The 112,306-nt window shown below is 70.8% G+C and carries 111 protein-coding genes, 2 tRNA genes and 2 riboswitches (2 of these 115 cut by a window edge); of the genes, 76 read left to right on the top strand and 37 right to left on the bottom strand.

Annotation, left to right across the window (positions count from 1 at the left end; genetic code table 11):
* A protein-coding gene (locus KIS93_RS31145; RefSeq protein WP_230465714.1) for a peptidase domain-containing ABC transporter crosses the window boundary here: on the bottom strand, nt 1-269 show its 5' portion. It extends 1,852 nt beyond the left edge of the window; only the first 269 of its 2,121 coding nucleotides appear in the window; it begins with the start codon at nt 267-269; its stop codon lies beyond the left edge, outside the window.
* Between the two features lie 55 nt (nt 270-324).
* Entirely contained in the window at nt 325-498 is a 174-nt protein-coding gene (locus KIS93_RS31140; protein WP_155128868.1) for a hypothetical protein, read from the bottom strand.
* Nucleotides 499-562: 64 nt separating this feature from the next.
* On the opposite strand from KIS93_RS31140, the gene KIS93_RS31135 reads away from it, so the two are divergent.
* The gene (locus tag KIS93_RS31135; RefSeq protein WP_080044290.1) at nt 563-1,378 is read left to right on the top strand and encodes a patatin-like phospholipase family protein; all 816 of its coding nucleotides are present in this window, start codon (nt 563-565) and stop codon (nt 1,376-1,378) included.
* On the opposite strand, the gene KIS93_RS31130 is transcribed toward KIS93_RS31135, so the two are convergent.
* A complete protein-coding gene (locus KIS93_RS31130) occupies nt 1,379-2,164 on the bottom strand; it encodes an alpha/beta fold hydrolase (protein WP_080044291.1) in 786 nt (261 codons plus the stop codon).
* Between the two features lie 81 nt (nt 2,165-2,245).
* The gene (locus KIS93_RS31125; RefSeq protein ID WP_080044292.1) at nt 2,246-3,412 is read right to left on the bottom strand and encodes an acyl-CoA dehydrogenase family protein; all 1,167 of its coding nucleotides are present in this window, start codon (nt 3,410-3,412) and stop codon (nt 2,246-2,248) included.
* A gap of 153 nt (nt 3,413-3,565) precedes the next feature.
* Here KIS93_RS31125 and KIS93_RS31120 point away from each other — a divergent pair, with 153 nt between their 5' ends.
* Complete coding sequence (locus tag KIS93_RS31120) at nt 3,566-4,924, top strand: PP2C family protein-serine/threonine phosphatase (RefSeq protein ID WP_222107669.1); 1,359 nt, start codon at nt 3,566-3,568, stop codon at nt 4,922-4,924.
* Here the strand turns inward: KIS93_RS31120 and KIS93_RS31115 are convergent, their stop codons facing one another.
* On the bottom strand, nt 4,925-7,693 hold the full coding sequence (locus KIS93_RS31115; protein WP_080044294.1) for a helix-turn-helix transcriptional regulator: 2,769 nt from the start codon (nt 7,691-7,693) through the stop codon (nt 4,925-4,927). It abuts the gene before it with no gap.
* Between the two features lie 96 nt (nt 7,694-7,789).
* Between KIS93_RS31115 and KIS93_RS31110 the strand changes: the two genes are divergently transcribed.
* Genes KIS93_RS31110 through KIS93_RS31100 form a run of 3 tightly spaced genes read left to right on the top strand, consistent with a single transcriptional unit; the run spans nt 7,790 to nt 10,692 of the window.
* Nucleotides 7,790-9,106: a M24 family metallopeptidase gene (locus KIS93_RS31110; protein ID WP_080044295.1), complete on the top strand. Its 1,317-nt coding sequence runs from the start codon at nt 7,790-7,792 to the stop codon at nt 9,104-9,106.
* Nucleotides 9,103-9,693, top strand: coding sequence for an HXXEE domain-containing protein (locus tag KIS93_RS31105; protein WP_155128870.1), 591 nt, complete (start codon nt 9,103-9,105; stop codon nt 9,691-9,693). The genes KIS93_RS31110 and KIS93_RS31105 overlap by 4 nt, the downstream gene beginning before the upstream one ends.
* 30 nt (nt 9,694-9,723) lie before the next feature.
* Entirely contained in the window at nt 9,724-10,692 is a 969-nt protein-coding gene (locus tag KIS93_RS31100) for an MBL fold metallo-hydrolase (protein ID WP_080044297.1), read from the top strand.
* A 62-nt stretch (nt 10,693-10,754) separates the two neighbouring features.
* On the opposite strand, the gene KIS93_RS31095 is transcribed toward KIS93_RS31100, so the two are convergent.
* Nucleotides 10,755-10,840: transfer RNA gene (locus KIS93_RS31095), tRNA-Leu, on the bottom strand.
* A 340-nt stretch (nt 10,841-11,180) separates the two neighbouring features.
* On the opposite strand from KIS93_RS31095, the gene KIS93_RS31090 reads away from it, so the two are divergent.
* Nucleotides 11,181-11,852, top strand: a complete 672-nt coding sequence (locus KIS93_RS31090; protein WP_230465715.1) for a hypothetical protein — start codon at nt 11,181-11,183, stop codon at nt 11,850-11,852.
* 312 nt (nt 11,853-12,164) lie between these two features.
* Nucleotides 12,165-14,252, top strand: a complete 2,088-nt coding sequence (locus KIS93_RS31085; RefSeq protein ID WP_080044298.1) for a chaplin family protein — start codon at nt 12,165-12,167, stop codon at nt 14,250-14,252.
* Nucleotides 14,253-14,369: 117 nt separating this feature from the next.
* Here the strand turns inward: KIS93_RS31085 and KIS93_RS31080 are convergent, their stop codons facing one another.
* Nucleotides 14,370-14,555, bottom strand: coding sequence for a DUF5703 family protein (locus tag KIS93_RS31080; RefSeq protein ID WP_080044299.1), 186 nt, complete (start codon nt 14,553-14,555; stop codon nt 14,370-14,372).
* A gap of 189 nt (nt 14,556-14,744) precedes the next feature.
* Between KIS93_RS31080 and topA the strand changes: the two genes are divergently transcribed.
* From topA to KIS93_RS31035, 9 genes are all read left to right on the top strand, one after another.
* On the top strand, nt 14,745-17,462 hold the full coding sequence (topA, locus tag KIS93_RS31075) for a type I DNA topoisomerase (protein WP_080044300.1): 2,718 nt from the start codon (nt 14,745-14,747) through the stop codon (nt 17,460-17,462).
* Between the two features lie 43 nt (nt 17,463-17,505).
* Nucleotides 17,506-18,726, top strand: a complete 1,221-nt coding sequence (locus tag KIS93_RS31070; protein ID WP_080044301.1) for a metallophosphoesterase — start codon at nt 17,506-17,508, stop codon at nt 18,724-18,726.
* 75 nt (nt 18,727-18,801) lie between these two features.
* Nucleotides 18,802-19,359 (top strand): helix-turn-helix transcriptional regulator, encoded by a 558-nt coding sequence (locus KIS93_RS31065; RefSeq protein ID WP_222107667.1) that lies wholly within the window; start codon nt 18,802-18,804, stop codon nt 19,357-19,359.
* A gap of 141 nt (nt 19,360-19,500) precedes the next feature.
* A complete protein-coding gene (gene tmk, locus KIS93_RS31060) occupies nt 19,501-21,543 on the top strand; it encodes a dTMP kinase (protein ID WP_080044302.1) in 2,043 nt (680 codons plus the stop codon).
* Between the two features lie 152 nt (nt 21,544-21,695).
* Complete coding sequence (locus KIS93_RS31055; protein WP_080044303.1) at nt 21,696-22,871, top strand: DNA polymerase III subunit delta'; 1,176 nt, start codon at nt 21,696-21,698, stop codon at nt 22,869-22,871.
* Nucleotides 22,872-23,089: 218 nt separating this feature from the next.
* Nucleotides 23,090-23,662 (top strand): sigma-70 family RNA polymerase sigma factor, encoded by a 573-nt coding sequence (locus KIS93_RS31050; RefSeq protein WP_230465717.1) that lies wholly within the window; start codon nt 23,090-23,092, stop codon nt 23,660-23,662.
* Nucleotides 23,659-24,699: a permease-like cell division protein FtsX gene (locus tag KIS93_RS31045; RefSeq protein WP_155128872.1), complete on the top strand. Its 1,041-nt coding sequence runs from the start codon at nt 23,659-23,661 to the stop codon at nt 24,697-24,699. The genes KIS93_RS31050 and KIS93_RS31045 overlap by 4 nt, the downstream gene beginning before the upstream one ends.
* Nucleotides 24,700-24,814: 115 nt before the next feature.
* The gene (locus KIS93_RS31040; protein ID WP_080044305.1) at nt 24,815-25,651 is read left to right on the top strand and encodes a PSP1 domain-containing protein; all 837 of its coding nucleotides are present in this window, start codon (nt 24,815-24,817) and stop codon (nt 25,649-25,651) included.
* A 1,075-nt stretch (nt 25,652-26,726) separates the two neighbouring features.
* Nucleotides 26,727-26,803: transfer RNA gene (locus tag KIS93_RS31035), tRNA-Thr, on the top strand.
* Between the two features lie 114 nt (nt 26,804-26,917).
* On the opposite strand, the gene KIS93_RS31030 is transcribed toward KIS93_RS31035, so the two are convergent.
* Nucleotides 26,918-27,499, bottom strand: coding sequence for a dihydrofolate reductase family protein (locus KIS93_RS31030; protein WP_080044306.1), 582 nt, complete (start codon nt 27,497-27,499; stop codon nt 26,918-26,920).
* Between the two features lie 363 nt (nt 27,500-27,862).
* Here KIS93_RS31030 and KIS93_RS31025 point away from each other — a divergent pair, with 363 nt between their 5' ends.
* On the top strand, nt 27,863-28,489 hold the full coding sequence (locus tag KIS93_RS31025; RefSeq protein WP_080044307.1) for a class I SAM-dependent methyltransferase: 627 nt from the start codon (nt 27,863-27,865) through the stop codon (nt 28,487-28,489).
* Here KIS93_RS31025 and KIS93_RS31020 read toward each other — a convergent pair.
* Nucleotides 28,486-28,974, bottom strand: a complete 489-nt coding sequence (locus tag KIS93_RS31020; RefSeq protein WP_080044308.1) for a YcxB family protein — start codon at nt 28,972-28,974, stop codon at nt 28,486-28,488. The two genes, KIS93_RS31025 and KIS93_RS31020, sit on opposite strands and share 4 nt — an antisense overlap.
* Before the next feature lie 172 nt (nt 28,975-29,146).
* Entirely contained in the window at nt 29,147-30,412 is a 1,266-nt protein-coding gene (locus KIS93_RS31015; protein WP_230465718.1) for an LLM class flavin-dependent oxidoreductase, read from the bottom strand.
* An 86-nt stretch (nt 30,413-30,498) separates the two neighbouring features.
* Between KIS93_RS31015 and KIS93_RS65835 the strand changes: the two genes are divergently transcribed.
* The 10 genes from KIS93_RS65835 to KIS93_RS30970 all read left to right on the top strand — a co-directional run bounded on the left by KIS93_RS65835 (nt 30,499) and on the right by KIS93_RS30970 (nt 41,575).
* Complete coding sequence (locus KIS93_RS65835) at nt 30,499-30,639, top strand: hypothetical protein (protein WP_230465719.1); 141 nt, start codon at nt 30,499-30,501, stop codon at nt 30,637-30,639.
* The gene (locus tag KIS93_RS31010) at nt 30,636-31,613 is read left to right on the top strand and encodes a phosphotransferase family protein (protein WP_230465720.1); all 978 of its coding nucleotides are present in this window, start codon (nt 30,636-30,638) and stop codon (nt 31,611-31,613) included. The genes KIS93_RS65835 and KIS93_RS31010 overlap by 4 nt, the downstream gene beginning before the upstream one ends.
* Nucleotides 31,614-31,664: 51 nt before the next feature.
* The gene (locus KIS93_RS31005) at nt 31,665-32,192 is read left to right on the top strand and encodes a DUF305 domain-containing protein (protein ID WP_080044310.1); all 528 of its coding nucleotides are present in this window, start codon (nt 31,665-31,667) and stop codon (nt 32,190-32,192) included.
* A 156-nt stretch (nt 32,193-32,348) separates the two neighbouring features.
* A complete protein-coding gene (locus tag KIS93_RS31000) occupies nt 32,349-33,047 on the top strand; it encodes a FadR/GntR family transcriptional regulator (protein ID WP_080044311.1) in 699 nt (232 codons plus the stop codon).
* A gap of 18 nt (nt 33,048-33,065) precedes the next feature.
* Nucleotides 33,066-34,316 carry an ABC transporter substrate-binding protein gene (locus KIS93_RS30995; RefSeq protein WP_080044312.1) on the top strand — a complete coding sequence of 417 codons (1,251 nt, stop codon included), beginning with the start codon at nt 33,066-33,068 and terminating at the stop codon, nt 34,314-34,316.
* Nucleotides 34,313-35,161 (top strand): carbohydrate ABC transporter permease, encoded by an 849-nt coding sequence (locus KIS93_RS30990; protein WP_230465721.1) that lies wholly within the window; start codon nt 34,313-34,315, stop codon nt 35,159-35,161. Before KIS93_RS30995 ends, KIS93_RS30990 begins: the two co-directional genes overlap by 4 nt.
* The gene (locus KIS93_RS30985) at nt 35,158-35,970 is read left to right on the top strand and encodes a carbohydrate ABC transporter permease (RefSeq protein WP_080044313.1); all 813 of its coding nucleotides are present in this window, start codon (nt 35,158-35,160) and stop codon (nt 35,968-35,970) included. Before KIS93_RS30990 ends, KIS93_RS30985 begins: the two co-directional genes overlap by 4 nt.
* Entirely contained in the window at nt 35,967-38,900 is a 2,934-nt protein-coding gene (locus KIS93_RS30980; RefSeq protein ID WP_080044314.1) for a glycoside hydrolase family 38 N-terminal domain-containing protein, read from the top strand. Before KIS93_RS30985 ends, KIS93_RS30980 begins: the two co-directional genes overlap by 4 nt.
* On the top strand, nt 38,897-40,129 hold the full coding sequence (locus KIS93_RS30975) for an enolase C-terminal domain-like protein (RefSeq protein ID WP_080044315.1): 1,233 nt from the start codon (nt 38,897-38,899) through the stop codon (nt 40,127-40,129). Before KIS93_RS30980 ends, KIS93_RS30975 begins: the two co-directional genes overlap by 4 nt.
* A gap of 9 nt (nt 40,130-40,138) precedes the next feature.
* Entirely contained in the window at nt 40,139-41,575 is a 1,437-nt protein-coding gene (locus KIS93_RS30970; RefSeq protein WP_080047408.1) for a S10 family peptidase, read from the top strand.
* A 6-nt stretch (nt 41,576-41,581) separates the two neighbouring features.
* On the opposite strand, the gene KIS93_RS30965 is transcribed toward KIS93_RS30970, so the two are convergent.
* The 5 genes from KIS93_RS30965 to KIS93_RS30945 all read right to left on the bottom strand — a co-directional run bounded on the left by KIS93_RS30965 (nt 41,582) and on the right by KIS93_RS30945 (nt 46,090).
* Nucleotides 41,582-42,412, bottom strand: coding sequence for a hypothetical protein (locus KIS93_RS30965; protein WP_080044316.1), 831 nt, complete (start codon nt 42,410-42,412; stop codon nt 41,582-41,584).
* 80 nt (nt 42,413-42,492) lie between these two features.
* A complete protein-coding gene (locus tag KIS93_RS30960) occupies nt 42,493-42,912 on the bottom strand; it encodes a peptidase inhibitor family I36 protein (RefSeq protein ID WP_168021636.1) in 420 nt (139 codons plus the stop codon).
* A gap of 249 nt (nt 42,913-43,161) precedes the next feature.
* On the bottom strand, nt 43,162-43,932 hold the full coding sequence (locus KIS93_RS30955) for an SDR family NAD(P)-dependent oxidoreductase (RefSeq protein ID WP_080044318.1): 771 nt from the start codon (nt 43,930-43,932) through the stop codon (nt 43,162-43,164).
* Nucleotides 43,929-44,936: a DUF4432 family protein gene (locus KIS93_RS30950; protein ID WP_080044319.1), complete on the bottom strand. Its 1,008-nt coding sequence runs from the start codon at nt 44,934-44,936 to the stop codon at nt 43,929-43,931. The genes KIS93_RS30955 and KIS93_RS30950 overlap by 4 nt, the downstream gene beginning before the upstream one ends.
* The gene (locus KIS93_RS30945; protein ID WP_080044320.1) at nt 44,933-46,090 is read right to left on the bottom strand and encodes a DUF4185 domain-containing protein; all 1,158 of its coding nucleotides are present in this window, start codon (nt 46,088-46,090) and stop codon (nt 44,933-44,935) included. Before KIS93_RS30945 ends, KIS93_RS30950 begins: the two co-directional genes overlap by 4 nt.
* A gap of 123 nt (nt 46,091-46,213) precedes the next feature.
* On the opposite strand from KIS93_RS30945, the gene KIS93_RS30940 reads away from it, so the two are divergent.
* The 4 genes from KIS93_RS30940 (at nt 46,214) to KIS93_RS30925 (ending at nt 51,450) form a co-directional block, all read left to right on the top strand.
* Nucleotides 46,214-47,824: an ABC-F family ATP-binding cassette domain-containing protein gene (locus KIS93_RS30940; protein ID WP_080044321.1), complete on the top strand. Its 1,611-nt coding sequence runs from the start codon at nt 46,214-46,216 to the stop codon at nt 47,822-47,824.
* Between the two features lie 64 nt (nt 47,825-47,888).
* A complete protein-coding gene (locus KIS93_RS30935; RefSeq protein WP_080044322.1) occupies nt 47,889-48,701 on the top strand; it encodes a RidA family protein in 813 nt (270 codons plus the stop codon).
* A gap of 135 nt (nt 48,702-48,836) precedes the next feature.
* The gene (locus tag KIS93_RS30930) at nt 48,837-50,327 is read left to right on the top strand and encodes an RNA polymerase sigma factor (protein WP_186404524.1); all 1,491 of its coding nucleotides are present in this window, start codon (nt 48,837-48,839) and stop codon (nt 50,325-50,327) included.
* Between the two features lie 22 nt (nt 50,328-50,349).
* Nucleotides 50,350-51,450, top strand: coding sequence for a C40 family peptidase (locus tag KIS93_RS30925; protein ID WP_155128876.1), 1,101 nt, complete (start codon nt 50,350-50,352; stop codon nt 51,448-51,450).
* A 7-nt stretch (nt 51,451-51,457) separates the two neighbouring features.
* On the opposite strand, the gene KIS93_RS30920 is transcribed toward KIS93_RS30925, so the two are convergent.
* Nucleotides 51,458-51,949 carry an inorganic diphosphatase gene (locus tag KIS93_RS30920; protein WP_043615308.1) on the bottom strand — a complete coding sequence of 164 codons (492 nt, stop codon included), beginning with the start codon at nt 51,947-51,949 and terminating at the stop codon, nt 51,458-51,460.
* 108 nt (nt 51,950-52,057) lie between these two features.
* On the opposite strand from KIS93_RS30920, the gene dacB reads away from it, so the two are divergent.
* The 11 genes from dacB to KIS93_RS30865 all read left to right on the top strand — a co-directional run bounded on the left by dacB (nt 52,058) and on the right by KIS93_RS30865 (nt 62,685).
* Nucleotides 52,058-53,458: a D-alanyl-D-alanine carboxypeptidase/D-alanyl-D-alanine endopeptidase gene (gene dacB, locus KIS93_RS30915; RefSeq protein ID WP_246005385.1), complete on the top strand. Its 1,401-nt coding sequence runs from the start codon at nt 52,058-52,060 to the stop codon at nt 53,456-53,458.
* 104 nt (nt 53,459-53,562) lie between these two features.
* The gene (locus KIS93_RS30910) at nt 53,563-54,639 is read left to right on the top strand and encodes a zinc-dependent metalloprotease (protein ID WP_186404522.1); all 1,077 of its coding nucleotides are present in this window, start codon (nt 53,563-53,565) and stop codon (nt 54,637-54,639) included.
* A gap of 1,002 nt (nt 54,640-55,641) precedes the next feature.
* Nucleotides 55,642-56,643, top strand: a complete 1,002-nt coding sequence (tilS, locus tag KIS93_RS30905) for a tRNA lysidine(34) synthetase TilS (protein ID WP_080044326.1) — start codon at nt 55,642-55,644, stop codon at nt 56,641-56,643.
* Between the two features lie 10 nt (nt 56,644-56,653).
* Nucleotides 56,654-57,205, top strand: coding sequence for a hypoxanthine phosphoribosyltransferase (gene hpt, locus KIS93_RS30900; RefSeq protein ID WP_080044327.1), 552 nt, complete (start codon nt 56,654-56,656; stop codon nt 57,203-57,205).
* A 237-nt stretch (nt 57,206-57,442) separates the two neighbouring features.
* Nucleotides 57,443-59,437 (top strand): ATP-dependent zinc metalloprotease FtsH, encoded by a 1,995-nt coding sequence (ftsH, locus tag KIS93_RS30895; RefSeq protein ID WP_080044328.1) that lies wholly within the window; start codon nt 57,443-57,445, stop codon nt 59,435-59,437.
* Nucleotides 59,434-60,012, top strand: coding sequence for a GTP cyclohydrolase I FolE (gene folE, locus KIS93_RS30890; protein ID WP_080044329.1), 579 nt, complete (start codon nt 59,434-59,436; stop codon nt 60,010-60,012). Before ftsH ends, folE begins: the two co-directional genes overlap by 4 nt.
* 68 nt (nt 60,013-60,080) lie before the next feature.
* Nucleotides 60,081-60,938 (top strand): dihydropteroate synthase, encoded by an 858-nt coding sequence (gene folP, locus KIS93_RS30885; RefSeq protein ID WP_080044330.1) that lies wholly within the window; start codon nt 60,081-60,083, stop codon nt 60,936-60,938.
* Nucleotides 60,935-61,381, top strand: a complete 447-nt coding sequence (locus KIS93_RS30880; RefSeq protein WP_080044331.1) for a nuclear transport factor 2 family protein — start codon at nt 60,935-60,937, stop codon at nt 61,379-61,381. The genes folP and KIS93_RS30880 overlap by 4 nt, the downstream gene beginning before the upstream one ends.
* Nucleotides 61,371-61,736, top strand: a complete 366-nt coding sequence (folB, locus tag KIS93_RS30875) for a dihydroneopterin aldolase (RefSeq protein WP_080044332.1) — start codon at nt 61,371-61,373, stop codon at nt 61,734-61,736. Before KIS93_RS30880 ends, folB begins: the two co-directional genes overlap by 11 nt.
* Entirely contained in the window at nt 61,733-62,236 is a 504-nt protein-coding gene (gene folK, locus KIS93_RS30870; protein ID WP_080044333.1) for a 2-amino-4-hydroxy-6-hydroxymethyldihydropteridine diphosphokinase, read from the top strand. Before folB ends, folK begins: the two co-directional genes overlap by 4 nt.
* The gene (locus KIS93_RS30865) at nt 62,233-62,685 is read left to right on the top strand and encodes a DUF3180 domain-containing protein (protein WP_080044334.1); all 453 of its coding nucleotides are present in this window, start codon (nt 62,233-62,235) and stop codon (nt 62,683-62,685) included. The genes folK and KIS93_RS30865 overlap by 4 nt, the downstream gene beginning before the upstream one ends.
* Here the strand turns inward: KIS93_RS30865 and KIS93_RS30860 are convergent.
* The 3 genes from KIS93_RS30860 to KIS93_RS30850 are packed head-to-tail and all read right to left on the bottom strand — an operon-like array spanning nt 62,682 to nt 65,129.
* Entirely contained in the window at nt 62,682-62,867 is a 186-nt protein-coding gene (locus KIS93_RS30860; RefSeq protein ID WP_080044335.1) for a hypothetical protein, read from the bottom strand. The genes KIS93_RS30865 and KIS93_RS30860 overlap by 4 nt on opposite strands.
* Nucleotides 62,860-63,987 (bottom strand): acyltransferase family protein, encoded by a 1,128-nt coding sequence (locus tag KIS93_RS30855; RefSeq protein WP_222107666.1) that lies wholly within the window; start codon nt 63,985-63,987, stop codon nt 62,860-62,862. Before KIS93_RS30855 ends, KIS93_RS30860 begins: the two co-directional genes overlap by 8 nt.
* Complete coding sequence (locus KIS93_RS30850; protein ID WP_080044336.1) at nt 63,984-65,129, bottom strand: NADH-quinone oxidoreductase subunit D; 1,146 nt, start codon at nt 65,127-65,129, stop codon at nt 63,984-63,986. The genes KIS93_RS30855 and KIS93_RS30850 overlap by 4 nt, the downstream gene beginning before the upstream one ends.
* Before the next feature lie 123 nt (nt 65,130-65,252).
* Between KIS93_RS30850 and KIS93_RS30845 the strand changes: the two genes are divergently transcribed.
* Nucleotides 65,253-65,918 (top strand): DoxX family protein, encoded by a 666-nt coding sequence (locus KIS93_RS30845; RefSeq protein WP_080044337.1) that lies wholly within the window; start codon nt 65,253-65,255, stop codon nt 65,916-65,918.
* A 41-nt stretch (nt 65,919-65,959) separates the two neighbouring features.
* On the opposite strand, the gene KIS93_RS30840 is transcribed toward KIS93_RS30845, so the two are convergent.
* The gene (locus KIS93_RS30840; RefSeq protein ID WP_080044338.1) at nt 65,960-67,252 is read right to left on the bottom strand and encodes an aminotransferase class V-fold PLP-dependent enzyme; all 1,293 of its coding nucleotides are present in this window, start codon (nt 67,250-67,252) and stop codon (nt 65,960-65,962) included.
* Between the two features lie 45 nt (nt 67,253-67,297).
* A riboswitch (SAM riboswitch) is annotated at nt 67,298-67,413 on the bottom strand.
* 119 nt (nt 67,414-67,532) lie between these two features.
* On the opposite strand from KIS93_RS30840, the gene KIS93_RS30835 reads away from it, so the two are divergent.
* Nucleotides 67,533-68,273: a TerC family protein gene (locus KIS93_RS30835; RefSeq protein WP_080044339.1), complete on the top strand. Its 741-nt coding sequence runs from the start codon at nt 67,533-67,535 to the stop codon at nt 68,271-68,273.
* A 29-nt stretch (nt 68,274-68,302) separates the two neighbouring features.
* Entirely contained in the window at nt 68,303-69,466 is a 1,164-nt protein-coding gene (locus KIS93_RS30830) for a cytochrome P450 (protein WP_230465724.1), read from the top strand.
* A gap of 12 nt (nt 69,467-69,478) precedes the next feature.
* On the opposite strand, the gene KIS93_RS30825 is transcribed toward KIS93_RS30830, so the two are convergent.
* Nucleotides 69,479-70,441: an SAM-dependent methyltransferase gene (locus KIS93_RS30825; protein WP_080044341.1), complete on the bottom strand. Its 963-nt coding sequence runs from the start codon at nt 70,439-70,441 to the stop codon at nt 69,479-69,481.
* Nucleotides 70,442-70,631: 190 nt separating this feature from the next.
* Between KIS93_RS30825 and KIS93_RS30820 the strand changes: the two genes are divergently transcribed.
* From KIS93_RS30820 to KIS93_RS30795, 6 genes are all read left to right on the top strand, one after another.
* Nucleotides 70,632-70,862: a chaplin family protein gene (locus KIS93_RS30820; protein WP_080044342.1), complete on the top strand. Its 231-nt coding sequence runs from the start codon at nt 70,632-70,634 to the stop codon at nt 70,860-70,862.
* Nucleotides 70,863-71,172: 310 nt separating this feature from the next.
* Nucleotides 71,173-72,063: a Rossmann-like and DUF2520 domain-containing protein gene (locus KIS93_RS30815; protein WP_080044343.1), complete on the top strand. Its 891-nt coding sequence runs from the start codon at nt 71,173-71,175 to the stop codon at nt 72,061-72,063.
* 22 nt (nt 72,064-72,085) lie between these two features.
* Nucleotides 72,086-72,922: a pantoate--beta-alanine ligase gene (gene panC, locus KIS93_RS30810; protein ID WP_080044344.1), complete on the top strand. Its 837-nt coding sequence runs from the start codon at nt 72,086-72,088 to the stop codon at nt 72,920-72,922.
* Nucleotides 72,923-72,942: 20 nt separating this feature from the next.
* Nucleotides 72,943-73,449: a DUF6624 domain-containing protein gene (locus KIS93_RS30805; RefSeq protein WP_080044345.1), complete on the top strand. Its 507-nt coding sequence runs from the start codon at nt 72,943-72,945 to the stop codon at nt 73,447-73,449.
* Between the two features lie 112 nt (nt 73,450-73,561).
* A complete protein-coding gene (locus tag KIS93_RS30800) occupies nt 73,562-76,087 on the top strand; it encodes an L-aspartate oxidase (RefSeq protein ID WP_080044346.1) in 2,526 nt (841 codons plus the stop codon).
* A gap of 3 nt (nt 76,088-76,090) precedes the next feature.
* Nucleotides 76,091-76,873: a type III pantothenate kinase gene (locus tag KIS93_RS30795; protein WP_080047411.1), complete on the top strand. Its 783-nt coding sequence runs from the start codon at nt 76,091-76,093 to the stop codon at nt 76,871-76,873.
* Between the two features lie 50 nt (nt 76,874-76,923).
* Here the strand turns inward: KIS93_RS30795 and KIS93_RS30790 are convergent, their stop codons facing one another.
* Nucleotides 76,924-77,394, bottom strand: coding sequence for a hypothetical protein (locus KIS93_RS30790; RefSeq protein WP_080044347.1), 471 nt, complete (start codon nt 77,392-77,394; stop codon nt 76,924-76,926).
* A gap of 168 nt (nt 77,395-77,562) precedes the next feature.
* Between KIS93_RS30790 and lysX the strand changes: the two genes are divergently transcribed.
* Nucleotides 77,563-79,044, top strand: a complete 1,482-nt coding sequence (gene lysX / locus KIS93_RS30785) for a bifunctional lysylphosphatidylglycerol synthetase/lysine--tRNA ligase LysX (protein ID WP_080044348.1) — start codon at nt 77,563-77,565, stop codon at nt 79,042-79,044.
* Between the two features lie 194 nt (nt 79,045-79,238).
* Here the strand turns inward: lysX and KIS93_RS30780 are convergent, their stop codons facing one another.
* On the bottom strand, nt 79,239-80,168 hold the full coding sequence (locus KIS93_RS30780) for an NADP-dependent oxidoreductase (RefSeq protein WP_230465725.1): 930 nt from the start codon (nt 80,166-80,168) through the stop codon (nt 79,239-79,241).
* 82 nt (nt 80,169-80,250) lie between these two features.
* Here KIS93_RS30780 and KIS93_RS30775 point away from each other — a divergent pair, with 82 nt between their 5' ends.
* Nucleotides 80,251-80,646, top strand: coding sequence for a winged helix-turn-helix transcriptional regulator (locus tag KIS93_RS30775; RefSeq protein WP_080044350.1), 396 nt, complete (start codon nt 80,251-80,253; stop codon nt 80,644-80,646).
* On the opposite strand, the gene KIS93_RS69150 is transcribed toward KIS93_RS30775, so the two are convergent.
* Nucleotides 80,579-80,860, bottom strand: a complete 282-nt coding sequence (locus KIS93_RS69150; protein WP_420895883.1) for a cytochrome P450 — start codon at nt 80,858-80,860, stop codon at nt 80,579-80,581. The genes KIS93_RS30775 and KIS93_RS69150 overlap by 68 nt on opposite strands.
* Before the next feature lie 296 nt (nt 80,861-81,156).
* On the opposite strand from KIS93_RS69150, the gene KIS93_RS69145 reads away from it, so the two are divergent.
* Nucleotides 81,157-81,351: a hypothetical protein gene (locus tag KIS93_RS69145; protein WP_155128880.1), complete on the top strand. Its 195-nt coding sequence runs from the start codon at nt 81,157-81,159 to the stop codon at nt 81,349-81,351.
* Here the strand turns inward: KIS93_RS69145 and KIS93_RS30760 are convergent.
* Complete coding sequence (locus KIS93_RS30760; protein WP_155128882.1) at nt 81,327-81,608, bottom strand: hypothetical protein; 282 nt, start codon at nt 81,606-81,608, stop codon at nt 81,327-81,329. The two genes, KIS93_RS69145 and KIS93_RS30760, sit on opposite strands and share 25 nt — an antisense overlap.
* Before the next feature lie 185 nt (nt 81,609-81,793).
* On the opposite strand from KIS93_RS30760, the gene KIS93_RS30755 reads away from it, so the two are divergent.
* Nucleotides 81,794-82,006, top strand: a complete 213-nt coding sequence (locus tag KIS93_RS30755; RefSeq protein WP_043615366.1) for a LuxR C-terminal-related transcriptional regulator — start codon at nt 81,794-81,796, stop codon at nt 82,004-82,006.
* Nucleotides 82,007-82,080: 74 nt separating this feature from the next.
* Here KIS93_RS30755 and KIS93_RS30750 read toward each other — a convergent pair whose 3' ends face one another.
* Nucleotides 82,081-83,034, bottom strand: coding sequence for a C40 family peptidase (locus KIS93_RS30750; protein WP_230465727.1), 954 nt, complete (start codon nt 83,032-83,034; stop codon nt 82,081-82,083).
* 99 nt (nt 83,035-83,133) lie between these two features.
* A riboswitch (cyclic di-AMP (ydaO/yuaA leader) is annotated at nt 83,134-83,284 on the bottom strand.
* Between the two features lie 266 nt (nt 83,285-83,550).
* Between KIS93_RS30750 and KIS93_RS30745 the strand changes: the two genes are divergently transcribed.
* The 6 genes from KIS93_RS30745 (at nt 83,551) to KIS93_RS30720 (ending at nt 91,645) form a co-directional block, all read left to right on the top strand.
* Nucleotides 83,551-84,132, top strand: coding sequence for an amino-acid N-acetyltransferase (locus KIS93_RS30745; RefSeq protein ID WP_080044354.1), 582 nt, complete (start codon nt 83,551-83,553; stop codon nt 84,130-84,132).
* 85 nt (nt 84,133-84,217) lie between these two features.
* Entirely contained in the window at nt 84,218-85,792 is a 1,575-nt protein-coding gene (locus KIS93_RS30740; RefSeq protein WP_186404521.1) for an RDD family protein, read from the top strand.
* 112 nt (nt 85,793-85,904) lie between these two features.
* Nucleotides 85,905-86,393, top strand: a complete 489-nt coding sequence (locus KIS93_RS30735; protein WP_080044356.1) for an RDD family protein — start codon at nt 85,905-85,907, stop codon at nt 86,391-86,393.
* 514 nt (nt 86,394-86,907) lie between these two features.
* A complete protein-coding gene (locus KIS93_RS30730; protein WP_080047412.1) occupies nt 86,908-87,240 on the top strand; it encodes a histone-like nucleoid-structuring protein Lsr2 in 333 nt (110 codons plus the stop codon).
* A 798-nt stretch (nt 87,241-88,038) separates the two neighbouring features.
* Complete coding sequence (locus KIS93_RS30725; protein ID WP_080044357.1) at nt 88,039-88,497, top strand: Clp protease N-terminal domain-containing protein; 459 nt, start codon at nt 88,039-88,041, stop codon at nt 88,495-88,497.
* A gap of 646 nt (nt 88,498-89,143) precedes the next feature.
* Nucleotides 89,144-91,645: an ATP-dependent Clp protease ATP-binding subunit gene (locus tag KIS93_RS30720; RefSeq protein WP_080044358.1), complete on the top strand. Its 2,502-nt coding sequence runs from the start codon at nt 89,144-89,146 to the stop codon at nt 91,643-91,645.
* A gap of 122 nt (nt 91,646-91,767) precedes the next feature.
* Here KIS93_RS30720 and KIS93_RS30715 read toward each other — a convergent pair whose 3' ends face one another.
* Nucleotides 91,768-92,094, bottom strand: a complete 327-nt coding sequence (locus tag KIS93_RS30715) for a putative quinol monooxygenase (protein ID WP_080044359.1) — start codon at nt 92,092-92,094, stop codon at nt 91,768-91,770.
* 58 nt (nt 92,095-92,152) lie between these two features.
* Between KIS93_RS30715 and KIS93_RS30710 the strand changes: the two genes are divergently transcribed.
* Together KIS93_RS30710 and KIS93_RS30705 are read left to right on the top strand one after the other, a co-directional pair.
* Nucleotides 92,153-92,452: an ArsR/SmtB family transcription factor gene (locus KIS93_RS30710; protein WP_080044360.1), complete on the top strand. Its 300-nt coding sequence runs from the start codon at nt 92,153-92,155 to the stop codon at nt 92,450-92,452.
* Nucleotides 92,453-92,929: 477 nt separating this feature from the next.
* A complete protein-coding gene (locus KIS93_RS30705) occupies nt 92,930-93,868 on the top strand; it encodes a sugar phosphate isomerase/epimerase family protein (protein ID WP_080044361.1) in 939 nt (312 codons plus the stop codon).
* Nucleotides 93,869-93,943: 75 nt separating this feature from the next.
* Here KIS93_RS30705 and KIS93_RS30700 read toward each other — a convergent pair whose 3' ends face one another.
* The gene (locus KIS93_RS30700) at nt 93,944-94,414 is read right to left on the bottom strand and encodes a MarR family winged helix-turn-helix transcriptional regulator (RefSeq protein ID WP_080044362.1); all 471 of its coding nucleotides are present in this window, start codon (nt 94,412-94,414) and stop codon (nt 93,944-93,946) included.
* Nucleotides 94,415-94,475: 61 nt separating this feature from the next.
* Between KIS93_RS30700 and KIS93_RS30695 the strand changes: the two genes are divergently transcribed.
* Both KIS93_RS30695 and KIS93_RS30690 read left to right on the top strand, forming a co-directional pair.
* Complete coding sequence (locus KIS93_RS30695) at nt 94,476-94,853, top strand: cupin domain-containing protein (protein ID WP_080044363.1); 378 nt, start codon at nt 94,476-94,478, stop codon at nt 94,851-94,853.
* A 14-nt stretch (nt 94,854-94,867) separates the two neighbouring features.
* Entirely contained in the window at nt 94,868-95,284 is a 417-nt protein-coding gene (locus KIS93_RS30690; RefSeq protein ID WP_080044364.1) for a cupin domain-containing protein, read from the top strand.
* Nucleotides 95,285-95,460: 176 nt separating this feature from the next.
* On the opposite strand, the gene KIS93_RS30685 is transcribed toward KIS93_RS30690, so the two are convergent.
* Complete coding sequence (locus tag KIS93_RS30685; RefSeq protein WP_418115100.1) at nt 95,461-96,219, bottom strand: HhH-GPD family protein; 759 nt, start codon at nt 96,217-96,219, stop codon at nt 95,461-95,463.
* A gap of 229 nt (nt 96,220-96,448) precedes the next feature.
* Between KIS93_RS30685 and KIS93_RS30680 the strand changes: the two genes are divergently transcribed.
* The 3 genes from KIS93_RS30680 to KIS93_RS30670 all read left to right on the top strand — a co-directional run bounded on the left by KIS93_RS30680 (nt 96,449) and on the right by KIS93_RS30670 (nt 97,890).
* Entirely contained in the window at nt 96,449-97,156 is a 708-nt protein-coding gene (locus tag KIS93_RS30680; protein ID WP_230465728.1) for a hypothetical protein, read from the top strand.
* 87 nt (nt 97,157-97,243) lie between these two features.
* Nucleotides 97,244-97,492: a type II toxin-antitoxin system CcdA family antitoxin gene (locus KIS93_RS30675; RefSeq protein WP_080044365.1), complete on the top strand. Its 249-nt coding sequence runs from the start codon at nt 97,244-97,246 to the stop codon at nt 97,490-97,492.
* Entirely contained in the window at nt 97,489-97,890 is a 402-nt protein-coding gene (locus KIS93_RS30670) for a DNA-binding protein (protein WP_080044366.1), read from the top strand. The genes KIS93_RS30675 and KIS93_RS30670 overlap by 4 nt, the downstream gene beginning before the upstream one ends.
* Nucleotides 97,891-98,134: 244 nt before the next feature.
* Here KIS93_RS30670 and disA read toward each other — a convergent pair whose 3' ends face one another.
* The 5 genes from disA to KIS93_RS30645 all read right to left on the bottom strand — a co-directional run bounded on the left by disA (nt 98,135) and on the right by KIS93_RS30645 (nt 102,184).
* Entirely contained in the window at nt 98,135-99,211 is a 1,077-nt protein-coding gene (disA, locus tag KIS93_RS30665; protein ID WP_155128884.1) for a DNA integrity scanning diadenylate cyclase DisA, read from the bottom strand.
* Nucleotides 99,212-99,251: 40 nt separating this feature from the next.
* On the bottom strand, nt 99,252-100,658 hold the full coding sequence (gene radA, locus KIS93_RS30660; protein ID WP_080044367.1) for a DNA repair protein RadA: 1,407 nt from the start codon (nt 100,656-100,658) through the stop codon (nt 99,252-99,254).
* Nucleotides 100,659-100,767: 109 nt separating this feature from the next.
* A complete protein-coding gene (trxA, locus tag KIS93_RS30655; RefSeq protein ID WP_206068565.1) occupies nt 100,768-101,073 on the bottom strand; it encodes a thioredoxin in 306 nt (101 codons plus the stop codon).
* Nucleotides 101,074-101,075: 2 nt separating this feature from the next.
* Entirely contained in the window at nt 101,076-101,444 is a 369-nt protein-coding gene (locus KIS93_RS30650; protein ID WP_080044369.1) for a MerR family transcriptional regulator, read from the bottom strand.
* A gap of 41 nt (nt 101,445-101,485) precedes the next feature.
* A complete protein-coding gene (locus KIS93_RS30645; protein ID WP_080044370.1) occupies nt 101,486-102,184 on the bottom strand; it encodes a class I SAM-dependent methyltransferase in 699 nt (232 codons plus the stop codon).
* A 56-nt stretch (nt 102,185-102,240) separates the two neighbouring features.
* On the opposite strand from KIS93_RS30645, the gene KIS93_RS30640 reads away from it, so the two are divergent.
* From KIS93_RS30640 to KIS93_RS30610, 7 genes are all read left to right on the top strand, one after another.
* Entirely contained in the window at nt 102,241-103,050 is an 810-nt protein-coding gene (locus KIS93_RS30640; RefSeq protein WP_080044371.1) for a sugar phosphate isomerase/epimerase family protein, read from the top strand.
* Nucleotides 103,047-103,820 (top strand): class I SAM-dependent methyltransferase, encoded by a 774-nt coding sequence (locus tag KIS93_RS30635; RefSeq protein WP_230465729.1) that lies wholly within the window; start codon nt 103,047-103,049, stop codon nt 103,818-103,820. The genes KIS93_RS30640 and KIS93_RS30635 overlap by 4 nt, the downstream gene beginning before the upstream one ends.
* A gap of 90 nt (nt 103,821-103,910) precedes the next feature.
* A complete protein-coding gene (locus KIS93_RS30630; protein WP_080044372.1) occupies nt 103,911-104,495 on the top strand; it encodes a TetR/AcrR family transcriptional regulator in 585 nt (194 codons plus the stop codon).
* A 139-nt stretch (nt 104,496-104,634) separates the two neighbouring features.
* A complete protein-coding gene (locus KIS93_RS30625) occupies nt 104,635-106,761 on the top strand; it encodes a (Fe-S)-binding protein (RefSeq protein ID WP_080044373.1) in 2,127 nt (708 codons plus the stop codon).
* Between the two features lie 179 nt (nt 106,762-106,940).
* Nucleotides 106,941-107,744, top strand: coding sequence for a hypothetical protein (locus tag KIS93_RS30620; RefSeq protein ID WP_080044374.1), 804 nt, complete (start codon nt 106,941-106,943; stop codon nt 107,742-107,744).
* On the top strand, nt 107,741-108,808 hold the full coding sequence (locus tag KIS93_RS30615) for a glycosyltransferase (RefSeq protein ID WP_080044375.1): 1,068 nt from the start codon (nt 107,741-107,743) through the stop codon (nt 108,806-108,808). Before KIS93_RS30620 ends, KIS93_RS30615 begins: the two co-directional genes overlap by 4 nt.
* Before the next feature lie 29 nt (nt 108,809-108,837).
* Nucleotides 108,838-109,119 carry a metal-sensitive transcriptional regulator gene (locus KIS93_RS30610; protein ID WP_080044376.1) on the top strand — a complete coding sequence of 94 codons (282 nt, stop codon included), beginning with the start codon at nt 108,838-108,840 and terminating at the stop codon, nt 109,117-109,119.
* A gap of 121 nt (nt 109,120-109,240) precedes the next feature.
* Here KIS93_RS30610 and KIS93_RS30605 read toward each other — a convergent pair whose 3' ends face one another.
* Together KIS93_RS30605 and KIS93_RS30600 are read right to left on the bottom strand one after the other, a co-directional pair.
* Complete coding sequence (locus KIS93_RS30605; RefSeq protein WP_020540796.1) at nt 109,241-109,402, bottom strand: hypothetical protein; 162 nt, start codon at nt 109,400-109,402, stop codon at nt 109,241-109,243.
* A 214-nt stretch (nt 109,403-109,616) separates the two neighbouring features.
* Nucleotides 109,617-110,933, bottom strand: a complete 1,317-nt coding sequence (locus KIS93_RS30600; RefSeq protein WP_080044377.1) for a hypothetical protein — start codon at nt 110,931-110,933, stop codon at nt 109,617-109,619.
* A gap of 53 nt (nt 110,934-110,986) precedes the next feature.
* Here KIS93_RS30600 and KIS93_RS30595 point away from each other — a divergent pair, with 53 nt between their 5' ends.
* Nucleotides 110,987-111,889, top strand: coding sequence for a hypothetical protein (locus KIS93_RS30595; RefSeq protein ID WP_155128886.1), 903 nt, complete (start codon nt 110,987-110,989; stop codon nt 111,887-111,889).
* Here the strand turns inward: KIS93_RS30595 and KIS93_RS30590 are convergent.
* Nucleotides 111,861-112,306, bottom strand: partial view of a gamma carbonic anhydrase family protein gene (locus tag KIS93_RS30590; RefSeq protein WP_418113447.1) — the 3' portion only. Its footprint extends 76 nt past the window's final position; 446 of the gene's 522 nt are visible here — the last part of the coding sequence; the start codon falls outside the window, past its right edge; it ends in the stop codon at nt 111,861-111,863. The two genes, KIS93_RS30595 and KIS93_RS30590, sit on opposite strands and share 29 nt — an antisense overlap.

The following is a 112,306-nucleotide window of genomic DNA, read 5'->3' as shown; positions in this document are numbered from 1 at the left end:
TCGACGACCACGAAGTGGCCGAACTCCCAGTGCGCCACCGCCGGCAGCGGCACCCGCGCCAGGTCCTCGGGCGCCAGCGAGAAGGCCCGCGCCTGGAGACCGTGCTCGCGCGCGCCGTCCACGACGGCCTTCGCGCTCAGCCCGTCCCTGCCGATCCGGAGCCGGTCGGCGACCTGGTGCAGGGTGGTGCGGTGGCCGTGGTGGGCGAGCACCATGGTCAGGCAGGCCGCGCCGCACTCGGTGTCGGTGTTCTGCAGCACGACCGGCACGCGCCGCCTCATCGCAGCGCCCCCAGGGCCGGCGCGGTGACCGGCACGCGCCGCCTCATCGCAGCGTTCCCAGAGCCAGCGCGGTCACGCCGATCCCGGCCGTGACGACGATCGCCGCCGCGATCCACAGGACGAGGAACGACGGCCCGCGCGCGACCGCCGGCCTGCGCGCGGAGGCCCGCCCCCGCTCCCGCTCGCGCAGCGCCTCCTCCCGGTAGATGAGCCTCATACCGGACGAACGTAGGCAAGAGGGCTTGGAAGCCACTTGTGACCCACAGGCATACGGTGGGCCCATGAGACGAGCATTGGTGCTGGGCGGCGGAGGCGTCGCCGGGATCGCATGGGAGACGGGCGTGCTGGCCGCGCTCGCGGACGAAGGCGTCGACGTCACGGCCGCCGACCGGATCATCGGCACGTCGGCGGGCTCCACGGTGGCCGCCCAGGTCACCAGCGGCCTGCCGCTGAAGGAGCTGCTGGCCCGCCAGACCGACCCGGCCCTGCAGACGCCGGAGCTGGTGAGCGGCGTGTCGCTGCCGGAGCTGTGGGTCAAGCTGCAGGCCATCGCCGAGAGCGGGCTCGACCCGGCCGCGCAGCGGCGCGAGATCGGCGCGCTCGCGCTGGCCGCCGCCACCGTCCCCGAGGCCGAGCGGCGCGCGGTCATCGAGGCCCGCCTGCCCGTGCACGAGTGGCCGGACCGTGACCTGGTGATCGTGGCGGTGGAGGCGGTCTCCGGCGAGGTGCGCCTGTTCGAGCGCGGCTCGGGCGTCGGGCTGGTGGACGCGGTGGCGGCGAGCTGCGCCGTCCCCGGGGTGTGGCCGTGCGTGACCATCGACGGGGTGCGGTACATGGACGGCGGCGTGCGCACGAGCACCAACGCCGACCTGGCGGCGGGCTTCGACCGGGTGCTCGTGCTCGCCCCCATGGCAGAGGTGGGCGAGCCCGCCTGGACGCGGCTGGACGGCACGGTGGAAGTGATCGAGCCGGACGAGGCGACGCTGGCCGCGTTCGGCACCGACCCGCTCGCCCCCGAGTCGCGCACGCCCAGCGCCGAGGCCGGCTACGCCCAGGGCCGCGCGGCGGCGGCCCGGGTGGCCGCGATGTGGCGGTAGTCAGAGGAGGCCGTGCAGCACCTCGGCGAACTTCTCCGGATGTGCCACGAACCCTCCGTGGTCGCCGGGGAACTCCACGGGCGTCACGCCGATCAGCCCGGCCAGCGCCACCGACGTCCGGTACGTCACGAGCTGCGCCGACTCCGCGCCCACCCCGACGACGACCCGCCCCGCCTTCAGCGCCTCGACGTCGGGCACGTAGCGGGTGGTGCCGCGCAGCTCGTGCGCGAAGAACCGCGAGCCGTCGGCCACCACCTGCTCCGACGGGGGCGGCCCGGCCTCCTCACCCTCCTCGAAACCGGCGTTCCCCATGAACTTCGCGAACGCCGCCCACAGCCCGTCGCGGTGGAAGGTCTCGATCATGTCGTCCACCGCGGCGCGCTGCTCGGCGGCGTCCGGCAGCAGCTCGACGCAGGGCGGCTCGTGCGCCACGAGCGTCCGCACCCGGCCCGGGTGCCGGGCGACCAGCGCCAGCCCCGTCACCGCGCCGCCGCTGCTGCCGAACACGTCGGCCGAGTCCGCCCCCAGGTCGTCGAGGATGGCGGCGAGGTCGCCGGCCCGCAGCTCGGGCGTGGAGTCCTGCGCCGGGTCGGCCAGCACGCTGCCCGAGATGCCGCGCGGATCGTGTGTGACCACCGTGCGGTCGCCCGCCAGCGCCTCGGCCAGCGGCGCGAACTCCGCCGCCGCCATCGGCGCGCCGGTCAGCACCAGCAGCGGCCCGGAGCCGCGCACCTCGTAACGCAGCCGCACGTCCGGGCGCTCCAGGATGTGGACGGTGGTCGTCATGGCGGGACCTTCCTTCGCTCAGGCACGTCTGTCGCAGGTTCGACCCAGCTCGCGGCGAGAACTCATCGCCGGCGCGGAAACTCACCCCTCCAGGCCCAGGACCACCCACCTCTCGCCCTGCGCCAGCCCCGCCAGCTCCCTGCCGCACTCCCTGAGCGCCTGCGGCCCCGACAGGATGTGCGCGGCGCCCGCCTGCGCGTCCCTGAACAGGCGCTGGATCAGCCCGTCACGCAGCGCCGTCGTGCCGCCCGACGCGTAGACGAACGCGGCCACCTCCGTGACCGTCGCGGTGATGTGGTTGAGCGCGAGCCGGACCATCGTCTCCTGCCGGACGCTGAGCCGCCCGCCGTCGTCGAGCGTGCGCTCCACCCCGTCCCACGTCTCGCGGATCAGCGCCGAGGCCGCGCGGAACTTCGCCTCGGCCCGCGCGAAGCCCGTGTGGAAGGCGTCGCTGCCGGCGAGCTGGCCCGGCCGCCCGCTGCGCGCGGCCGCGTACCCGGCCAGCTCGTCCAGGAGGCGGCGGCCGATGCCGAGCGCCCAGCCCGAGTGGCAGATGAGCGCCTGGTCGAGCAGGCCGAGCCGGTAGATCGCGCCGCCGCGCAGCGGCTCGTCCAGCGCGAAGGCGTGGGACTGCGACTCCGGCACGAAGACCCCGTCGATGCTGTAGTCGATGCTGCCCGTGGCGCGCAGGCCCAGGACGTCCCAGTTGCCGAGCATCTTGACGTCCTCGATGGGGGTGATGAAGATGCGCACCTCGTCGGTGCCCTCGACGACGGCGGCGCTGTGGGCGTACTGCGCGTGGTACATGCCCGAGGCGAAGCTCCACTGCCCGGTGAGCCGGTGCCCGCCGTTCTCCGGCACGGCCACGCCCGTCCGGGTGCCCTGGCCGGCGATCAGCGGCATCCGGGGGCCCTTGAAGATGCGTTCGACGGCGTCCTCGCCCAGGTAGGCGCCGGCCGTGCCGTTCTCGAGGCAGGTGGCCATGACGACCCAGCCCGTGGACGGGTCCGCGTACGTCAGCGTCTCGAAGATGGCGAGCAGCTCCGCCGGGGACAGCTCGGCGCCCCCGAGCGGCGCCGGCACCCAGCTGCCGAACAGGCCCGCGTCGTGCAGGGCGTCCACGACGGGTGCGGTCAGCTTCCCGTCCGTCTCGGCCCGCTCGGCCTCGCGCTCGATCAGGGGGCGCAGGTCGCGGGCCCGCTCCAGCAGCGTCGTGCCTGCTCTGTGCAGTCGTGGCGTGTCGCTCATGTCCAGGTGCTCCTGTTCGTGATCGTGGCCCTCTTTCTCCGTCAGATCACGTTCGCGGCGCCTTGTCCAGAGCCGGCCGCCTGGCAGCGCTCTGACCAGGTGTCATGCGGACGCCATGGGGCATGAGGCAGGCGAGAGCAACTCGGGGGTGTGGTGGGAGGGGAGCCTGCGGGCGGCGTGTTCGGCGGTGAGCTCGGCGGGCTGGGCGCCGAGAACCTGCAGCGGCTGCAGGAGAGCCTCGGGCAGATCCGCCACCTGCACGACCGGATGCGGCGCCTGCTGGAAGCCGTCCTCGCGATCAGCTCCGAGCTGGAGCTGAACGCGGCGTTGCGCACCATCGTGGAGGTGTCGGCCGACCTGGTGGACGCCCGCTACGGCGCGCTCGGCGTCCTCAACGAGGAAGGCGAGTTCGCCGACCTGTTCACCTGCGGCGTCACGCAGGAGGTGTACGACGCCATCGGCCGCATGCCCACCACCCACGGCCTGCTGGGCGAGCTGGTCGCCTGCCCCCGCCCGATGCGCGTGGACGACGTGCGCGCCCATCCCCACTTCCGCGGCTTCCCCGCCGGCCATCCGCTGATGCGGACCCTGATGGGGGCACCGCTCGTGGTGCGCGGCACCGTCTACGGCAACATGTACTTCGCCGACAAGCGTTCGGGCGGGCCGTTCACCGACGACGACGAGCGGATCATCGCGGCGCTCGCCAGCGCGGCCAGCGTCGCCATCGAGAACGCCCGCCTGTACCGGCGGATCCGCCGCAGCACCGAGGACTTCCAGCGCAGCCTGCTCCCCGACCTGCCCGACCTGGGCGTCCTACACGCGTGCGCCCGCTACCGCCCCTCCAGCTCCCTGCCGGAGATCGGCGGCGACTGGTACGACGCGATCGTCCTGCCCGACGGCGTGCCCTGCCTCATGGTCGGCGACGTGATGGGCCACGACCTCAAGTCGGCCACCGTCATGAGCCGCATCAGCAACATGCTCCGCGTGCTCGCCTACGAGCACTGCGAGCCGCCCTCCCACATCCTGCGGCGGCTCGACGAGGTGCTGCACGGCCTGCACGGCGGCCCCATGGCCACCGTCCTGCTGGCCCGGCTGGAACGGCCCGCCGGCTCAGGCTGGCGGCTGCGCTGGAGCAGCGCCGGCCACCCGCCCGCGCTCCTGATCCCCGCCGACGGCCCCGTCCGCTACCTGAGCGCCGACAGCGGCCACCCGCTGGGCGTCCTGCCCGACCTGCCCCGCCCCGACCACGACGACCCCATCCCCGCCGGATCGACCCTGATCATGTACACGGACGGCCTGGTCGAGGACCCCGCACGCAGCATCGACGACGGCCTCGACAGCCTGGCCCGCCGCGCCGCCGAGCATCGCCACCTGCCGCTGGAGAAGCTGTGCGAGCGCCTCCTGGCCCACCGCGGCGACCACTTCACCGACGACGTCGCCCTGCTCGCGCTCCGCCTGGCCCCGGGCGACCGCCCGATGTTGTCACCGTCCCCTCCCTGGGCCTCCGCCTGATCAGGTGCCCAGGTCGAGCCGGGCGAGCTCCGCCCTGGAGGCGACGCCGAGCTTGGGGAACGCCTTGTGCAGGTGGTAGCCCACGGTGCGCGGGCTCAGGAAGAGCCGCGCGCCGATGTCGCGGTTCGTGCCGCCCTGCGCGGCCAGCCGGACGATCTGGAGCTCCTGCGCGGTCAGCAGGCTCGCCGCGCCCGCCGCCCGTCCCATGGCGCTCGCCTCTCCGGTGGCGCGCAGCTCGGCGCGGGCCCGCTCCGCCCACGGGAGCGCTCCGGCGCGGTCGAACGTGTCGAGCGCCTGCCGGAGCTGGACCCTGGCCTCCGCCTTGCGCCGGCTCCTGCGCAGCCACTCGCCGAACAGCAGCCGGGTGCGGCCCTCCTCGAACGGCCGGCCACCGTTGAGATGCAGGCCGACGGCCTCGGCGTAGCGGGCTTCCGTGTCCTCGTCGGACCCGGCGACCAACGCCTTGCAGCGCAGGGTGACCGCACGCGCCCAGGGCTGCCCGGTGGCCGTGGCCCACTCCTCGAACCTGGCCAGCGGCGCCTCGGCCCGGTCCGCCCGCTCGCACCGGACGGCCGCCTCCACCAGGTCCGGGACGGTCAGCGTGGTGGTGAGCTGGTGGCGGGTGGCGCCGGCGAGGCCGGCCGTCAGCTCCTCCAGCGCCGCCTCCATCCGGCCCTGCCCCATGGCCAGCAGGGCTCGCGCCCAGAGCGTCCAGGCCAGGCTCGACACGTTGTCGTGCCCGGTGGCGTGGGCGTGCACGCGGCCGACGAGCTCCGTACAGGTGCGCTCGTCGCCGCGGACGGCGGCCAGCCAGGCGAGCACGCCCTGGAGATGGTCGAGGCGGTGGTGCTGACCGATGTCGCCGGCGATGCGCACGGCCTCGTCGGCGCAGGCGCGCGCGTCCTGAAAGCGGCCGAGGTAGAGCTGGATGCTGGCCAGGTTCTGCAGCGCGTGCGGCAGCCAGCCGACGAGGCCCTGCGCGCGGCAGTCGTCGGTCAGGCGGGTGGCCAGGTCGAGGCCGATCTCGTCGTCGCCCACCATGAAGGCCATCGACGCCATGATGAGCTGCTGCCCCGGGCCGCCCGGCTCGGCGTGCCGGGCGTCGGCGAGCGCGGCGTGGATGGGCACCAGCCCCCGGGCGGGATCGCCCGCCAGCAGGTCGGCCAGGCCGGTCAACGCGGAGACGGCAGACTGGAGGTGGTGCCCGGGCGGCAGGCCGAGCGCGTGCAGGCGCTCGACGGCCTGCCTGGCCGGCTCGGGCGCGCCGGCGAACCACGCGTCGCGGACGGCTTCGAGCAGCATCGACGCGGCCCGGTCCGGGTCCTCGTCCGCGATGGGGCCGGCGGCGGCTATGAGGATGCCGTGCGCGACCCTCGGCGAGCCCTGCTCGAACTCGATGGCCGCCCGCACCCCCGCGATCCTGGCCCGCTCCCGCCGGTCCTCGGTGAGCACCGCGGCGCGGTCGGCCAGGGCGCGGGACTGCAGGAGCTGACCGGCGTCCATCGCCGCCTCGGCCGCGCTGACCAGCCGCCTCACCTGGTCACATGGCTCCGGGGTGAGCTGGGCCGCCCGCTGGTAGGCCGCCGTGGTGGCGGCGTGCCCGCTTCTGCGCCGGGCGCGTTCGGCCGCCCGCTCCAGCTCGGCGGCGACGGATTCGTCCGGTTCGGTGCAGGCGGCGGCGCGGTGCCAGGCACGGGCATCGGCGTGCCGACCGTCGCTTTTCGCAGCGTCGGCGAGAACGGCGGCCAGCGCCCGGTGCGCCGCCAGCCGTCGGGTGAACGGCGCTCCCTGATAGGCGGCCGCCCTGATGAGCGGGTGGCGGAAGGCGAGCTCCCCGCCGACGACGTGGACGAGGCCGCCGTGTTCCCCCGGCTCGACGGCCTCGGCACCGGCCCCGAGCCGCTGCGCCGCCGCCAGGATCACCGCGAGATCGCCCGTGCTCTCCGCGGCGGCCACCAGCAGCAGGGTCCTGGCCGCCTCCGGCAGCCCGTGGATCTGCGCCTGGAACGCCTCCTGCATCCGGCCGGTCAGCGGGAGCGGCCCCAGCTGGTGGGCCAGCGGGGTGACCTGGCCGGCCCGCTGCTCCGGCGTGAGCGCCGAGGGCAGCTCGATGAGCGCGAGCGGGTTGCCCTCGCTCTCGGCCAGGACGCGGTCCCTGACGTGCGGGGCCAGCGGCCCGGCGGTCTCGCCCAGCAGCCTCGCCGCGTCCTGGGGGCCGAGGCCGCCGAGCCGGAGCTCGGGCAGGCCCGCCGGGCGGAAGCCGTGGCTGCCGTCACGTACCGCGAGGATCAGCACGATCCCCTCCGCCTCCAGCCGCCGCGCGGCGAACAGCAGCGCGTCGGCCGAGGAGCGGTCCAGCCACTGGGCGTCGTCCACCAGGCACAGCAGCGGCCCGTCGCCGGCGAGCTCGGCCAGCAGCGTCAGGGCGCCGAGCCCGACGAGGAACCGGTCGGCCGCGGTCGCGGGGGCCAGCCCGAACGCGCCCGCGAGCGCCCCCGCCTGCGGGGCCGGCAGCCGGTCGAGGCGGTCGAGCCCGGTACGCAGCAGCAGGTGCAGCGCCGCGAACACCAGCTCCGTCTCGCTCTCGATGCCCACCCCGCGCAACGTGCGGACCCCCATGGCGGCCGCCTGCCGCTCCGCGTGCGCCAGCAGCGCGGACTTGCCGATCCCCGCCGGGCCGCGCAGCACCAGGACGCCGCTGCGGCCGCCGACGGCCTGAGCCAGCAGGCGGTCGATCCGCTCGGTCTCGGCCCCGCGCCCGTACAACACAGGACGATCTTATGGAGACCGTGACATATGCCCGCGCCGGGATGACCGGTCACGTGACAGATTCCCGGCCGGAGGCGGCTCCGTAGCGTCGCCGGCATGGATCTTCCAAGCTATTCCCTGGCCGAACGGGACCGGCGCTGGGATCTGGCCAGGCGGCTCATGGACGCCGAGGGCGTCGACGCGGTCGTCGTCCACGGCGGGGCCGGATGGGCGCCGGACGCGTACCTCACCAACGACCGTCCCGGCGCGATCGTCGTCTTCCCCCGCGCCGGCGAGCCCGTCATGCTGGTCGGCTCGCCCGCGCACGTCGGCGACCACCTCCTCGCCGGCGCGCGCGGCGACGCGCAGTGGATGAGGCCGGAGAACGTGCTGGTCGCCAAGCACGCCCACGGCGTGGCCGAGACGCTGCGCGCGCACGGGCTCAGCAGGTCGCCGGTCGGGGTGCTCGGGCTGGAGCCCTGCCCGCCGTTCCACGCCGACCCGCTCATGCCGTACGCGTTGTGGTCCTCGGTGCTCCAGCAGCTGCCCCAGCTCACCGCCCGGCCGGTCGAGCGGGCCTTCGTCACCCGCGCGCTGCCCCAGTCGGGCGAGGAGCTGGCGTGCGTCCGCCGCGCCGCCGCGGTGGGGGAGTCGATGGCGCGGGCGATGCTGGAGGCGGTGCGGCCGGGTGTCAGCGAGGCGGCGCTGTACGCGGCCGCCGTCGCCGAGTGCCTGCGCCAGGGCGCCGTGCCGGGGGACGTGTCGATCGTGTCCGGACGGGAGCCCGTCTCGTGCGGGCCGCCCGCCTGGTCGTACCGGCCGCAGCCGCCGCGCCTGGTCGAGGACGGCGACCTGGTCCTCGCCGAACTCTCCGTCCGGTACGGCCTGCGCGAGGCCCGGCAACGCCTGACCATCGCGCTCGGCGACGTCCACCCCGGGACGGAGTCGCTGGTGAAGACGGCGCGGGCCGCCTACGAGGCGGGGCTGGCGACACTGCGCCCCGGCCGCCTGTTCGGCGAGGTCGTGACCGCGATGCGGGAGGCGGGCCGCCGGGACCCGCACTCGCTCGTGGGCGGCCGGGATCCGCACCCGCACTCGCTTGCGGGCGGCCGGCACCCGCACCCGCACCCGCACTCCCTCGCGGGTGGCTCGCACCCGCACCCTCTTGTCCACAGCCTCAATCCCGGTGGCGTGACCGGCGGCTCCGGTGCCCGCCTCGGCGACCTGCCGCGCAGCGCCGGCTACGGCCTGCTCGCCGAGCAGCCCACCATCGGCTCTGACCTGCCGCTCACCCCCGGCATGACATTCGCCCTCACCCCCACCTGCGCCTCCGGCGGCCACCTGGCCGGCCTCGGCGGCACCGTCGTGGTCGGCGACGACGCGCCGATCGAGCTCAACACCATCACCACCCACCTCATGAGGAGCATGCGATGACCCGCCACCGTCCCGCCGTCGCCGCCGGCGTCCTGGCCGCCGCCCTGATCGTGCTGTTCGCCTACCTGTCGCCCGGCCTGGCGCTGTGGCTGACCTTCATCCCCGCCATGGTCATCGCCTACGCCTGCCACCTCGCCACCACGAACCGCAGGCTCCCCGACCCCTCCCGGGTGCTGCCCGTCTACCTCGTCGGCCTGGCCTGGCAGTTCCTGCACTTCGGCGAGGAGTTCATGAACGGCTTCAACCGCCGCTGGCCCACCGAGGTCTTCGGCGCGCCGGCGATGACCCTCGACCTGTTCGTCTGGATCAACATGATCAGCTACGCGGCCTTCGCCATGGGCGCCCTCGCCATCCACCGGGGTTGGCGGGTGCCGCTGCTCATCGCCTGGTTCTTCGCGATCATGGGCGCGATGGGCAACGCCATCGGCCACCCCGTCTACGACCTCGTCTCCGGCGACCTCGCCTTCCCCGGCATCGTCACCTCCCTCGGCTACTGGATCATCGGCCCGATCCTCGTCCACAGGCTGTGGACCGCCGCACTCCCTCCGCTGCCCGCCACCCCCCGCCCCGTGCCCGTGTCCGCCTGACCACTCTGACCACTCTGTAAGGAAACGACGATGCCCCTCCCCGAACGCGAGATCGCCGAACGCCCCCACGGCTACGGCGGCCCCAACCTGTCACCCATCGGCCTGGAACTGCTGCCCCACGAGCTCACCCCCGGAGTGTGGGCCCTCATGGCCAACCGGCCGCCCAAGGACAACAACGGCATGGTCACGGGCCGCGCCGCCACGCTCGTGATCGACGCCGGCATCACTCCGGACGTCTCCGCCCGGATCCGGACGACTGCCGCCGCCCTCACCGACCGGCCGCTGCGCTACCTGGTCAACACGACGTACCACGGCGACCACACCTTCGGGAACGCCGCCTTCCCCGACGACGTCGTGATCGTCTCCTCCACCCTCAACAAGGCGAACATGACCGACCTGGCCTACGAGAAGCAGACCCGCTCGGCCAACATGTACGGCGACGCCGCCCTGCTCGACCAGGTGACGGAATGGCGCAAGCCAGACCTCACCTTCGCCTCCTACGCCGAGATCGACCTGGGCGGACGCACCGTCGAGCTGCACCACTTCGGCCCCGGCAACGGCCCCGGCGACACCATCGTGCACGTCCCCGACGCGCGTACCGCCTGGACCGGCAACTTCCTCTGCCACGCCGGCATCGCCCCCATGCTCCTCCAGGGCGGCCCCTCCCCCTACGTGACCTCGCTGCGCAAGATGCGCGAGACACTGCCCCACCTGAAGACCATCGTCCCCGGCCACGGCCCCATGGGCAGCGGCCCCGCCGCCGTGACCGACCTCATCACGTATCTCGAACGGCTCGACGACGAGGTACGGCAGAGCGTCCAGGCGGGCCACACCCTGGAGGAGACGTACGCGTCGTGCACCGACCTCTGGGCCGACCGCCTGGCCCCGTCCCTGTCGGCCGCCCTCCCTGAGGCCGCCCGGCGCGGCATGCTGGCCCTCTGCCGCGACCTGCACAGGCTCAACGTCCTCGCCACGTACCGCCTCCACCGGCACCCTTAGCCATCGGCGGCACAAACAAAAGAGCCCGCCCCGCAGGGCGAGCTCTTCTCGCGTGATCCTTGTGTCCGAGGGGGGACTTGAACCCCCATGCCCATCACTGGGCACTAGCACCTCAAGCTAGCGCGTCTGCCTATTCCGCCACCCGGACTTGGTGCCTGTCACGCGGGACCGTCATCCCGCGTCGGCTCAGTAAGGTTAGCAAACTCTGAGGAGTGCGTCATACCAAGAATCGGTACCCGGCCAGAGATACCTCTCAAGGCCCGTGGTTAGGGCGGTCCGGGGCTCCGGATGGGGGTCTCGTGAGGGTGGCCGCTGGGGCTTGGGTGGGTTGGGGATGGTTTGCGGGGTGGGGAGTTGGTGAATTCCTGGGACTCCGCCGAAAAGGCCTTGCGACAACCTTGGGTGCTGCTACGGTTACGGACCGTTGAGGGGTGAGTCCACGGACCGGCCTCACGACGTGAGGCCGGTTCTGGAGCTCGGGAGGGCAAGTGACGCGCGTGGCGGTGCAGCGGCTGAGGGCGATGGCCCGTGCTGCGCGCCGCCCGCGCGTGACTGTCCAGGCTGTCCCGGCTCAAGGCTCGGCCGCCGTGCTGGGTGACCGGATGGCGCGGTTCGCGGCCGGTGCCCGGCGGGTCGTCGTGCGGGCAGTCGCGATTGGCGCCCTGGTGGCCGCCGGGTGGCTGCTTGCTGTGCTGTTCGGCATGCTCACCGCCGCTCCGGCGGCCGCGGACGCCACCGCGGCGACAGGGGCGGCAGCGAGCTCGAGCGGCGACAGCACTGCGGTGACTGGGGCGGCAGGGAGCTCGAGCGGCGACGGCACTGCGGCGACGCAGGGCCTGGCCGCCGTGCAAGACGGGTTCACCGCTCCCCTGGGCGTCTCGGCGTCGGACAACGCCGAGGCCATGGCGGGGCGTACGGTCGACGGCCTCAACAGTCAGCGGGACCCTGGCCTGCCCGCACCTTCCTCCGCCGGGAAGATCCTGGACACCGATGGTCTGGTGCCCAACGGCGGCGGCAGTGGTCCCTTCGGGCCTGTGACCGGGGAAGTCGTGAGGTCCGGTTTCGACCCGCGGCTCCAGGCAGGCCGCGCCCCCCTGGCGCGCCTGCTTCCCCCCGTCGTCCGCACAGCGGCGGACGACCCCTCCTTCTCACCTGACTGATCCCCGCACCTGCACGCCGGCTCGGAGCCGCGCCAGGGCGATGACGGTGATGACGCGCGATGAGCATGAACGTCACCGAGAAGTGACATCTCCCTGAGCGAAGCGGTGCCCGTTTCCGGTGGGTCCGAATTTCCCATGGTGACGCGGCGGAGTGTGGCTTCGAATCCCTCCGCCCGCGGGTGAGCACGTCAGTTCCCGTTCCACCGGTTCGCGCATCCCGAGTTCCGCTGTGCACGCGATCGAACGCGTGCCTCCGGGCTGCCCGCGAACCCGTTCAGGTAATCCCCCCAAGAACCACTAGGAGCATTCATCATGCGTACGTGGGCGAAAGCATCGAGCCCCGCGGCTCTGCTGGCCGTGGCCGTCATGTCGTTCGGCACTCCCGGCGCCGCGCTGGCCGACACCTCCGGCAACGGGTCGGTCGCCGGCGGCAACCAGGTCGACCTGCCGATCTCCGTGCCGATCGACATCAGCGGCAACTCCGTCGCCGCCGTCGGCAACGCGGAGGCCACCTCCCAGGGCGGCGCCGAGGTCGTCGGCCAGGGCCGTTCCGGCATCCCCAACACCACCTCGGGCAACGGCTCGGTCGGCGGCGGCAACCAGGTGAACGCGCCGATCAGCGTCCCGGTCAACGCCTGTGGCAACGCGGTCTCCCTGGTCGGCAACTCCGACGCGGGCTGCAAGGGCGGGGCGACCGTCCGTACCCAGGGCAGGGGCGGCGCGGGCGGCAACCGGACGTCCGGAAACGGCAGCGTGCTCGGCGGCAACCAGATCACCGCGCCCATCTCCGCGCCGATCAACGCCTGCGGCAACGCGGTGGCGATCTTCGGTAACGCGACGGCCGGCTGCACGGGCGGCGCCGCCGTGCACAACACCGGGCCGGGCGCGGGCGGCAACCGTACGTCAGGCAACGGCAGCGTGCTCGGCGGGAACCAGATCGTGGCGCCCGTCTCGGCGCCGATCAACGTCTGCGGCAACTCGGTCGCCGCGGTCGGGAACGCGTTCTCCGGCTGCCGCGGCGGCTCGACCGTCACCAACGGCGGCGGGTCGGGCGCGCGTTACCAGGCGCGGCACATGGCGGCCGGCTCGACGGGCAACGACACCGACGGGCGCTTCGGCGCCGGCAGCGGCAACCAGGTGGTGGCGCCGGTCAGCCTGCCGGTCGACGTCTGCGGCAACGCCGTGGGCAACGCGTCCGCCGGGTGCAAGGGCGGCTCGAAGGTGGAGCACGCGGGCTCCGGCGGCAACCGTACGTCGGGCACGGGCGGCGTGCTGAGCGGGAACCAGGCGGTCGCGCCGGTCAGCGCCCCGATCGACGTCTGCGGCAACGCCGCGGCGGTGCTGGGGCACGCGTTCGCCGGGTGCAAGGGCGGCGCGGTCGTGCACAAGTCGGGCCGGAACGCAGGCGGCAACCGCACCTCGGGCGCCGGTGGCGTGCTGAGCGGCAACCAGGCGGTCGCGCCGATCGCGGCGCCGATCAACGTGTGCGGCAACGCGGCCGCGGTGCTCGGCCTGGCGGAGGCCCGCTGCCGGGGCGGCGCGGGCGTCTGGGCGCGCGACGGGGTCGGCGCGGGCGGCAACCGCACCTCGGGCGCCGGCGGCGTGCTGAGCGGCAACCAGGCGGTCGCGCCGATCGCCGCGCCGATCAACGTGTGCGGCAACGCCGCGGCCGTCCTGGGTGACGCCGCCGCCGGGTGCCTCGGCGGGTCGAACGTCGGCAGGCCCGGGGCCCAGCGTCCCGACGGGTTCGAGCGCTTCGCCCGCGCCAACAGCAAGGTCGCGGCGGCCAAGGGCGGCATGCTGCCCATCACGCCGTCCCTGCCGGTGCTGGGCGGCGCCCAGGAGGTCGGCGGCAAGGTCGGCGAGGTCACGCAGCAGGTCCAGGCGCTGGGCGGCGCCACCAAGGTGACCAAGTCGGTCCCGGGCGCCGGTGCCCTGACCCGGCACGTCGAGGGCGTCGGCGACCTCGCCGGCGTCACCAAGCAGGTCGAGGGTGTGGGCAACGTCACCGGGCAGCTGCCCGTCGTGGAGGACGCGTCGAGGACGCTGGGCCTGCCGCACCTGCCCGAGCTGCCCGGCCTGCCCCTGAGCCCCGGCAAGCCGGCCCGCCAGGCGACCTCGGCCCCGGTCGACGGCAAGGGCCGCGGCGCCGCGTCGGGCCCGGCCTCCGCGCTCGCCCCGGCGACCGGCCTGGTCGCCTCCACCCCCGCCGGTGGCGCGGTGGCCTCGGCCACCCGCAGCCTGCCCGTGCCGGACGTCGGCCTGATGAGCGCCGAGCAGCCCGCCGGCGTGACCGGCATGAACGCCGGCTCGGTGCTCGCGCTGCTGCTCGGCTCGATGCTGGCCGCCTCCGCGACGCTGTTCGGTGCGGCCCGCCGGTTCCGGTTCGGCCGTAAGTAAGGAATCAGCTAGTACATAACACCGCACGGCTCCTGCTCACAGCCTGTGAGTAGCCCGCCATAGACGCTTTGCCCGTTCCGGGGGCGCGGCCCGGGGCGGGCAAAGCCATGTCCGGGGTCAGAGCGTGCTGCGTACTCGCATGATCTTCCGCCGCAGGCGTACGTGGCGGCTGCCGTCGGGGTGCACGCGGACGCGCGCGAGCTCCCACTGTCCGTACTCTGCGTGTTCGGTGAGCAGTTGACGTGCTGCTTCGCGAGTGAGATCGCGTGGAATGAAGATATCCATGTAGGAGTAGTCGAGCACAACGATTAGTCTCCAGGGTGAGTCAGGGCGCCATGCCGCTCGATGGGCCTTATTCTGCGTGCTTGTGGGTGGACCCGGAAGCGAGTGGGTAGCCCGGGGGAAGGAAATTTCCGCGAGTCGGGTTACCTTTCAGTCTGTGCCGACTCCCGGCAGGGGGATTTGCTAGCGAACAGCGAGGTAGGAAGCAGCGTGCCAGCCAAGAACGGCAGCGCCGGCGGAACACGCCTGGTGATCGTCGAGTCGCCGGCCAAGGCGAAGACCATTGCCGGGTACCTCGGGCGCGGCTACATCGTCGAATCGAGCATCGGTCACATCCGTGACCTGCCGGAGAGGGCCGACGACATCCCCGAGAAGTTCAAGGGTGCGCCATGGGCCCGCCTCGGGGTGAACGTCGAGCACGGGTTCGAGCCGCTGTACGTCGTCAACCACGACAAGCGCTCGCAGGTCGCCAAGCTGCGGCAGCTGCTGAAGGACGCCGACGAGCTCTATCTGGCCACCGACGAGGACCGCGAGGGCGAGGCCATCGCCTGGCACCTGCGCGAGGTGCTGAAGCCGAAGGTGCCCGTGCACCGCATGGTCTTCCACGAGATCACCCCGCAGGCGATCCGCGACGCCGTGGCCAACCCGCGCGACCTCAACCTCCGCCTGGTGGACGCCCAGGAGACGCGCCGCATCCTCGACCGCCTCTACGGTTACGAGGTCAGCCCCGTCCTGTGGAAGAAGGTCAAGCCGAAGCTGTCGGCCGGCCGGGTGCAGTCGGTGGCGACGCGGCTGGTGGTGGAGCGCGAGCGGGAGCGCATCGCGTTCACGCCGGCCCACTATTGGGACCTTCAGGCGCTGTTCGACACCAACAAGCCGGAGGAGCGGCCGCGCGACTTCACCGCGACGCTCACCCAGGTCGACGGCAAGCGGGTGGCGCAGGGGCGCGACTTCGCCAGCACGGGGCAGCTCAAGAGCGGCTCCGACGTGCTGCACCTGTCGGAGGCCGCCGCCGGTGAGCTGGCCGGGCGGCTCCAGGGGGCGTCGTTCGCGGTCAGGTCCGTCGAGCGCAAGCCGTACACGCGCAAGCCTTATGCGCCGTTCCGGACGACCACATTGCAGCAGGAGGCCAGCCGGAAGCTGGGGTTCTCCGCCAAGTACACGATGCAGGTCGCGCAGCGGCTCTACGAGAACGGGTTCATCACCTACATGCGTACCGACAGCATCACGCTGTCGGAGACGGCGGTGGCGGCCGCGCGCTCGCAGGCGATCAAGCTGTACGGCGCCTCGTACGTGCCGGACAAGCCCCGCGTCTACGCCAGCAAGGTGAAGAGCGCGCAGGAGGCGCACGAGGCGATCAGGCCGTCGGGCGAGGAGTTCCGCACGCCCGGCGAGACCGGGCTGTCGGGCGACATGTTCCGCCTGTACGAGCTGATCTGGCAGCGCACGGTGTCCTCCCAGATGAAGGACGCGGTGGGCGAGTCGGTCACGGTGAAGGTGGCCGGGCGGTCGTCGGGCGGTGAGGACGTCGAGTTCAGCGCGTCCGGCCGGACGATCACGTTCTACGGGTTCCTCAAGGCGTACGTGGAGGGGGCCGACGACCCCGCCACCGACCGCGACGACTCCGAGAAGCGGCTGCCGAACCTGGAGGAGGGCGACGCGCTCAGCGTGACCCGCCTCGACGTCGCCGGCCACTCGACCAAGCCGCCCGCCCGCTACACCGAGGCGTCGCTGGTCAAGGAGCTGGAGGACCGCGAGATCGGGCGGCCCTCCACGTACGCCTCGATCATCGGCACGATCCTCGACCGCGGCTACGTGTTCAAGAAGGGCACGGCGCTGGTGCCGTCGTTCCTTGCGTTCGCCGTGGTCAACCTGCTGGAGCAGCACTTCGGCAACCTCGTCGACTACGACTTCACCGCCGAGATGGAGAAGGTCCTCGACGACATCGCCAACGACCGGGCGGAGCGGGTGCCCGAGCTGCGGCGCTTCTACTACGGCGCCGACGGCGACGAGGGCCTGAAGGAGATGGTCACCGACCTCGGCGACATCGACGCCAAGGAGATCAGCTCGTTCCCGGTCAAGGGCACCGACATCGTGCTGCGGGTCGGGCGTTACGGGCCGTACCTCGACAGGGACGGCGCGCGGGTGAACGTGCCCGAGGACATGACGCCCGACGAGCTGACGGCGGAGAAGGCGGAGGAGCTGTTCTCGCGGCCGACCGGCGACCGGCAGCTCGGCCAGGACCCGGCCACGGGGCACATGATCGTGGCGAAGGACGGGCGTTACGGGCCGTACGTGACGGAGGTCCTGCCCGAGCCGGCCGCCGACGAGGAGGCCCCGAAGCGGCGCACGAAGAAGGCCGACGCGCCGAAGCCGCGCACGAGCTCGCTGTTCAAGTCCATGTCCCTCGACACGATCACGCTGGACGACGCGCTCAAGCTGCTGTCGATCCCGCGGGTGGTGGGGGAGCTGGAGGGCGAGGAGGTCGTCGCCCACAACGGCAAGTTCGGCCCGTACCTGAAGAAGGGCACCGACTCGCGGTCGCTGGCCTCCGAGGACGAACTGCTGACGGTCACGATCGAGCAGGCCAAGGAGCTGTTCGCGCAGCCGAAGCAGCGCGGGCGGCGGGCCGCCGCCGCGGCACCGCTGCGGGAGCTGGGCGCCGACCCCAACTCCAAGAAGCCCGTGGTGGTGAAGGAGGGCCGGTTCGGGCCTTATGTGACCGACGGCGAGACGAACGCGTCGCTCCGCAAGGGCGACACGGTCGAGGACATCACGATCGAGCGGGCGGCGGAGCTGCTGGCCGAGCGGCGTGAGCGGGCTCCTGCGCCGAAGAAGACCGCGGCCAAGAGCACCACGGCCAAGACCACCACGAGGAAGGCGCCGGCGAAGAAGGCTCCGGCGAAGAAGCCTGCGGCCAAGTCGTAGACACCCCTGAGGTGCTATTTCCGGAATTTCCGGAAGTAGCATCATGGGTGTGATCGTGGTGATCTTCGTTGCCCTGGTGCTGCTCGTGCACGGGTACCTGTGGCATCGGCTGGTGCGTCAGACGACCCGTCCCGGGCGCTGGCGCAAGGCCCTGACGTGGGTGCTGGCCGGGCTGCTCGCGGTGCTCGTGACGACGTTCGTGGGCACGAGGATGGGGCTGGAGAGCTGGGTGGCCTGGCCCGGCTACGTCTGGCTGGCGGTGATGTTCTACCTGGTCGTCATCCTGGTGGTGCTGGAGGTGCCGCGGGCGGTGGCGGCGGCGTCGCTGCGCAGGGCCGAGCGGCGGGAGCGGGTGCCGGCGCCCGTCCCGGTGACGGTGGGCGGGGGGACGTCCGTCTCGTCCGAGCCGGAGCCTTCGCCCGTGCCCGACCTGAGCAGGCGGCTCTTCCTCGGGCGGACCACCGCGGCCATCGCCGGGGCGGGCGCGCTGGCCACGGTCGGGTACGGCATGTCGAGCGCGCTCGGCGACCCCGTGATCGAGCGGGTCAGGGTCGCGCTGCCGAGGCTGGACTCCCGGCTGCACGGCCTGCGGTTCGCCGTGGTGAGCGACATCCACCTCGGGCCGCTCACGGGCATCGGCCACACCGAGCGGATCGTCCGGATGATCAACGGGCTCGAGGCCGACGTGGTGGCCATCGTGGGCGACCTCGTGGACGGGACGGTGGCCCAGCTCGGCGCGCTGGCGCGACCGCTGAAGAGCCTCGAGTCCCGCTACGGGGCCTATTTCGTGACAGGTAACCACGAGTACTTCACCGCCGAAGGCCCCGGCGAGTGGATCGAGGAGCTCAAGGAGCTGGGCGTGCGCTCCCTGCGCAACGAGCGCGTGGAGATCGGCCACCAGGGCGCCGTGCTCGACCTCGCGGGCGTCAACGACGTCGGCGGCGCCGCGAGCGGCGACGGCCCCGACTTCGGCAAGGCGCTCGGCGGGCGCGACACCGGCCGCTCCACGGTGCTGCTCGCGCACCAGCCGATCCAGGTGGACGAGGCCGCGCGGCACGGCGTCGACCTGCAGCTGTCCGGGCACACGCACGGTGGTCAGATCGCGCCGTTCAACCTGGTGGTGGGGCTGCAGCAGCCGGTCGTGTCGGGGCTGGCCAGGGTGGGCGGCACGCAGCTGTACGTCACCAGGGGCGCGGGTTTCTGGGGCCCTCCGGTACGCGTCGGGGCGCCGCCCGAGATCACCCTGCTGGAATTGGGCGGCTGACTTCTGGTAATCCGGTGGTCACGTGGCGCCATGATGGCGTAGAGTATCCGCCCGGATACTTTGCGGAGGTGGTTCGTGGTCTCCTCGCCTGTGGAGCGGGTGCTGGGCCAGGAGGTCGCCTTCTGGGCCAGGCGCGGCGGGCTGCTGCTCAGGCAGGCCAGGCATGCCGCGAGCCTCAACCAGAAGGCGCTGGCCAGCGTGAGTGGCACGTCGCGCACCACGTTGTCGGCCTACGAGCACGGCAGGAAGTCGCCGACGCTGGAGACCGCGGGGCGCATCCTCGACGCGGCCGGGTTCCGGCTGGTGCTGGAGCCCAAGGTCGAGTGCGCGGCCCACGTGGGCGCCGACGGGCGCGTCTTCCACGTGCCCAGCCGGCTGCGGCGGCTGCCGGTGGCGCAGGCGCTGGGCGTCGTGCGGCTCGGCGAGCGCGTCTACGACCTGTCCGACCGTGACGAGCGGCGGGCGGCCTACACCGCGCTGCTGTGCGGCGGCGGGCCGGGCGAGCTGCTGAGTCACGTCGACGGCGTGCTGCTGATCGACCTGTGGGACGAGCTGGTTCTTCCCGACGACATCAGGGGCGCCTGGCAACCATTGGTCGAAGAGGCGCGGCAAGAGTCCGGAGTTATGAATTGATGATGTTTTTGGGGCCCTATTCGAGGTGTGTAACCTGCGCTCCGGGTCGTTCCCGTAATACCCTCGGCCACGAGCAGCCGGGGATATCCGGCTCGGCTCTTGTCCACCCACTTCCGGTCAACACCTGGATACGCTGAAATCATGACTGCCCCTGGCCGAAGCCGCCCGACTCATGTGCTGGCCAATGCGCCGTTCCGACGGCTCTGGACCGCCATGTCGGTGTGCAGCCTGGGCGACTGGCTCAACCTCCTGGCCCTGACCGCCCTCGCGGGAAACCTCACGCAGGGTGACTACCGCGTGCAGTCGCTGGCCGTCGGCGGCGTGTTCGTGGCCAAGATGTTGCCGGCCGTGCTGCTGGGGCCGCTGGCGGGCGTGTTCGCCGACCGGTTCGACCGGCGGCTGACGATGTTCTGCGCAGACCTCGCCAGGTTCGCCGTGGTGCTGTCGATCCCGTTCGTCGACAACTACCAGTGGGTCATCATCGCGACCGTCCTGGTCGAATGCGTGAACCTGTTCTGGGTGCCGGCCAAGGAGGCCACGGTCCCCAACCTGGTGCCCAAGGCGCAGCTCGAGCAGGCCAATCAACTCAACCTGCTGGTCACCTACGGCACCGCGCCCGTCGCGGCCATGCTCTTCGCCGCGCTCTCGGTGGCCGGCGACCTGATCGCGGGCATCGTGCCGTTCCCGCTGGGGCGCGACGCGACCGGGCTGGCCCTGGTCGTGAACGCCTGCGCGTACCTCGTCTCGGCCTTCCTCATCTTCACCCTGCGCGACATCCCCAAGCGCGACGGCGCCATCTCCACGCCCTCCGTGCTCAAGCAGGTCGTCGAGGGCTGGCGCTTCGTCGGCGGCAACCGCCTGGTGCGCGGCCTGGTCATCGGCATGCTCGGGGCGTTCGCCGCGGGCGGCGCCGTGGTGGGCGTGGCCAAGGTCTACGTCGAGGCGCTCGGCGGCGGCGACGCGGCCTACGGCGTGGTGTTCGGTGCCGTCTTCGTCGGCATGGCGCTGGGCATGTTCTTCGGGCTCAGGCTGCTGCGCGAGCTGTCGCGGCGGCGGCTGTTCGGGCTGGCGATCACCGTGGCCGGGGTGGTGCTGGTCGCGATCGCGCTGGTGCACAACCTCGTCATCGTGGTCATGCTGACCGTGGTGCTCGGCGCGTGCGCGGGCATCGCCTGGATCATCGGCTACACGCTGATCGGGCTCGAGGTCGAAGACGCGCTGCGCGGCCGCACGTTCTCGTTCCTGCAGTCGACCGCGCGGGTCACGCTGCTGCTGGTGGTCTCCCTGGCCAACCCGCTGGCCGCCCTGTTCGGGCTGCACACGCTGGGGCTGGGCGAGTTCAGCTACCGCTTCGACGGCACCAACCTGGTGCTGGTGATCGGCGGCGCGCTCGCCGTCGGCGTCGGGCTGCTGGCGCTGCGGCAGATGGACGACAGGAAGGGCGTCTCCCTGGCGGCCGACCTCCTCGCGGCCGTACGCGGCGAGCGGTTCCCCACCGAGGCGGCCGAGCACGTGCCCGGGCTGTTCATCGCGTTCGAGGGCGGCGAGGGGTCCGGCAAGACCACCCAGTCACGCATGATCGCCATCTGGATGCGCGACCAGGGCTACGACGTGGTGCAGACCCGCGAGCCCGGCTCCACCAAGGTCGGCATGCGGCTGCGCGCCATCCTGCTCGACGCGGCCGAGCGCGGCCTGTCGGCGCGCTCCGAGGCGCTGCTGTACGCCGCCGACCGGGCCGAGCACGTCGAGAAGGTGATCAGGCCCGCCCTCTACCGGGGCTCGATCGTCATCACCGACCGCTACGTCGACTCGTCGCTGGCCTACCAGGGCGCCGGGCGGGCGCTCGACCCCGCCGACGTGTCCAAGATCAACGCTTGGGCCACGGGCGGGCTCGTGCCGCACCTGACCGTGCTCATCGACACGCCGCCCGAGGTGGGGCTGACCCGGCTCGGCGGGGCGGCCGACCGCATCGAGTCCGAGCCGATGGAGTTCCACGAGCGGGTGCGCAAGGAGTTCCGCGCGCTGGCGGCCTCGGCGCCCGAGCGTTACCTCGTCGTCGACGGCACGCTGCCCCAAGACGTCGTCACCCGGCAGATCCAAGACCGCATCAGGGAGATCCTGCCCGACCCGGTCCCGCGCGAGTCGGAAGACGCCACGGGGACGATGCCCGCCATCCGCGACTAGCCCAATCCGGAACCGGCTCGCTCCGTGACCAGCCCGATTGGGAGCCGGCCCGCTCCGCGACCAGCCCGATCCGCGCCTGGCTCGCTCCGTGACTAGCTCGATCCGCGCTTTGCCGTCCCCTCGGGAGGCGAAGTGCAACTAGCCTTACGGGCGTGACGGTTTTCGATGACCTCGTGGGGCAGGACCAGGCGATCGCCGTGCTGTCGCGGGCCGCGGCGGCGGCCGGCGAGGTCGTCGCGGGCGGGCGCGGCGCCGGCATGACGCACGCCTGGCTGTTCACCGGCCCGCCCGGCTCCGGCAGGGAAGACGCCGCCCGCGCCTTCGCCGCCGCGCTGCTGTGCCCCGACGGCGGCTGCGGCCACTGCGACCAGTGCCACCAGGTGCTCATCGGCTCCCACCCCGACCTCGAGTCCGTCCGCCCCGAGGGCCTGTCCTACAGCGTCAAGCAGACCCGCGAGCTGATCCTGCGGGCCGCCGGGGCGCCGACGCAGGGGCGGTGGCGGGTCATCCTGTTCGAGGACGCCGACCGGGCCACGGAATCCGCCGCGAACGCCCTGCTCAAGGCCATCGAGGAGCCGCCGCCCCGTACGGTCTGGCTGCTGTGCGCGCCCGCCCCCGACGACATGATGATCACCATCAGGTCGCGCTGCCGCCTCGTGAACCTCACCACGCCCGGCACCGAGGCCGTCGCCCACGTGCTGGCCACCCGCCACAGCGTGCCGTGGGAGACCGCCAGGTTCGCCGCGCGGGCCGCGCAGGGGCACATCGGGCGGGCCCGCGCGCTGGCGCTCGACGAGGGCGTCCGGGCGCGGCGCGAGGCGGTGCTGAGCATCCCGCGCTCGCTGACCGGCGTCGGCGAATGCGTGTCCGCCGCCGAACGCCTGGTCAAGACGGCCGAGGAGGAGGCTGCCGCCGCCACGACCGCGCTCAACGAGAGCGAGACCTCCGAACTGCGCAAGCTGTACGGCGAGGGATCCAGCGGCAAGGGCCTCAACCGCGGGCTCGTGCGCGGCGGGGCCGGCGCGCTGAAAGAGCTGGAGGATCGGCAGAAGTCGCGCGCCACCCGCATCAAGCGCGACTCGCTGGACGCGGCGCTGCTGGAGCTGGTCTCGTTCTACCGGGACGTGCTGGCCATGCAGTTCGCGGCGGCGGGGGTGGAGCTGGCCAACGACGATCTGCGGTTCGACCTGGACCAGCTCGCCAAGTCGTCCACTCCTGAGGAGACGCTGCGGCGCATCGACGCGATCATGCAGTGCAGGGAACGGCTGGCGGCGAACGTCAACCCGCAGATGGCCGTCGAGGCGATGATGCTGGCGCTACGGCCCTGACCCGGCTTTTTCGCGCGGTGCGGCGCCCGTTCTCCGTGGAGGGCACCAGAGGCGCTTGGCACCGCGGGCTGGGGCGCGGGCGGTGGTCCGGCTGCGGTGGGGCGCGGTGGGCTGGGGTGTGGGCGGTAGTCCAGTTGCGGTGGGGCGCGGGCGGTGGGTCCGGTTGCGGCGCGGGCGTGGTGGGCGGTCGGAGTCGGGCAGGGGCCCAAGATAAGTGAGTGACCCGAGCAGCAGACGAGGCCGCCGAACGTCTCTGTTACGTGGAAGTCGAACTACTCACCCAGCAAGAAGATCTCGCCCGGCGGCGGGTCGACGTGGCGTCGATCTTCGCTGAGCACCATGTCGGCCTGGTGCGGCTGGCCCTCATCATGGTCGGCGATCAGGCCACCGCCGAAGACGTCGTGCAGGAGGCGTTCGCGCGTACACACGCCGGCCGGGCCAGGCTGCGCGACGCAGACAAGGCGCTGGTCTACGTGCGGTCGGCGGTGCTCAACGGGTGCCGGTCGGTGCTCCGCAGGCGGGCCACGGTGTTCCGGCGGGCGTTGCCGTACGAGCCGCCGGTGTGGTCGGCGGAGAGCGCCGTGCTGATGGGGGAGGAGCGGCGCGAGGTGCTGCTCGCGTTGCGCCGGCTGCCACGCAGGCAGCGCGAGGCCCTGACCTTGCGCTACTACTTCGATCTCGCTGACCAGGAGATTGCCGAGACGATGCGGATCAGCGCGAGCACGGCCAGGTCGACGATCGCGCGAGGGCTGAAGGCCCTTGGCCGAGCGCTTGGGGAGGATCATTCATGAACAGCCCGGTGGAAGACAGGTTGCGGGAGGCGCTCGCCGAGGCGGGTGCGGCGGTGGACCAGAGCGCGCTGCGGCCGCTGCGGGTGCCGGAGCGGCGGCGGTTCCGCATGGACTATCGCCTGGTGACGGCGGTGGTCGCCGTGGCGGTCGCGGGGTCGGCGGTCGCCGTCCTGACGGGTGGCGGCGCGGAGGGCGGCAGGGATCAGCTGACGGCTGCGAGTGTGTTCTCGCGGGCCGACGCCGATGTGACCGTGTTCCTGTGCACGGCGACGGCGCCGAAGGAGACGGGCTGCACGGCGGCGGCCGGCCCGGAGCAGCGCAGGATGATCGAGCGGGTGTTGCGGGAGCAGCAGCCGCAGATCGCCGCCAGCCAGTGGGTGAGCCAGGCCACCGCCTACGACGACTTTCGCGAGCGCTACGCGGGCAACCAGGCGCTGCTCGACGCCGTCCGGCCCGCTGACCTGCCGCCGTCGTACCAGGTGAAGCTGCGCCAGGGCGCCGACCGCCGGCAGGTGACGTCGGCGTTCCTCAAGGTGGGCGGGGTGTCGGCCGTCATCGATCACGCTGAGAGCGCCGACGCCATGGCGGCGGCGCAGAAGGGGCAGAAAACGGACGTCAACGTCTTCCTGTGCACGGCCGGCACAAGCCTGCCGGCCTGCGCGCCGAAGCCCGGGAGCGGCAAGAAGGGGGTGGCGGCCACTGCCGACCAGGTGAAGGCGATCCAGCAGACGATCCAGCAGATGCCGGAGGTGAAGGACGTCGTCTTCGAGGACCAGGCGGCCGCGTACGAGAACTTCAAGCAGGCGTTCAAGGACAACAAGGCGCTCGTCGAGGCGACTCGCGTTCAGGACATGCCTCAGTCGTTCAGGATCAGGCTGAAGTCCGATGCCCCGGCGTGGGCCCTGGTCGACAAGCTGAAGCGGCAGCCCGGCGTCGCTCAGGTCGTGAGCCACTGGTGCATCGACGAGCGAGCGGCGCTGCACGCCGATTTCGGGTTGTATCTGCCGGACAGGACGGTATGCCCCGGGGGTGCGTGATCGGGCGACATCCACACGCCCGCCCCTGACTTCCGGTGTACGGACACACGTAATCTGACAGAGAAGGCCGTCCGAACCCCCTAGGCCGTCAGGAGGCGAGCTCGAGCCCATGGGAATGATCATGGCCGTGAGCTTCACCCGTTACGGGAGGCTCTACTACCTCGACCCCGGCGAGCACAGCCCCAAAGTGGGCGACAAGGTGCTCGTCCCGACGGACTCGGGTCCGGAGGTGGCGGAGTGCGTGTGGGCCCCGCAGTACACGAGCGAGGACATCGACGGGCTGCCCGTGTGCGCGGGCATCGCCGGCGAGGAGCACCTGACGCGTGACGAGACGAACAAACGCCGCAGAGCCGAAGCCCGCAGCGTGTCCAAGCGGCTGATCAAACGACACACGCTGCCGATGAAGGTCGTCGGCATCGACTACCTCGACCAGGACAACGTCTACACGGTCTACTTCTCCGCGCCGCACCGGGTCGACTTCCGCGCCCTCGTACGCGACCTGGCCCGCAACCTCCGGGCCAGGGTCGAGCTGCGGCAGATCGGCCCGAGAGACGAGGCCCGCCTCCAGGGCGGCATCGGCCCCTGCGGCCGCGACCTGTGCTGCGCCACGTTCCTCAAGGACTTCGAGCCCGTCTCCGTACGCATGGCCAAAGACCAGGAGCTGCCGGTCAACCCGCTGCGGATCGCGGGGGCATGCGGGCGGCTCATGTGCTGCCTGAAGTACGAACACCCGCTCTACCAGGAGTTCCGCGCCACAGCCCCGCGGGTGGGGGCGAGCGTCGACACCCCGCAGGGAGCCGGGACGGTCGTGGGGCACAACGTGCCGTCGGACTCCGTGGTGGTGCGGCTCAACGACGGGGGGCGGAGGTGCTCTTGTTCGCGGGCCAGCGTGTGCGGGCCCCGGAAGGCGCATGACGCGGCTTACGGGGGCGAGCCGGGGGACGAGGTGTAGCACGTCACCAGGTCTGTGAGGGGCGCTCCGGGCCCTTGCGGACGCGCTCATGCGACGCCTCCCGGAGGTGCCCGCATGGCTCATGAGGCAGCTCATCTGAGGCGCCGTTGCCGCGGGCGCTACGAGGCGCGGGCATGGGTCTTCGGGCGTGGTGCTGTATGACGAGCGCCATGCACTTGGGGCGTGCATCGTGTGACGGGTGGCATGGGCTTCGGGCGTGGTGCCATGTGAGGGGTGGGCATGCTCGTCGGGCTCGGTGTCGGACGACGTGGGAGCGTGTGGCCGGTGTGGTCGTGCGACATCTGGTCCGGGCTTTACCCGCGCGCCCGCAGCGACTTGTCGGGGCACTGCCGCACCACGGTGCGCGAGCTGCTGTTCCGGCGTGGTGCCGTGTGATGGGCGGCATGGTGTTCGGGTGTGGCGCCGTGTGAGGGGTGGGCATGCTCGTCTGGTTCGGTGTCGGACGACGTGGGAGCGTGTGGCCGGTGTGGTCGTGCGACACCTTGTCCGGGCCTTACCGCGCGCCCGCGGCGGCTTGTCCGGGCACTGCCGCACCATGGCGCGCGGGCTGCTGCTCCGGCGCACGAACGAACGGGTGTCGAACGTTGTCGGCGGGTGGAGTGGGAGGGGCGCCGTGTCGACGACGGCCGAATCCGCGCGTCGTCGGCACCGCGCGGCGATGTGGCGGGCGGAGGAGCTCAGGACGACAGCGGAATGTGTGGGCTTGCACCGCCCGCCGGCACTCGGCCCCGCCGCCCGCCGGCACTCGGCCCGCCCGCCCGCCCGCCGGCACTCGGCCCCGCCGTCTGACCGCGAAGGGCACCGCCCTGGTCCTGGCGAGCGGCAAAGAACGGGACCAGGCCAAGCTGTGCGAATGGGTCCGGAGACGCGCGGACGAGCCGGGTCGGGCGCGTTGCTCACGTACGAGGGTGATGGCCACGCCGCCCACTTCAAGGATCGATGTGCGTGGAGGGCATGGCGTCGGAGGATGGCATGGTCTGTCCGGGCATCGGGTGATCGATGGGAGCGAGAACCCCTCGGGCTCCTGTAGACTCTTTCAAGCTGCACAGCGCACGCCGCCTTAGCTCAGTCGGCCAGAGCACTTCACTCGTAATGAAGGGGTCTGGGGTTCGAATCCCCAAGGCGGCTCCATGATGAAGGCCCTCCGTGATCCTCACGGAGGGCCTTCGTTCATCTTCTGCTGCTGAAGGGCGGGAGCCGTCCAGTATGGGGACGGGGCAGGGCGGTGACGGTCAGCCCGGGTGGTCAGGGGCGGACGCGGTAGCGCAGGTGGAGTACGCGGTTGCCCTGGATCACCACGTGCGGGTTCTCCAGCAGGTGTTGGGCGTCGACCGAGCCGAAGTAGCGCTTGCCCGTTCCGAATACCACGGGTACGACGTCCATGGCGAGCTCGTCCACAAGCCCGGCGGCCAGCACCTGGCCGCCGACGTTGCCGGCGGCCACCTCTACCGTACGGTCGCCCGCCAGCTCCTGAGCCCTGGCCATGGCGGTTTCGATGCTGTTGGCGAAGTGGAAGGGCGCGTTGGGGTCCCAGCCTTCGGGCATGGGGCGGTGGGTCACGACGACCACATGGTCGATGCCGCTCGGTGGCTTGCCGCCCCAGCCGTCCGTCATGTCGAAGACGTGGCGGCCGACGACGGTCACGCCGATCTCGTCCCAGTACGAGCGGGTGTGGTCGTAGGACGCTCGCGACACCTTGATCTCCCCGGAGTCATCCAGGGGGACGTCGCCGTTGGACAACCAGTCGAACAGCGGTCCGGGCTGGTCATTCTCGTCCGCGATGAAGCCGTCGATCGACACCGAGCTGTACAAGACCACCTTGCCCATGAGGCTCACTCCTGTTCATCGGGGAGTGTCCATACTGACGTGCCAGGGGGTGCCGGCTCTTGTAAGAAATCCAACGGCTCGCATCCGACGGCTCGCATCCATCGGCTCGCATCCATCGGCTCGCATCCATCGGCTCGCAGATCCATCGGCTCGCAGATCCATCGGCTCGCAGATCCATCGGCTCGGAGATCCATCGGCTCGGAGATCCATCGGCTGGTCCGGCGGGGTGCCTTTCAGGAAGTACAGGTCGTCGATGAGTTGGTCCAGTCGAGGGCGGGGGCGTCAGGGAGACGTACTGCACGGGCACGGCATCGCCCCTGGACGGATGACGTCGCCGGCGTCCGTGCAGGGCATGATGGCGCGATGGGCATGCGCTACGACGATGTGATCGGCATCCTTCGTACGGCTTACGACGGTGACGTGGAGCGGCGGGATGCCGTCGTCAAGGCGCCGTGGAAGCTGGCGGAGCGGGCGGCGTTCCTGGGGCGGCTCAAGGAGCATGGGTGCGAGCGGCTGCTGGAGGTCGGCGCCGGCACCGGGCAGGACAGCGTTTTCTTTCAGGAGAACGGGCTGAGCGTCGTGGCCGTCGACCTGTCGCCCGCCATGGTGGGCCGGTGCCGGGAGAAAGGCGTCGAGGCCCATGTCATGGATTTGCTGGGGCTCGAGTTCGAGGCCGGTTCGTTTGACGCGGTGTACGCGATGAATTGCCTGCTGCACGTGCCCGACAGCGATTTGCCGGCGGTTCTGGACGCTATTCGCACGGTGTTGCGGCCGGGTGGGCTGTTCTTTCTCGGTGTATACGGCGGGGGCAGCGTGATGGGGGAAGGGCTGTTCGAGGAGGACGACCGTACGCCTCCCCGGTTCTTCTCCTTCCGTAGTGACGAGCGGTTGCAGGAGTTTGCCCGCGAGTTCTTCGAGATCCTGGACTTTCACGCCGTCGGAGCTGATGAGAGCCGGTTCCAGTCTCTGACGTTGCGGCGCGGGCGTTAGGCGGCGAAGGCTTTGCGCGGGCTCGTCAGCGGGGACAGCCGGGCGTCGAGTTCGGCTTGTTGTTCCGGGGTGAAGGCTTTTCTCGGGAGGAAGCCGGTGGCCTGGTTGTTGACGAAGAACAGCCAGAAGTCGGGGGTCGCGACCACGCGCGAGAACAACGACCAGCGGGCCGACGTGGTGAGTTTCTCGGAGCGGCTCTCGTAGCCGTCGTCGGTCACGTGCAGGGTCGTCGGGACGCAGAGGTGCGGCACCTGCTTCCTCGCCGCCCGGCGCAGCGACCAGGGCATCACGAACGGGACGACGGCCGCCGCCACCAGCAGGCCCAGGCCGAGGCCGATGGTGCCGAGCAGGAGGAAGACGACGCCGGCCACGGCGAGGAAGGCCGGGAACAGCCACAGCAGCGCCTTGATCTGGTGCTTCAGTGCCCGCTCGATCGCGTCCACCACCTGGTCGGGAGTGGGCTCGTACTCAACGGTGAAATCCATGCCTGTGCCGTCTCCTCATCGCCGCTCCCTCGTCGTCGGTGGGAGATCGTGAGGGGGATCTTGCTGGAGTGGGTGGGTCACGCGCAACCGGGTTCACCTCCCGGGAGTGTCGCGGGGGTGCGTTTAGCCGGGCCGTCATCGTCGGGACCGCTTACGCCCCAGGGGGCGGGTGTCAGCTCGGCATGAGGGCCTTCGCCTCGGCCAGGAGCTCCACCTGCGCCCGCCAGTCCCCGCCCGAGATCCCGAGCACCGCGTGGGTCGCCCCGGCCGCCCGGTACTCGGCCAGCCGCTCGGCGACCTCCTTCGGCTGCCCCGTGAGCGGGATCTCGGCGACCTCCTCCAGTGGCCGCCCGTAGCCGCCGCTGATGCCGGCCGCGATCTCGGCCTGGGCACCGGGTCCGCCGCCGACGAACGCGGCTCCGCCGATGGCGATGACGGGCGCGGGGCGTCCGTACGAGGCCGCGAGCTCCGCCAGCCTGTCCCGGCCGCGCATGACCTCCTGCGGCGAGATGAGGGACGGGAACCAGCCGTCCCCCAGCCGGGCGGCCCGCCGGATCGCCGCCACCGACGCGTTCCCGACCCACACCGGCGGCATGGCGACCGCAGGGGCCAGCCGGACGGGCAGGCCCGCATCGGCGTCTGGCGCAAGCTGGAGGGGCTGGCGTGGGCCAGCGGCTGGCGCGGGCTGGGCGGGCCGGCGGGCGTCGGCGTTCGGTGGGGATTGATCGGGCCGGGCGTCGGGTGCGGATTGATCGGTCCGGCGCCTGTCAGCATCAGGAACGGGTCGGCGCGTGTCAGCGGCTGATCCGGGCTGGGCGGCCCGGCGGGCGTCGGCGTTCGGTGGGGATTGATCGGGCCGGGCGTCACGTGCGGATTGATCGGCCCGGCGCGCGTCGGCATCAGGAACGGGTCGGCGCGGGTCAGCGGCTGGTCCGGGCTGGGCGGATGGGCGGGTGTCAGCGTCGGGCTCGGGCTGTGCCGGCGGGCGGGCGCCCACGGCGTCTGGAAGCACGACAGGGTCGCCTGCCAGCAGTCGCGGCAACAACTTCAGCGCGGTGTCCGTACGCCGTCCCCGCTCCCCGTACGGCATCCCGGCCGCCGCCCACTGCTCGGCCCCGCCGCCGGACCCGACCCCCAGCACGAGCCGCCCGCCCGACACGTACTGCAAGGTCGCCACCTGCTTGGCCGCCCACACCAGCGGCCGGATGGCGGGGATGAACACGCTGGTCCCGATCCTGATGCGGGTGGTGGCCGCGGCGGCGGTGGCCAGGGCGATGGGCGCGTCCAGCACGGGGCCGCCGACCGCGAGGTGATCGCCGTGCCACACCGCGTCGAGCCCGGCCTGCTCGGCGTGCCGGGCGGCCTCCGTCAGGGTGAGACGGTCGCGGCGCTGTACGGCGACTCCTGGCAGGATGACGCCGATCTCGAAGCTTCCCATGCGATCAAGCGTGCAACCTCGACCTAAGTTCATGTCAACGGACAAAACCGATGGCAGGAGCCCGCGCCGCACGCGAGGATCGCCGGATGGACACCCGCCCCGCCGCTACGGCAGACACCAGGCTGAACATGCGCGTCGAGCAGCGCCCCGACGTCTTTCGACCACCCGCCGGCGAGGCGAGCGTCGGCTTCGGGCCCGTGCGGCGCCGGGTGGAGCGGTCGCTGTGACGGGGCGGCGGTTCGCGGGGCGGGCGGAGCTGGCCGCCCTGACCCGCGAGGTCTTCGGTGAGCGCCGCCTGGATCGTGTCGAGCGGCTCGCGGGCGGCTCGAAGAAGGGGGTCTACCGCCTCTTCTTCCAGGATGCCGGCCCCACCGCCGTGCTCTACGCCTGGTCCGGCGACGAGGACTACTGGGACTCCGCCCGCGTGGAGAGCTGGGAGCCGTTCGCGCACGGCAGCGGGCTGCACCTGTTCAGGGCCGCGCACGAACGGCTGAGCTCTGTGGGGGTGCGGGTGCCCGATCTTCACTTCGCCGACGACAGTCGTGCGCTGTACCCGGCCGACGTGGCGGTGATCGAGGACGTGCGCGGCGGCACCCTGGAAGCGCGCCTGGGCCGGGAGGACAGCAAGCCCATGGAGGGGCTGGCGCGGAGCCTGCGGGCGATGGCCCGGTGCCGGTCGTCCCGGCTGGGGAAGGTGGCTCTCGTGGAGGGCGGCCAGGGCATCGACCGGCCCGCTCCGGAGATCGTGCTGGAGCGGGCGCTGCGGGATCTGGCCGAGGCGGCGTCGCGGGTCGGGCGGATCGGCGAGGTGGCGGCCGAGCTGGAGGGGAGGCTGCGGGAGCTGGCGGCGGGCATCGAGCCGCGGACGGAGCATGGCCTGATCCACGGCGAGCTGGGCCCCGATCACGTCCTGGTCGACGACGAGGACCGGCCGGTGCTGATCGACATCGAGGGTGCGATGTTCTTCGACGTCGAGTGGGAGCACGTCTTCCTGCGGATCCGCTTCGGCGACCACTACGCCCGCCTCAGCGCAGACGGCCTGGACGAGCGCAGGGTGCGCCTCTACCGGCTCGCCCAGCACCTGTCGCTGGTCGCGGGCCCGCTGCTCCTGCTGGACGGGGATTTCCCGGACCGGGCCTTCATGCGGGGCATCGCCGAGCACCACACGGAGGAAACCCTGAAATGGGCGGTTGCGCCGTGAGCCGATCTGGTCAACTCTTAGGAAGGTTTCCTAATAGCCAGAGGAGGGCCGGTGCGCGGAAGACGGTTCCTGGCGGGTCTGAGCCTCCTGCTCGCCGCTGCCTGCGCCCCGCCCGACGACGGGCCGCCGGTGAACGCCGAGGACGTGATGTTCGTCCAGATGATGGTGCAGCACCACCGCCAGGGCATCGAGATCGCCAAGCTGGGCGCCGCCCGCGCCACCGACCCCGAGCTGAAGACGCTGACCGCCGCCATCGAGAGCACCCAGCAGAGCGAGGTCGAGATGATGCTGCGCTGGCTGCACTCCTGGGACCAGCCTCTCACCCCGGCCAAGGACGCGCACGACCATCACGGCGGGATGCCGGAGACGGACGTCAAGCAGATCCAGGCGCTCAAGCGGTCCAGGAACTTCGAGTACGACCTGTGCAACCTGCTCATCGCGCACCAGGACGACGCCGTGCAGATGGCCGCCGCCGAGGTGTCGGGCGGGGCGAACCCGGAGGTGCAGAAGTGGGCCGCCCAGGTTCAGACCTCCCGTAAGGGGCAGATCGACTTGATGATGGAGCTCATCAAGAAGTGATCGGCCTGATGACAGAGCTCATCAAGAAGTGATCGGCCTGATGACAGAGCTCATCAAGAAGTGATCGGCCTGATGACGGAGCTCATCAAGAAGTAGGCGTCAAGATGCACGCGAACGCGTAGACGCCGTGCCCGTTAAGTGATTAGATCACTTGATATGTCCGAGGTAGCGCGGCCCACGCTTTCCGACGCTCTGACCGAGCGCATGCTGGAGCTCATCCGTACGGGCGGGCACCGGCCCGGCGACAGGCTGCCCTCGACCAGGGAGCTGTCCCAGCGCTTCGCCGTCACCACCCCGACGCTGCGCGAGGCGTTGCGCAGGCTGGAGGCCACCGGGGCCATCGAGCTGCGGCACGGCTCCGGCATCTACGTCGGCGCCGCGATCGAGCGGCTGGTCCTGCCCAACCCCAACATGCGCGAAATCCACGCCGCCCAGCTCCTGGAGCTGCTCGACGCGCGGATCCTCATCGAGCCGCCGCTGGCCGCGCTGGCGGCCGAGCACGCCGGCAGCGAGGAGCTGGCGGCGCTCAGGCAGACCCTCGACGAGGCCGCCAGGCACCTGCGCGGCGAGGACGCCGAGCTGCACGACGCGAACATGACCTTCCACCGGGCCACCGCCCGGCTGGCGGGCAACAGCGTCCTGCACGAGGTCGTCGACTCGCTGCTCACGGTCCACGGGCCGGAGCAGCGCGAGATCCTGCAGATCTTCGACGACCGCCGCCGCGACCACGAGGAGCACCTGGAGATCCTCGCGGCGATCGAGGCGCGCGACGCGGCACGGGCCGAGCAGCGCATGCGGGCCCACCTGGCGGACGTCAAGACCGTCATCGAGCACAGGATGCAACCCCCCGAATAGAACCAAGGAGGCCGGCCCATGCACCGGTCACGTGTGGCCACGCTCGGCGTGGCGGCGCTCGTCCTGGCCGCCTGCGGCGGCAACGGCGCAGGCACGCCCCAGAAGAAGACCGAGCTGACCCTCTACAACGACAAGGGCGCGTGGACGAAGTACTTCGACGAGATGGGCGCCCTGTCCAAGCAGAGCATCGGCCTGGGCATGAAGCCGACGGGATACACGGACTCGGCGCAGTACCAGGCGTTCATCAAGGCCTCGTTCCGCACGAACGTCAAGCCCGACCTGTTCACCTGGCAGACCGGGGGGATGCTGGCGGAGATCGTCAAGCAGAAGCAGGTGGCCGACACCACGGCCGTCTGGCAGGAGGCGATCAAGGCGGGCGACCTGTCGCCGGACCTCGCGCCGTACTACACGGTGGGCGGCAAGCAGTACTGCGTGCCGATGAACGTCGCCTACTGGGGCATGTTCTACAACAAGAAGATCTTCGACAAGTACGACCTGAAGCCCCCGCAGACCTGGGACGACCTGGTCAAGACCGCCGAGACGCTGAAGAAGAACGGCGTGAAGGCGTTCTACCACACCAGCGTGCTGTTCTCGTTCGTCTGGTTCGAGCAGCTCATGGCCGGCACCGACCCCGACCTGTACGACCGCCTGTCCACCGGCAAGGCCAAGTACACCGACCCGGGCGTGGTGCAGGTGATGGAGCGGTGGAAGCAGCTCATCGACGCCGGCTACTTCATCAACCCGGGCGACAAGACCGACCCCGGCGACGTGCTGAAGACCGGGAAGGCGGCGATGGTGTCGTTCGGCACGTGGTTCAACACGAGCATGACGACGCGCAGCATGAAGGCCGGCACCGACTACGACTTCTTCGTCATCCCGAACGTGAACCCGGCGCTGCCCAAGACGTCGATGATCTTCGAGAGCGGGCCGCTGTGCTCGCTGGCGAAGGCGGCCGATCCGGACGCGAGCATGAAGTACCTGAAGTGGTGGACGACCGCGCAGGCGCAGGAGAAGTGGGCGACGAGCCGGGGTGACGTGAGCGCCAACCCGAAGGTGACGATCTCCGACCCGGCGCTCGGCACGGTCACCAAGGACGCGGGCGGCGGGAAGTACCGCCTGGTCAACCGCTACTTCGAGGCGACGCCGCCGCAGATCCTGACGGCCGCGCTCGACGGGTTCGGCAAGTTCGTCACCGAGCCGGGCACGTACAAGGAGGTTCTGGAGACCATCCAGAAGGAGGCGGACGAGTACTGGAGCACGCACCAGTGACGCGTCAGCCGATGCTCGGGCGGTTCAGGTACGGGTACGTGGCGCCGGCGGCGTTGCTGGTCGCGGTGCTGTTGTACGCGCCGTTCGTGTGGACGGCCTACCTGAGCCTGACCCGCTACGACGGGCTGGAGCCGCCGGTCTGGGCGGGTCTGGCCAATTTCGCCAAGCTGTTCGACGACGCGGCGCTGCTCACCTCGACCCGCAACACGCTCATCTGGGTGATCGGCACGATGGTGCTGCCGGTCGGGCTCGGGCTGCTGGTCGCGGTGCTCTCGTACGACATCAGGGGCGGAGCCTGGTTCCGGGTGCCGTTCATGCTGCCGTACGCGCTGAGCGGCGCGGGCCTGGCCATGGTGTGGAGCCCGGTGTTGTCCCACGACGGCATCGCTAACGTGCTGCTCGGCGTGGACACCGCGTTCCTGCAAGAAGCGCCGGCGAACACGTTCGCGATGCTCGCGGTCTGGACGTGGCAGCAGCTCGGCGTGAATTGCCTGCTGTTCGTGGTGGGGCTGCAGTCGATCCCGAGGGAGCCGATCGAGGCGGCGCGGCTGGACGGCGCGTCGGGCTGGCGGTTGTTCCGGCACGTGATCTGGCCGCTCATGCGGCCGCTGACGGCGGTCGTGGTGGGGCTGGCGCTGGTGTCGAGCTTGAAGACGTTCGACATCGTGTGGGTGCTCACGCAGGGCGGCCCCGGGCGCAACTCCGAGACGCTGGCGGTGACCATGTACAAGGAGACGTTCGTGGCCAGCGACTACGGTTACGGCTCGGCGGTCGCGGTGCTGCTGACGGTCGTGACGGGGCTGGCGTCGTACCTCTACCTGCGCAGGCAGGTGACGGCCACATGATCAGGCGTGCGGTGCTCGTCCTGCTCGGGCTGGTGTGGCTCGGGCCGACGTACCTGCTGCTGGTGAACGCGGCGCGCCCGGCGAGCGGGTACGACCCGGCGAGCGCGTGGATCCCGTCGGGCGACTTCGCGTTGCTGGAGAACTTCGGGCGGGCCGTGGAGGGCGCGAACCTCGGCGGCAGCCTGGCCAGCACGGCGCTCTACAGCGTCGTCTCGCCGCTGCTCGGCGTGCTGATCGGGGCGCTGGCCGGGTACGTGATCGTGGTGCTGCGGCTGCGGCACGGGTTCTGGTGGTTCCTGCTGATCTTCGGCGGCACCGTCTTCCCCTCGCAGATGCTGCTGGTGCCGCTGTTCGTCGGCTACAGCGACGCCGGTCTGTACGACAGCCGCCTCGGCCTGATCCTCATCTACACGGCGATCAACGTGCCGCTGGCCGCGTTCGTACTGCGCAACTTCTACTCCGGCATCGCGTTCTCGATCTTCGAGGCGGCCCGCATGGACGGCGCCTCCACCTTCCGCGTCTTCTGGCGCATCTACCTGCCGATGTCGCTGCCCGCGCTGGCGGCCGTGTTCATCCTCGAGTTCACCTTCATCTGGAACGACCTCATCTTCGGCCTCACCCTCACCCAGACGGAGGACGTGCGGCCGGTGATGACGGCCATCGCGGGCCTGATGACCGACGTGTACGCCGGCACCCCGGTCCCCGTCGGCCTGGCGGCGGGGCTGGTGGTCTCGCTGCCGACGGTCGTGCTGTTCCTCGCCACCCAGCGCCTGTTCGCCAGGGGCCTTTCTCTAGGGAGTGTTCAATGACCAGCCGGTTGCTCCAGCGCAGCCTCGGGAGCCCCGACTACGACGGGATCAGGCAGGCGCTGCGCGACGACACCTCGACGCCCGTGATCAGCGTGCGCGGGCTGGAGGTGCGGGTCGCGGTGCTGCCGCTGTTCACTCATGACGGCCGGCAGGCGGTGCGGGTCTCCAGCACGGAGCCGCTGACGCACGTGCTGGTCGGCGTGGACAGCGCGTCGGGCAGCGACGTGACGCTGCTGGTGCCCGAGGTGGACGCGCCGCGCACGCTGACGCTGGAGTGCCGCGACGACGCCGGGGTGGTCGGCAGCGCGCGGATCACGGTGACGCCGCAGCGCAAGTGGCACGTGTTCGTGGTGCACCACTCGCATCTCGACATCGGCTACACCGACCCGCAGGGCACGGTGCTGCGCCACCACCTCGACTACCTCGACGCGGCGCTGCGGCTGGCGGAGGAGACGGCGTCGTGGCCGGACGACGCGAGGTTCCGCTGGACGGTCGAGTCGTCGATGCCGGCGCTGAAGTGGCTGGCGGCCCGGCCCCGGGAGATGGTCGACTCGTTCGCGGCGCTGGCGAGGGCGGGCTCGATCGAGGTGACGGCGCTGCCGTTCCAGCTGCACACCGAGGCGTGCTCGACGGAGGAGCTGCACCGGCAGCTCCGCTTCACCGCTCAGCTCGAAGAGCGTTACGGCTTCGCCACGAAGTCGGCCATGCACACGGACGTGCCCGGCGCCGTGGTCGGGCTGGTCGACGCGCTCAACGCGGCCGGGGTGCGGTACCTGGCCGCTGCCCATAACTGGGCCGGGCGGTCCGTGCCGTACCTGCACGGCGGTGACAAGCTGACCCGGCCGTTCCGGTGGCGGGCGCCGAGCGGGAACGAACTGCTTGTGTGGTTCACGGACACGCCGCACGGGATGGCGTACATGGAGGGCAACACGGTCGGGCTGACGGACTCGTACGAGCTGGCCGACGACCTGCTGCCGCGTTACCTGTCGGCGCTGGCCACCCGGGGGTACCCGTACGGGCCGGGGACGTTCGGCTGGCAGGGGCCGGACGCGCCGAAGGAGCCGTACGAGCTGGACGTGCTGCACCTGCGCGTGCAGGGCGCGCACGCCGACAACGCGGGCCCGTCGATCGTGCCCGCGACGATCGCCCGCCGGTGGAACGAGCAGTGGGCCTATCCGCGCCTGCGCTCGGCCGTGAACAGCGACTTCTTCGAGCACGTGGAGGCGCGCCACCACGACCGGCTGGCCGTGCACGAGGGCGACTGGACCGACTGGTGGGCCGACGGGCTCGGCTCGGGTGCGCGCCCCCTCGGTTACGTACGGCGGGCGCAGTCGGCGCTGCGCGTGGCCGAGACGCTGCACACGCTGGCGGGCGTGGACGCGACCGGGCAGGTGGACGCCGCCTACGACAAGGTCGCGCTGTTCAACGAGCACACGTGGGGCGCGGCGAACCCGTGGGAGGACGCCGAGGAGGCGGGCGACTCGGGCGGCCTGCAGTGGACGCGCAAGTCGTCGGGCGCGTACGCGGCCCAGGACGACGCGGCCGACCTGCTGCACGCGGGGGTCCGCAGGTTCGCGGCGGCGCTGTCGGAGGCGGGCACCGAGGGCGGGGCGCTGGCCTCGTTCGCGGTGTTCAACCCGGGCACGCACGCGCGGACGGACGTCGTGCGGGCCTTCCTGCCCCGGGACGTGGTGGGCGTGGACGTGCCGATCGCGCTGGTGGACGCCCGGACGGGGCAGCCGTTGCCGCACCACGAGGAGCTGGTGGACCCGGACGACTGGCCGACCCGCCCGATCGGCCGGCACATCCACGCCGTAGTGCCGGAAATTTCGGGATTCAGCTATGTACGGGTGGACGTCGTCCCGGGGGAGAGCCAGGCACCCGAGCCGGTCCCGCTCGTCACGGACGGCGTGATCGAGAACGAGTTCTACCGCGTGACCTACGACGTCCGTGAGGGTTACCTGTCCTCGATCTTCGACAAGCGGGCCGGCCGCGAGCTGGTCAACGGCGACGCGGCGGCCGGCTTCGGCCAGTACGTCTACGACCGGTACGCCACCGCCCCCCACTTCAACCACCTGTCGGGCCACGTGGGCGCGCACGACCGCACCCTGCTCGGCGACCGCGCCATCGGCACCAACGCCGTGATCAAGGAGGTCAGGCGCACGGCCGTCGGCGAGAAGCTGGTCGTGGAGCTGCGCGGCAAGGGCGCCGACTGGATCCGGACCACGGTCGAGCTGCACTACGGCGTGCCCCGCCTCGACCTGACCTACCAGCTCGCCAAGCAGGGCACCCCCGCCAAGGAGGCCGTCTTCCTGGCCTTCCCGTTCGCGGCGGGCCCGCCCACCGCGTGGGAGCTGACCGGCGGCGTCGGCGGGCCGGACGTGCCCCGGGTGCCGGGCTCGGCCGCGTACATGCTGCCGATCCGGCACTGGATCGCCTTCGAGGACCCCGAGCTGACCGTCGCCTGGGCCACCCTGGAAGCGCCGCTGGTGCAGCTCGGCACCATCCACATGCCGTACGCGCCGTTCCCGCCCACGCTCGACCACGAGGACGGCACCGTCTACTCCTGGGCGCTCAACAACATCTGGGACACCAACTTCCCGGCGCAGCAGCAGGGCGAGACCACGTTCCGCTACGCGGTGACCTCGCGGGCCGGCGCCCCGGGCCGGCGGCTGGGGGCCGAGGCGGCGGCTGGGCTGACCGAGCCGTTCGTCGGGGCGCTGATCACCGACAGCCCCGCGAGCGAGGAGACGTACGTGTCGGTGGACCATCCGGACGTCCTGGTCACCTCGCTCGGCTGGGACGGCGTGCGGCTGCAGTCGCTGGCCGCCGAGCCGGTCGAGGTCAGGGTCTCGCGGCCGGGGCACGAGACAGCCGAGGTGACGCTGCCCGCGTGCGGCGTGGCGATCGTCAGGGGGACGCGCCAGTGAAGATCGCAGACATCCGGGCCACCACGGTCGCGGTCCCGCTGGAGGCGCCGCTGCGGCACAGCAACGGCGCCCACTGGGGCCGGTTCGTCCGCACGATCGTCGAGGTCGAGGCCGACAACGGGCTGATCGGGCTGGGGGAGATGGGCGGCGGTGGCGAGAGCGCCGAGGCGGCCTTCCGCGCGCTCAAGCCGTACCTGAAGGACCACGACCCGTTCCAGCTCGAAGCGCTCCGCTTCAAGATCGCGAACCCGACGGCCTCGCTGTACAACAACCGCACGCAGCTCCTGGCCGCCATCGAGTTCGCCTGCCTCGACCTCGTCGGGCAGCACCTCGGGGTGCCCGCCTGCGACCTGCTCGGCGGGCGGCTGCGCGACGCCGTGCCGTTCGCCTCGTACCTGTTCTTCCGGTACGCCGCCGACGGCCACGCCGAGATCCGCACCCCCGAGCAGCTCGTCGAGCACACCAGGAGCCTCAAGCAGGCGCACGGGTTCACCGTGCACAAGCTCAAGGGCGGCGTGTTCCCGCCGGACTACGAGCTGGAGTGCTACCGCGCGCTGGCCGAGGCGTTCCCCGGCGACCGGCTCAGGTACGACCCGAACGCCGTGCTGTCGGTGGCCGAGGGGCTGCGCTTCGGCCGGGCCATCGAGCACCTGAACAACGACTACCTGGAGGACCCGGTCTGGGGGCTCGAAGGGCTGCGGGCGGTGCGCGAGCAGGTCAGGGTGCCGCTGGCGACCAACACCGTGGTGGTCAACTTCGAGCAGCTCGCCTCGAACGTGCTGCGCAGGGCCGCCGACGTGGTGCTGCTGGACACGACGTTCTGGGGCGGGATCAGGCCGTGCGTGAAGGCGGCGGGGGTGTGCGAGACGTTCCAGCTCGGGGTGGCCGTGCACTCGTCGGGGGAGCTGGGCGTGCAGCTCGCGACGATGCTGCACCTGGGCGCGGTGCTGCCGAACCTGACCTACGCCGCCGACGCGCACTACCACCAGCTGCGGGACGACGTGATCGAGGGCGGCAAGATGGCGTACTCGGAGGGCGCCATCGCCGTGCCCGAGGGGCCGGGGCTGGGGGTGCGGCTGGATCCCGAGCGGGTCGCCCGGTACGCCGAGTTCTACCGGGAGACGGGCGGCTACCCCTACGATCGCGACCCGGGGCGGCCCGGCTGGTACGCGACGGTGCCGAACGAACGCTTCGCAGATCCGGAAATGTCAGTCGAAATCGGACCATAATTGGTCCTCATGTCTGAAGAGTCAAAGCCGGCCACCCCCGCCGACAACCTGGTCACCACCTCCCACACCCTGCCCTCCGGCGAGGCGTACACCGCCACGACCGGCACCGTGGTGCTGCGCGAAGAGGTGACCACCGACGGCAAGTTCGAGGGGTTGCGGCCGAAGGCCGAGGTGTTCGTCACCGCGTACACGATGGACGGCGCCGACCCGCTGACCAGGCCGATCACGTTCGCGTTCAACGGCGGGCCCGGGTCGTCCAGCGTGTGGCTGCACCTCGGCGTCCTCGGGCCGCGCCGCGTCGTCATGGGCGACGCCGGGGCGCTGCTGCCGCCGCCGTACGGGCTGGCGGACAACGAGGAGAGCCTGCTGCGGGTCAGCGACCTGGTCTTCATCGACCCGATCTCCACCGGCTACTCCCGGGTGGCGGAAGGGGAGAAGGCGGAGCCGTACCACGGCTTCTCCGGCGACCTGGAGTCCATCGGCGAGGTGATCAGGTTGTGGACGACCAGGAACGGGCGGTGGATGTCGCCGAAGTTCCTGGCGGGCGAGTCGTACGGGACGGTCAGGGCCTCCGGCCTGGCCGAGCACCTGCAGTCGCGCTACGGCATGTACCTCAACGGCGTGATGCTCATCTCCTCGGTGCTCGACTTCATCACCGGCGAGTTCAACGACGGCAACGACCTGGCCTACGCCCTGTACCTGCCGACGTACGCGGCCATCGCCCACCACCACGGCCTGCACGGCGACCGGCCGCTGGCCGACGTGCTGCGCGAGGCCGAGGAGTACGCCGACCGCGACTACCTGTGGGCGCTGGCCCGCGGCAACCGCCTCCCCGCGGAGGAGCGCGCCGCCGCCGTCAGGAAGGTCGCCTCGCTGACCGGGCTGAGCGAGGACTACGTGGACCGGGTCAACCTGCGCATCGAGCACATCCGCTTCTTCACCGAGGTGCTGCGCCCGCGCCGCCAGATCGTCGGCCGCCTCGACGGCCGCTTCACCGGCTGGGACCCCGACGCGGGCCGCGAGCACTTCACCGCGGACCCGAGCATGGACGCCATCATGGGCCCGTACAGCGCCGCCCTCAACCACTACCTGCGCACCGAGCTGGGCTACGCCAACGACCTGCCGTACGAGATCCTCACCTCGCGGGTGCACCCCTGGTCGTACAAGGAGTTCGAGAACGCGCACGTTCAGGTGGCCTCCCGACTGGCCGCGGCCATGCGGACGAACCCGCACCTGCGGGTGCACGTGGCCTGCGGCTACCACGACGGCGCCACCCCGTACTTCGCCGCCGAGCACACCTTCGCGCACCTGGCCGTGCCCGCCGAGCTGGCCGGCAACATCGAGTTCAAGTACTACGAGGCCGGACACATGATGTACGTGCACGAGCCCAGCAGGCTGCAGCAGTCGGCCGACCTGGCGGCCTTCGTCCTCGGCGAGCGGGCGTGAGGCCGGTCAGCCGACCTGGCGGCCTTCCTCCTCGGCGAGCAGGCGCGAGGCCCGCTCCAGGCGCTGCCTGAGGTTGACGCGCAGGGCGGCGAAGCGGTCGCGGTTGTCGCGGATGACGGCCCGCTGCAGGTCGGCGTCGGCCGCGTACCAGGCGGCGACCAGGCCGGACGACCACTTGCACAGGGTGTCGGCGGTCGCGACCTGCTTCTCCTCCTCGGTGACGGCCGGCTCGTCGAGGTCCCAGCGGCTGTCGGCGATGGCCGCCTCGGGCGCCGGGTACGTGTGCCCGGCCCGGTGCATGCACGACGACCAGCGCTTGACCGCGGCGGTGACCGACGGGTGCTTGGCGGCCTGCTCCAGCGTGAGCGAGTCCTGGAGGCCGAGCCACGGCCAGTCCGCCTTGCGCACCCCCTTGTCCAGGGTCAGCGTGGCGCGGTCGAGGCAGCCGCGGTCGGCCGCGGTGCCGTACAGGCGGTGCCGGGTGCGCTTGGACAGCTTGCCCGCCCAGGTGCCGCTGGTGTCGGGCGAGGGCGGCCGGGCCAGGTGGTAGCCGCTACGCCGGGCCGCGTCGATGTCGGTGACGCCGTAGCGGCGGGAGTTGCCGGGGTCGATCGCGGCCAGCGTGGACGGGTCCTCGGCGGGCGGGGAGATCGCGATGCCCTGCTTGCGCATGCACCGCACGACGAGACGGTTGTGGGCGTTGCCCAGGACGGCCCGCTGCTGGGGAGTGGTCTTGTAGGCGTCGAACGGCAGCACCAGCTCCGAGACGGAGGTGACGCCCCGTACGGGCGCCGGTGGCGCGGGCTCGTCGGCGCCGCAGGCCGCGGCGGTCGTCACCAGCAGCAGCGCGCTCGCGACCAGTCCGCGGCAGCCGGTTTCCGGCGGCCAAGCCCGGAAACCGGCACTCCCCTTAATGCTCAGTGGCACCAGATGTCGATCGCGCTGGCGCGGTTGTTGCCGATGGCGTTGTTCGCCAGGAAACCGTCGTTCGAGTTGTGCGTGAACGTGCTGTGGGCGCCGGTGTATCCGGGGTGCTGCCACAGCGTGGCGCTGCAGCCGACCCGGTTCCTGATCGAGCTGGTCTCGTTGTTCATGCTGTGCCAGGAGTTACTGAAGTCCCAGTTCAGCCAGTTGTTGTCGGCGAAGTTCGAGTCGTCCTTGGTGAAGTCCCGCCAGTGGTCGACCTGGCCGCGGTTGTAGTCGAATCCGGCGTACAGGCAGACGCGACCTCCGTAGCAGGTCGAGCGGGGGCTTGCCGCCGCGGTGGCAGCCGGGGCGACCACGGCGAACAGCGCGGCCGCCGCGACGAAGCCGGCGGCCTTCTTGAATAGCCTCACAGGTCTCTCCTCGATCGGTGAGTCATTTCGACCTCGTAACTTAGCGTGCGGAATCGAACACGAGTCGTTGTGACTCGCCGATCCCTTTAAGGCTTCGCGCCCGGGTGAGGGTCGCGTGCCCGGCCCGCCAGACCCACTCGTATCAGTGCGGTGACCTGCGAGTTCGTCGCATTGACGCAACTGTTGCCACCTCGGGTGGGCGCACGGAGGAACCCGTGACCCATTCCGGGGGCAGTAATTTCACAACTGTTATTCGGGCAGCGCCGCGGGATTGCGCGCCAGCAGCCCGCCGTCCACCCGGTGCTCCGCTCCGGTGATGAACGACGAGCGCGGCCCCGCCAGGAACGCCACCAGCTCCGCCACCTCCTCGGGCCGGCCGACGCGGCCCAGCGGGTGGGCGCGGCCCCACTGCGCCACCTGCTCGTCCTGCGACAGGTCGCCGCGCCACAGGTCCGCCGCCCAGCGCAGCATCGGGGTGTCCACCGAGCCGGGGCAGACCGCGTTGACCCTGATGCCGTCGGCCGCGTGGTCGAGCGCCATGGCCCGCATCAGGCCGTTGAGCGCGGCCTTGCTGGTGCTGTAGGCCGCCACCTGCTGCTGCGAGGCGAACGCCTGCACCGAAGAGACGACCACGATCGAGCCGCCGCCGCGCTCGCGCAGCCTGGGCACGGCGGCCTTGCAGGTGAGGTAGACGCCCTTGAGGTTGATGTCCAGCACCTCGTCCCAGACCTCTTCGGGGGTGTCCTCGACGGTGCCGTACCGTTGCACGCCCGCGCAGGTCACCACGATGTCCAGGCCGCCGTACCGGGTGACGGCCAGCTCCACCAGGTCGCGCACCTCGCCGGCCCGGCGCACGTCGGCGATCCGGCCGGTGACGCGCTCGCCGTCCTGCTCGGCCTCCTTGTCCACGCCGCAGAACACCACGGATGCCCCGCCGGCGACCAGGCGGTCCACCACCGCGCGCCCGATGCCCATGGACCCGCCCGTCACGAGCGCCACCTTGCCGTCGAACTCCGTCATGCCAGCACCTCCGCGCGCCACCTCAACACCTTCGTCTCGTACGGGTCCAGGACGAGGGCCGTGCCGTTGGCCACGGCCGCGGCCAGCCCGTCGGTCGGCATGCCCGCGAACGGCTCCAGTCCCACCGTGTACGCCCGTCCCCACCACGGGTAGCCGGTGGACGCGCCGAGCTCCTGCCACATCCACAGGTACGGCAGCACCGTCGCATCCCAGGCAACCCGCATACCGATATTTCCGGAAATTTCGTACCAACCCTCGTCGCCGAACCCCGTCATGTAGACGATGTCGCTCGGCGACCCCGGCTCCGGCACGACGCTCAGATCCGTCTCACCGCCCCCGTGCGCGGGCACCACGGGCCACGTCCCGCCGGCCCGCACCCGGCGCTCCGGGGGATCGATCGCGCTCTCGTGCGGGATCACGGTGACACCCTCGGGCAGCCTGATCCGGGCCCCGGGGCGCAGGAACGGCCGGCCGTACACGATGTGCTGCCCCCACATCGCGTGCAGCCGCAGCCCCGACTCGTTCGTGGCCCGCCCCTCGACCTCCAGCGCCGTCGTGCCCGAGCGCAGCCGCACGATCCGCTCCATCCGGTACGGCAGCCGCCGCGTGCGCACGCTCAGCCGCACCGCGACCTCCTCGGGGGAGTCGGCCACGACCTCGCACTCCCACGGCAGCCCCGACACCTCGCCGTGCTGCGCCAGCCGCGCCCCCCGGTACTCGCTGGGGGCGCCGCCGTTCGGGAAGACCTCCTGCCAGCCGCCCTCGTAGTGGTCGACGAACTGGGCGACGTCGTCGGCGGCGCCGTGGAGGTGCTCGCGGGGGTCGCGCAGCCCCTGCGGCGCCAGCCAGACGAAGTCGGTGTCGGTGGGCTTGTGCAGCAGCTCCACGACGTCCCCGCCCTTGCCGGGCAGCAGGGTCACCCGCAGCCGCTCGTTCTCCAGCGTCACCGCCCGCAGCCCGCCGATCGTGCCGTGCCGCAGCCGGGCCGCCCAGTTCCTTCTCATCCGAACGTCACGTCCAGGAACCGCGGGCGGTAGATGGTGACGTCGCGGTAGTGGTCGGTGTTGACGAAGCTGTTGACGTTGTACGACACCACCAGCCCCGGCCCGTCGACCTCCGGGTGGGCGTGCGCGTTGTAGGTGAAGACGTTCCCGCTCGTCTCGGGCGTCGTGTAGACGTGCTGCTTGCCGGTGAACGGGCCGGCGGGGGAGCACGCGGAGTAGGCCACGATGTTCGGGCTCAGCGCCTCGGTCGTGTCGTGCGTGATCAGCACGTAGCCGTCGCCGACCCGGCTGACGCTGTACTCGTTCGCCACCCCGCTCATGATCCGCGCCGAGTCCGCCTCGCTCGCCGACCAGGTGCCGTCGGCCTTCAGGAACTCCCACTGCCCGAGCAGGCTCTGCCCCTTGACCCGGGCGACGTGCATGTACTTCGGCGAGCCGAGATCCTCGACCCCGTAGACGTAGGTGTAGCCGCCGTCCTTGAGGATCCCGGAGGCCCAGGCCACGCCGTGCCCGCTCGGCAGGTCGTGCACGCTGATCGGCCGGTTCAGCCGCCCCGGCGCGAACCTGGCCACCACGTTGCGGTGCCAGCGCCAGTCCCACGCCCCCGTCCCGAACCGCTCGTACTCCTGGTAGGTCACCTCGACCACCCCGCCGGCCAGCGTCGCGTCACCCGCCCAGAACCAGTGCTTGTCGTCGCGCGGCGGCATCACGGCGGCCGGCTTCGCGGGGGTGCCGTCGTGGATCGTGGCCAGCCGCCCGTCGCGCTCGACGGCGAAGGAGTTGTTCAGGAACACCGTCGTCCCGCCCTCCTCCACCACCGGAGGCCGGGACCCGTCGGGGTTGACCCGGCCGAGGAAGGTGTCCGAGAACACCCACAGCTCCTTGCCGCCGGGCAGCTTGAGCGAGTACGTGCCGTCGGCGCCCGTCCAGTCGTCGAGGCGGCTGTTGTCGTTGCCGTAGGTGGTGAACAGGCTGGTCAGCCGGGCGTTCGTGCTCGCACTCCGTACGGTGGGCGCACACGCGGAGGCCGCCGAGGCGACCTGCCGCTCCTGCACGACGGGCACCGGCTTGGGCGGCGCGGCCTGCACGGGCTGCGCGGCGAGGCCGATCAGGGTTATGGCGAGGGGTGCCAGGGCGGTGCGGAATCGCGTCATCACACGTCCTAGGGGAGGGGGTTCCCTACAGTTCTAGTCATTAGATCACTTACTGTCCAGGATCGCGGGGAACGCGCGGAAATCCGGGTGACCGCGTGGCGGGTCGCCCGTTAACCTGCCGGGATGGGCCACGTTGAAGTAGGACATCTGACGTACGTGCTGCCCGACGGGCGGCCCCTGCTCAACGACGTGTCCTTCCGGATCGGCGAGGGCGTGAAGGCGGCGCTGGTCGGGCCGAATGGCGCGGGCAAGACGACGCTCATGCGGCTGATCGCCGGCGACCTCCAGCCGGTCGAGGGCAGCGTGGCGAGCTCCGGCGGGCTGGGCGTGATGCGGCAGTTCATCGGCAGCGTGCGTGACGGCAGCAACGTGCGCGACCTGCTGCTGGGCGTGGCGCCGCCGGCGGTGCGGCAGGCGGCGGAGCGGCTCGACGCGGCCGAGCTGATGATGATGGAGCGCGACGACGAGAAGACGCAGATGCGTTACGCGCAGGCGATCAGCGACTACACCGACGCCGGCGGCTACGAGATCGAGGTGCTCTGGGACACGTGTACGGTGTCCGCCCTCGGCGTGCCGTTCGAAAGGGTGAAATATCGGGACGTGTCGACGCTGTCGGGCGGCGAGCAGAAGCGGCTCGTCCTGGAGGCGCTGCTGCGCGGCCCCGACCAGACCCTGCTGCTCGACGAGCCCGACAACTACCTCGACGTCCCCGGCAAGGAGTGGCTGGAGCAGCAGCTCAGGGAGACGCCCAAGACGGTGCTGCTGGTCAGCCACGACCGCCAGCTCCTCGCCAACGCCGCCGACCGCATCGTCACCGTCGAGTCGGGCAACATATGGATCCACGGCGGCGGCTTCACCACGTACGCCGAGGCGCGCAAGGCCCGCAACGAGCGCCTCGACGAGCTGCGCCGGCGCTGGGACGAAGAGCACGCCAAGCTCAAGGCCCTGGTCAACATGCTGAAGAACAAGGCGCGCTACAACGACGGCATGGCCCCGGCCTACCACGCGGCCCAGACACGGCTGCGCAGGTTCGAGGAGGCGGGGCCGCCCGAGGAGGCGCCGGGCGACCAGAACATCAAGATGCGCCTGCGCGGCGGCCGCACCGGCAAGCGCGCGGTGATCTGCGAGGAGCTGGAGCTCACGGGCCTGATGCGCCCGTTCAGCCTGGAGGTCTGGTACGGCGAGCGCGTCGCGGTGCTCGGCTCCAACGGCTCCGGCAAGTCGCACTTCCTGCGCCTGCTGGCAGGCGAGCCGGTCGCCCACGAGGGCGTCGCCAGGCTGGGCGCCCGCGTGGTGCCGGGCCACTTCGCCCAGACCCATGCCCGCCCCGACCTGCTGGGCCGCACCCCGGTCGAGATCGTCATGACCGAGCACGCCAAGCTCAAGAACGAGGCCATGAAGATCCTGGCCCGCTACGAGCTGGCCGGGCTGATCGCCGAGCAGCGCTTCGACACGCTGTCCGGCGGCCAGCAGGCGCGCCTGCAGATCCTGCTGCTGGAGCTGTCGGGGGCCACGCTGCTGCTGCTCGACGAGCCGACCGACAACCTCGACCTGGCCAGCGCGGAGGCGTTGCAGGCGGGGCTGGAGGCGTTCGACGGCACGGTGCTGGCGGTCACCCACGACCGGTGGTTCGCCGCCGACTTCGATCGCTACCTGGTGTTCGGCTCCGACGGCACGGTCTACGAGTCGCCCGAGCCGGTATGGGACGAGTCGAGGGTCGTGCGTCCCCGTTAAAGGTTCGGTACGGCTGGCGCGTGTCCCGCGTCAGCCGTGCCCATGCGCGGGTTATCACGGCAAAGTGATCCCGCGCAGCCGTACCGCCGGCCTCCTCGTCCTGGGGGCGATCTGCCTGCCCGCGTGCCTGTCCGCGTGCGCGAGCGAGGAACGACCCGTGCAACAGCTCAAGCCGCTCGCTCTCAAGGAGCAGGTCTCCACCATCGTCAAGTCCGCCGACGGGTACGCCGTCACCTGGGCGGGCGTGCTCAGCAACGCCAACCCGTGGCACTTCGGCGAGCACGTGGTGGCCACGATCGTCGGGCACGACGCCCGGGGCGCCGAGGTGGTCAGGATGGACCAGCCGCTCGACGCCGTGCCGCCGGGCGGCACGCTGGCGTTCACCGGCCAGGCCAGCGCCACGCAGAAGCCGGCGAAGGTGACGATCCAGTACCGTCCGGCGCAGTGGCGGATGGCGGGGCGGATCGCGTCGGCGTTCCAGCGGTTCCCGACCTCGCGGGTGCAGACAATGCGCCAGAAAGACGGCACGTACCTGATTACGGGCTATATTGCGAATCCTTATAGCATTCCGGCGAGCACGCTCGTCGTGAACGCGTTGCTGCGCGACAAGGCGGGCAAACTGCTCGGCGGTGGCAGCACGTTCGTGGACGAGGTGCAGGCGGGCAGCCCGCCGCGCTTCATCCTGACGGTGAGCGGCCTGCCGAAGGGCGCCGAGGTGGCCAAGACCGAGATCACCGCCCGGACCTGGGGGTCGACCGGCCGTCCTTACGAGGAGCTGGCGCTGGCCGGCGCCGTGCCGGTGCACACGGTCAAGCCGACGAGCGAGCCGTTCGCGGTGGACCGCAGCACCTCGATCGTTTCGGATTATAAGCAGTGATTTCCCGAAAAATCGGGAAATCCAGCGCTATCGCGCGCTTTTTCGGTACGAATTCCGGCCACTTTGCCCGACGAAGCCATGCCATCGGCGTGAACAGGTAGAACTACTAGTTACCGATCCATTACCTTCAGTCACATGAATGACCGCGTCCTGGTCGAAGCACTCCGCGCCCGTGATCCAGGAGCACCGTCCGCGCTCTATGACGCCCACGCGGAGAGCGTCTACCGCTACTGCTGGTCCCTGCTGCTCAGCGCCGAGAGCGCCCAGGTGGCCCTACGCGACACGCTCATCGCCGCCGAGGCGCACGCGGGCGCGCTCGCCGACCCCGACCGGCTGCGCACCTGGCTGTACGCGCTGGCCCGCGCCGAATGCCTGCGCCGCCGCGCCGCCGCCCCGCCGGGCGCCGCCGAGGGCCTGGCCGAGGCGCCGCCGCTGGACGATCCGGTGGACGCCGACCTGCGCGTCATGGCCTGGAACGCCGTCCAGAGCCTGCCGCTGCCCGAGCGGGAGGTCCTGGAGCTGGTCCACCGGCACGAGCTGCCCGCCGCCGACCTGACCCAGGTGCTGGGCCTGCCGCCCCGGCAGGTGGAGCTGCTCCTGGAGGAGGCCAGGGAGCTGCTGCGCGACGCCATCACGGCCGAGATCCTGGCCAGGAAGGGCCCGTACGACTGCCCGCGCCGCGCTCGCATCCTGACCGGCTTCTCGGGCGAGCTGACCCAGGACATGCGCGAGCACCTGGTCCGGCACCTGCCCCGCTGCGAGGTCTGCGCCCCGCACCGCACCCGCGAGGTGTCGGCCGCCAAGGTCTACGAGCTGCTGCCGGCGCCCGCGCTGCCCGAGGCGCTGCGGATCAGGGTGATGAGCTGCTTCGCCGACCCCGAGCTGCTGCCCTACCGCCGTTACGTCGCCAGGCGTACGGGCGTCCTGGGAGCCGCCGGGTTTCCCGTTTCAGCGGAACGCCAGGTTCGGCGGTGGCATCAGGCGCTGGCAGGCGCGCTGGCGGCGGTCACGGCCGTGGTGGCGATAATGATGATCTTCGATCGGATCGGGAGGGACAACGGTGGGGTCACAGGCATCGCGACGGCCGCGTTCCCGGCGACGGGTGAGCCGCCGGGCATCCGGCTGCCCTGGCAGCCGAACCCGCAGGACGTACCGCTGACCGTGGCCCCCATCGTCGACAACGCCACCACGCGCCCCCTCGGGGTGACCGTCTCGCCCGCCCTGTCCACGCCGGCGCCGCCGCTGTCCGTACCGTCGCAGTCCTCGACGGGCGGCGACCCGCCGCCGTCGCAGCCGTCGCAGCCGTCCCAGCCTTCCCGGCCGGACGAGCACGAAAAACCCACGGAAGACCCGCCGTCGGAGCCCCCGCACGAGGACCCGCACGAGGACCCGCCCGACAAACCGGAGCCCAGCCCCAGCACCCCCTGCCCGACCCGACCCCGACACCCACCCCCACGCCTACTCCCACCCCCACCCAGACCCCGTCCCCGACCGCCACGCCTACGGAGCCCGCCACCCCCACCCCCACCGAGGAGCCGTCGGGAACCCCCTCGGAGACCCCCTCCTGAGGCTGCCGGACCTTTACGTTACGTGAGTGAATTGGCGGGAACTGTGTGCATAGAGTAACCATGTGGCTTCAGGGGGACCTATGCGCGCATTCCCGACAGGGGTCCTCATTGCATGCCTGGTGGCCGGCCTGTGCCCGCCGGTGGCGGCCGACCCGGGGCCCTCTTCGCACGACGTCAGGAAGGCCAAGCAGGCCGTACGCGAGCGCTCCAAGGAGCTGGGCGAAACCACCGCGGCGCTGGTGACCGCCCAGTCCCGGCTCGACGCGCTGACGGCCGAGGTGGAGCGGCTGGTGGAGGCGTACAACGGGGAGGTCGTCCGGCTCCGGCAGGCCGAGCAGGCTCACCAGCAGGCCACCGCCCGGCTCGCGGCGGCCGACGCCGAGGTCGAGCGGGCCAGGCAGGCCGTGGCGCTGCTGGCGGCCGAGAGCTACGGCGGGCTCGGCCCGCTGAACCCGATGGTGGGCATGCTGTCCGACCGAGGCGGAGCCGACGGGTTCCTGCACCGGGCCGGCGTGCTCGGGCACATGAACGAGGAGCGGGCCGCCGTCCTGGGCCGGATGCGCGACGCGCAAGAGGTCGCGGCGATCCTGCGTACCCAAGCCGCCGGAGCCCACGCCGCGCGGCAGGAGGCCGCCGAGCGCGCCCGGCAGGCCAAGCTGGCCGCCGAGCAGGCGGTGCGGAGCAGGCGGCGCGAGACCAGGCAGCTCACCGCGCGCAAGGAGAGCCTGCAACGCGCGGTGGACGCCGCGCGCGACCGCGCGGAGCTGCTCGCCAGACGGCGCGCGGCGGCGCTGTCCGGGCTGGTCACCGGCGGCTCGACAATGGGGGACGTGGCCGCGAACTGGGCGCTCACCCAGCTCGGCAAGCCCTACGTGTGGGCCGCCGCGGGCCCCGAGACCTACGACTGCTCCGGCCTGTCGATGCGGGCCTGGGAGCGGGCCGGCGTGCGGCTCGACCACTGGACGGGCACCCAGTGGACGTCGGGCCCGCACGTGCCGCTCGACCAGCTACGCCGCGGCGACCTGCTGTTCTTCGCCCACACCGGCGACCCGTCGACCATCCACCACGTCGGGATCTACGTCGGGCGCGACCAGATGGTGCACGCCCCGCAGACCGGCGACGTGGTGCGGGTCGCCTCGATCTGGCGCGGGGACCTGGTGGGCGCCACCAGGCCCCGCTAGAGCGGGGTCAGTGGTGACCCTCCTCCTTGGCGCGCCGGAACGAGCGCTCGATCTCGGCCTCGGCCTCGATGCGGCCCACCCAGTTGGCGCCCTCGACGGACTTGCCGGGCTCCAGGTCCTTGTAGACCTCGAAGAAGTGCTGGATCTCCAGCCGGTCGAACTCCGACACGTGATGGATGTCCTGGATGTGGTGCATCCGGGGGTCGGTGGACGGCACGCACAGCACCTTGTCGTCACCGCCCTTCTCGTCCGTCATCCGGAACATCCCCACCGCACGGCACGTGATGTAGCAGCCCGGGAACGTCGGCTCCTGGAGCAGCACCAGCGCGTCGAGCGGGTCGCCGTCCTCGCCGAGGGTGTTCTCGATGAAGCCGTAGTCGGCGGGATACTGCGTGGAGGTGAACAGGAGCCGGTCAAGCCTGATCTTCCCGGTCTCGTGGTCCACTTCGTACTTGTTCCGTTGCCCCTTGGGAATCTCAACGACAACGTCGAACTCCACCGCGGTTCCTCCGCTCAGGCCCCCGGGCACCCCCGGCTGGGCGTTAATGTCTCGTAGGCGAACACAGGAGAGAGGGCAGGCGACGTGGCGCGGCGCGACCGGTTGGTGATGCTGACCACTCTCGCCGTGCTCCAGGCCCTGACGATCGTCACCGGCGTTTACGCGATGACCACCGAGCTCAGCCTGAGCGCGCTGACGAGCGGGTCTTCACCGACCGAGCCGACGGCGTCACCGGCGGAAGGCACTCCCACCGCCCCCGTCGTCACCGCGGGGCCTGTGCTGGCCCAGCTCCCGGTGAAGCCCGGAGACGGACCTCTCCCGACTAAGGGTACTTTGACGAAGCAGTTGGCCAGCGCCCTGGGTGACGATGCGCTCGGCGACCGCGTCGGCGTCTCGGTCATCGACACCGTCACCGGCGAGCAGCTCTACGCCGCCGGCGCCGACACCGCCCTCACCCCCGCCTCCACCACCAAGATCATCACTTGCTCCGCCGCCCTGGCCTCGCTCGGCCCCGACACCCGCTTCTCCACCCGCGTGGTCCAGGGCGCGACGCCCGGCGCCGTCGTCCTCGTCGGAGGCGGCGACCCGCTCCTCGCCGGCCCCTCGGCCAAGCGCGACGGCTACCCCGCCCAGGCCAGCCTCGCCACGCTCGCCGCCCGTACCGCTGCGACGCTCAAGTCCCGGGGCGTCCAAAAGATCACCCTTTCGTACGACACGACGCTGTTCACCGGCACCGCCAAGGCCGCCGGCTGGAAGCCCAACTACATCCCCGACGGCGAGGTCGCCCCCGTCTACGCCCTCACCATGGACGTCGGCCGCCAGGACCCCCGCTACCGCGCCCCCCGCGTCCCCAACCCGCCCCAGTACGCCGCCGACGCCTTCGCCAGGCTCCTCGCCAAGCAGGGCATCAAGGTCGCCAAGTCCGTACGCCCCGCCAAGGCCCCCGCCGGCGCCGCCGAGCTCGGCCGCGTCGACTCCGCCCCCCTCTACGCCCTCGTCGAGCACACCCTCACCCACAGCGACAACGACATGGCCGAAGCGCTCATGCGGCACGTCGCCATCAAGGAAGGCCAGGAGGCGTCCTTCGCCGGCGGCGCCAAAGCCGTCGCCGCGGTCATGAGCCGCCTCGGCATCACCCAGGGCGTCTCCCTCGACGACGGCAGCGGCCTGTCCATCCGCAACCGCATCAGCCCCAACGCCCTCGCCAAGGCCATCGCCCTGTCCGGCAGCCCCGCCCACCCCGGCCTGCACGCCATCGCCTCCGGCATGCCCATCGCCGGCTTCTCCGGCACCCTCGGCAACGGCCGCCGCTTCGTCGGCCGCGACAGCAAGGGCCAGGTCGGCCTCGTCCGCGCCAAGACCGGCACGCTCAACCACGTCAACACGCTGGCCGGGCTGGCCACCACCAAGGACGGGCGGCTCGTCACGTACGCCTTCATGGCCGACCGCGTGCCCGTCAACGCCGAGCCCGTTCTCGACCGCCTCGCCGCCATCGTCGCCCGCTCCTGAGGGGCACCTCGGGAACGTGTACGGGCTCCTTCACCCGCGCCCGCTCGGAACCACGTAGGGGCTCCTTCGCCCACACTCGGCCAGAACCACGTACGGTGGACGGTATGCAGGTGATCGACTGGGATCTGGCCGTCACGACCGGCACGCGCCTGGTGCGCCCCGGCCCACAGGTGAGCCGGGAGGAGGCCAGGCAGGCCGTCACCGAGCTCCGCACCCTGTCGCGCGAGGCCGAGGGCCACGTCCGGCAGTTCACCAAGATTCACACCGAGACCGCGCCGCAGCCGGCCACCATCGTCGACCGGCCCGGCTGGATCAAGGCCAACGTCCAGGGCTTCCGCGTCGTCCTGGAGCCGCTCACGCAACGCATGAGCGCCGGCGCGAACCAGGCGCCGGCCATCGTCACCGCCGTCGGCTCCCGCATCACGGGCGTCGAGGTCGGCGCCGTCCTGGCCTTCCTCGCCTCCCGCGTGCTCGGCCAGTACGAGCTCTTCCTCCCGCCCGACCCCACCGGCCAGGAGCCCGTCGGCCGCCTCACGCTCGTCGCGCCCAACATCGTGCACGCCGAACGCGAGATGAACGTCAACCCGCACGACTTCCGCCTCTGGGTCTGCCTCCACGAGGAGACCCACCGCGTGCAGTTCACCGGCGTGACGTGGCTGCGCGAGTACGTCCGCTCCCAGATGACCGAGTTCCTGCTCGCCTCCGACCTCGACCTGCCCACCCTCCTCGAACGCCTCCGCAACGCCGCCGACACGGTGGCCGACGTGGTGCGCGGCGGCGAGGGCAACCTCATCGACGCCATCCAGTCGCCCGGCCAGAAGGAGATCCTCGACCGCCTCACGGCCGTCATGACCCTCGTCGAGGGCCACGGCGACTACGTCATGGACGCGGTCGGCCCGTCCGTGGTGCCGTCGGTGGCCGAGATCCGCGCCAAGTTCGCCCAACGCCGCGAGGGCGGCTCCCGCCTCGACCGCACGGTGCGCCGCCTGCTGGGCATCGAGGTCAAAATGAAGCAGTACGCGGAAGGCTCCGCCTTCGTCCGCACGGTGGTGGACCGGGTGGGCATGGACGGCTTCAACAAGGTCTGGACCTCCCCGGAAACGCTGCCGACCAGCACGGAGATCGCCGACCCCGACGCCTGGATCACCCGCGTCATCGGCACCCCCGCCCTCCCCGCCTGACCCCCGGCACACGCACACCAGCACCTGATACCGGCAAGCCACCCACGCCGCCCAACCAGGCCCGCCCCCTCGCAGCGCCGCGTCGGCGGGCTGGCCGCGTACGCCGAGCGGCCGCGCTCACAGCGCCGCATCGGCGATCGGGGGCGTTCACCCGGTCGGCGGCGGCCCTCGTTGCGCCGCGTCGGCGGGTCGTGGTGCGGTGGGGCTCGGCGCCGTGTGCGGTGCCCGGCCACCGGGGCGTCGGCGGGTCGGCCGCGTTCAGGCAGGCGCGCTCGTTGCGCCGCGTCGGCGATCGGCGGGGTTCACGCGGGCGCGCCCTTTGGAGCGCCGCGTCGGCGGGCTGGCCGCGTTCGCTGAGCGGGCACACATTCCGCGCCGCGTCGGCGGGAAGTGGTGCGGCGGGGCTCGGCGCCGTGTGCGGTGCCCAGCCATCTGGGGCGTCGGCGTCCCAGCCGTGTGCGCTGAGCGGGCGCGCTCGTTGCGCCGCGTCGGCGGGTCGTGGTGCGGCGGGGCTCGGCGCCGTGTGCGGTGCCCAGCCATCGGGGCGTCGGCGGGTCGGTCGCGTATGCCGAGCAGGCGCGGTCGTTGCGCCACGTTGGCGGATTGGCCGCGTTCCCGTCGGCCCGCCTTTCGGAGCGCCGCGTCGGCGGGTCGTGGTGCGGTGGGGCTCGGCGCCGTGTGCGGTGCCCAGCCACCGGGGCGTCGGCGTCCAGCCGTGTGCGCTGAGCGGGCGCGCTTGTTGCGCCGCGTCGGCGGGAGGTGGTGCGGTGGGGCTCGGCGCCGTGTGCGGGCCCGGCCATCGGGGCGTTGGTGGGTCGGCCGCGTTCACGCAGGCGCGCCCCTCGGAGCGCCGCGTCGGTGGGACGGCCGCGTACGTCCGAATGGCCGCTCCCGCGCAGGGCCGTGGCGGCGGGATGGTCGCGTGCGCCCGAGTAGCCGCACCCCCGCCACCGGCCCCAGTAAAGGCACATCCGGCCCGCGCACCCCTCGCCGGATGCGACGATGGCACCCGTGGGCCCACATCCAGCCGTTGCCGACCTCCGAAGGGCAGTTCGCGAGGCCTTGGCGGACGTCCCCGAGCAGGCTCTGGTCCTGACAGCGTGCAGTGGCGGGGCTGATTCGCTGGCTCTGGCCGCCGCTCTGGCGTTCGTGGCCCCCAGGATGCGGTTGCGGGCCGGTCTGCTGACCGTCGACCACCAGTTGCAGCCGGGCTCGGCCGCCCGCGCAGCGACGGTGAAGGATCTGGCCACGGAGCTGGGCCTGGCGCCGGCCGAGGTGTTGACGGTGACGGTGGGGAAGGAGGGCGGGCCGGAGGCGGCGGCGAGGGAGGCGAGGTACGCGGCCCTGGACGAGGCGGCGGAAAGGCTGGGGGCGGAGGCGGTGCTGCTGGGCCATACGAGGGACGATCAGGCCGAAACGGTGCTGCTGGGGTTGGCGCGGGGGAGTGGGCCGCGGTCGTTGTCGGGGATGGCGGCGCGGGCGGGCCTGTATCGGCGGCCGTTGCTGGGGCTGCCGCGGCAGACGACGGTGGCGGCGTGCGAGGCGCTCGGTCTGACCCCGTGGGACGATCCGCACAACGAGGAGGTCCGGTTCACGCGGGTGCGGGTTCGCCGGACGGTGTTGCCGGTGCTGGAGAAGGAGCTGGGCCCGGGGGTGGCGGAGGCGTTGGCGCGGACGGCGGCGATGGCGCGGGAGGATGCGGACGCGCTCGACGAGTGGGCGGAGTCGGCGTTCCAGAATTGCGCTCTTAGCGATATCGGCGAGTCGGTGAAGCTGGCCGTGGCCGAGGTGGAAAAGCTTCCGGTGGCCGTCCGGCGGCGGGTGTTGCGGCGGGCGGCGATCGCCGCCGGATGCCCGTCCGGCGCCCTGTCGGCCACGCATGTGCTGGCCGTAGACCGGCTGATCACGCACTGGCGTGGCCAGAAAGCCGTTGACCTGCCCGGGGGTCTGTCGGCCGTCCGGCGGTATGGCACCCTGATATTCGCCATCAGTCCCATCGCGTAAGGAACCACAGGTGGACGCTGCCGACATGGGCAATGACCTGGAAAAAGTGCTCATTCCCGAGGATGAGCTCCAGGCGAAGATCAAAGAGCTCGCCGGCCGGATCGACGAGGATTACGCGGGCAAGGACGTCCTGCTCGTCGGTGTGTTGAAGGGCGCGGTCATGGTGATGGCCGACCTGGCCAGAGCGTTGCACGTGCCGGTGCAGATGGACTGGATGGCGGTGTCGTCGTACGGCGCGGGCACCAAGTCGTCCGGCGTCGTGCGGGTGCTGAAAGACCTCGACACCGACATTCTGAACAGGCACGTGCTGATCGTCGAGGACATCATCGACTCCGGCCTGACCCTGCACTGGCTGCTGGAAAACCTGAAGTCGCGCAATCCGGCGTCGCTGGAGATCTGCACCGCGCTGCGGAAACCCGACGCGGTGAAGGTGCCGATCGAGGTCAAATACGTGGGCTTCGACATTCCCAACGAGTTCGTCATCGGTTATGGCCTCGACTACGCGGAGAGATACCGGAACCTGCCCTTCATCGGCACTCTCGCCCCACACGTTTACAAGTAGCAATCTCCGTCGTGGCGGGGAACATCGCGCAACGTGACGTACGTTGATAGGGCAAGACCGGTGTAGCGGGCGGTCCCTCCGTGCGCTCTGCCGGTGTACCTTCAGACTCCGGGAGGGTGACCACGCGTCCCCTTCGGGTAGTCAGAAGTCGCGGTGTCGGATGCCGCGGCCCCGGGCATGCCCGGGGTTCCAGGCCATGGTCAGGAAGGGACGGGCCCGCAAGGGGTTCCGCATCGGATGGATCTCAAGCGATTTACACGTGGGCCACTGCTGTGGATCCTGGGCATCGTCGTGCTGCTCCTCCTCGTCACTCAGCTCTGGAGTGGCGGTGGAAATTTCAAGACGGCCGACACGTCCTTGGTCCTTGAGCAGATTCGGGCCGGCAACGTCAGCAACGCCAAGATTATCGACAAGGACAACCGGATCGAGGTGACGCTGGCGAGCCCGATCTCGGTCAAGCAGGGCGACGCCCCGACGAAGCTGATCCAGTCGAGCTGGGTCACCGGTTACGGCAGCAAGCTGACCGACGAGCTGCAGGCTCAGGTCAACGCGGGCAAGACGAAGAGCTTCACCACCGAGGTGCCGCAGGAGAACATCCTGCTCAGCCTCCTGGTGAGCTTCCTGCCGATCGTCATCATCGTGCTGATCTTCCTGTTCATCATGAACCAGATGCAGGGCGGCGGCTCCCGGGTGATGAACTTCGGCAAGTCGAAGGCCAAGCTGATCACCAAGGACACCCCCAAGACCACGTTCGCCGACGTCGCGGGTGCCGACGAGGCCATCGAGGAGCTCCAGGAGATCAAGGAGTTCCTTCAGGCCCCGGCCAAGTTCCAGGCGATCGGCGCCAAGATCCCCAAGGGTGTGCTGCTGTACGGCCCGCCCGGCACCGGTAAGACGCTGCTGGCCCGCGCGGTCGCCGGCGAGGCGGGTGTCCCGTTCTACTCGATCTCCGGCTCCGACTTCGTCGAGATGTTCGTCGGTGTGGGTGCCTCGCGGGTTCGCGACCTGTTCGAGCAGGCGAAGGCCAACGCCCCGGCGATCATCTTCATCGACGAGATCGACGCCGTCGGCCGCCACCGTGGCGCCGGCCTGGGCGGCGGTCACGACGAGCGCGAGCAGACGCTGAACCAGCTCCTGGTGGAGATGGACGGCTTCGACGTCAAGGGCGGCGTTATCCTCATCGCGGCCACCAACCGGCCCGACATCCTCGACCCGGCGCTGCTGCGCCCGGGCCGTTTCGACCGGCAGGTCACCGTCGACCGTCCCGACCTCGAGGGCCGTAAGGGCATCCTCAAGGTGCACGGGCGCGGCAAGCCGTTCGCCCCGAATGTCGACCTCGACGTGATCGCGCGCCGCACCCCCGGGTTCACCGGCGCCGACCTCGCCAACGTGATCAACGAGGCGGCCCTGCTCACCGCGCGGGCCGACCAGAAGCTGATCACGATGGACGTCCTGGAGGAGTCGATCGACCGCGTCATGGCGGGGCCCGAGCGCAAGACGCGGGTCATGTCGGACAAGGAAAAGAAGATGATCGCCTACCACGAGGGCGGTCACGCACTGGTGGCGCACGCGCTGCCGAACTCCGACCCGGTCCACAAGATCACGATCCTGTCCCGCGGCCGCGCGCTCGGTTACACGATGACGCTGCCGATGGAGGACAAGTTCCTGGCCACCAGGTCCGAGATGATGGACCAGCTCGCGATGCTGCTCGGCGGCCGCGCGGCGGAGGAGCTCGTCTTCCACGAGCCCACCACCGGCGCCTCCAACGACATCGAGAAGGCCACGGCCGTCGCCCGCCGCATGGTCACCGAGTACGGCATGAGCGAGCAGCTCGGCGCCCGTAAGTTCGGCACCGGCCAGGCCGAGGTCTTCCTGGGCCGCGAGATGGGCCACGAGCGCGACTACTCCGAGAAGATCGCCTCGACGATCGACGAGGAGGTCCGCCGGATGATCGAGACGGCGCACGACCAGGCCTGGGACATCCTGGTCGAATACCGCGACGTGCTCGACAACCTGGTGCTGGAGCTCATGGAGAAGGAGACCCTCTCCCGCGAGCAGGTGCTGCAGATCTTCGCGCCGGTGGTCGTCAAGGAGCACCGCCCGTCGTACGCGGGTTACGGCAAGCGGCTCCCGTCCGACCGCCCGCCGATCCTGACCCCGAAGGAGCAGTCGGCCAACGGCTCGCTGACCACGGGCCGCCAGGACGCCCTGCCCTCCGGGGACAGTGCGTGACGCAGCACGACGTAGACCTGGGGCGGATCGAGAAGGCCGTTCGCGAGATCCTGTACGCCATCGGCGAGGATCCCGACCGTGACGGCCTGGTCGAGACGCCCTCCCGGGTCGCCAGAGCGATGGCCGAGCAGTATTCCGGGCTCGGCCAGACGCCCGAAGACGTGCTCAACAAGGTCTTCGACGTCGATCACGACGAGATGGTGCTGGTGCGCGACATCGAGGTCTACTCGACGTGCGAGCACCACCTCGTCCCGTTCCACGGCCTGGCCCACGTGGGCTACATCCCCAACGAGCGGGGCCAGGTCACCGGCCTGTCGAAGCTGGCGCGCCTGGTCGACGTGTTCGCCCGCCGCCCGCAGGTGCAGGAGCGCATGACCTCGCAGATCGCCGACGCGCTCATGCGCGTGCTGGAGCCGCGCGGGGTCATCGTGGTCGTCGAGTGCGAGCACCTGTGCATGACGATGCGCGGCGTACGCAAGCCGGGCGCCAAGACCGTCACCTCGGCCGTCCGGGGCGACTTCCGCACCAGCGACAAGACCCGCTCCGAGGCCATGGCGCTGATCCTGGGGCGCTGAGGCCCGCTGGAGACCGAACGGGGTACCCGCGATGTCACGAGGTGTGGGGAAGCGCCTAGGCTTGGCCCATGACTAGCGTGCCCATCAGCGTGCCGGGAGGTGCGGAGCGGTGCCTCGTCATGGGTGTGGTCAACGTGACGCCTGATTCGTTCTCCGACGGCGGCTTGTGGTTCGACGCGGAGACCGCCATCGAGCACGGCCGTGAGCTGGTGCGCGAGGGCGCCGACATCGTCGACGTGGGCGGTGAGTCCACCCGCCCGGGCGCGGCCAGGGTGTCCATGGAGGAAGAGCTGGCCCGCGTCGTCCCGGTGATCAGGCAGCTGTCCGCCGAGGGGGTGGTGGTCAGCGTCGACACGATGCGTGCCGAGGTCGCCAGGGCCGCGGTGGAGGCGGGCGCCCGCATCGTCAACGACGTGAGCGGCGGCCTGGCCGACCCGGAGATGCCGCGGGTGGTGGCCGCGACCGGCGTGACGTACGTGGTGATGCACTGGCGCGGCCACAGCCATGACATGTACTCCCGCGCCGTCTACGCCGACGTGGTCACGGAGGTGCGCGAGGAGCTGAGCAAGCGGGTGGACCTGGTGCTGGCCGAGGGGGTCACGGAGGAGCAGATCGTGCTCGACCCGGGCCTCGGCTTCGCCAAGAACGCCGAGCACAACTGGGCCGTGCTGGCGGGCATCCCGCGCCTGGCCGAGCTGGGCTTCCCGCTGCTCATCGGGGCATCACGCAAACGTTTCCTGGGGCGGCTGCTGGCCGATCCCGACGGCACGCCACGGCCGTTCAGCCGCAGCGACGACGCCACGCTGGCCGTGACCGCGCTGGCGGCGCACGCCGGCGCCTGGTGCGTACGCGTGCACGAGGTAGGTCCCAACGCCGATGCCGTGCGCGTGGCCGCCGCATGGAAGAGAGCCGGAGCAGGCACATGAGCGTCGACACCGCCGCGATCGAGACGGTCAACCAGGAGTTCTACGCCGCCATTGAGAGCGCGGACCTGGACAAGATGACCGAGATCTGGGCCGAGGACACCACCGATGACCAGGTGAGCTGCGTGCACCCTGGCTGGACGTTGCTGACGGGCCGCCAGGAGGTGCTGCGGTCCTGGGCGCTGATCATGGCCAACACCACCTACATCCAGTTCGTGCTGACCGACGTCAACACGACGGTGCTGGGCGACGTGGCCGTGCTGACCTGCGTCGAGAACATCCTGACCGCCGGCGAGGAGGGCGAGGCCAGCTTCGCGGCGGGCAAGGTGGTGGCCAGCAACGTCTATCTCCGCACCGCGCAGGGCTGGCGGTTGTGGATGCACCACGGCTCGCCGGTTCTGCAGGGAGACGACGACGAGGAGGAGGAAGGCGAGCTTGAGCCTTGATCGCATCGCCCTGAAGGGCCTGCGGGCCCGGGGCAGGCACGGCGTGCTCGCTGCCGAGCGGGAGCTCGGGCAGGAGTTCGTGGTGGACGCGACGCTGTTCCTCGACACGGCGCCGGCCGCGGCCGGCGACGACCTGACCAAGACCGTCCACTACGGGGAGCTGGCCCAGGCCCTGGTCGAGGTGGTGGAGGGCGAGCCGGTCGAGCTGATCGAGACGCTCGCGCAGCGGCTGGCCGACGTCTGCCTGGCCGGCGAGCTGGTGCACCGGGTCGAGGTGAGCGTGCACAAGCCGGCGGCGCCGATCCCCCTGCCCTTCGACGACGTGGTCGTCACGATCGAGCGGAGCCGCGCATGAAGGTGGTGCTCTCTCTCGGCAGCAACCTCGGGCGTCGCTTCCAGACGTTGCAGGGCGCCGTCGACACGCTGTTCGACGCGCCGGGGCTGGAGTTCGTCCGGGCGTCCCCGATCTACGAGACCGACCCGGTGGGCGGGCCCGGCGGGCAGCGCCCGTACCTCAACGCGGTCGTGGTCGCCGAGACCACGCTCGCGCCGCGCACGCTGCTGGAGCGGGCGCAGAGCGTCGAGAACGCCTTCGGCCGCGTCCGCGCGGAGCGCTGGGGGCCGCGCACGCTCGACATCGACCTGATCGTGGTGGGCGAGACCGTCTGCGACGACCCCGACCTCACGCTGCCGCATCCGCGGGCGCACGAGCGCGCGTTCGTGCTGGTGCCGTGGTCGAAGGCCGACCCGGAGGGTGCGCTGCCCGGCCACGGCCCGGTGGCGCGGCTGCTGGAGGGGCTCGGCGACCAGGGCGTACGCCTGCGCGACGACCTGAAGCTGCAGAGGCCCGATTGAAGCCCACCCGCCCCGGCCCCCTGGTCGGCATCGTCGTCGTCATCGCCCTGCTGACCTGGGCCGTGGTCAGGCAGATGTACTCCGAGCTGCCGCTCATGCCGTGGACGGCGATCCCCACGGTGCTGCTGCTGTCCATCGGCGAGGCGTACAGCGGCTGGGCGACCAAGGCCAGGATCGCGCGGAAGCCGGGCACGAAGCCGGTGGAGCCGCTGGCGGTGGCGCGGCTGGCGGCGCTGGCGAAGGCGTCGGCGTACGCGGGGGCGGTGTTCGGCGGGATCTTCGCGGGGTTCGCCCTGCACACGGCGCAGATCCTCGACCGTGAGACGCCGCGGGGGGAGTTCTTCGTCGCGACGGGCTCGTTCGTGTCGTGCGTGGTGCTGGTCTGCGCGGCCCTCTACCTGGAGCACGCCTGCCGCATCCCGAAGGACCCCGACGCGACCCGCGACTAGTGCTCGTCCGGCAGGCCCTCGATGGAGCGGAAGCTGCCGGAGACCAGGCGGTCGTGCCAGATCTCGCGCTGGAGCAGGCGCAGCGCACGGCGCAGGACGTCGCTCGGCCGCTCGCCTTCCCGCAGCGCGGTCCGAATGATCCGCTCGTCTTCGGCGTTGGCCCGGAAGGCGATGTCAGCCATGGTCAGAGCTTATGGACCCGCTGACGTCCCTGTCCGGCGTTTGCGCGACGGGCCTGCGCCGCCGGCCGAACAGGTAGATCACCGGGGCGGTGCAGATGAGCGGCCCGACGATGGCGATCGGCCGCTCCAGCCACCACCACGAGTCGGGCGGGATCCGGTCGCCCAGCGTGCCGAAGAACCACCACGACAGGCCGAGGGAGATGGCCATCCCGGTGGTGTGGAAGAGGAACAGCGGCAGCGAGTACCGGTTGATGAAGCCGTTCAGCCGCTGCCAGCGCGGCCGCTCCAGCACCCGCTCCATGGCCGGCCGCAGCACTTCGACCAGCCCGATCTGGAACAGCAGCAGCGCCACGATCACGAACGTGGGCGGCGCCATGTTGGAGAACCTGTCGCCGGGCACCCCGACCATGGAGCCCGGGTAGATGCCGGAATAGACCAGCCCGAACAGGGCGAACAGGCCGGTCCACAGCACCGCGATGTCGTAGCGCCTGGGCAGGGCCACGACCCGGTCGTAGAAGAAGCCCGCCTGGTGCGCCAGCCCCCAGACGATGATCATGTTGAGCCACGCCACGCCCTCGATGTCGTAGCGGAAGCGCAGCACGTCCACCACGAGGGCGGCGCCGCCGAGCCAGATGAGGGTCAGCACGTCGTAGCGCTCGTGCAGCCAGAGCGCGACGGGCAGCAGCGCGATGAGGACGAGGTAGACGCCGAGGAACCACAGCGGGCTGAGCACCAGCAGCACCACCCGCCACATCCAGTCCACCCCGAACGTGTACGTCACGGCCGCCCCGACCGCGATCCACACGCCGGACAGGAACAGCGCGGGTAAGGCCAGCGCGCGGATGCGCCGCCAGACGAACGAGCCGATGCCGGTGCCGCGTGCCTTGGCCCGGTGCCACGACAGCAGGTGCACGTGCCCGCCGACGTAGAAGAACAGCGGCAGCACCTGCAGCAGCCAGGTGAGGATCCACAGGCCGCTGGTGAAGCCCAGCGGGCTGGTGGGCTCGGGGCCGGTCGGCTTCCAGTCGAGGATCGTGAAGGCCCAGTGCCACACCACCACGACGATCAGGCTGAGCGCGCGCAGCCAGTCGACGTACTTGTCGCGTTCCTGAGCCTTCACTTATCGATGTCACCCACCACGAAGAACATGGAGCCCAGGATGGCCACCATGTCGGCGACGAGGTGCCCGGGGAGCATCTCGCGCAGCACCTGGATGTTGCTGTAGGAGGCCGAGCGCAGCTTGAGCCGCCACGGCGTCTTGTCGCCCTTGGAGACGAGGTAGTAGCCGTTGATGCCGAGCGGGTTCTCCGTCCACGCGTACGTGTGCCCCTCGGGCACCTTGAGCACCTTCGGCAGCCGCTGGTTGATCGGCCCGGGCGGCAGCGAGCGCAGCCGGTCGACGCACGCGTCGGCCAGGTCGAGCGAGACCTTGAGCTGGTCGAGCAGCACCTCGAAGCGGGCGTGGCAGTCTCCGGCGCTGCGGGTGACGACCTTGACGGGCAGCTCCGGGTAGGCGAGGTAGGGGTCGTCGCGGCGCAGGTCGAAGTCGACGCCGGAGGCGCGGGAGACGGGGCCGCTGACGCCGTACTGCATGATCTGCTCGCGGGTCAGCACGCCGACGCCTCTGGTGCGGGCGATGAAGATCTCGTTGTGCAGGATGAGGTTCTCGATGTCGGGGACGCGGCGGCGGGTCTCGGCGACGGCGGCGGAGACGCGGTCGAGCCACCCGTACGGCAGGTCCTCCTTGAGCCCGCCGACCCGGTTGAACATGTAGTGCATGCGCCCGCCGGAGATCTCCTCCATCACGGCCTGGATACGCTCGCGCTCGTTGAAGGAGTAGAACAGCGGCGTCATCGCGCCCAGCTCCAGCGGGTAGGAGCCGAGGAACATCAGGTGGTTGAGCACGCGGTTGAGCTCGGCCAGCAGCGTACGCGCCCACACGGCCCGCACCGGCGGCTCCATGCCCAGCATGCGTTCGGCGGCGAGCACCACGCCGAGCTCGTTGGCGAAGCCCGACAGCCAGTCGTGCCGGTTGGCCAGCATGATGATCTGGCGGTAGTCGCGCACCTCGAACAGCTTCTCCGCGCCCCGGTGCATGTAGCCGACGATGGGCTCGGCGGTGGCGATGCGCTCGCCGTCTAGGGTCAGCCGCAGCCTGAGCACGCCGTGGGTGGACGGGTGCTGGGGGCCGATGTTGAGGATCATGTCCTCCGTGGCCAGCTCTTTCGCCCCGGCGCCGATCCCGACCACATGTTCCGTCATACGAGCCATGCTGCCACCGCCGCCCGTGGTGATCCAGCGTGGGGGCAGGTCAAGACATGGCATGGAAACGCATCGTGAAGCCGGACATGGGGAGGAATATCGGGAACGGGGGGAGAAAACACCATGAAGAGAGTTCTCTTTGATGTCGCGGCACTGATCGCGCGCGTCGCGACCGGCGTGATTTTCCTGGCGCACGGCTGGCAGAAGTGGCAGAGCGGGCTCGGCGCCACCACGCAGATGTTCCGGGACATGGGGATCCCGATGCCGGAGCTGGCCGCCGGGTTCTCGTCCGTCATCGAGACCGTCGGCGGCATCTTCCTGATCCTCGGCTTGCTGGTCCGCCCGGTGGCGCTGCTGTTGCTGCTCAACATGCTCGGCGCGATCGCGTTCGTGCACGGCGGCAAGGGCGTGATGGTCGGCGAGGGCGGCTGGGAGCTGGCGGGGGCGCTCGGCGCGCTCAGCCTGCTGTTCCTGGCGCTGGGCGGCGGCCGGATCGGCCTCGACGGCATCTTCGGCGCCATGTTCCGCCGGCGCTCCGACCGGCGGGCGGCCGAGGAGGAGCTGACCGCGTACCGGCCGGGCAGCACCACGGCGGGCGGCCTGGCGGGCACCACACCAGCGGGCGGGCCGACGACGCCCGCCCACACGCCGGCCGAAACGCCCGAAGTGCCCCGGCAGCCCACCGCACCCACCTCGCCGCAGGGCAGGCTCAACGACGAGGACATGCGGGACATCGACGCCCTCGTCTCGGACGAGCCGCCCCGCCACCGCAAGCCGCCGACCGCCTGACCCACCCCGCTTCGAAGGCGGGCGGCTCGGAGACAGGTGCTTCAGAGGCGGGAGACCAGGTCGCGCACGGCCTCGACCAGGCGGTCCACGTGCTCCTGCGTGGTGCCGATCCCGATCGAGGCCCGCACCGCGGAGGCGGTGCCGTCCTCGCAGCCGCCGTCGGCCGTGCCGAGCAGGTGCCGCACGAACGGGTGCGCGCAGAACTTGCCGTCGCGCACCCCTATCCCGTACTCGCCGGACAGCGCCTCGGCCACCTCCCGGGCCGAGTACCCGGCCACGGTGAACGACACGATGCCGACCCGCGGGTGGTCGTCCCCCCACAGCGACAGCTCCCGTACGCCGGGGATGGAGGCCAGCCCGGCCCGCAGCCGCGCGATCAGCCGCTCCTCCTCCCGCACCAGCTCCGTCCAGCCGGTGGCGGACAGCGCGTCGCAGGCGGCGGCCAGGGCGATGGCGCCCAGCACGTTCGGGGTGCCGGCCTCGTGCCGGGGCTCGGGGTCGTCGTGCCACTCGACGTCGTCCCCGACCGAGCGCACCGCGCCCCCGCCCTTGAGGTACGGCTCGCCCTCGGCCAGCCAGTCCCGCCGCCCGATCAGCACGCCCGCGCCGAACGGCGCGTACAGCTTGTGCCCGGAGAAGGCCACGTAGTCGAGGTCGAGCGCGGTCAGGTTGAGCTTGCGGTGCGGGACGAGCTGCGCCGCGTCCACCAGGATCCGGGCTCCGTGCCGGCGCGCGATGTGGGCCAGGGCGGCGATCGGCCACAGCTCGCCGGTCACGTTGGAGGCGGCGGTGACGACGAGCAGCTTCGGCCCGTCGATCGCGGCCAGGGCCTCGTCGGCGGCGCGCACGGCCGCGCCGGGGAAGGCGGGCGGCGTCAGCCGGACGGCCTGCGGCCAGGGCAGCAGGGAGGCGTGGTGCTCGGTGTCGAAGACCACGGTGGTGGTGCCGGCGGGCAGGCAGCCGGCGAGCAGGTTGGTGGCGTCGGTGGTGTTGCGGGTGAAGATCACGGCGTCGTCGGGGCGGGCGCCGGCGAACGCCCTGAGCGTGTGGCGGGCCTGCTCGTAGCGGGCGGTGGTGAGCTGCGAGGCGTAGCCGGCGCCGCGGTGGACGCTGGAGTAGGCCGGGAGCGCGGCGGCGACGGCGGCGCTGACCGGCTCCAGACAGGGCGCGCTGGCGGCGTAGTCGAGGTTGGCGTACCCGACGAGCCGGCCGCCCTTGACCGGCACTTCGAGGTCGGCGCCGATGACGGCGGGGATGGGGCGGCTCGTCGTGGCGGACGGGGCGGCCTCGGCGGCGTCGCGGGCGGCGGCGTTGAAGATCGTCAGCGTGGACACGGCATACCTCCTGAAGGGTCATCGGACCCCTGGGAGCAGCCACGGAGCCCGCGCTTGCCCGCCACACCTCGTGACGGACCAGGTCTTCACCCGGGGCACCCCGCCGCGGACGCGAGGGTTGCCGGCCAGCTAGCCGGGGCTTGTCGCTGGCACTCATGACCTACGTCGGAACTATAACCGACACCCGGGCAGGAAACGCAAGACCGCGAACTTATGCCGCCCGTGACTCGTTGCTACCGGGAAACCCCCGTCAAGCCCCCTGAGTCATGGAGGTGAGCAGATGTTGGATTGGGTGACCGACCCGAACATCTGGATCGGCTTCTTCACCCTTGTCGCCCTGGAGATCGTCCTCGGGATCGACAACATCATCTTCATCTCCATCCTGGCCGGCAAGCTACCTCCCGAACAGCGGGACCGGGCCCGGGTGCTCGGCCTGGCCGCCGCCCTGATCAGCAGGCTGCTCCTGCTGCTCGGCCTGTCGTGGGTGGTGCAGCTCACGGAGCCGCTGTTCGCGGTCTTCGGTCACGAGATCTCGGGACGTGACCTGATCCTGCTGCTCGGCGGCCTGTTCCTGCTGGGCAAGAGCGTCACGGAGATCCACCACAGCATGGAGGGCCCCGGCAAGGACGGCAAGCAGGCCGCCGCGGCCTCGTTCGCCTCCGTGATCGTGCAGATCATGATCCTGGACGTCGTGTTCTCGCTCGACTCGGTGATCACCGCGATCGGCATGGTCAACAACATCGGCGTGATGATCGCCGCCGTCATCGTGTCGGTGCTGGTGATGCTGTTCGCCTCCGGGCCGATCAGCCGCTTCGTCGAGCACCACCCGAGCATCAAGATGCTGGCGCTGGCGTTCCTGGTGCTGATCGGCGTGGTGCTCGTGGCCGAGGGGCTCGACCAGCACATCGAGAAGGGTTTCATCTACTTCGCGATGGCGTTCTCGGTGATCGTGGAGCTGCTCAACATCCGGATGCGGAGCAAGCACGCCAAGCACCAGGAAGCCACTCCTAAGATGAAATAGTGGGCTTTGATCCTTGGAATCCGGATTTCGTGGCTTACCCGTACCGGGTCTATGACGAGCTGAGACGCGCGGCGCCCGTCAGCTACTTCGAGCCGACGGGCCAGTGGCTCATCGCGCGTCACGCCGACGTCAACGCGCTGCTCAGAGACCGCCGCCTTGGCCGCTCCTACCTGCACGTGGCCACCCACGAGGAGTTCGGCCGGCCGGCGGAGCCGGAGTTCCAGGAGCCGTTCTGGCGGGTGATCAGGGCGGGCATGCTCGACGTGGAGCCGCCGGTGCACACCAGGCTGCGCCGGCTGGTCTCCAAGGCGTTCACGCCGCGCATGGTCGAGTCGCTGCGCCCCCGCGTGCGGGCCATCGCCACCGGCCTCGTGGACACGTTCGTCGAGAAGGGCGGCGGCGACCTGATCGCGGAGGTCGCCGAGCCGCTGCCCGTCACCGTGATCGCGGAGATGCTCGGCATCCCCGACCAGGACCGCCACCTGCTGCGCCCCTGGTCGGCCGACATCTGCGGCATGTACGAGCTCAACCCGTCGCCCGAGGCCCAGCACACGGCGGTGCGCGCGGCCGCGGAGTTCTCCGCCTACCTCAAGGACCTCGCCGACCGGCGCCGCAGGAGCCCAGGCGACGACCTCGTCAGCGCGCTGGCCGCCATCGACGAGCTGACCGAGGACGAGCTGGTCGGCACCTGCGTGCTGCTGCTCAACGCCGGCCACGAGGCCACCGTGAACGTGACGGGCAACGGCTGGTGGTCGCTGTTCAGGAACCCGGGGGAGCTGGAGCGGCTGCGTGCCGACCGCTCCCTGCTGCCCACGGCGGTCGAGGAGCTGATGCGGTGGGACACGCCGCTGCAGATGTTCGAGCGCTGGGTGCTGGAGGACATCGAGGTGCACGGGGTGCGGATCCCGCGCGGCTCGGAGGTGGCGCTGCTGTTCGGCTCGGCGAACCGGGACCAGGACGTGTTCGAGGACCCGGACCGGCTCGACGTGGGCCGCGCCGACAACCCGCACATCTCCTTCGGTGCCGGGATCCACTTCTGCCTGGGCGCGCCGCTGGCCAGGATCGAGCTGCTGGAGTCGTTCGGCGCGCTCCTGGACCGCGCGGGCACGCTGGAGCTGCGGCGGGAGCCGTCCTGGAAGCCCGGCTACGTCATCCGCGGCCTGCACGCCCTGGAGCTCACGGCCACCGCCTGAAAGGCGGCGGGTTCACTTCGACTGGCTGAGCCATCCGAAGCCGCCGAGCCCCGACGCGTCGATCAGCTCGCCCTCCTCCGAGGCCCGCGCCAGGGCCCGGAGGTAGCCGCGCGGATCGGTGCGGGCCAGCTCCAGCGGCGGCCGCACGCCGATGAGCCCCAGCTCCTGCAGCGCCTCCCGCTGTGTGGACAAGGTTGTGGATATCGCACCGGCCCGCCGCCCGGCCGCGGCGCACGCGTCGAGCGCGACGTGAGCGGTGATGTCGCAGGTCCCGTCGGGTACGGGGGTGACGACCGCCCCGTCGCGGTAACCGGTCAGCGTGCCGTGCGGCGGCCGGTTGTCCACAGGGTGTGCATAATCGATGGCGATCGCCCGGCCCCTGGTGAGGCGCACGAGAACGGAGGCCCACGCCTCGTCGCGCGGGCGGCCGATCTCGGCCCGCGAGCCCACCCTGCCGAGCGGCCACCACTGCTCCAGCCAGTCGCGGTCGGCGGGCCGGAGGGGGCCGCCGATGCGCTCCTCGCCGGTGTGCACGTTGACCATGACCAGGCGCGGGCCTTCCGCGGTCTGCTCGACCACGTCGAGCGGCACGTTGTCGAGCCATTCGTTGGCGATGGCCAGGCCGGTGATCTCGGTGGGCAGGCTCGGCGACCACTCGACGCGCTCGGGCAGGCCGGCCGGTCGGGGGGAGAGGTCGACGGCCGTGACGCGCAGCCGGTCGCGCAGCCGCGGCTCCGCCGCCTCCAGCACCTGGGTGACCAGCACGCCCTCTCCGGCGCCGATGTCGACCAGGTCGAGCACGTCGGGGGCGCCCAGTTCCGCGTCCACCTCCGCCAGCAGCGCCAGCACCGCGTCGGCGAAGGCCGCCGAGGCGCTGACGGAGGTGCGGAAGTGGCCCGAAGGGCGTTCGCGGAGGTAAAAGCCCTCCTCGCCGTACAGCGCGCGCTCCGTTGCGACGCGCCAGGTGAGCCACATGCCTGGACTATCTCATGACTTGTGGCTGGCACGCACCGTCACGATCTGACTACTCAAGGTCGCGAACTTGCGGTAACGTTTACCCATTGTCACCGAGTGGTCGCGTTCTGCCAACCCCCAATTGGCTGATGCCGATCGCTCCCCAACACGCACCGCGGCCCAACGTGCCGCGATACCGAGAGGAGCCCTCGTGCTGAAGAAGGTCCTGGTCCTCACCGGAGCCGTCGCCATGATGTCCCTGGCCGCCCCGGCGCACGCCGACGTCATCAGCGACGGCAGCGGCAGCGTGCTCGGCGGTAACCAGCTGGTCGCCCCGATCGCCGCCCCGATCAACGTCTGCGGCAACGCCGTGGCCGTCATCGGCGTGAGCGTCGCCGGCTGCAAGGGTGGCGCCGGCGTCAACGTTCCGCAGCATCCCTGAGAAGAAGGAGCCCGGGCCGACGCAGGTCGGCCCGGGCTCGTCCTCCGGCCGGTCAGTCGGCGGATGACCGGTCGGCGCACCTCCAAGGGGTAAGACCGCGCGGGCGTCGGGCCTCGATCCAGGACTCGGCGCCCGCTGCCATGCGGTGAACCCCTCTCCTCATCTCTTCCGACAGGGGGTGCACGGTTTGTATCCCCTTGTCGCTTTTGCGAATAACTCAACGCGCGGCAAAACACCGGTCACGCTCGCCACCCTGAGAGGCCGTTACGCTGGTCGGCAGTGCCATCACGGTCGACAGGGGTGAGACGTCATGGACGCAGGGGATCGCCCGGCACGGCTGACCGTCGGCGTGCTCGGGGCGGGCAAGGTCGGATCCGCGCTCGGCGCCGCGTTGGCGCAGGCCGGGCATCGGGTCGTGGCCGCCAGCGGGGTTTCCGACAACTCCCAGCGATGGGCGGCCGACCGGCTCGGCGTCACGCCGTCCCGGCCCGACGAGGTGGTGGCGGCGGCCCAGCTCGTCCTGCTCACCGTGCCCGACGACGCGCTGCCCGACCTCGTCAGCGGGCTGGCCAGCACCGGCGCCGACCTCCAGGGCAAGATGCTGGTGCACACCAGCGGCGCGTACGGGCTGTCGGTGCTCGACCCGGCGACCGAGGCGGGCGCGCTGCCGCTCGCGCTGCACCCGGTGATGACGTTCACGGGCCGGGACGACGACCTCAACAAGCTCACCGGCATCTCCTACGGCGTCACCGCCCCCGAGGTGCTGCGGCCCGTCGCCGAGGCCCTGGTGATCGAGATGGGCGGCGAGCCGGTCTGGATCGCCGACGCCGACCGCCCGCTCTACCACGCGGCCCTGGCGAACGCCGCCAACCACATGGTCACGCTCATCGCCGAGTCCTCCGACCTGCTGCGCGGCATCGGCGTCGACCATCCGGGCCGCATGCTGGGCCCGCTGCTGGGCGCGGCGCTCGACAACGTGCTGCGGCTGGGCATCGCCGGCCTGACCGGCCCCGTCGTCCGCGGCGACGCGGGCACCGTGCGCAAGCACGTCGACGCGCTGATCCTGGCCGCTCCTGAGGCGGCCGACGCCTACATCGCGCTGGCCCGGCTCACGGCCGACCGGGCGCTGGCCGCGGGGTTGCTCAAACCGGAGGAGGCGGAGCGGCTGCTCGACGCACTGGGGGGCAATATATGGACCTGACCGTCGCGTGGAAAGGGCTGTTATGGAGCTGATCGTCGCCAGGGGCCGGGAAGACCTGGTCAAGGCGCGCCGTGGAGGCACGGTGGCGCTGGTGCCGACCATGGGCGCGCTCCACGAGGGCCACCGGTCGCTGATCAGGCAGGCCCGGGTGCGCGCCGATCAGGTCGTGGTCAGCATCTTCGTCAATCCCCTCCAATTCGGCCCTAACGAGGATTTTTCGCGTTATCCCCGTACATTTGACGCCGATCTTGAGGTGTGCCGGGAGGAGGAGGTGGACGTCGTCTTCCACCCGGCCGCCGAGGACATGTACGGCCCCGACCGCCAGGTCAGCGTCTCGGCCGGCGAGATGGGCCGGGTCGTCGAGGGCGCCTACCGGCCGGGCCACTTCGACGGCGTGCTCACGGTGGTGCTGAAGCTGTTCAACCTCGTGCAGCCCGACCTCGCGGTGTTCGGCCAGAAGGACGCCCAGCAGCTTGCCCTGATCCGCCGCATGGTCGCCGACCTCGACCTGCCGATCGAGATCCTGGGCGCGCCGACCGTGCGCGAGCCCGACGGCCTGGCGCTGTCCAGCCGCAACCGCTACCTGTCCGCCGACGACCGGCGGGTCGCGCTGGCGCTCTCGCGGGCCCTGCGCGCGGGCGCGGCCCAGCTCACCCCGGCTGAGATCCGCGAGACCGCGCGCGCGGTGCTCGACGAGGCCGGCCCCGAGCTCGACGTCGACTACCTGGCCCTGGTCGATCCGGCCACGTTCGCCGAGGTGAGCGACGACTACGAGGGGCTGGCCGTGCTCGCCGTGGCCGCGAAGGTGGGCACCACCCGGCTGATCGACAACGTCACCGTCACCTTGAATCCCGCCTGAGGCCGATTACCGTCGGGAGCATGACGGATGAGGAGCTGAAGGCCGAGCTGCTCCGCCGCATGGAGATGGACCAGGCCATGCGCGACCCGGCCAAGGGCTTTCCCGGCGACAAGCGGCTGGCCCGCCTGCAGCGGCTCGACGAGGGCAACACGGCCTGGCTCTACTCCGTCGTCGCCACCCGTGGCTGGCCGCTGATCTCGCAGGTGGGGGAGCGGGCGGCGCGGGCGGCCTGGCTCCTCGCGCAGCACGCCACCTCCCGTGCGGTACAGCGCCTGTTCCTCCAGGTGATGGCCGACGCGGTGGAGTCGGACGAGGCGTCGCCGCGCGACTTCGCGTACCTGGTGGACCGCGTACGCGTGCGCTCCGGCCGTCCGCAGCTCTACGGCACGCAGTTCCACGACGGCGCGAGCGGGCTGGAGCCCATGCCGATCGAGGACGCCGAGCTGCTGGACGAGCGCCGCAGGGCCGTCGGGCTGGAGCCGTTCGCGGAGTACGAGGCGTTCATCAGGAAGACCGAAAGCCTCTGAGCACCCCCGGGGCATGTTCCCGTCACTCCAGGCGTTATCGTCATATTGACGAAATCACCACTCCAGGGTTTATCGTCAGCCTGACGAGATTGCCCTCAGTGAGGAGACCCCAATGAGCGCACCGGCGATTCCCCTGCGGCTGACCGCGCCGGAGCCCGGCTGGACCGTCGAGGCGGACGTGGTCGTCGTGGGCTCCGGCGTCGCGGGCCTGACAGTGGCCCTGCGGTACACGGAGCTGGAGCCGGCGGCCAAGGTGCTGGTCGTCACCAAGGACGTGCTGTCGGCCGGCTCCACCCGCTGGGCCCAGGGCGGCATCGCGGCCGTGCTCGACCCCCACGACACCCCCGACGAGCACCTGAACGACACGCTGATCGCCGGAGTGGGGCTCTGCGACGTACGGGCGGTGCGCGCGCTCGTCACCGAGGGCCCCGGCGCGCTGCGCCGGCTCATGGACAGGGGCGCCCGCTTCGACCGGACCGCCGACGGCGAGCTGCAGCTCACCCGCGAGGGCGGCCACCGGCGGCGCCGGATCGTGCACGCCGGCGGCGACGCCACCGGCGCGGAGGTGCAGCGGGCCCTCGTCGAGGCCGTCAGGGCCGGCGGGATCGAGGTGATCGAGCACGCGCTGGTGCTCGACCTGCTCAAGGACGCCAAGGGCCGGGCCAGGGGCGTGACGCTGCACGTCATGGGCGAGGGCGCGCGCGACGGCGTGGGCGCGGTCCGCGCCAGGGCCGTGGTGCTGGCCACCGGCGGCATGGGCCAGGTCTTCGCGGCCACCACCAACCCCGCCGTCTCCACCGGCGACGGCGTGGCGCTGGCCCTGCGGGCCGGGGCCGTGGTGCGCGACATCGAGTTCGTGCAGTTCCACCCGACCGTGTTGTGGCTCGGCGAGGGCTCGACCGGCCAGCAGCCGCTCATCTCGGAGGCGGTCAGGGGCGAGGGCGCCTTCCTGACCGACCACGAGGGCAACCGGTTCATGGCGGACGTGCACGAGCTGGCCGACCTGGCGCCGCGCGACGTCGTCGCCAAGGCCATCCTGCGGGTGATGCGCGAGACCGGGCGCGAGCACGTCTACCTCGACGGCCGGCACTTCGGGCGCGAGAAGTGGGAGTCCCGCTTCCCGACGATCTACGCGGTCTGCCGCGAGCACGGCATCGACCCGGCCACCGAGCCGATCCCCGTCTCGCCCGCCGCCCACTACGCCAGCGGCGGCGTCCGTACGGACCTGCACGGCCGCACCTCCATCGACGGCCTGTACGCCTGCGGCGAGGTCGCCTGCACCGGCGTGCACGGCGCCAACCGGCTCGCCTCCAACTCCCTGCTCGAAGGGCTCGTGTTCGCCGAGCGCATCGCCGAGGACATCCACGCCACCCGCCCCGCGCCCGGCGACCCGGTGCCGAACCGGGCGCCGGACGGGCTGGTGGACCCGCGGGTCAGGCCGAGGATCCAGGCCCACATGAGCAGCGGGGCGAGCGTGCTGCGCAGCCGCGACTCCCTGGCCGCCACCGCCAGGGCGCTGCGCGACGCCCGCTGGACGCCGGTCCAGGTGCCCGCCCGTACCGAGTCGTGGGAGGCCACGAACCTGCTCACCGTCGCCACCGCCCTGACCGGCGCGGCGGCGGCCCGGCTGGAGACGCGCGGCTCACACTGGCGCGAGGACCACGAGACCCGCGACGACAACGAATGGCTGGGTCACCTCGACGTGACCCTGACGGAGGAGGGCCTGCGCATGACGTACACGCCGCACGGTGACACGATGCCGCCGCGCCTGGCGCACGAGCTGACCGCCGCCGGGCTGGACCCGGCCGAGGTGGACGCGCTGATCGACCGGGCGCTGGAGGAGGACCTGCAAGAGGCCGGCGACGTCACGAGCCTGGCCACGATCCCGGCCGGGCAGCGCTCGGTGGCCGACGTGGTGGCCCGCAAGGACGGCGTGGTGGCCGGGCTGGCCGTGGCCGAGGCGGTGTTCGTGCGGCTGGGCGCGTCCAGGGCCGAGCGCGTGACCAAGGACGGCGAGCAGGTTCGGGCCGGCGACGTGCTCATGACCGTCGAGGGCCCGGTGCGGGCCCTGCTGACGGCCGAGCGCACCGCGCTCAACCTGCTCACGCACCTGTCCGGGGTGGCCACGCTGACCGCCCGCTGGGCCGAGGCGATCAGCGGCACCGCCGCCCGCGTGCGCGACAGCCGCAAGACGCTGCCGGGGCTGCGGGCCCTGGAGAAGTACGCGGTGCGCTGCGGCGGCGGCGTCAACCACCGGATGTCGCTGTCGGACGCCGCGCTGATCAAGGACAATCACGTGGTGGCCGCCGGGGGCGTGGCCGAGGCGTTCCGGGCGGTCAGGGAGCGCTACCCGGATCTGCCGATCGAGGTGGAGATCGACCGGCTCGACCAGCTCGATCCGGTTCTGGACGAGGGCGCCGAGCTGATCCTGCTCGACAACTTCACGGTCGAGGACACGGCCCGCGCCGTCCATATCGTGAAAAATCGGGCGAAAAATAGGGTTGCTCTTGAGGCCAGCGGGGGATTGACCTTGGAATCGGCCCGTGATGTGGCGGACACTGGCGTCGACTACCTTGCGGTGGGAGCGCTAACGCACTCAGCGCCGGCCCTTGACATCGCACTGGATCTGCGGGGGTAATTGATGCTGCTCACGATCGACGTCGGCAACACGCACACGGTGCTGGGGCTGTTCGAGGGCGAGGACGTCATCGAGCACTGGAGGCTGGCCACCGACGCCCGCCGCACCGCCGACGAGATCGCAGTCGTCCTCCAGGGCCTGCTGGCCCAGTCGCCGCTGCTCAAGGGGGCCGACGTCGACGGCATCGCCATCTGCTCCACCGTGCCCAGCGTGCTCAACGAGATGCGCGAGATGTGCCGCCGCTACTACGGCGACGTGACCGCCGTGATCGTGGAGCCGGGCATCCGCACCGGGGTCCCCGTCCGCATGGACAACCCCAAGGAGGTCGGCAGCGACCGCATCGTCAACGCGCTGGCCGCCATCGACCAGTACGGTGGCCCCTGCATCATCGTCGACTTCGGCACCGCCACCTCCTTCGACGCGGTGTCGGCCAAGGGTGAGTACGTCGGCGCCGTCACCGCCCCCGGCATCGAGATCTCCGTGGACGCGCTGGCCGCCGCCGGCGCCCAGCTCCACAAGGTCGAGCTGGTCAGGCCGCGCTCGGTGATCGCCAAGAACACCGTCGAGGCCCTCCAGGCCGGCATCATCTACGGCTTCGCCGGCCAGGTGGATGGCATCGTCGAGCGCATGGCGGCCGAGCTGGCCGACGACCCCGACGAGGTCACCGTGGTCGCCACCGGCGGGCACGCGGCCCTCGTCGTGGGCGAGTCACGCTCGATCGACGTCCACGAGCCGTGGCTCACCCTCATCGGCCTCCGGCTGATCTACCACCGCAACGCGTCATGAAGAAGCGGCCCCCACCCCTGCCGGGGTGGGGGCCGCCTTCAACGGCCAGGTCACTCGCTCTCAGCGGTGTAGAGGTACTCCCACGGGCCGCACTTCTTCGCGTAGCCGCCCTGGGGGCCGACCTGGCACACCTTCACCCGCAGGCTGTAGACGTCGTGCTCCTCGAAGCCGAACTTCTTGTAGCCGGGGTAGCCGCAGTACTTCTTCGAGTAGACCGGGGACCAGTCGCCGTCGAAGTCACTGGCCTCGAACTGCACGTACGCGCACTTGCCGCCCTCGTCGTACGAGCGGTTGTCCAGGTCGAACAGCCTGCCCTTGACCGTGACCTCGTTCGACTCGCCCTCGTGGTCCCAGTCGACGCCGACCCAGCCCTGCGCCTTGGCGAGGTAGTGCTTGGCGTAGACGGGGCCCCAGTACTCGGAGTAGTCATAGGAGTCGGCCTGGGCCGACGCGGGCAGTGACAGGGCCACGGCGGTGGTGGCGGCGACGGCGGCGAAACCGGTCACGATCTTCTTCAACATCTTTCTCTCCCAGAGCTCCCTTGGGCCGGCTCCCTACCGGCTCCCCCCCGAGCTCGTGAAGAATTTGTAAACCGGGGCTCTTGCAGCGCTCCTTCAGCGACCCTGCAGCGCTCCTTCAGGGGGCCGACGAGCCCTTGCAGTTCGCCATATCCCCTACCCTTTGTTGTTGTGAGCGACGAACTTCCCGAGCAGATGCGCATCCGGAGGGAGAAGCTCGACCGCCTTCGCAGCGAGGGCGTCGACCCTTACCCGGTGAATTTCCCACGCACGGCGACCAACGCCGAGGTCAGGGAGAAATACCAGGGCCTGGAGCCCGACACCGCGACCGGCGACCGCGTCGGCGTGGTCGGGCGCGTCATGCTCAACCGCGTGGGCGGCAAGCTCTGCTTCGCCACCATCCGCGACGGCGGCGCCGACCTGCAAGTGATGATCTCGCTCGACAAGGTCGGCGAGGAGTCGCTGGCCCGCTGGAAGCGCGACGTCGACCTCGGCGACCACATCGGCGTGACCGGCGAGGTCATCACCTCCCGCCGCGGCGAGCTGTCCATCCTCGCCGAGAGCTGGCAGATCACCGCCAAGTGCCTGCGCCCGCTGCCGGAGAAGCACGTCGGGCTCACCGACCCCGAGGCGCGGGTCCGCCAGCGCTACGTCGACCTCATCGTCAACGACGAGGCCAGGAAGATGGCCCGGCTGCGCAGCTCGGCCGTGCGCGCCGTACGCGACTTCTGGCACGAGGAGGGCTACCTCGAGGTCGAGACGCCGATGCTGCAGCCGATCCACGGCGGCGCGGCGGCCCGGCCGTTCAAGACCCACATCAACGCCTACGACATGGAGCTCTACCTTCGCATCGCGATCGAGCTCTACCTCAAGCGGCTCGTCGTGGGCGGCATCGAGAAGGTCTTCGAGATCAGCCGCACCTTCCGCAACGAAGGCGCCGACTCCACGCACAACCCCGAGTTCACGATGGTCGAGGCCTACGGCACCTACCTCGACTACCACGACATGGCCGACCTGACGCAGCGGATGATCCAGCGGGCCGCCGAGGCCGCGCTCGGCGGCACCGTGGTCGTGCACGAGGGCGCCGAGGTCGACCTCGGCGGCGAGAAGTGGCCGCGCGTCCCGCTCTACCAGCTCGTCTCCGAGGCCGTCGGCGAGGAGATCACCACCGCCACCACGCTCGACGAACTGCGCAAGATCGCCGACCGCCGCGAGATCCACTGGGATCCGAAGTGGGGGCCGGGCAAGCTCGTGCAGGAGCTGTTCGAGGAGCTGGTGGAGCACACGCTGATCCAGCCCACGTTCGTCATGGACTACCCGGTGGAGACCTCCCCGCTGGCCCGCGTGCACCGCGACGACCCGGTCCTCACCGAGAAGTGGGACCTGATCGGCTTCGGCACCGAGCTCGGCACCGCGTTCTCCGAGCTCAACGACCCGATCGACCAGCGCCGCCGGCTGGTCGAGCAGTCCCTGCTCGCCGCCGGGGGCGACCCCGAGGCCATGCAGCTCGACGAGGACTTCCTCCAGGCGCTGGAGTACGCCATGCCGCCGACCGGAGGCATGGGGGCGGGCATCGACCGGTTGATCATGGCGTTCACCGGCAAGAACATCCGCGAGACCATCCTGTTCCCGCTGGTCAAGCCCACCCAGTAGAGCAACCTCGCGCCGCCCGAGGCCCGGTCGTTCCGACGACCGGGCCCCGGTCGTTGTGCGGGCGTGGGATGTCCGGATTGCGCGCCTCAGGAGCGGGCGCGCCGGCTGTGGGTGCCCGCACCTCACGGCCGCGCTCGCCGGGCATGCGTGCCCGCACCTCAGGGCCGCGTTCGCCGGGCGCGCGTGCCCGCACCTCAGGGGATCAGGACCAGGCGGCCGCGCAGGCCGCCCGCGGCCATCCTCGCGTGCGCGTCGGCGGCCTTCTCCAGCGGGTACGTCCCGGCCACCCGCAGCGTCACCCGCCCGGCCTCCACCAGCCGCACCACCTCCGCGAGCTGCCCCGCGTCGGCCCTGAAGAACACGGTGGCCACGTCGATGCCGCGCAGCCCCACCGGCGCCACCCCGGCCGACAGCGCCACGAACGCCCCGCCGTCCCTGACCGCGTCCAGCGCCGCCAGGCCGAGCACCGCCGCGTCCACCACGGCGTCCACCCCGCCCGGCACCAGAGCCCGTACGGACTCGGCCAGGTCGTCGCCCCGGGGGACGAACCACTCGGCCCCGAAGCCGCGTACCAGCTCCTCGTCGGCCGCCCCCGCGACCGCCACCACCCGGGCGCCGCGCAGCGCGGCCAGCTCGACCAGGTAGCCGCCCACGGCCCCGGCTGCCCCGGTGACCAGCAACGTCCGGCCCTGCCCGGCCCCGGCGCGGTCCAGCGCCTGCCAGGCGGTGAGCGCGTTCAGGGGGATCGTGGACGCCTCCACGGCCGTACGCCCTCGGGGCGCCCGCGTCACCGCGGAGGCGTCCAGCACCACGTACTCGGCCTGGGCCTTGGTCGGCAGCTCCAGCCGGGCGACCAGCCCGATCACCTCCTCGCCGACCTCGAACGCCGCTCCCCGGCCCACCTGGTCCACGACTCCCGCGACGTCGAACCCCAGCCCGTAGGAGTCCAGCCGGCGGGCCACCCCGTAGTCGGCGACGGTGCCGGCGGCGATCGCGAGGTCGAAGGGGTTCACCGCCGCCGCGGCCACCTTGATCCGCACCTGGGCGGGGCCCGCCTCTGGCACGGGCGCCTCCACCAGCCGGGGAGCGCCGGAGCCACCGATGAGTGCACGCATGTTCGTCATGCGCACGACCCTAGGAACGGTTACTCTCTTCTGGTAAGTAGGCACCTGAAAGTTCGTAACCAACCCCGAGGGAGTAGGAAGAGTGGCCACGAAGACGGCGGCGGAGCGGCGCGAGGAGGCCCGGCAGGCGTTCGACGCGTTCTTCGCCGAGTGCCCCTCCAGGAAGCTGCTCGACCGGCTCAGCGACAAGTGGGTCACGCTGGTGCTCACCGCCCTGTCGCAGGGCCCGCGCCGCTACAGTGACCTGTCCAGGCGGATCGCCGGGGTCAGCCAGAAGATGCTCACGCAGACCCTGCGCGTCCTGGAGCGTGACGGCCTGGTCGCGCGCACGATCACGCCCAGCGTGCCGGTCCGCGTCGACTACGAGCTCACCCCGCTCGGCCAGAGCCTCATGCCGCTGGTGGCCGCGATCAAGAGCTGGGCGCAGGAGCACATCGAGGACGTGGAGGCGGCCAGACGGCGCTACGACGCCGCCTAGCCTCTTCCTGACAGGCGTACCGGCAGGGCGCCCAGCCCGCGCGGCACGACGTTCTCCTTGTACGGCGGCGCCGGGCCGGCGAGGCGGCCGGGCTCCGGAAGATCGCCGGGTCGCGATCGGCCGCGCCTATCACGGCCATCACGAGCGTGCCCTCCGGTACGGGCGTGCCGCCCAGCGACACGTCCTCCAGCGCGACCCGGGAGGTGAGCTGCACCGGCGGGTCGCGGCGGAGCACCTCCTCCACCGAGCAGCAGCACGCAGGTGGCGAGCAGCTCCGGCTCGGTCAGCTCCCGCACCCGCGTCAGCTCGCTCGGGAGGTCGTCCCCGGGCCGCTTCCGGCGCCTTGCGGCGAGGTCGCTGAAGCAGGCGCCGAACTCCCTTCTGGCCTGTCCGGTTTCCGATAAGAGGTCTTCTGTAAGCATCGGGTCAAGGCCGCGCGCCGGCTTCTCGCTCCAGGCGCGGAAGCGTTCACGGTCCTCTGGAGGCACCCCGGGCATCTCGCTGATCATCATGACAGGCGGCGGGTACGCCAGTGCGGACACGAGGTCGGCCTCGTCGGGCAGCGCGCGGATCAGCGACGCGGTGATCGCCTCGACGCGCGGGCGCAGCCGTTCGGCCATGCGTGGCGTGAACGCCCTGCTCACCAGGGCGCGCAGTCTCGTGCGGTCGGGCGAGTCCAGCTACAGGACCGACGCGGCGGGCTGACCTGCGTCTCCGCCGTTCCGCCCGCCGGGGCCGCGGCCGAGACGCGGGCCGCGCGGCAGGGTCGCGCAGAGCTCGTGAGAGGTGGCGACGAGCAGCCCCGCGCGCGTACGGAAGAGGGCACCGGGCGCGCTCATCTCGCGATGGCGGGAGTAAGGATCACGCAGAAACTCCCGATCGAACGGATCAAAACCCAGGACGTCGGCCGCGCTCCAAACCCCGGGATTCGGAGCGCCGGAAGGCTCCACGAGATCGCTCATCGCGAGGTGATCGGTGCCGACATATCGCGAGTACGTCACATATATCGGATCATGTCAATAGCGCTCGTCAAGGGCGTAGATTGTTATGCTTGACGACCTTTCCAGGATGCGTTTACCGTCTGCGAGGAGCGACTTCGGGCCGGTCAAGAGGCCCCAAGTTCAGCTGTTGGGGGGGAGGGCTCCCGATGGACGTGCTCACTGAAGGCGTTGAGCTGAGCCATGCGGACCTTGCGCTGCTGGCGGAGCTGGCCAAGGGGGTCACGGTAGACCGAGTGGGCAGACGGCTGGATATCAGCGGGCGCACAGTGCGCAGGAGACTACGTGGGATCTGTGACCGTATCGGCGTGGCCACGGCCATAGAGGCCGTGGCTTGGGCGGCCCGCCGCCAGTTGATCTAGCGGCGAGCGGTACGGAGGGAGGGGCCGGCCGAAGGGATACCGATTCAGCCGGAGACGCGATACCGCTTTTCCGATCAGTCGGCGATGCGGACCGCGCCGGCGAACGGCCTGTTGGCGATCGAGGCGATCCGTACCACGTCACCGGTCTGCGGGGCGTGCACCATCATGCCGCCGCCGAGATAGATGCCCACGTGGTGCAGGTCGCTGTAGAAGAAGACCAGGTCGCCGGGGCGCAGCTCCTCGCGTGAGATGTGCCTGCCGGCCGTCCACTGGCTGCCGGTGTAGTGCGGCAGGGAGATGCCGACCTTCTGGTAGGCCGCCATGACGAGGCCGGAGCAGTCGTAGGAGCCGGGGCCCTCGGCGCCCCACACGTACGGCTTGAGCTGCTGGGTGAGCGCCCACCGGGCGGCCTGGGCGGCCTTGCCGCTGCCGACGATCGGCAGGTTGACGCGCTGTGCCCGGGTGCCGGGCCGGCCGGCCTCGCCGAGCGCCCGCTTGAACAGGTTGCTCTCGACCTTGGTCACCAGCTTGGTGATCTTGTCGCGCTTGGTGTCGAGCTCGCTGACGATCTTCTGGACCTCGTCGATGCGGGCCTTGGCGCCGGCCCTGGCGCGCTCGGCGGCCTCCCTGGCCTGGGTGACCTGGTTGACCTCGGCGCCCTGCTGCTGCTCCAGCACGTCCATGGTGGCGGCGCGGTCGAGGAAGGAGTCGGGGTCGCCGGAGCCGGCGAAGGCCAGCAGGCGGTTGAGCCCGCCGGTCATGTAGGCGTTCTGGGCCAGCATCGCGACTTCCGCGCGCTTGGCGTCGAGATCGGCCTCGCTGGTCGCCAGCGTCTTCTGGGCGGCGTCGGCGGCCTTCTTGGCGGTCTTGAGCTTCTCCCGCTGGCCGTTGTACTCCTCGGTCAGCGTCTCGATCTCGTTGTGCATCTTCTCGACCTGCTTGGCCAGGTCTTGCAGCGAGGGCTTGGGGTCGGCGGACGCCGGGCCGACGGGAAGGGCGATCAGGAGCGCGGCCACTGTGATACTCACCACACCGCCGAGGCGCCGTGACAGCCCGGCCCTCTCCTGCGGGCGGGCGTGCCTGCCCGCCGTCCTGTGCCCGCCGTTGCGCGTGCCCTTCACCAACCAAGCTCCCTTCCTCGACGCCTACCGGGTTAGCTGACGGGTTCGGGCCGGAGCAGCCCTACCGAACGACTCGGATTCACCCCGGGTGACGGCGATGGGGGTCGCCGCCGGTGGGTCCCCGGCTCCCCTCGCGGGGATTTGGCGTGTCCCGCGCGCGCGACACGCGGGGAACATCGTCGCTGGACACTAATGCACTCCGAGTTCGTGCTCAACCGGAACTGCCGAGTTCATAGAGGTTTCACAACCGAAGGGTCACAAGGTGATCTCGTGCCCGGCCGGGCAGAACGGGGTTTATGTCACGTTCGATGCCCCTTCTGCCGGATGTGGAGAGCGTGCTCATATGGCCACCACATGTAACAAGATGGGCGGAGACGTGGGAGTTAAGGCTGAGCCGTAATGACATCTGTACTCTGGAGAGCCATGGAGCAGGTGGCCGAGCTGGCGACGTCCGAAACCGGGCCCGAGACCGCGGTGGTGGTCCGGCGTGCCCGCACGCCCGACGTCCGGGCGATCAGGCGGCTGGTCGACACCTATGCGGGCGCGGGTCCGCGGCTCCTGGAGAAGGCCACCGTGACCCTGTACGAGGACGTGCAGGAGTTCTGGGTGGCCGAGCGGGGCGGGCAGGTTGTCGGCTGTGGCGCGCTCCACGTGCTGTGGGAGGACCTCGCGGAGGTCCGCACCGTGGCCGTGGATCCGGCGTGCCGCGGCATGGGCGTCGGCCATCGGATCGTCTCGGCGCTGATACAGCACGCGAAGGATCTGGGTCTGCGACGTGTATTCTGTCTGACTTTTGAGGTCGACTTCTTCGCGAGGCACGGCTTTCGCCCGATTCAGGGCACGCCGGTCTCACCGGAGGTGTACGCCGAACTCCTGGCCTCGTACGACGAGGGCGTGGCTGAGTTCCTGGACCTGGAACACGTCAAACCGAACACCCTGGGCAACACCCGGATGCTGCTCCATCTGACATCGGGTGACGCGGACCTTGACCACTTGGAAAGGTGATTGTTGATACCTATGTCGATACGTTGGGCAGCACAGGCATGTGTCCTGACACGTGCCACATGCGCACTCGAAGCGAGGTGACACGGTGAGCACCGGACAGCCGCCGTATCCACAGGACGATTCCGGCGAGAATCCCCCGCCCGGCACCCCTTACGGGCAGCACAACCAGGGCCGCCACCCCGGCGAGCCCGACCCGGACGTGACTGTGGTCGGCTACCGGGCGGACGACGCCTACGGCCAGCAGCCCCAGTATGGCCAGCAGCAGGGCTACGGTCAGCAACAACCCCAGTACGGACAGCAGCAAGGCTACGGTCAGCAGGGCTACGGCCAGCAGCCCCAGTACGGCCAGCAGCACGGCTACGACCAGCAGCAGCAGTCCCAGCCCGGCTACGGCCAGCAGGGCTACGGTCAGCAGCAGCCGTCCCAGCCTGACTACGGTCAGCAGGGCTACGGCCAGCAGTCCGGTTACGGCCAGCAGCCGCAGTCGGGCCAGCAGCCCCAGTACGGCCAGCAGCAGGGTTACGGTCAGCAGCAGCAGTCCCAGCCCGGCTACGGCCAGCAGGGCTACGGCCAGCAGCAGCCGTCCCAGCCTGACTACGGTCAGCAGGGCTACGGCCAGCAGTCCGGTTACGGCCAGCAGCCGCAGTCGGGCCAGCAGCCCCAGTACGGCCAGCAGCAGGGCTACGGTCAGCAGCCCCAGTCGCAGCCCGGCTACGGCCAGCAGGCCGCCTATGGCCAGCAGCCGCAGTCCCAGCCGGACTACGGCCAGCAGGCTCAGTACGGTCAGCAGCCGCAATCGCAGCCGGACTACGGCCAGCAGGCCGCCTATGGCCAGCAGCCCCAGTCGCAGCCCGACTACGGCCAGCAGGGCCAGTACGGCCAGCAGGCCGCGTACGGCCAGCAGCAGGGCTATGGCCAGCAGGGCTACGACCAGCAGCAGGGTTACGGCCAGCAGGGCTACGGTCAGCAGCAGCAGTCCCAGCCCGGTTACGCCCAGCCCGGCTACGGCCAGCAACAGGGTTACGACCAGTACGGCCAGCAGCAGGGCTACGGCCAGCAGCCGCAGCAGTACGGGCAGGGCGGCTACGGCCAGCAGCCCGGTTACGGCCAGCAGTACGGCCAGCCGGTCGGCGTGCAGCCTCCAGGGGCGCCGGCGCCGCTGGCGGAGTGGTGGCAGCGCCTGGTGGCGAGGATCATCGACTTCGTCATCCTGTTCATCCTGAACCTCGTCATCGGCCTGGTCATCGGCTTGTTCGCCGTGGCCAGCTACTCGACGCTCGACGGAAGCAGCAGCGGGTTCCTCACGGTGACGGTGGCGTCGATCATCTCGTCGATCGTCGTGACAGCGCTGTGGGTGGCCTTCGACTTCTTCCTGCTGAAGGCCAAGGGCCAGACCGTCGGCAAGATGGTGATGGGCATCAAGGTCGTTCAGGTGGGCCAGCCGGTGCCGCCCGGCGGCCTGCCCACGGACGCGGCGCTGAAGCGGGCCGCGGTCACGTGGGGCGGATGGATTCTCAACGCTGTCCCGCTGGGCTTCGTCTCCAGCCTCCTGGCGTGGGCCGTGGTGGCCGTGAACGGCGCCTCGCAGCTGTGGGACAAGCCGCTGCAGCAGACGTTCGCCGACAAGGTCGCGAACACCGTGGTGGTGAAGATCAAGTAGTCTCTCGCGGACACGACATAGGGGCCGGCCTCGCCGGCCCCTATGTTTTGTGCGTGGACCTGTACCAGAATTAGTTAGCGACCCGAGCCCCCGACGACGCGAGGTGGGAGTTATGGCCGGGACGGCGCCGCGGACGGACGTGCTGCCCGCCGAATGGTGGGAACGCCTCGGTGCCCGGCTGATTGAAGCGCTCGTCTTCGGGGTCTTCTATTACATTCTGTTCATCGCGCTGTGGGCCGTCTTCCGGACTGTCGGGATGGCCGACGTCTTCGGCGGCCGGCTGCCGGGGGTCTTCGCGTGGCTGGGCGCGGGGGCGGCTTATGCGGGCTACGACTGGTGGGCGCTTTCCCGGCGGGGGCGCACGTTCGGTAAGGCGATCATGAGGATTCGGCTGGCGCCGGCGGGCCTGCCGCGCCGGGTTCTGCTCAAGCGGACGCTGGTCTATCCCGCCCCGGTGATGCTCATGGGCATTCCCGTCGTCAATCTGCTGGCGGGAATGCTGCTGTTCGGGGTGGGGCTGCTCATCCTGATGGACAAGCCGCTGGAGCGGGGCCCGCACGACCGGGCAGCGGGAACGCGGGTGGTAAAAGATCTTCCCTGAGGTGCGCGTACCTGGGGCTACGCCTTTTCGCAAAATTTTCGGTTGATCCGGTAAGGAGCCTGGAGAGACTGGCATTAGGCTATGGGGCGTCCGGGTTGCCGGATGTCGGCGCCCCTGGGACACGCAGGGCATCTGTGTGACGCTATGGTCAGGTACGGGCGGTTGCCGCCTGGGTGCCATGAGCGGGGCCGCGCTCCTCGTGGACACGCTCCCAGCGCTTAATGCGCCCCCGAAACCCCGCAAGCCGTGGAGGCGAGGACGAATGGAAGCCCTTACAGACGTATTGTCAGCGCTCATCCCCCCGGTCGTGGTGGGCGGCGCCTTCATCTTTGGCGTAGTGAAGTTGGTCCGGTCCGAGGCCCTGGGGGGCCGGCGAAACCGCGAGGATCAGCCCGAGAGCCAGAACTGATCGGTCAGTCAGCCGAATCCCCGTAGCGCTGAATTGTCTCAACGCCTTTCCGGGTATATGTTTGGGCAGGCGAATGAAACAATGCTCCGCGAAAGGATTGCGTACATGGCCAAGCAGATCCAGGAGATTCTCATCGATGACCTCGATGGGGGCGAGGCCAATGAGACGGTCAGCTTCGCTATTGACGGCTCCACCTATGAGATTGACCTCAGCGACCTTAACGCGAAGAAGCTGCGGGACGCTCTCACGCCTTTCGTGCAGCACGCGCGCAGGGCGGGCGCCGTATCACCGCGCCGGCGGGGCCGGGGCGGCAACCGTGCGATGAGCCGCGAGAAGAGCTCCGAGATCCGGCAGTGGGCCAAGGCTCACGGCCTGCCGGTCAGCGAGCGCGGCCGCATCGCCTCCACCGTCGTGGAGAAGTACGAAGCCGCCCACTAAGGGGCCGGCTCTCGACCATGCGCTTATGATGCTCGCCTCGGACCCCGGCGGCCGCCATAAGCGCATGATCGTTTCCGTGGCGCGCCCGAATGTGGAGCGTCCCGGAAGTTGATCTCCTGAGGCGCCCATATGCGGGCGTTTTGGGTGAAGGCGTTGTCCGGCCCCTCCACGGTGCCGTTTCACCGGCGGTGGCGGCATATGTGGGGGCGGCGGGCGCAAATGCCGTGTGGGGCGGCCATGCCTCATTCAACGTACGTTCAGGCGTCTCACTGTGTGAGAGAACCGGGCGTACGAACTGGCGGTGGCCGCTCCGCATTGGCTTGTGCGGCGGGCTTTGAGGTTCGCGCGGAGGTTGTGGTCCGTCGCACCGAGCCGTTCGCCGGACACGTCCATGGAACGGGCCATGAGAAAAAACCCGCGGAGCCGTCTTCACTCGCTGTGACATTCGTGTCAGGTATCTCCTGACGCGCTTGCCGGATAACCGTAGCCGGAACGCATAGGGCGGGCCCCCGCATAACCCGCCTCTTGCTCGGATGAGCCGGGCATAAGCGGCAAGTATGAGCATCCCTCGCACAATGCCGGTTCCGCCGGCATCCCCGCACAATGCCGTCACTCTCGCCGCACGAGGACACGTCCGGTAACCGGGCTGACCGGATGGCGGATTACCGATGGCCGTCCGCCCGGATGCCGCGCGCCGCCTTCGTCCCCATGATCGCGAATTGCCGCTCCCTCGCCGGCATGCGGAAGGATGGGACGCATTCACCGTCCTGACCGACTGCTTAGTAGAGGAGCGGCGAGTTGTTCGAGAGGTTCACCGACCGGGCGCGGCGCGTGATCGTCCTGTCCCAGGAAGAGGCGAAGGCGCTCCACCATCACCACATCGGCACCGAGCACCTCCTGCTGGGCATGCTCCGGGAAGGTGAGGCGGTGGCCGCCCAGGCGCTGGAGAGCTTCGGCATCGGCCTCGACGACGCGCGGCGGCAGGTCGTGGAGCTCGTCGGGCAGGGTGGGGCGCCGGCGTCGGGGCACCTGCCGTTCACCGCCGGCGCGACCCAGGCGCTGCAGCGGGCCGGTCGCGAGTCGCAGGACCGGGGGCTCGACCACATCGGCACGGAGCATCTGCTGCTCGGGCTCGTCCTTGAGGGCGAGGGCGCGGGGGCCGAGGCGCTGGTCAAGCTCGGCGCCGACCTCGGCCGGGTCGCGGAGGTCGTGAACGAGATCGTCGCGAGGTACCAGTCCGCCCCGCCGTCCCCCTGACCGGCCGTCCCGCTCAGCGCAGCTCGCGCGCCCGCTGGCGCGCCGCCGTCTCGCCGACCGCCGCCGTCTCGCCGACCGCCGCCGTCCCGCTGACCGCAGGCGTCCCGCTGACCGCCGGGAGGCGCGGGGCAGTGAGTGGGAGGCGTGAGGTGGTGAGCGGGAAGGCGCGGGTCGATGGGCGGGGAGGCGTGAGGTGAAGAGCGGGTACGCGCGGGGCGGTGAGCAGCGTGTGCCGCGTTGTGCTCAGGGCGTAGCCTGCTCGCTTGGACTTGCATCGGCCGCGACATAAGATGATTACGTAATAGATACGGACGCGGCATCTCAGATGCAGGGGCGAAAGCGGCGTCCCCGCGCCGGCTCCGCGCCAGGCGTCCGAAGGACGATCCGTGTGAGTCCGTATGCGTCATGGGCGGCCATTCACAGCCGCTTCCGCGAGCGTCCTAAACATCGTTCGCTTGCGGCGTATCGGGAACACGTCACCCCCGAACAGTAGTTGGATGGAGGGTGAACGCCCTGCTCTCGGGGAACGTCTCTGATATAGAGCGTGTCAGCGGCAGTGGGCACGGTTCGCCGAGCCAGGGCTAGCATGCGGGAGGACGGGACCGGATTTACCGGCCTGACTGACCGCTCTGTGAGGAGCGACGAGATGTTCGAGAGGTTCACCGACCGAGCGAGGCGTGTTGTCGTCTTGGCCCAGGAAGAGGCCAGGATGCTCAACCACAACTACATCGGCACTGAGCACATTCTTCTTGGTTTGATCCATGAAGGTGAGGGCGTGGCCGCCAAGGCTCTGGAGAGCCTCGGCATCAGCCTTGAGGGTGTGCGCCAGCAGGTCGAGGAGATCATCGGCCAGGGCCAGTCGGCTCCGTCGGGGCACATTCCGTTCACCCCGCGGGCCAAGAAGGTCCTCGAGCTGTCGCTCCGTGAGGCTTTGCAGCTGGGCCACAACTACATCGGCACCGAGCACATCCTGCTCGGGCTCATCCGCGAGGGTGAGGGTGTGGCGGCCCAGGTGCTGGTCAAGCTTGGAGCTGATCTCAACCGTGTCCGGCAGCAGGTCATCCAGTTGCTCCACGGTTACCAGGGCAAGGAGCCGGCCGCGGCGGGCGGTCCGCAGGAGTCGGCGCCGTCGACCTCCCTGGTGCTCGACCAGTTCGGCCGTAACCTGACCCAGGCCGCCCGCGAGGGCAAGCTGGATCCGGTCATCGGCCGTGAGAAGGAGATCGAGCGGGTCATGCAGGTCCTGTCCCGCAGGACCAAGAACAACCCCGTTCTCATCGGCGAGCCCGGCGTCGGCAAGACCGCCGTCGTCGAGGGCCTGTCGCAGAAGATCGTCAGGGGCGAGGTGCCCGAGACGCTGAAGGACAAGCAGCTCTACACGCTTGACCTCGGCGCCCTGGTGGCAGGCTCCCGCTACCGCGGTGACTTCGAGGAGCGCCTGAAGAAGGTGCTCAAGGAGATCCGCACGCGCGGCGACATCATCCTGTTCATCGACGAGCTGCACACGCTCGTGGGTGCGGGCGCCGCGGAGGGCGCGATCGACGCCGCCAGCATCCTCAAGCCGATGCTGGCCCGCGGCGAGCTGCAGACGATCGGCGCGACCACGCTCGACGAGTACCGCAAGTACTTGGAGAAGGACGCGGCGCTGGAGCGGCGCTTCCAGCCGATCCAGGTGGCCGAGCCCTCACTCAGCCACACGATCGAGATCCTCAAGGGTCTGCGCGACCGCTACGAGGCGCACCACCGCGTGTCCATCACCGACGACGCGCTGGTGGCCGCCGCGCAGCTGGCCGACCGCTACATCAGCGACCGCTACCTGCCCGACAAGGCGATCGACCTCATCGACGAGGCCGGCTCCCGGATGCGCATCCGCCGGATGACCGCTCCGCCGGACCTGCGCGAGTACGACGAGAAGATCGCCAACGTGCGCCGCGACAAGGAGTCCGCGATCGACGCGCAGGACTTCGAGAAGGCGGCTGCCCTCCGCGACCAGGAGAAGCAGCTCCAGCTCAAGCGCGAGCGCAGGGAGAAGGAGTGGAAGGCCGGCGACATGGACGTCGTGGCCGAGGTCACCCAGGAGCTCATCGCCGAGGTCCTGGCGACCGCCACCGGCATCCCGGTCTTCAAGCTGACCGAGGAGGAGTCGCAGCGCCTGCTCCGCATGGAGGACGAGCTCCACAAGCGGATCATCGGCCAGGACGACGCCATCAAGGGCCTGTCGCGCTCCATCCGGCGCACCCGCGCCGGCCTGAAGGACCCGCGCCGTCCCGGTGGCTCGTTCATCTTCGCCGGCCCCTCCGGTGTCGGTAAGACCGAGCTGTCCAAGGCTCTGGCGGAGTTCCTCTTCGGCGACGAAGACGCTCTGATCAGCCTCGACATGTCGGAGTTCATGGAGAAGCACACCGTCTCCAGGCTGTTCGGCTCGCCTCCCGGCTACGTCGGCTACGAGGAGGGCGGCCAGCTCACCGAGAAGGTGCGGCGCAAGCCGTTCTCCGTGGTCCTGTTCGACGAGATCGAGAAGGCCCACCCCGACATCTTCAACTCGCTGCTGCAGATCCTGGAAGACGGTCGCCTGACCGACGCCCAGGGCCGCGTGGTCGACTTCAAGAACACGGTCATCATCATGACCACCAACCTCGGCACCCGTGACATCTCCAAGGGCATCGGGGTCGGGTTCGCGAAGTCCAACGACACCGAGTCCAACTACGAGCGGATGAAGGCGAAGGTCCAGGAGGAGCTCAAGCAGCACTTCCGGCCCGAGTTCCTCAACCGTGTCGACGACATCGTGGTCTTCCACCAGCTGACGCCGAACGAGATCATCAAGATCGTGGATCTGATGCTCGCCCAGGTCGACGCCAGGCTGAAGGACCGCGACATGGGGCTCGACGTCTCGCCCGAGGCCAAGCAGCTCCTCGCCGACCGCGGCTACGACCCCGTCATGGGCGCCCGGCCGCTGCGGCGCACGATCCAGCGCGAGCTGGAAGACTCGCTGTCGGAGAAGATCCTCTACGGCGAGCTCCGGCCCGGCCAGGTCGTGAAGGTCACGGTCGAGGGCGAGGGCGACAACGCCAAGTTCATCTTCAAGGGCGAGTCCGCCTCGAAGATCCCCGACTCGGCTGCCGCGATCGCCGCTCCGATCCAGAACTGACCCTGGGTCTGGGGGAAGCCCCCGCGTGAGGCCACAGCGCCTCCCGCGGGGGCTTTCCGCGTTTCGGGGTCCAGCCGTCGGGGGCCGGTCGTTCGGGGGCCCGCCGTTCGGGGGCCCGCCGTTCAGGGGGCCGCGCTGAGGGGCGTCAGCCAGTGGATCTCCAGGTCTTCGCGCAAGTAGTCCATGCGGTGCTGCTGGAAGTGCGCGAGTTCGGGACGCGCGAGGTGCGCGCGCAGGTCGTCCGGCGACCGCCACAGCTCGTAGAACACGAGCGTGCTGGGATCGGCCTGGTCGCGGTGCACCTGGTACTGCATCGAGCCGGGCTCGGCCCTGGTCGGCGCCACAAACGACAGCAGCAGCCGCTCCAGCTCGTCGGCGCGCTCGGGCTTCGGGCGGGCGAAGCCGTAGATGCCGACCGGCCCGTCCCCTTCAGGTACGACAATCTTCATACCTCCCAACGCTAGCCACCTCCTCAGGTACGATGCAAGTCGTACCTAGGAGGGAGCCATGGATCTGGGCAAGGTGTTCCACGCGCTGGCCGACGACTCCCGGCGGCGCGTCGTCGCCGAGCTCGCGGCCGATCCCGAGGACCGGGAGCGGGCCTGCGGCTCGTTCGACCTGCCGGTGAAGAAGGCCACGCGCACGCATCACTTCCGGGTGCTGCGCGAGGCGGGGCTGATCGTCCAGCGTGACCACGGCAACGGCAGCGCCGTCTCGCTGCCCAGGCAGGACATCGAGCGCCGGCTGCCCGGCCTGTTGCGGCTGCTGTCCGAAGAGCTGAAGGCCGGGGGCGCCGCGCCCGACTAGCTGGGATCTGTCACAAAAGGGCGAGCTGTTCAGTCATAAGGGGTGTACGGGCGATCCAGGCTGAGGAGGCTCGCGGTGGCCCTGAGAACGCCGACGACGGCTTGCGGGACCCCGCGGGTCGACGACGTCCATGGTGGTCCGACGGCCGCCGGGTGGTGTCGTGAGCGGCACGTACGGCATCTTCGGCGATCTTCACATCCGCGATGTGAAGAAGTGAGAAGGTTGCCGTCGTTGCGTAATTGTTGGGTGAGCGGGTATACCACCACCGCGAGTAGTACTACACTGCGTAGAGCTTCGCCAAGTCTCATCCAAGTGAGGCACAAGAGCATGCTCCCAAGCTGGGGGCCTGCTCCCTGGGGAGTAGTTGGAAGTCAACTCAGGGCGGACGCGCGTGCCACGGCCTCGGAGGCATGCTCACATGGTTCGCACGTCCGAGGCGGGCGACGGGAACACTAATGCAAGCCCTGGAGGAAACCGATGCGCCTGCGTCACGATGACGGAACGCTCGTTCACCTCGCCTACAACGCAGGCGTCCACCCCGCTGAGGACCTGGAGAACCTCATCGCGCACCTGACCCGCTACGCGGTGCCGGTGCGCAAGCGGCTGGGCGTCGAGCGGATGGGCATCGGGCTGTGGTTGTCCCCGAGCGTCGCCGACCACCTCACGGCCGACCGGATCGAGCTCGTCCGCCTGCGCCGCTCCCTGGAGGAGCGCGGCCTGGAGGTCGTCAGCCTCAACGGCACCGGCGGCCGCAACCAGGAGGTCCCCGGCCCCGACTGGGCCAAGCCCGAGCGCTACCGCTACACCATGGCCCTGGCCAAGATCCTCGCGTTCCTGCTGCCGGAGGACGTCCGGTTCGGCAGCATCTCGACGATCCCGATCGGCTGGCGCCGCGACTGGCCCGCCGACCTGCACGCCATCGCCACCCGCCGGCTGGAGCGGCTGGCCCGCGAGCTGCGCGGCATCTACAGCACGACCGGCAAGACGATCAGGGTCGGCTTCGAGCCGTGGCCCGGCTGCGTGCTGGAGACGACCGAGCAGGCGCTGGAGCGCGTGTGCGGCATCGACTCCGAGCACCTGGGCGTCTGCCTCGACGCCTGCCACCTGGCCTGCGACGCCGGCGAGCCGGGCGCGGCCCTGAAGGGCCTGGCCGAGGCCGGCGCGCCCGTGGTCAAGCTCGGCCACGTGCACAACCACACCGGCGAGGTCCCCGGCACCGGCGCCGTGCTCCAGGACACGCTGACGGCCATGCTGTCCGGCGCGGTGAACGGCAGCGCGCACATCGAGGTCGAGACGCACAACCTGCTCGTCCCCGGCCGGGCCAAGGGGCCAGGGGCGCTGGTGTCGATGCTGGCCGAGGAGCTGGACTGGGCCCGTACGAACCTGACCAGCCTGGGGTTGCAGCTCGCCGCCTGAACGCGGTCCGGCGGGGGATCACGACTTTCCTGAAGCGGGGCGCACCGGGCGGGTCATGCTCCCGGTGGCGTCCCGTCAGAGGTTGCCGAACCAGCCCGGCATGTCGAGCCGCCAGGGGTTGCCGGGCGTCATCCTGCGCAGGTCCGCTTCCAGTGCCCGCAGCCGTTCCTCGCCGAGCTCGGCCGCCCAGCGGGTGCGCAGGGCGTCGAAGATGCGGGCCGAGCGGTCGAGGGCGTCCATGCCGTACGGGGTCAGGCGGACGATCTTGCGGCGGGTGTCCTGAGGGTCGGTGGTGCGCTCGACGTAGCCGATGCGCTCGAGCGTCTCGATGGTCTTGCCCGCCGCCTGCTTGGAGACGCCCAGCGTACGGCCGAGCTCGACGGCGGTGGTTCCCTGCGGGCCGATCGCCTGCATGACGAACCCGTGCATGGGCCTGAGGTCCGGATGGCCCTGCTTGCCGAGCTCGGTGTGCAGCTCGTCGATCAACAGCCTGAACGCGAGCAGCAGGCGCAGCGGCAGCTCGAAACCGGGGACGTAGCTTGACACGATAGACAACCTGGTTAACTATATGGACAACGTAGTTGCCTATCTTAAGGGGTGCAGAGACGTGACCGTGATCCGTGACGCCGACGCGCGGCGATCCGAGACGCCCGGCGGGGTCATGACGACGTTCGCCTCGCCGACGCAAGGAGGGGCCTCGCGGTCCCTGTGGAAGGTCGAGGCCAAGCCGGGGGCCGCGGGGCCCGTGCACGACTTCGACAGCGAGCAGGTGTGGAGCTGGGTGGCCGGGGCGGCGACCGTCGAGCTGGGCGGCGAGACGTACACCGTCACCGCCGGCGACACCGTGATCATGCCCGCCCGCACGGTGCGGCGGGTCCTGGCCGACCCCGACACCGGCTACACCGCCGTCGTCACCGCACCGGCCGGCGCCAAGGCGTACGGGCCGGACGGCGCCGAGTTCGGCGTCCCGCCGTGGATCGCCTGAAAGGAGCATTGTCGATGAGTGTTGTTCTGGGAGCCGGCTCCCGCAGGATCGAGACCCCGAACGGGGTCATGACCACCCTCGCCTCCCCCACCCAGGGCTCCGCCGGGCAGGCCGTCTGGCGGGTGGATGCCAGGCCCGGCATGGTGGGGCCGGTGCACGCGTTCGACGCCGAGCTGGTGTGGACGTGGCTCGACGGCAGTGCCGTGGTCGAGCTCGGTGGTGAACGGTACGAGGTGGGGGCGGGGGACACCATGGTGTTGCCCGCCGATGTGAGCCGGCAGATGATCGCCGATGCCGAGCGCGGCTTCGTGTCGATCGTGGTGGCTCCGGCCGGGGCGCAGGTCTACAACCCGGGCGGCGTGTCCGAGCCCGACGCCTGCGACCTGGCCCCGAAGGACGCCGAGCGGCTCGTGCCGCCCTGGGTTGCCTGAATCCGGGCCGATCTCGGCCGCTGATCGGATCGCTCCCGTCGGTGGGCGGCCACGACCAGGCCCGCGCGTTCGCGCCCGCCGCCATCCTCGCCCAGCCGCTGTCGCGCGAGGTCGGATGGGGGTAAGCGGGGCTGGCACGGGGCGGGCATGAGCGGGCGCCGGGGGCGTGGTGGGGCTCAGGCGTGGGGGAGGCGGTAGGTGCCGTCGTCCAGGGCTTCGGCCAGGCCGTCGGCGACGAGGCCGTCCAGGGCGCGTTCGCGCTGCACCGCGTCGTCCCACACCACGTCCAGCGCCGCCTTCGGCACCGGCCCGTGGGCCTCGCGCAGCACCGCCAGCAGCCGGCCCCGGCACTGGCGGTCGGTGCCCGCGTACGTCTGGCCCTTGCGCGCGGGCCCCTCGTGCGGCGGCTTGCCGGCCAGCCGCCACGCGCACACGTGGGTGATCGGGCAGTCGGCGCAGCGCGGGGAGCGGGCCGAGCACACCAGGGCGCCCAGCTCCATGACCGCGACCCCCCACCGGGCGGCGCCCAGCTCGGGCAGCAGGCTCTCCGCCAGCCGCCGCTCGGCCGCCGAGGTGGCGGTCGGCGGGTACTCCTCGGCACGCACCGCGCGGGCGAACACCCGCCGCACGTTCGTGTCCAGCACCGCGTGCCGCCCGCCGAAGGCGAAGCTGGCGACGGCGGCCGCGGTGTACTCGCCGATGCCGGGCAGGGCGAGCAGGGTCGCGTGGTCGGACGGCACCTCGCCGCCGTGCTCCTCGGTGATGGCGCGGGCGCACGCGTGCAGGCGCAACGCCCGTCGCGGGTATCCGAGCCGCCCCCAGTGGCGCACGGCCTCGCCGGGCTGCTCGGCGGCCAGCGCCTTGGGGGTGGGCCAGCGTTCCATCCATTCGTGCCAGACGGGCAGGACGCGGACGACCGGGGTCTGCTGGAGCATGATCTCGCTCACCAGCACGCCCCAGGGGGTCGCGTCGGGTGCCCGCCACGGGAGGTCGCGGGCGTTGTCCTCGTACCAGTCGAGAACGGCGGTGTGCAGGACGTTCGGCTCAACCACGCGGTCAAGGGTATGGGGCGATGACAACCCTTGGCGTGCCGACGTTCCAGGAGATGGCATCCATCGGCGTGTCGTCACTCGCCGTCATTGCCCGCTCACCATCCTGTGCTGTATGGACCCGGATACGATGCGTGGCGACGGCGGTGACATCTACTGGCGGCGCCGGATGAGCGTACTGGTGGCGGTGCTCGTCGTGGTGGCCGTTGTGGCGTGGGCGTGCTCCAGCGGCGGCAGCGGCCCCGAACGCTCGTCCAGCGCGCAGTCCTCACCCAGCGCGAGCTCCGGCGCGGGCGCCAGTACGGGCGCCCAGACCGCGCCGGCGGTGGACCCGCTGCTGGCGGGCCTGCGCACGCTCGCCATGGGCACCGCCAGCCCGTCCCCCACGCCCACCCCCAAGGCGAGCCCGTCGGAGCGGCCCAGGCGGCCGGGTGAGCCGTGCGAGGAGAAGGACCTCGTGCTCAGCCTCCAGGGCGGCAAGGAGCCGATCTACGCCGGTACCGCCCACCCCACCTTCCTCGTCACCCTGGTGAACACCGGCTCCGTGATGTGCACCGCCGACGTGGGCCCGCGCGCCATGGAGATCCGCATCACCTCGGGCGCCGACCGCATCTGGTCCACGGCCGACTGCGTGAGCGGCGAGGGCACGGAGATCAAGGAGCTGCAGCGCGGGGTGCCGTACGTGCGGTCCCTGGAATGGGACCGGCGGCGCTCCAGCTCCGACTGCCGCTCCACCCCTCCGGCGGCCCTGCCGGGGACTTATGTGGCGGTGGCGCGGATGGGCAGGATGCGCACCGAGAAGGGCGTCTTTCACCTGCGCTAGCACCAGGAGTGTGACGGGTGAGGATCGCTCTGTGCTTCCTGTTCCAGCACGGCCGGGCTGACGCGCATACGGCGGTATGCTTCATGCATGGCGGATACGGTACGTATCACGGTGACACTGCCGAGTGATCAGGTCGCCGAGCTCCGAAAGCTCACCGACAACATCTCCGGTTATGTCGCCGAGGCGGTGGCCCGTCAGCTTCGGCACGAGCTCCTCGGCGCCGACCTGCTGCGGTACCAGCAGGAGCACGGAGAGTTCACCGAGGAAGAGCTGGCTCAGGCGCGCTCCCGGATCTTCGGTGCCCCCGACACGAGCGGATCGTCGAGCGCCGCGTGATCGGGCACATCGAAACCGTCGTCCTCGACTCCCAGGGACTGTCCGCCTGGATCGCGCAACATCGCCAAACTCTTGCGATGTTCCAGACCTTCCATGCCATGGGCGCTCAGATGGTGGTTGGCGCCAACACCATCGTGGAGGTCAGCCACGAACGGGTGGACCTGCCCCGGCTACAGTGGGCGCTCTCCAGCGTCAAGGTGGAGCCGGTGACGAAGGACGCGGCGAAGGCATCGGCGCAACTGCTCAAGTCCGCAGGACTGCACGGCCATAAGCATGCGATCGATGCGACGGTCGCCGAGATGGCGCTACGTCAACCCGGGCCAGTGGCCATGCTGACATCTGATGTGGATGATATGGCCAGGCTGTGTGGGGATCGCGTCCGGCTCATCGGCCTTTGACGACGCCTGCGGCGGTCCTGCCACACCGTTGCCTCAAGCCGTCCGGCTTCGCCCTGATGCTGTGCCTCCGGGACGAGGCTGAGTCGTCTACGAGATCGCCCAGGAGGGCGGTCGTCAAGGGGACGGGCTGTTCTCTGACGATGCTCGGTGAATGGCACTCTTGGATCGCTGGTCGTTCCTGGAAGCAGGAGTCGCTGGGTAAGAGCCGGGGAGCGCGAGGGGCTGGAAAGCCCTCGCGGTCGCTTCAGACGTAGCGTTCGAGGATGGAGGATTCGGCGAGGCGGGACAGGCCCTCGCGGACGCTGCGGGCCCGGGACTCGCCGACGCCGCCGACCGCCTGGAGGTCGTCGATGCTGGCGGCCAGGAGCTTTTGCAGGCCGCCGAAGTGGTTGACCAGGCGGTCGACGACGGTGGCGGGCAGGCGGGGGACCTTGGCGAGCAGGCGGAAGCCGCGCGGGCTGACGGGGGTTTCGAGTTGGTCAGTGCCGTTGTGGCCGAGGACGTGGGCGACGGCGGACAGGTCGAGGAGGTCGGCGCCGGAGAGCGCGTCGAGCTCGTGCAGGGCTTCCAGGAGGCGTTTCTGGCGGCGGCCCGCGGGGGCGGGGAGGTAGTCGCGGATGACGAGTTCGCGTTCGGAGTCGACGCCGGCCACCAGCTCGTCGAGCTGCAGTGACAGCAGGCGGCCGTCGGTGCCGAGCTCGACGACGTAGCCCTTGATCTCGTCGGAGATGCGGCGGACCATTTCGAGGCGTTGCGCGACGGCGGCGACGTCTCTGACCGTGACCAGATCCTCGATCTCCAGGGCCGACAGGGTGCCGGAGACCTCGTCGAGGCGGTGCTTGTAGCGTTCGAGGGTGGCCAGGGCCTGGTTGGCCTTCGACAGGATGGCGGCCGACTCTTCGAGGACGTAGCGGATGCCGTCGAGGTAGAGGGCGATGATGCGCATCGACTTGCTGATGGCGATGATGGGCAGGCCGGTCTGCCGGGCGACGCGCTGGGCGGTGCGGTGGCGGGTGCCGGACTCGTCGGTGGGGATGGCGGGGTCGGGGACGAGGTGCACGGCGGCGCGGACGATCTTGTGGTCGTCGCTGAGGACGATCGCGCCGTCCATCTTGGCCAGCTCGCGCAGCCGGGTGGCGGAGAAGTCGACGTCGAGCTCGAAGCCGCCGCTGCAGACCGCTTCGACGACCTTGTTGTAGCCGAGCACGATCAGCCCGCCGGTCTGTCCGCGCAGGATCCGTTCCAGGCCGTCGCGCAGAGGTGTGCCCGGCGCTACCGCGGCCAGGGCTTCGCGACGGCGGTCGTCCAGACTCCTATCCACCTGACCCCCGTGTCGATCGGTCACCTCAGCTTAGCCGCGCTCATGTCACGTGTGTGAGAGCGTCCCAGACGTTCTCCGCCTGGACGACCTCGAAGCCGGGCGCGAACGCGACCGGCCCGACGGGCACGAGGGCGCGCTGGCCGCCGCGTCTGGTGCCGCTTTCCTCCAGCGAGCCGGCCGGTACGAGCGCGCGTTTGAAGCCCAGGCGGGCCGCCTCCGTGAGGCGCCTGCGCACGTCCTTGACGGGACGCAGCTCGCCGGCCAGGCCGACCTCGCCGAGCGCGACCAGCCCCGGGGGGAGCGGTTTGTCGCCGGCGGCGCTGGCGACGGCGAGCATGACGGACAGGTCGACGGCCGGGTCGGCGAGCTTGATGCCGCCGACGGTGGCGGTGAACACGTCGCAGCCGCCGAGGCGGGCGTTGAGCCGGCGCTCCAGGACGGCGAGGATCATCTGGACGCGGTAGGTGTCGAGGCCCGACGAGGTGCGCCGGGGCTGCTGGGCGTCGGTGCGGGCGACCAGGGCCTGCACCTCGGCGGGCAGCGGCCGGGTGCCTTCGACGGTGACGGTGACGCAGGTGCCGGGCACCGGCTCGCTGCGCCGGGAGACGAACAGGCCGCTGGGGTCGGTGATGCCTTCGATGCCCCGCTCGTGCAGGTCGAAGCAGCCGATCTCGTCGGTGGGGCCGAACCGGTTTTTGATCGCGCGGACCATGCGGAGCCTGGAGTGGCGGTCGCCCTCGAAGTTGAGCACGACGTCGACCAGGTGCTCAAGGGTGCGGGGGCCGGCGATGGAGCCCTCTTTGGTGACGTGGCCGACGAGGACGGTGGCCATGTTGCGTTCCTTGGCCATGCGGACGAGGTTGGCCGCCACTTCCCGCACCTGCGTCACGCCGCCGGGCACGCCGGTGGCCTGCGCGGAGCCGATGGTCTGGACGGAGTCGACGACCAGCAGCCGCGGCTGCACCTTCTCGACGTGCGTGACCAGCGCCGACAGCTCGGTCTCGGCCGCGAGGTAGAGCTGGTCCTGGATGGCGCCGATGCGGTCGGCGCGCAGCCGCACCTGGGCCGCCGACTCCTCGCCCGTCACATAGAGGACGGTGGCCCGCTCGGCGATGCGCGCCGCCGCCTCCAGCAGGAGCGTGGACTTGCCGATGCCGGGCTCGCCCGCCAGCAGCACCACGGCGCCGGGCACGAGGCCGCCGCCCAGCACCCGGTCGAGCTCGGCCACGCCGGTGGTGCGGGCGGTGGCCACCTCGGCCTTGACCTGGCCGATGGGCAGGGCGGGAGCGGTGGTGGCCCCGGCCTGCACGACGTTGACGCCGGCTCTGGCGCCCTCTTCGTCGACCGTGCCCCACGCCTGGCACTCTCCGCACCTGCCGACCCACTTGGTGGTGCGCCAGCCGCATTCGGCGCAGCGGTATCCGGGCTTCTGGGCAGTCTTGGCCATGTGGTGCAGGCTAGCGGCTCGCACCGACAAACAGGCCCGGGACGATCACGCCGTACCGGCGAACAGGCCCGGGACGATCACGCCGTACCGGCGATCACGCCCGACCGGATCACGCCAGGCCGAGCTCCGAGACCAGCATGCGCTTCGGCTTGGCGCCGACGACCTGCTTGGCCGGCTCGCCGTTCTCGAACAGGATCAGCGTCGGGATGCCCATGACGCCGTAGCGGGCCATGATCTCGGGGTTCTCGTCGGTGTTGAGCTTGCCGATCGTCAGGCCGTGCTCGTTCTCGATCTGCTCCAGCACGGGCGCCACCATCCGGCACGGCCCGCACCATTCGGCCCAGAAGTCGACCAGGATCGGCTTGTCGCTCTTGAGGACCTGCTCCTCGAAGTTGTCGGTGGTCAGCGTGATCATCTTCATCCCCTTACGAAACAACCTGGGCACGACTGGGCGAGCTGGGCGGCCACCTCGGCGCGGCGGGCGAGCAGCACGCGGATCTCGTGGTCGATCTCGCTGAGCTTGCGCTCGTAGACCTCGACCGACTCGGCGCAGGAGCCGCCGGTGCTGTGGCCCTGGCGCAGGCAGTCGACGAACGGGCGGGTCTCCTCCAGCGTGAACCCGATCTGGAGCAGGGCCCTGATCTCGGAGACCAGCTTGACGTCGTCCTCGCTGTAGGTGCGGTAGCCGTTGGAGGCGCGCCGGGCGCGCAACAACCCGTGCTGCTCGTAGTAACGGAGTGAGCGGGTGCTCACTCCGGTGCGTTCCGCCAGCTCACCGATGCGCATGTCTCCAAGGTAAACGTTGACGTCGGTGTCAATGTCAAGGCTCAGAAGTAGCGCCAGCGCAGCACGTTCGGATAGGCCAGCTCCAGGCCGGGCGTCTCGGCGATGGCCTGCTCGGCCACCTCGGGGGTGAACTCGATGCGCAGCACGGCTTCGAGGTCGGCGCGCCGCTGGAAGACCATGCGCAGGTCGAGCTCGCGGCGCTGCCAGCCGTGCCGCTGCCAGAACGCCTCGACCTCGCGCGGCGCGTACGTGGGCACGGTGCGCGAGAACCAGCGCCCGAACGAGCCGCGCGTGGCGTCGAGGTCGACGACGAAGGCGGCGCCGCCGCGCCGGATGACCCGCGTCAGCTCGCGCAGCCCCGGCTCGCAGCCGGGCCCGAAGAAGTACGCCCAGCGCGCCATGGCGACGTCGACCGAGGCGTCGGGCAGCGGCAGGTCCTGGGCCGCGGCGGCGTGCACGCTCACGCCGGGCAGGCCTGCGCAGCGGCGGCGGGCCAGCGCGGCCAGGTCCCCGTGCGGCTCCACGCCGATCACGCGGGCCGCCTCGCGGGCCAGGACGGGCAGGTGGAAACCGGTGCCGCAGCCGATGTCGAGCACGGTGGCGCCGTCCCAAGGGCGCAGCGCGCGCATCGCCGCGTCGGCCGCGCCGTCGGGGTCGACGGCGCGGTTCTCCAGCTCGTAGATCTGGGGCGTGTTCCAGATATTCGGGCTCGGGATCGCACCTTTCGCTATCCGGGTCATGTCCTAACGCTAGGGGCTGACGCGCCAGATCGGCTTCTCCGGCTTAGGCTGGCAGCGTGGCTGATGTCATCCGCGTGCCCAATGCGAAGATCGCATTGTCCACCGCCTCGGTATATCCGGAACGCACTCCTGACGCGTTCGAGCTGGCCGCGCGCCTGGGTTATGACGGCGTCGAGATCATGGTCGGCGCCGACCCGGTGAGCCAGGACATCGATGTGATCGAGCGTCTGTCCGACCACTACGAGGTGCCCGTTCTGGCCATCCACGCGCCCTGTCTGCTGGTCACCCAGCGCGTTTGGGGCCGGGACCCGTGGGCGAAGCTGGTCAAGGCCCAGAAGGCGGCAGAGCGTCTCGGCGCCTCGACGGTCGTGGTCCATCCGCCGTTCCGCTGGCAGCGTGACTACGCCCGCGACTTCGAGAGCGGGCTGGCCAGGATGCGTGACGAGACGGACGTCACGTTCGCGGTGGAGAACATGTTCCCGCTGCGGGCCAGGGGCAACGACGTGGTGCCGTACTCACCTGACTGGAACCCGATCGACCACGACTTCCCGCAGGTCACGCTCGACCTGTCGCACACCGCCGTGTCGGGCTCCGACGCCATGGAGATGGCGGTCAAGCTCGGCGACCGGCTCGCGCACCTGCACCTGGCCGACGGCGTCGGCGTGACGAACAAGGACGAGCACCTGGTGCCCGGCAGGGGCAACCAGCCGTGCGCGCAGATGCTGGAGCGGCTGGCCAACACGGGTTACTCGGGCCTGGTGGTGCTGGAGATCAACACCCGCAAGGCGGCCAGCAGGACCGAGCGGATCGACGATCTGGCGGAAGGGCTGGCCTTCGCCAGGCTGCACCTGGCGGCATCCACATGAACACAGGACCGATCAAGGATCTGGGCAGGACGTTCGACCTGGTGGCCGACGCCTACGACGCGGCCAGGCCGGGCTATCCCGACGAGGTCTACCGGGCGCTGAGCGAGCTGTCCGGGGTCGAGCTCGACGGCGCCACGACGGTCGACGTCGGCGCGGGCACCGGCATCATGACGCACGCGCTGCGGGCGCGCGGCTCCCACGTGATCGCGGTGGATCCGGGCGAGGCGATGCTGGCCCGCCTGGTCTCCAAGGCGGGCCGCCCCAATGGCACCCGCGTGAGCGCTCTACTGGCCGACGGCAACGCGCTGCCGCTGGCCGACGAGGTGGCCGACCTGGTGACGTACGCGCAGTCGTGGCACTGGCTGGACCCGGTGGCCTCGATCGCGGAGGCCCGGCGGGTGCTGCGGCCGAAGGGCGCCATCGTGGGCTGCTGGAACCTCAACCACGCGGCGCAGGCCGACTGGCTGGCCGCCTACGAGGCGCGGCTGGCGGAGGAGGTGCCCGCCTACTGGGGGCCGGCGGTCGAGCAGTGGTCGGTGCCGCCGATCGCCGCGGCCTTCGAGGTGATCGAGGAGCGCTGGATCCCCTGGACCCGGCTGATCGGCATCGACGACTTCCTGCTCGACCTGCGCTCGCACTCGTACATGGCAGCGCTGTCGGCCGAGCGCGCCGACGAGGTGGTGGAGCGGCAGCGGGTGGCGCTGCGGGCGGAGTTCCCCGAGGGCGTGCTGTCCGTGCCGATGCGGGTCTACCTGGCGGTGGGCAGGTGACGCGAGGAAGTGGCGGCGTCCTGGCGGTGGGCAGGTGACGCGAGAAAGTGGCGGCGTCCGGGCGATGGAGCCGCCTCACGGAGCGAGGCGATGAGCACAGACAGAAGGCGTCCCGGGCGCAGGCCCGGGGCGGCCGACACGCGCGGGGAGATCCTGACCGCGGCGCGCCGGGTGTTCTCCGAGAAGGGGTTCGACAAGGCGACGGTACGCGGCATCGCGCGGGAGGCCCAGGTCGATCCGGCGCTGGTGCATCACTACTTCGAGACCAAGGAGGGCATGTTCGCGGCGGCCATGGAGCTGCCGATCAACCCTCAGCAGATCCTCCCGGTGCTGCTCGAAGGCCCGCGCGAGGAGGTGGGGGAGCGGCTGGTGCGGCTGCTCCTGCGGCTGACGGCCGAGGAGAAGACGCGGGCGCCGATGCTGGCGCTGCTGCGCTCGGCCGTGAGCAACGAGCAGGCGGTGGGGATGATCAGGGAATTCTTCACCTCGGCGCTGATCTTCCAGGTGGCCGACCGGCTGGGCGTGCCGCACCTGCGGATCGAGGCGGCGTTCGCGCAGATGCTGGGCGTGGTCATGGCCCGGTACGTGCTCAAGCTGGAGCCCCTGGCCAGTGCGAGCCACGACGAGCTGGTGGAGATTCTGGCGCCGACGATTCAGCGGTACTTCACGGGATAGAGCATTGTTCTGGAGATGGCGATGACCTTAGGGTATGTCGCGTAACCCAGTAAAGTTACTCGTGGGTAGGATTGCTGGCACATGCCTGCGCAGCGGGTGACCGTACGCTGACAGTCAACGTCGTCTGTGGGAGGACCCCGTGCTCTGGGTAGCCATCATCGGGCTGGTCATGACCGTCGCGGCGGTGGCCGTGGCCGGCCGCAGGGTCATGTTCCTGTTCAAGCTCGCCACGGTGGGCGCGCCCGCGCCCGAGCGCGTCGAGTACGCCAGAACGCACGTGGGTGACGAGATCAAGGCACAGCTCGTCGAGGTGTTCGGGCAGAAGAAGCTGCTCAAGTGGACACCGTCGGGTGTGGCGCACTTCTTCGTCATGTGGGCGTTCTTCATCCTGCTGACCGTCTACATCGAGGCGTACGGCGCGATCATCCAGGGGGCGATCACCGGCACGCCCGACTTCCACATCCCGCTCATCGGGACGTGGGGGGTGCTCGGCTTCCTCCAGGACTTCATCGCGGTCGCGTGCCTGCTGGGCCTGGTCGCCTTCGCGATCATCCGGGTGAAGAACTCGCCGAAGACGCTCGGCCGCCGCTCCCGCTTCTCCGGCTCGCACCTCGGCGGCGCGTGGCTCGTCCTGTTCATGATCTTCAACATCATCTGGACGCTCTTCCTGGCCCGCGGCGCCGCCGCCGCCAACGGCAACTTCCCCTACTCCTCGGGCGCCTTCGTCTCGCTCGCGCTCGGCGACGTGCTGCCGGCCAGCGGGCTGCTGGAGGAGATCGCGCTGCTCCTGCACATCGGCTTCATGCTGGTGTTCCTGGTCATCGTGGTGAACTCCAAGCACCTGCACGTCTTCACCGCGCCGCTGAACGTGCTCTTCTCGCGCCGCCCCGACGGCCTGGGCGGCGCGCCCGAGATGCGCGTCGACGGCAAGCCGGTCGACTTCGAGGACGAGGACCTCGACCCCGAGCGGCTGGGCCGCGGCAAGATCGGCGACACCACGTGGAAGGGCTTCCTCGACTTCTACTCCTGCACGGAGTGCGGCCGCTGCCAGTCGCAGTGCCCGGCGTGGAACACCGACAAGCCCCTGTCGCCGAAGATGCTCATCCTCGACCAGCGCGACCACGCCTTCAAGGTGGCCCCGTACCTGCTGGCGGCCCAGGCGGGCGTCGAGCACAAGGACACCGACGTGCTGGCGCTGCTGGAGAAGCCGCTCGTCGGCGAGGAGGGTGTGATCCACCCCGACGTGCTCTGGTCGTGCACCAACTGCGGCGCCTGCGTCGAGCAGTGCCCGGTGGACATCGAGCACATCGACCACATTCTCGACATGCGCCGCTACCAGGTCATGGTGGAGTCGTCGTTCCCGTCCGAGGCGGGAGTGATGGTGAAGAACCTGGAGAACAAGGGCAACCCGTGGGGCATGTCCGAGATGAAGCGGGCCGACTGGATCGAGGAGCTCGCCACCTCCGTGGACGGACAACACGTCGAAGTGCCGATGGTCGAGGACAAGATGCCCGAGGACGCCGAGTACCTGTTCTGGGTCGGGTGCGCGGGCGCGCTCGAAGACCGGGCCAAGAAGACCACCAAGGCCGTCGCGGAGCTGCTGCACATCGCGGGCGTCAAGTTCGCGGTGCTCGGCCCGATGGAGGCGTGCTCCGGCGACCCGGCGCGCCGGCTGGGCATGGAGTACCTGTTCAACATGCTGGCCCAGCAGAACATCGAGACGCTCAACGAGGCCGGCGTCAAGAAGATCGTGGCCACCTGCCCCCACTGCTTCAACACGCTGGCCAACGAGTATCCGCAGCTCGGCGGCACGTACGAGGTCGTGCACCACACACAGCTGCTGTCGAAGCTGGTGGACGAGGGGCTGCTCACCCCGATCACGCCGATCGAGGAGAAGATCACCTACCACGACCCGTGCTTCCTCGGCCGCCACAACAAGGTCTACTCGCAGCCGCGCGACATCATGGCGAAGGTGCCGGGCGTCCAGACGCAGGAGATGCACCGCCACAAGGACCGCGGCTTCTGCTGCGGCGCCGGCGGGGCGCGCATGTGGATGGAGGAGCGCATCGGCAAGCGCATCAACACCGAGCGGGTGGACGAGGCGCTGACCACCAACCCCGACACGGTCTCCACCGCCTGCCCGTTCTGCATGGTGATGCTGGGCGACGCGATCAACGAGAAGAAGAACAACGGCGAGGCCAAGGAGTCGCTGGAAGTCGTGGACGTGGCGCAGCTGCTGATCAAGTCCGTGAAGGGCGCCTCCTGACGAGGATCACGTCCGTAGAAGGCGCTTTCTGACGGGAGATGTCGGACTCCTCCACACCTGGTGTGGAGGAGTTTCGCTTGTCAACGCGTGTGCTCGCAAGAAATCCGGCATCCACATAACGGGAAAATCACGGTAACCTCAACGTCGCATGGCCTTATTCGACGGGGAGGGGGCTCGTGATGGGCGTCGTCGTCACGGACGCCGAAGTCACCCTGGCCGACGTGCTCTCCCTCCGACTCGCCATCGACGAACCACTGGAAGACGGCACCGAGCTCGTTCTCCGGCATCGCACCACGGGGGTGGAACGCGACGTGCTGCTCGGCAGCCCAGGCGCGAGGGCGCGCGAGGCCACGCTGGCCGTCTCGCTGGCGCCGCTGGAGCTGAGCGCCGGCCGGTGGGACGCCTACCTGCGCCACGACGGCAAGCGCAGCCGGCTGCGCAGCGTCGATCCGGGGTTCTCGCTCGACCATCTCGACGCGTATGCATTGTGCCGGCGCACGCTCGCCTACCGCTCGTACCGCACGCGCAACGGCTTTCTCGCGCTGAAGATCTCCGACGCGGAGCCGGTGGCCGAGGTGCGCTCCATCTGGTTCAGGGAGGGCCGCTTCGAGGTGATGGGCCTGCTGGCCTACACCGGCCTGGAGGACGACGACTCCCGCCACGAGGCCGTGCTGACCCTGGAGCGCAGGCAGACGGGCGCCCACCTGAAGGCCACGGCCACGGTGCAGGGCGTGCGCTTCCACGCGGCCGTCTCCCTCGTGGACGTGCTCGCCGCCGACCCCGAGGAGGCCGAGGGCGCCGCCATGTGGGAGCCGGCGCTCCAGGTGGAGGGCGTGCCCACGGCGCTGCGGCTCGGCTCGCGGCTCGACGACGTCGACGGCAAGCGCCGCCGCCTGCACTACCCGTCGGCCCGGGTCGACGGCGTGCTCATCAAACCCTGCTACACCGCCGATGACGAGCTGCGGATCGAGGTCGGCGGATGAAGGTCAGCATGGTGCTCCCCTCCGCGTACGCCATGCGGGGCGACGTACGCGCCACCCTCAACCTGGCCACGGCGCTGGCGGAGCGGCACGACGTCGAGGTGATCAGCGTCCGGCGGCAGAAGGAGAAGCCGTTCTTCCCCGTCGGCCCCAAGGTGAGCATGCGCAGCGTGGTCGACGTCCGGCCGGGCGTGCGGCACCTGCTGCCGCGCGGGCAGGTGCGCACGGAGGTGGCGCTGTGGCGGGTGCTGCGCAACCTCAGGTCCGACGTGCTGATCACGACCAGGCCGGGCATCGGCGTGCAGGCCGCCCGGCACGCGCCGCGCGACACCATCAAGATCGCCCGTGAGTGGGGCAGGCCGGCGGTGCCGGGGCCGGTGAAACGCTTCTATCCGCGCCTGAGCGCCGTCGTGACGGCCACGGAGTCGGCGCAGGAGGAGTGGAGCAGGCTCCTGGGCGACACGCCCGTGGTGCACAGCGTGCTGGACGCGCTGCCGGGCGGCCCGTGGCCGCGCTCGCGCATGGACAACCGGATCGTGGCCGCCGGGGGCCGGTGGGTGCCGGTCAAGGCGTACGACCGGCTCATCAGGTCGTTCGCGATCGTGGCCGACAAGCGGCCCGACTGGCGGCTGCGGCTGTACGGCGGCGGCCCTGAGGAGCGGCGGCTGCGCGCGCTGGTGCGCGAGCTGAACCTGCACAACCACGTCTACTTCATGGGCACGACCCCCGACCTGGCGGGCGAGTTCGCCAAGGCGTCCATCGTGGCCACCACCTCGCGCAGCGAGGACCTGGGCATGACCGTGCTGGAGGCCATGGGCTGCGGGGTGCCCGTGGTGGCCTTCGAGGGTGCCAGGGGGCCCAGGGAGTTCGTGGCGACGGGCTACAACGGGGTGCTGGTGCCCGACTCCGAGGGCGACCCGCAGCTCTTCGCGGCGGCGCTGCTGGCGTTGATCGACGACGAGCGCAGGCGGCGGTCGCTGGCGGCCGGTGCGCTCGACACCGCCGTGCGCCATTCGGCCGACGAGGTGGCCGAGCAGTGGGAGAAGCTCATCGCCGATCTCCGCTAGCCCATACTCCTTACGGGTACCGTAGAAGCATGCATGGGTACAGCGGAGACAAGCAGGCATATCTGACGCGCCTGCGGCGAATCGAGGGCCAGATCCGGGGTCTGCAGCGCATGGTCGACGACGATGCCTACTGCATCGACGTGCTCACCCAGGTCTCCGCCGCCACGCGGGCTCTGCAGGCGGTCGCGCTGGGGCTGCTGGAGGAGCACATCTCGCACTGCGTGGCCGACGCGATCAACACGGGCGGCCCCGAGGCCGAGGCGAAGGTGAAGGAGGCGTCGGCGGCGATCGCACGCCTCGTGCGCTCCTGAACGGGCTAGCCCTCTTCCGGGAGGGCCTCCTCCGTAAGTCGGATGATCCAGTCGAGGATTGACTAGTTATGTGAAACCCCGGGAACTAGGTCCCCGGGGTCTTGGTAATCGAGTTGGTTCTTCAGCGACTCGCCGAAGTCCGCAATCCGAGCGCGTCGTCGAGTTCGTCCAAGGTCAGCCGCCGCTCACTGACTGCCACGGCGGTGAGCACCTCGGCGTAGAGCGCAATCTCGTCCAACGCGACACGGTCGTGGACCCGAGAGTCCAGGTCGTCGTGCCCCACCGCGTCGTCCTTCCTTCCGCAGCCCACACCCACTACGAGGTTACGGCGAAGGCCCTTCCGGCGACATGGCCCATCGGAGTCATTCCTTTCCGCGCCTTGGGGGCCCCGTCAGGATCATTTCCCGATTCCGAGATCACAATTCAGCGAAATTGCTGTTATCTCGGGGGTTAGAACGATATAGGAGGAGTAAGGGGGAAATATCGGCATTAGTGGTTTACATGTGCCCGGTGTGATGGTCGTCCCGTTCGTGGACGATCCTTCGTACGAGTGCCGACTGGCTCGCCAGCCCCCGCGCGGGCAGCTTCGCCCCCGTCAGCCGTTCCCACGCCAGCGCCGTGGCGTAGGCGGCGCCCAGCACCGCCGCCGTGCTCCCCCTGTCCGGCGGGGCCACCTCCAGCGGCGGCGCGACCCCCTCCGCGCGCACCGGGAAGCCCTCCGGCTGCGTCGTCTCGGCCGCCGACGTGCCCGTCAGGCCCGCGCGGCGCAGCTCCTCGTACGCCATCCGCAGCCGATGGTCCAGCCGCCCCGGCAGCGCCCCCTTGGAGTCGGACAGGTCGGCCAGGAACGTGGCCGCCGCCTCCCGGGGCTCCGGCATGAACGCCAGGGCGTCCACGAGGTCGTACACGGTGTGGGAGAAGTGCGCCTCGGGGTCGTTCTCCACGAGCAGCGCCCGGCACAGGCGGGCGGGGCAGCGCGCCAGCCACTCCCGCCGCATCACCGCGTCGTCGTCGTACGGGTCGCCGAACCCGGGCCGGCGCAGCATGGGCTCCACCATCGTCAGCAGCGCCAGCGCCCGCGGCCTGAAGCGGGTGTCGAGCAGCAGGATCTGGGCCGTGTCCGCCATCACGGCGGCGAGCCTGAGCGCGGCGCGCGGGCGCCCGGCCCGCATCCGCTCGGCGACCAGCGTGACGAGGTCGAGCAGGGGCGGCGCGGGCAGCCAGCGCACCCACTCGTCGCCCGGCAGCGAGCGGCGCAGGTACTCGCCGAAGACGGTGATCAGCCGCTCGTTGCCGTCGAAGGCCGGCGCGTACGCGCACCACATGATCGTGCCCCAGACGGCCGCCACCGTGCTCGGCACGTCCGTGGCGAAGATCTCGCCGAACGCCGACAGCGGGTAGTCCAGCTCCGACTTGCGGCCGCAGGCGCGGACGAGCTGCCTGAGCTGCTCGGTGAGGCGCTCCGGCACGTCGGGCCCGATGAACGACTGGGTGGAGCCGGGCTCGGCGTGGAAGTCGTGGCCGGGCGGCACGACGTCGTCCGGCAGGACCGCCGCGGCGTGCGTCACCCGGCGCACCCGCGTGCCGCGCGGCGGCGGGGCCGGATGCCAGCGGCCGTCGGCCGGGTCGTGCAGGTGCCAGCGCGCGTGCGCGCCGAACAACCACCGGTCGCCATCGGGGGTCACAAGTATCCTGGCGGCCAGCACGTGGGCCCGGTCGGGCACGGAAAGCCCCTGCCAGCGCGGGTCCGCGACCATCGCGCGGACCTCCGCCTCGGCGGCGGTGAACGCATCCCAGGGTGGCACGGCGGTCATCGTACTGGGCGTCCTCGGATCATCCATCGGCATTTCACGGCAGAATGTCCGACATGAGGGCGAAGGTAGCAGGGACGTTGGCGGTCGTGAGCGTGCTCTCCGGGTGCGGTACGACGACGGCGGCACAGCCCACACCCACCGGAGCCGGCGTTCTCACGCTGGAGAACGCCACCCCGCCCGCGCCCGGCGGGGAGGTGGGCGAGGCGTCCACCGAGTTCGACGACGCCGCGGACCTGAAGATGTGGACCAAGCTCAGCGACACCGAGAAGGACATCGACCGGCTCTCCAAGTACGACGTCAACAAGACCGCCAAGGGCGCGATGTACCTGGAGCCGAACGTGTCGGCCTGGTTCGACGGCTTCCGCGGCCCCTTCGTGTACCAGGACCTCGCCGGCGACATCGTCATGCACGCCCGGGTCAAGGTCGAGGGCAAGAGCGGCGGGCAGCCCAAGCGCAAGTTCTCGCTCGGCGGCCTCATGGCTCGCCAGCCCGGCTCGTACGCCAAGCCGAACTGGGTCTCGGTCACCACCGGCACCGCCGAGAAGAGCGGCCAGGTCGAGGCCAAATACACCCAGGACGGCAGCTCGAAGCCCAAGGAGATCGCCGTCAAGAGCGGCTGGGTGGACCTCGTGCTGGCCCGCGTCGGCCGCGTCTTCGTCGCGCTCTACAAGGAGGACAAGGGCACGTGGAAGGTGGCCCAGCGCTGGCCGTCCAGCCTGCCCGACGTGCTGCAGTGGGGCGTGACCGCCTACACCGACTGGGACAGCTACAGCACGCTCAAGAAGGACGCGACCAAGGGCAACGCCAAGCAGGTCAAGGGCACGCCCGACCTCAAGCTGACGGTCGACTTCGTCCGCTTCCTGAGGCCGGAGCTGCCCGAGTACGCCGACCCGCTCAACCCGGCGTCGGTGTCGGACGAGGTGCTGGTCAAAGTGATGACGCCTGCCGGTGCCTGAGTGCCTTGGCCATGTAGTTGTCCGGCGTGCGGGCGAAGGAGTCGCGGTCGTCGTCGGTGAGCTCTCGTACGATCCGGCCGGGGACGCCCGCGACGAGCACGCCGGCCGGGATCTTCTTGCCGGGCCCCACGAGGGCTCCGGCCGCCACCAGCGTGCCCGCGCCGACGCGGGCGCCGCCCAGCACGATCGCGCCGATGCCGATGAGCGCGCCGGTCTCCACGTGGGCGCCGTGGACCATCGCCTTGTGGCCCAGGCTGACGCGGTCTTCGAGGATCGCCGGCTCGCCCGGGTCGGCGTGCAGGCACGACAGGTCCTGGACGTTGCACTCCGCGCCGATCTCGATCCGTTCGTCGTCCCCACGGAGGACGGAGCCGTACCAGATGCTGGACGCCCGGCCCACGCGTACGTCGCCCACCA

Origin of the sequence: [Actinomadura] parvosata subsp. kistnae, from assembly GCF_900323885.1 — a bacterium.
GTDB classification, from domain to species: Bacteria; Actinomycetota; Actinomycetes; order Streptosporangiales; family Streptosporangiaceae; genus Nonomuraea; species Nonomuraea composti.
This window is presented reverse-complemented; position numbering and strand designations above follow the sequence as displayed.

Bases quoted from the DNA above. Each gene is read 5' to 3' on its own strand.
- KIS93_RS30995 (WP_080044312.1), top strand. From the start codon at position 33,066: ATGCACCGGTCACGTGTGGCCACGCTCGGCGTGGCGGCGCTCGTCCTG.
- KIS93_RS30925 (WP_155128876.1), top strand. From the start codon at position 50,350: ATGCGCGCATTCCCGACAGGGGTCCTCATTGCATGCCTGGTGGCCGGC.
- KIS93_RS30645 (WP_080044370.1), bottom strand. From the start codon at position 102,184: ATGACCCGGATAGCGAAAGGTGCGATCCCGAGCCCGAATATCTGGAAC.
- KIS93_RS30745 (WP_080044354.1), top strand. From the start codon at position 83,551: ATGGAGCAGGTGGCCGAGCTGGCGACGTCCGAAACCGGGCCCGAGACC.
- KIS93_RS30730 (WP_080047412.1), top strand. From the start codon at position 86,908: ATGGCCAAGCAGATCCAGGAGATTCTCATCGATGACCTCGATGGGGGC.
- tilS (WP_080044326.1), top strand. From the start codon at position 55,642: ATGGCACCCGTGGGCCCACATCCAGCCGTTGCCGACCTCCGAAGGGCA.
- panC (WP_080044344.1), top strand. From the start codon at position 72,086: ATGGAGCTGATCGTCGCCAGGGGCCGGGAAGACCTGGTCAAGGCGCGC.
- KIS93_RS31100 (WP_080044297.1), top strand. From the start codon at position 9,724: ATGCCCCTCCCCGAACGCGAGATCGCCGAACGCCCCCACGGCTACGGC.
- tmk (WP_080044302.1), top strand. From the start codon at position 19,501: ATGACTGCCCCTGGCCGAAGCCGCCCGACTCATGTGCTGGCCAATGCG.
- KIS93_RS30880 (WP_080044331.1), top strand. From the start codon at position 60,935: ATGAGCGTCGACACCGCCGCGATCGAGACGGTCAACCAGGAGTTCTAC.
- KIS93_RS31025 (WP_080044307.1), top strand. From the start codon at position 27,863: ATGGGCATGCGCTACGACGATGTGATCGGCATCCTTCGTACGGCTTAC.
- KIS93_RS30720 (WP_080044358.1), top strand. From the start codon at position 89,144: ATGTTCGAGAGGTTCACCGACCGAGCGAGGCGTGTTGTCGTCTTGGCC.
- KIS93_RS30680 (WP_230465728.1), top strand. From the start codon at position 96,449: ATGGACCCGGATACGATGCGTGGCGACGGCGGTGACATCTACTGGCGG.
- KIS93_RS31140 (WP_155128868.1), bottom strand. From the start codon at position 498: ATGAGGCTCATCTACCGGGAGGAGGCGCTGCGCGAGCGGGAGCGGGGG.
- KIS93_RS30780 (WP_230465725.1), bottom strand. From the start codon at position 80,168: ATGACGAACATGCGTGCACTCATCGGTGGCTCCGGCGCTCCCCGGCTG.
- KIS93_RS30690 (WP_080044364.1), top strand. From the start codon at position 94,868: ATGAGTGTTGTTCTGGGAGCCGGCTCCCGCAGGATCGAGACCCCGAAC.
- KIS93_RS30795 (WP_080047411.1), top strand. From the start codon at position 76,091: ATGCTGCTCACGATCGACGTCGGCAACACGCACACGGTGCTGGGGCTG.
- KIS93_RS30940 (WP_080044321.1), top strand. From the start codon at position 46,214: ATGGGCCACGTTGAAGTAGGACATCTGACGTACGTGCTGCCCGACGGG.
- KIS93_RS30595 (WP_155128886.1), top strand. From the start codon at position 110,987: ATGAGGGCGAAGGTAGCAGGGACGTTGGCGGTCGTGAGCGTGCTCTCC.
- KIS93_RS30835 (WP_080044339.1), top strand. From the start codon at position 67,533: ATGTTGGATTGGGTGACCGACCCGAACATCTGGATCGGCTTCTTCACC.
- KIS93_RS30760 (WP_155128882.1), bottom strand. From the start codon at position 81,608: ATGAGCGATCTCGTGGAGCCTTCCGGCGCTCCGAATCCCGGGGTTTGG.
- KIS93_RS30845 (WP_080044337.1), top strand. From the start codon at position 65,253: ATGAAGAGAGTTCTCTTTGATGTCGCGGCACTGATCGCGCGCGTCGCG.
- KIS93_RS30955 (WP_080044318.1), bottom strand. From the start codon at position 43,932: ATGACGGAGTTCGACGGCAAGGTGGCGCTCGTGACGGGCGGGTCCATG.
- trxA (WP_206068565.1), bottom strand. From the start codon at position 101,073: ATGATCACGCTGACCACCGACAACTTCGAGGAGCAGGTCCTCAAGAGC.
- KIS93_RS30860 (WP_080044335.1), bottom strand. From the start codon at position 62,867: ATGGCTGACATCGCCTTCCGGGCCAACGCCGAAGACGAGCGGATCATT.
- KIS93_RS30705 (WP_080044361.1), top strand. From the start codon at position 92,930: ATGCGCCTGCGTCACGATGACGGAACGCTCGTTCACCTCGCCTACAAC.
- KIS93_RS31105 (WP_155128870.1), top strand. From the start codon at position 9,103: ATGACCCGCCACCGTCCCGCCGTCGCCGCCGGCGTCCTGGCCGCCGCC.
- ftsH (WP_080044328.1), top strand. From the start codon at position 57,443: ATGGATCTCAAGCGATTTACACGTGGGCCACTGCTGTGGATCCTGGGC.
- KIS93_RS31045 (WP_155128872.1), top strand. From the start codon at position 23,659: ATGAACAGCCCGGTGGAAGACAGGTTGCGGGAGGCGCTCGCCGAGGCG.
- KIS93_RS30980 (WP_080044314.1), top strand. From the start codon at position 35,967: ATGACCAGCCGGTTGCTCCAGCGCAGCCTCGGGAGCCCCGACTACGAC.
- folP (WP_080044330.1), top strand. From the start codon at position 60,081: ATGACTAGCGTGCCCATCAGCGTGCCGGGAGGTGCGGAGCGGTGCCTC.
- radA (WP_080044367.1), bottom strand. From the start codon at position 100,658: ATGGCCAAGACTGCCCAGAAGCCCGGATACCGCTGCGCCGAATGCGGC.
- KIS93_RS31085 (WP_080044298.1), top strand. From the start codon at position 12,165: ATGCGTACGTGGGCGAAAGCATCGAGCCCCGCGGCTCTGCTGGCCGTG.
- KIS93_RS30970 (WP_080047408.1), top strand. From the start codon at position 40,139: ATGTCTGAAGAGTCAAAGCCGGCCACCCCCGCCGACAACCTGGTCACC.
- KIS93_RS69145 (WP_155128880.1), top strand. From the start codon at position 81,157: ATGACAGGCGGCGGGTACGCCAGTGCGGACACGAGGTCGGCCTCGTCG.
- KIS93_RS30815 (WP_080044343.1), top strand. From the start codon at position 71,173: ATGGACGCAGGGGATCGCCCGGCACGGCTGACCGTCGGCGTGCTCGGG.
- KIS93_RS30600 (WP_080044377.1), bottom strand. From the start codon at position 110,933: ATGACCGCCGTGCCACCCTGGGATGCGTTCACCGCCGCCGAGGCGGAG.
- KIS93_RS30715 (WP_080044359.1), bottom strand. From the start codon at position 92,094: ATGAAGATTGTCGTACCTGAAGGGGACGGGCCGGTCGGCATCTACGGC.
- KIS93_RS30685 (WP_418115100.1), bottom strand. From the start codon at position 96,219: ATGCTCCAGCAGACCCCGGTCGTCCGCGTCCTGCCCGTCTGGCACGAA.
- KIS93_RS30800 (WP_080044346.1), top strand. From the start codon at position 73,562: ATGAGCGCACCGGCGATTCCCCTGCGGCTGACCGCGCCGGAGCCCGGC.
- KIS93_RS30790 (WP_080044347.1), bottom strand. From the start codon at position 77,394: ATGTTGAAGAAGATCGTGACCGGTTTCGCCGCCGTCGCCGCCACCACC.
- KIS93_RS30675 (WP_080044365.1), top strand. From the start codon at position 97,244: ATGGCGGATACGGTACGTATCACGGTGACACTGCCGAGTGATCAGGTC.
- KIS93_RS31000 (WP_080044311.1), top strand. From the start codon at position 32,349: ATGTCCGAGGTAGCGCGGCCCACGCTTTCCGACGCTCTGACCGAGCGC.
- KIS93_RS30755 (WP_043615366.1), top strand. From the start codon at position 81,794: ATGGACGTGCTCACTGAAGGCGTTGAGCTGAGCCATGCGGACCTTGCG.
- KIS93_RS30630 (WP_080044372.1), top strand. From the start codon at position 103,911: ATGAGCACAGACAGAAGGCGTCCCGGGCGCAGGCCCGGGGCGGCCGAC.
- folK (WP_080044333.1), top strand. From the start codon at position 61,733: ATGAAGGTGGTGCTCTCTCTCGGCAGCAACCTCGGGCGTCGCTTCCAG.
- KIS93_RS31125 (WP_080044292.1), bottom strand. From the start codon at position 3,412: ATGAGCGACACGCCACGACTGCACAGAGCAGGCACGACGCTGCTGGAG.
- KIS93_RS30850 (WP_080044336.1), bottom strand. From the start codon at position 65,129: ATGACGGAACATGTGGTCGGGATCGGCGCCGGGGCGAAAGAGCTGGCC.
- dacB (WP_246005385.1), top strand. From the start codon at position 52,058: ATGCTGACCACTCTCGCCGTGCTCCAGGCCCTGACGATCGTCACCGGC.
- KIS93_RS31070 (WP_080044301.1), top strand. From the start codon at position 17,506: ATGGGTGTGATCGTGGTGATCTTCGTTGCCCTGGTGCTGCTCGTGCAC.
- KIS93_RS31130 (WP_080044291.1), bottom strand. From the start codon at position 2,164: ATGACGACCACCGTCCACATCCTGGAGCGCCCGGACGTGCGGCTGCGT.
- KIS93_RS30945 (WP_080044320.1), bottom strand. From the start codon at position 46,090: ATGACGCGATTCCGCACCGCCCTGGCACCCCTCGCCATAACCCTGATC.
- KIS93_RS31110 (WP_080044295.1), top strand. From the start codon at position 7,790: ATGGATCTTCCAAGCTATTCCCTGGCCGAACGGGACCGGCGCTGGGAT.
- KIS93_RS30825 (WP_080044341.1), bottom strand. From the start codon at position 70,441: ATGTGGCTCACCTGGCGCGTCGCAACGGAGCGCGCGCTGTACGGCGAG.
- KIS93_RS30910 (WP_186404522.1), top strand. From the start codon at position 53,563: ATGCAGGTGATCGACTGGGATCTGGCCGTCACGACCGGCACGCGCCTG.
- KIS93_RS65835 (WP_230465719.1), top strand. From the start codon at position 30,499: ATGGACACCCGCCCCGCCGCTACGGCAGACACCAGGCTGAACATGCGC.
- KIS93_RS31030 (WP_080044306.1), bottom strand. From the start codon at position 27,499: ATGGGCAAGGTGGTCTTGTACAGCTCGGTGTCGATCGACGGCTTCATC.
- KIS93_RS30710 (WP_080044360.1), top strand. From the start codon at position 92,153: ATGGATCTGGGCAAGGTGTTCCACGCGCTGGCCGACGACTCCCGGCGG.
- KIS93_RS31015 (WP_230465718.1), bottom strand. From the start codon at position 30,412: ATGGGAAGCTTCGAGATCGGCGTCATCCTGCCAGGAGTCGCCGTACAG.
- KIS93_RS30985 (WP_080044313.1), top strand. From the start codon at position 35,158: ATGATCAGGCGTGCGGTGCTCGTCCTGCTCGGGCTGGTGTGGCTCGGG.
- KIS93_RS30635 (WP_230465729.1), top strand. From the start codon at position 103,047: ATGAACACAGGACCGATCAAGGATCTGGGCAGGACGTTCGACCTGGTG.
- KIS93_RS30805 (WP_080044345.1), top strand. From the start codon at position 72,943: ATGACGGATGAGGAGCTGAAGGCCGAGCTGCTCCGCCGCATGGAGATG.
- KIS93_RS30650 (WP_080044369.1), bottom strand. From the start codon at position 101,444: ATGCGCATCGGTGAGCTGGCGGAACGCACCGGAGTGAGCACCCGCTCA.
- KIS93_RS31040 (WP_080044305.1), top strand. From the start codon at position 24,815: ATGATCATGGCCGTGAGCTTCACCCGTTACGGGAGGCTCTACTACCTC.
- KIS93_RS31135 (WP_080044290.1), top strand. From the start codon at position 563: ATGAGACGAGCATTGGTGCTGGGCGGCGGAGGCGTCGCCGGGATCGCA.
- KIS93_RS30610 (WP_080044376.1), top strand. From the start codon at position 108,838: ATGCATGGGTACAGCGGAGACAAGCAGGCATATCTGACGCGCCTGCGG.
- KIS93_RS30930 (WP_186404524.1), top strand. From the start codon at position 48,837: ATGAATGACCGCGTCCTGGTCGAAGCACTCCGCGCCCGTGATCCAGGA.
- KIS93_RS31020 (WP_080044308.1), bottom strand. From the start codon at position 28,974: ATGGATTTCACCGTTGAGTACGAGCCCACTCCCGACCAGGTGGTGGAC.
- KIS93_RS30950 (WP_080044319.1), bottom strand. From the start codon at position 44,936: ATGAGAAGGAACTGGGCGGCCCGGCTGCGGCACGGCACGATCGGCGGG.
- KIS93_RS30735 (WP_080044356.1), top strand. From the start codon at position 85,905: ATGGCCGGGACGGCGCCGCGGACGGACGTGCTGCCCGCCGAATGGTGG.
- KIS93_RS30620 (WP_080044374.1), top strand. From the start codon at position 106,941: ATGGGCGTCGTCGTCACGGACGCCGAAGTCACCCTGGCCGACGTGCTC.
- KIS93_RS30615 (WP_080044375.1), top strand. From the start codon at position 107,741: ATGAAGGTCAGCATGGTGCTCCCCTCCGCGTACGCCATGCGGGGCGAC.